The organism is Blastococcus sp. SYSU D00922 (assembly GCF_054050495.1).
Map to the genome: position 1 here is coordinate 114,484 of NZ_JBJGZL010000005.1, position 114,407 is coordinate 228,890.

111 protein-coding genes, 3 tRNA genes and 1 pseudogene (2 of these 115 only partly in view) are annotated in these 114,407 nt (G+C 74.1%); 88 read left to right on the top strand and 27 right to left on the bottom strand.

Annotated elements, in window-relative coordinates:
* From ACI78T_RS09485 to ACI78T_RS09550, 14 genes are all read left to right on the top strand, one after another.
* On the top strand, positions 1-410 hold the 3' end of the coding sequence (locus tag ACI78T_RS09485; protein ID WP_456557846.1) for an ABC transporter substrate-binding protein. 733 nt of this gene lie to the left of the window's left edge; only the last 410 of its 1,143 coding nucleotides appear in the window; the start codon falls outside the window, past its left edge; it ends in the stop codon at positions 408-410.
* Between the two features lie 59 nt (positions 411-469).
* Positions 470-1,318: an ABC transporter permease gene (locus tag ACI78T_RS09490; protein ID WP_456557847.1), complete on the top strand. Its 849-nt coding sequence runs from the start codon at positions 470-472 to the stop codon at positions 1,316-1,318.
* On the top strand, positions 1,315-2,193 hold the full coding sequence (locus ACI78T_RS09495) for an ABC transporter permease (RefSeq protein ID WP_456557848.1): 879 nt from the start codon (positions 1,315-1,317) through the stop codon (positions 2,191-2,193). Before ACI78T_RS09490 ends, ACI78T_RS09495 begins: the two co-directional genes overlap by 4 nt.
* On the top strand, positions 2,190-3,284 hold the full coding sequence (locus ACI78T_RS09500; RefSeq protein ID WP_456557849.1) for an ABC transporter ATP-binding protein: 1,095 nt from the start codon (positions 2,190-2,192) through the stop codon (positions 3,282-3,284). Before ACI78T_RS09495 ends, ACI78T_RS09500 begins: the two co-directional genes overlap by 4 nt.
* On the top strand, positions 3,281-4,387 hold the full coding sequence (gene cds1, locus ACI78T_RS09505; RefSeq protein WP_456557850.1) for an L-cysteine desulfhydrase Cds1: 1,107 nt from the start codon (positions 3,281-3,283) through the stop codon (positions 4,385-4,387). Before ACI78T_RS09500 ends, cds1 begins: the two co-directional genes overlap by 4 nt.
* Before the next feature lie 116 nt (positions 4,388-4,503).
* Complete coding sequence (locus ACI78T_RS09510; RefSeq protein WP_456557851.1) at positions 4,504-5,283, top strand: electron transfer flavoprotein subunit beta/FixA family protein; 780 nt, start codon at positions 4,504-4,506, stop codon at positions 5,281-5,283.
* Positions 5,284-5,319: 36 nt separating this feature from the next.
* Positions 5,320-6,282 (top strand): electron transfer flavoprotein subunit alpha/FixB family protein, encoded by a 963-nt coding sequence (locus ACI78T_RS09515; RefSeq protein WP_456557852.1) that lies wholly within the window; start codon positions 5,320-5,322, stop codon positions 6,280-6,282.
* A 92-nt stretch (positions 6,283-6,374) separates the two neighbouring features.
* Positions 6,375-7,754 (top strand): MFS transporter, encoded by a 1,380-nt coding sequence (locus ACI78T_RS09520; protein ID WP_456557853.1) that lies wholly within the window; start codon positions 6,375-6,377, stop codon positions 7,752-7,754.
* Positions 7,751-8,941 (top strand): cysteine desulfurase family protein, encoded by a 1,191-nt coding sequence (locus tag ACI78T_RS09525; RefSeq protein WP_456557854.1) that lies wholly within the window; start codon positions 7,751-7,753, stop codon positions 8,939-8,941. The genes ACI78T_RS09520 and ACI78T_RS09525 overlap by 4 nt, the downstream gene beginning before the upstream one ends.
* Complete coding sequence (gene mnmA, locus ACI78T_RS09530; RefSeq protein WP_456557855.1) at positions 8,938-10,035, top strand: tRNA 2-thiouridine(34) synthase MnmA; 1,098 nt, start codon at positions 8,938-8,940, stop codon at positions 10,033-10,035. Before ACI78T_RS09525 ends, mnmA begins: the two co-directional genes overlap by 4 nt.
* A 141-nt stretch (positions 10,036-10,176) precedes the next feature.
* Positions 10,177-12,048 carry a bifunctional metallophosphatase/5'-nucleotidase gene (locus ACI78T_RS09535; RefSeq protein ID WP_456557856.1) on the top strand — a complete coding sequence of 624 codons (1,872 nt, stop codon included), beginning with the start codon at positions 10,177-10,179 and terminating at the stop codon, positions 12,046-12,048.
* A 34-nt stretch (positions 12,049-12,082) separates the two neighbouring features.
* Positions 12,083-13,093 carry a methionine synthase gene (locus ACI78T_RS09540; RefSeq protein ID WP_456557857.1) on the top strand — a complete coding sequence of 337 codons (1,011 nt, stop codon included), beginning with the start codon at positions 12,083-12,085 and terminating at the stop codon, positions 13,091-13,093.
* A gap of 56 nt (positions 13,094-13,149) precedes the next feature.
* Complete coding sequence (gene ligA, locus ACI78T_RS09545) at positions 13,150-15,306, top strand: NAD-dependent DNA ligase LigA (RefSeq protein ID WP_456557858.1); 2,157 nt, start codon at positions 13,150-13,152, stop codon at positions 15,304-15,306.
* Positions 15,307-15,336: 30 nt separating this feature from the next.
* Entirely contained in the window at positions 15,337-16,260 is a 924-nt protein-coding gene (locus ACI78T_RS09550) for an LLM class flavin-dependent oxidoreductase (RefSeq protein ID WP_456557859.1), read from the top strand.
* Here ACI78T_RS09550 and ACI78T_RS09555 read toward each other — a convergent pair.
* The 3 genes from ACI78T_RS09555 to ACI78T_RS09565 form a co-directional block, all read right to left on the bottom strand.
* Positions 16,257-17,675, bottom strand: a complete 1,419-nt coding sequence (locus tag ACI78T_RS09555) for an FAD-dependent oxidoreductase (protein ID WP_456557860.1) — start codon at positions 17,673-17,675, stop codon at positions 16,257-16,259. The genes ACI78T_RS09550 and ACI78T_RS09555 overlap by 4 nt on opposite strands.
* A gap of 84 nt (positions 17,676-17,759) precedes the next feature.
* On the bottom strand, positions 17,760-19,814 hold the full coding sequence (locus tag ACI78T_RS09560; RefSeq protein ID WP_456557861.1) for a hypothetical protein: 2,055 nt from the start codon (positions 19,812-19,814) through the stop codon (positions 17,760-17,762).
* A 73-nt stretch (positions 19,815-19,887) separates the two neighbouring features.
* The gene (locus ACI78T_RS09565) at positions 19,888-20,553 is read right to left on the bottom strand and encodes an ACT domain-containing protein (protein WP_456557862.1); all 666 of its coding nucleotides are present in this window, start codon (positions 20,551-20,553) and stop codon (positions 19,888-19,890) included.
* 180 nt (positions 20,554-20,733) lie between these two features.
* Between ACI78T_RS09565 and gatC the strand changes: the two genes are divergently transcribed.
* From gatC to gatB, 4 genes are read left to right on the top strand one after another with little or no spacing between them, the layout of a single operon-like run.
* Complete coding sequence (gene gatC, locus ACI78T_RS09570) at positions 20,734-21,033, top strand: Asp-tRNA(Asn)/Glu-tRNA(Gln) amidotransferase subunit GatC (protein ID WP_456557863.1); 300 nt, start codon at positions 20,734-20,736, stop codon at positions 21,031-21,033.
* The gene (gatA, locus tag ACI78T_RS09575; RefSeq protein WP_456557864.1) at positions 21,030-22,571 is read left to right on the top strand and encodes an Asp-tRNA(Asn)/Glu-tRNA(Gln) amidotransferase subunit GatA; all 1,542 of its coding nucleotides are present in this window, start codon (positions 21,030-21,032) and stop codon (positions 22,569-22,571) included. Before gatC ends, gatA begins: the two co-directional genes overlap by 4 nt.
* A complete protein-coding gene (locus tag ACI78T_RS09580; protein WP_456557865.1) occupies positions 22,568-22,762 on the top strand; it encodes a hypothetical protein in 195 nt (64 codons plus the stop codon). The genes gatA and ACI78T_RS09580 overlap by 4 nt, the downstream gene beginning before the upstream one ends.
* Positions 22,759-24,258, top strand: coding sequence for an Asp-tRNA(Asn)/Glu-tRNA(Gln) amidotransferase subunit GatB (gatB, locus tag ACI78T_RS09585; RefSeq protein WP_456557866.1), 1,500 nt, complete (start codon positions 22,759-22,761; stop codon positions 24,256-24,258). Before ACI78T_RS09580 ends, gatB begins: the two co-directional genes overlap by 4 nt.
* A gap of 55 nt (positions 24,259-24,313) precedes the next feature.
* Here gatB and ACI78T_RS09590 read toward each other — a convergent pair whose 3' ends face one another.
* The gene (locus ACI78T_RS09590) at positions 24,314-25,480 is read right to left on the bottom strand and encodes a PQQ-dependent sugar dehydrogenase (protein ID WP_456557867.1); all 1,167 of its coding nucleotides are present in this window, start codon (positions 25,478-25,480) and stop codon (positions 24,314-24,316) included.
* A 48-nt stretch (positions 25,481-25,528) separates the two neighbouring features.
* On the opposite strand from ACI78T_RS09590, the gene ACI78T_RS09595 reads away from it, so the two are divergent.
* Positions 25,529-26,476 (top strand): 2-hydroxyacid dehydrogenase, encoded by a 948-nt coding sequence (locus tag ACI78T_RS09595; RefSeq protein WP_456557868.1) that lies wholly within the window; start codon positions 25,529-25,531, stop codon positions 26,474-26,476.
* Here the strand turns inward: ACI78T_RS09595 and ACI78T_RS09600 are convergent.
* Together ACI78T_RS09600 and ACI78T_RS09605 are read right to left on the bottom strand one after the other, a co-directional pair.
* A complete protein-coding gene (locus ACI78T_RS09600) occupies positions 26,470-26,853 on the bottom strand; it encodes a PH domain-containing protein (protein WP_456557869.1) in 384 nt (127 codons plus the stop codon). The genes ACI78T_RS09595 and ACI78T_RS09600 overlap by 7 nt on opposite strands.
* A gap of 40 nt (positions 26,854-26,893) precedes the next feature.
* Positions 26,894-27,721, bottom strand: coding sequence for a helix-turn-helix transcriptional regulator (locus ACI78T_RS09605; RefSeq protein WP_456557870.1), 828 nt, complete (start codon positions 27,719-27,721; stop codon positions 26,894-26,896).
* 84 nt (positions 27,722-27,805) lie between these two features.
* Here ACI78T_RS09605 and ilvD point away from each other — a divergent pair, with 84 nt between their 5' ends.
* The 6 genes from ilvD to ilvC all read left to right on the top strand — a co-directional run bounded on the left by ilvD (position 27,806) and on the right by ilvC (position 38,689).
* Positions 27,806-29,518 (top strand): dihydroxy-acid dehydratase, encoded by a 1,713-nt coding sequence (gene ilvD, locus ACI78T_RS09610; protein ID WP_456557871.1) that lies wholly within the window; start codon positions 27,806-27,808, stop codon positions 29,516-29,518.
* Between the two features lie 107 nt (positions 29,519-29,625).
* Positions 29,626-32,268, top strand: coding sequence for a putative bifunctional diguanylate cyclase/phosphodiesterase (locus ACI78T_RS09615; RefSeq protein WP_456557872.1), 2,643 nt, complete (start codon positions 29,626-29,628; stop codon positions 32,266-32,268).
* The gene (locus tag ACI78T_RS09620) at positions 32,265-34,970 is read left to right on the top strand and encodes a putative bifunctional diguanylate cyclase/phosphodiesterase (RefSeq protein ID WP_456557873.1); all 2,706 of its coding nucleotides are present in this window, start codon (positions 32,265-32,267) and stop codon (positions 34,968-34,970) included. Before ACI78T_RS09615 ends, ACI78T_RS09620 begins: the two co-directional genes overlap by 4 nt.
* Before the next feature lie 191 nt (positions 34,971-35,161).
* Positions 35,162-37,072, top strand: a complete 1,911-nt coding sequence (locus tag ACI78T_RS09625; protein ID WP_456557874.1) for an acetolactate synthase large subunit — start codon at positions 35,162-35,164, stop codon at positions 37,070-37,072.
* The gene (gene ilvN / locus ACI78T_RS09630; protein WP_456557875.1) at positions 37,072-37,599 is read left to right on the top strand and encodes an acetolactate synthase small subunit; all 528 of its coding nucleotides are present in this window, start codon (positions 37,072-37,074) and stop codon (positions 37,597-37,599) included. Before ACI78T_RS09625 ends, ilvN begins: the two co-directional genes overlap by 1 nt.
* A 31-nt stretch (positions 37,600-37,630) precedes the next feature.
* Positions 37,631-38,689, top strand: coding sequence for a ketol-acid reductoisomerase (gene ilvC, locus ACI78T_RS09635; RefSeq protein WP_456557990.1), 1,059 nt, complete (start codon positions 37,631-37,633; stop codon positions 38,687-38,689).
* Between the two features lie 61 nt (positions 38,690-38,750).
* On the opposite strand, the gene ACI78T_RS09640 is transcribed toward ilvC, so the two are convergent.
* Together ACI78T_RS09640 and ACI78T_RS09645 are read right to left on the bottom strand one after the other, a co-directional pair.
* A complete protein-coding gene (locus tag ACI78T_RS09640) occupies positions 38,751-39,125 on the bottom strand; it encodes a hypothetical protein (protein ID WP_456557876.1) in 375 nt (124 codons plus the stop codon).
* 323 nt (positions 39,126-39,448) lie between these two features.
* Positions 39,449-40,171, bottom strand: coding sequence for a hypothetical protein (locus ACI78T_RS09645; protein WP_456557877.1), 723 nt, complete (start codon positions 40,169-40,171; stop codon positions 39,449-39,451).
* A 157-nt stretch (positions 40,172-40,328) separates the two neighbouring features.
* Here ACI78T_RS09645 and serA point away from each other — a divergent pair, with 157 nt between their 5' ends.
* Together serA and ACI78T_RS09655 are read left to right on the top strand one after the other, a co-directional pair.
* On the top strand, positions 40,329-41,942 hold the full coding sequence (gene serA, locus ACI78T_RS09650; protein WP_456557878.1) for a phosphoglycerate dehydrogenase: 1,614 nt from the start codon (positions 40,329-40,331) through the stop codon (positions 41,940-41,942).
* Positions 41,943-41,958: 16 nt separating this feature from the next.
* Positions 41,959-42,981 (top strand): 3-isopropylmalate dehydrogenase, encoded by a 1,023-nt coding sequence (locus tag ACI78T_RS09655; RefSeq protein ID WP_456557879.1) that lies wholly within the window; start codon positions 41,959-41,961, stop codon positions 42,979-42,981.
* Here ACI78T_RS09655 and ACI78T_RS09660 read toward each other — a convergent pair.
* Positions 42,978-43,379, bottom strand: a complete 402-nt coding sequence (locus ACI78T_RS09660) for a hypothetical protein (protein ID WP_456557880.1) — start codon at positions 43,377-43,379, stop codon at positions 42,978-42,980. The genes ACI78T_RS09655 and ACI78T_RS09660 overlap by 4 nt on opposite strands.
* A 215-nt stretch (positions 43,380-43,594) precedes the next feature.
* On the opposite strand from ACI78T_RS09660, the gene cimA reads away from it, so the two are divergent.
* Positions 43,595-45,196, top strand: coding sequence for a citramalate synthase (cimA, locus tag ACI78T_RS09665; RefSeq protein ID WP_456557881.1), 1,602 nt, complete (start codon positions 43,595-43,597; stop codon positions 45,194-45,196).
* Position 45,197: 1 nt separating this feature from the next.
* Here the strand turns inward: cimA and ACI78T_RS09670 are convergent, their stop codons facing one another.
* Both ACI78T_RS09670 and ACI78T_RS09675 read right to left on the bottom strand, forming a co-directional pair.
* The gene (locus ACI78T_RS09670; protein WP_456557882.1) at positions 45,198-45,527 is read right to left on the bottom strand and encodes a putative quinol monooxygenase; all 330 of its coding nucleotides are present in this window, start codon (positions 45,525-45,527) and stop codon (positions 45,198-45,200) included.
* A gap of 115 nt (positions 45,528-45,642) precedes the next feature.
* A complete protein-coding gene (locus ACI78T_RS09675; protein ID WP_456557883.1) occupies positions 45,643-46,023 on the bottom strand; it encodes a VOC family protein in 381 nt (126 codons plus the stop codon).
* Between the two features lie 55 nt (positions 46,024-46,078).
* Here ACI78T_RS09675 and ACI78T_RS09680 point away from each other — a divergent pair, with 55 nt between their 5' ends.
* The 10 genes from ACI78T_RS09680 (at position 46,079) to ACI78T_RS09725 (ending at position 54,495) form a co-directional block, all read left to right on the top strand.
* Positions 46,079-46,891 (top strand): fumarylacetoacetate hydrolase family protein, encoded by an 813-nt coding sequence (locus ACI78T_RS09680; protein ID WP_456557884.1) that lies wholly within the window; start codon positions 46,079-46,081, stop codon positions 46,889-46,891.
* Positions 46,888-48,381 carry a glutamate--tRNA ligase gene (gltX, locus tag ACI78T_RS09685; protein ID WP_456557885.1) on the top strand — a complete coding sequence of 498 codons (1,494 nt, stop codon included), beginning with the start codon at positions 46,888-46,890 and terminating at the stop codon, positions 48,379-48,381. The genes ACI78T_RS09680 and gltX overlap by 4 nt, the downstream gene beginning before the upstream one ends.
* A complete protein-coding gene (locus ACI78T_RS09690) occupies positions 48,378-49,625 on the top strand; it encodes a CPBP family intramembrane glutamic endopeptidase (RefSeq protein ID WP_456557886.1) in 1,248 nt (415 codons plus the stop codon). Before gltX ends, ACI78T_RS09690 begins: the two co-directional genes overlap by 4 nt.
* 79 nt (positions 49,626-49,704) lie before the next feature.
* A tRNA-Gln gene (locus tag ACI78T_RS09695) sits at positions 49,705-49,776 on the top strand.
* A gap of 49 nt (positions 49,777-49,825) precedes the next feature.
* Positions 49,826-49,898: transfer RNA gene (locus ACI78T_RS09700), tRNA-Glu, on the top strand.
* Positions 49,899-50,001: 103 nt separating this feature from the next.
* Positions 50,002-50,074: transfer RNA gene (locus tag ACI78T_RS09705), tRNA-Glu, on the top strand.
* A gap of 153 nt (positions 50,075-50,227) precedes the next feature.
* Entirely contained in the window at positions 50,228-51,313 is a 1,086-nt protein-coding gene (gene galT / locus ACI78T_RS09710) for a galactose-1-phosphate uridylyltransferase (protein WP_456557887.1), read from the top strand.
* Entirely contained in the window at positions 51,310-52,479 is a 1,170-nt protein-coding gene (gene galK, locus ACI78T_RS09715) for a galactokinase (protein WP_456557888.1), read from the top strand. The genes galT and galK overlap by 4 nt, the downstream gene beginning before the upstream one ends.
* Before the next feature lie 23 nt (positions 52,480-52,502).
* A complete protein-coding gene (locus tag ACI78T_RS09720) occupies positions 52,503-54,188 on the top strand; it encodes a sodium:solute symporter family protein (protein ID WP_456557889.1) in 1,686 nt (561 codons plus the stop codon).
* Positions 54,189-54,204: 16 nt separating this feature from the next.
* A complete protein-coding gene (locus tag ACI78T_RS09725; protein WP_456557890.1) occupies positions 54,205-54,495 on the top strand; it encodes a hypothetical protein in 291 nt (96 codons plus the stop codon).
* Here the strand turns inward: ACI78T_RS09725 and ACI78T_RS09730 are convergent.
* Both ACI78T_RS09730 and ACI78T_RS09735 read right to left on the bottom strand, forming a co-directional pair.
* Positions 54,492-55,607, bottom strand: coding sequence for a sulfite oxidase (locus tag ACI78T_RS09730; protein WP_456557891.1), 1,116 nt, complete (start codon positions 55,605-55,607; stop codon positions 54,492-54,494). The genes ACI78T_RS09725 and ACI78T_RS09730 overlap by 4 nt on opposite strands.
* A 17-nt stretch (positions 55,608-55,624) precedes the next feature.
* Positions 55,625-56,287 carry an IclR family transcriptional regulator gene (locus ACI78T_RS09735; RefSeq protein ID WP_456557892.1) on the bottom strand — a complete coding sequence of 221 codons (663 nt, stop codon included), beginning with the start codon at positions 56,285-56,287 and terminating at the stop codon, positions 55,625-55,627.
* Positions 56,288-56,400: 113 nt separating this feature from the next.
* On the opposite strand from ACI78T_RS09735, the gene leuC reads away from it, so the two are divergent.
* Together leuC and leuD are read left to right on the top strand one after the other, a co-directional pair.
* Complete coding sequence (gene leuC / locus ACI78T_RS09740; protein ID WP_456557893.1) at positions 56,401-57,813, top strand: 3-isopropylmalate dehydratase large subunit; 1,413 nt, start codon at positions 56,401-56,403, stop codon at positions 57,811-57,813.
* A 5-nt stretch (positions 57,814-57,818) separates the two neighbouring features.
* Positions 57,819-58,418 (top strand): 3-isopropylmalate dehydratase small subunit, encoded by a 600-nt coding sequence (gene leuD, locus ACI78T_RS09745; RefSeq protein WP_456557894.1) that lies wholly within the window; start codon positions 57,819-57,821, stop codon positions 58,416-58,418.
* Between the two features lies 1 nt (position 58,419).
* On the opposite strand, the gene ACI78T_RS09750 is transcribed toward leuD, so the two are convergent.
* Genes ACI78T_RS09750 through cofC form a run of 3 tightly spaced genes read right to left on the bottom strand, consistent with a single transcriptional unit; the run spans position 58,420 to position 62,090 of the window.
* Complete coding sequence (locus ACI78T_RS09750; RefSeq protein WP_456557895.1) at positions 58,420-59,355, bottom strand: NUDIX hydrolase; 936 nt, start codon at positions 59,353-59,355, stop codon at positions 58,420-58,422.
* Positions 59,339-61,408 carry an RNA degradosome polyphosphate kinase gene (locus tag ACI78T_RS09755; RefSeq protein WP_456557896.1) on the bottom strand — a complete coding sequence of 690 codons (2,070 nt, stop codon included), beginning with the start codon at positions 61,406-61,408 and terminating at the stop codon, positions 59,339-59,341. The genes ACI78T_RS09750 and ACI78T_RS09755 overlap by 17 nt, the downstream gene beginning before the upstream one ends.
* A 37-nt stretch (positions 61,409-61,445) precedes the next feature.
* Positions 61,446-62,090 (bottom strand): 2-phospho-L-lactate guanylyltransferase, encoded by a 645-nt coding sequence (cofC, locus tag ACI78T_RS09760; RefSeq protein ID WP_456557897.1) that lies wholly within the window; start codon positions 62,088-62,090, stop codon positions 61,446-61,448.
* Positions 62,091-62,208: 118 nt separating this feature from the next.
* On the opposite strand from cofC, the gene ACI78T_RS09765 reads away from it, so the two are divergent.
* The 3 genes from ACI78T_RS09765 to ACI78T_RS09775 all read left to right on the top strand — a co-directional run bounded on the left by ACI78T_RS09765 (position 62,209) and on the right by ACI78T_RS09775 (position 65,244).
* Positions 62,209-63,042, top strand: coding sequence for a lysophospholipid acyltransferase family protein (locus ACI78T_RS09765; RefSeq protein ID WP_456557898.1), 834 nt, complete (start codon positions 62,209-62,211; stop codon positions 63,040-63,042).
* On the top strand, positions 63,039-64,034 hold the full coding sequence (locus ACI78T_RS09770; protein WP_456557899.1) for an NAD(P)H-dependent glycerol-3-phosphate dehydrogenase: 996 nt from the start codon (positions 63,039-63,041) through the stop codon (positions 64,032-64,034). Before ACI78T_RS09765 ends, ACI78T_RS09770 begins: the two co-directional genes overlap by 4 nt.
* Positions 64,035-64,107: 73 nt before the next feature.
* A complete protein-coding gene (locus ACI78T_RS09775; protein WP_456557900.1) occupies positions 64,108-65,244 on the top strand; it encodes a cystathionine gamma-lyase in 1,137 nt (378 codons plus the stop codon).
* Here ACI78T_RS09775 and ACI78T_RS09780 read toward each other — a convergent pair.
* Positions 65,218-66,033, bottom strand: coding sequence for a CDP-alcohol phosphatidyltransferase family protein (locus ACI78T_RS09780; protein ID WP_456557901.1), 816 nt, complete (start codon positions 66,031-66,033; stop codon positions 65,218-65,220). The two genes, ACI78T_RS09775 and ACI78T_RS09780, sit on opposite strands and share 27 nt — an antisense overlap.
* Before the next feature lie 50 nt (positions 66,034-66,083).
* On the opposite strand from ACI78T_RS09780, the gene ACI78T_RS09785 reads away from it, so the two are divergent.
* Complete coding sequence (locus tag ACI78T_RS09785; protein WP_456557991.1) at positions 66,084-67,241, top strand: D-alanine--D-alanine ligase family protein; 1,158 nt, start codon at positions 66,084-66,086, stop codon at positions 67,239-67,241.
* Complete coding sequence (locus tag ACI78T_RS09790; protein WP_456557902.1) at positions 67,238-67,903, top strand: hypothetical protein; 666 nt, start codon at positions 67,238-67,240, stop codon at positions 67,901-67,903. Before ACI78T_RS09785 ends, ACI78T_RS09790 begins: the two co-directional genes overlap by 4 nt.
* Positions 67,904-67,910: 7 nt before the next feature.
* Here the strand turns inward: ACI78T_RS09790 and ACI78T_RS09795 are convergent, their stop codons facing one another.
* Positions 67,911-68,525 carry a DUF3515 domain-containing protein gene (locus ACI78T_RS09795; protein WP_456557903.1) on the bottom strand — a complete coding sequence of 205 codons (615 nt, stop codon included), beginning with the start codon at positions 68,523-68,525 and terminating at the stop codon, positions 67,911-67,913.
* On the bottom strand, positions 68,526-68,759 hold the full coding sequence (locus ACI78T_RS09800) for an Lrp/AsnC family transcriptional regulator (RefSeq protein ID WP_456557904.1): 234 nt from the start codon (positions 68,757-68,759) through the stop codon (positions 68,526-68,528).
* Positions 68,760-68,851: 92 nt separating this feature from the next.
* Here ACI78T_RS09800 and ACI78T_RS09805 point away from each other — a divergent pair, with 92 nt between their 5' ends.
* The 4 genes from ACI78T_RS09805 to ACI78T_RS09820 are packed head-to-tail and all read left to right on the top strand — an operon-like array spanning position 68,852 to position 71,606.
* Complete coding sequence (locus tag ACI78T_RS09805; RefSeq protein WP_456557905.1) at positions 68,852-69,889, top strand: thiamine-phosphate kinase; 1,038 nt, start codon at positions 68,852-68,854, stop codon at positions 69,887-69,889.
* Complete coding sequence (locus tag ACI78T_RS09810; RefSeq protein ID WP_456557906.1) at positions 69,873-70,397, top strand: GNAT family N-acetyltransferase; 525 nt, start codon at positions 69,873-69,875, stop codon at positions 70,395-70,397. Before ACI78T_RS09805 ends, ACI78T_RS09810 begins: the two co-directional genes overlap by 17 nt.
* Positions 70,385-71,014 carry a cytidylate kinase-like family protein gene (locus ACI78T_RS09815; protein ID WP_456557907.1) on the top strand — a complete coding sequence of 210 codons (630 nt, stop codon included), beginning with the start codon at positions 70,385-70,387 and terminating at the stop codon, positions 71,012-71,014. The genes ACI78T_RS09810 and ACI78T_RS09815 overlap by 13 nt, the downstream gene beginning before the upstream one ends.
* Before the next feature lie 28 nt (positions 71,015-71,042).
* Positions 71,043-71,606, top strand: coding sequence for a mycothiol transferase (locus ACI78T_RS09820; RefSeq protein ID WP_456557908.1), 564 nt, complete (start codon positions 71,043-71,045; stop codon positions 71,604-71,606).
* 67 nt (positions 71,607-71,673) lie between these two features.
* Here ACI78T_RS09820 and rpmB read toward each other — a convergent pair whose 3' ends face one another.
* On the bottom strand, positions 71,674-71,916 hold the full coding sequence (gene rpmB, locus ACI78T_RS09825; RefSeq protein ID WP_456557909.1) for a 50S ribosomal protein L28: 243 nt from the start codon (positions 71,914-71,916) through the stop codon (positions 71,674-71,676).
* 120 nt (positions 71,917-72,036) lie between these two features.
* Here rpmB and ACI78T_RS09830 point away from each other — a divergent pair, with 120 nt between their 5' ends.
* From ACI78T_RS09830 to ACI78T_RS09890, 13 genes are all read left to right on the top strand, one after another.
* On the top strand, positions 72,037-73,647 hold the full coding sequence (locus ACI78T_RS09830; protein WP_456557910.1) for a DAK2 domain-containing protein: 1,611 nt from the start codon (positions 72,037-72,039) through the stop codon (positions 73,645-73,647).
* Between the two features lie 4 nt (positions 73,648-73,651).
* Positions 73,652-75,841, top strand: coding sequence for an ATP-dependent DNA helicase RecG (gene recG / locus ACI78T_RS09835; protein WP_456557911.1), 2,190 nt, complete (start codon positions 73,652-73,654; stop codon positions 75,839-75,841).
* The gene (gene rsmD, locus ACI78T_RS09840; RefSeq protein ID WP_456557912.1) at positions 75,838-76,392 is read left to right on the top strand and encodes a 16S rRNA (guanine(966)-N(2))-methyltransferase RsmD; all 555 of its coding nucleotides are present in this window, start codon (positions 75,838-75,840) and stop codon (positions 76,390-76,392) included. Before recG ends, rsmD begins: the two co-directional genes overlap by 4 nt.
* Entirely contained in the window at positions 76,389-76,877 is a 489-nt protein-coding gene (gene coaD / locus ACI78T_RS09845) for a pantetheine-phosphate adenylyltransferase (RefSeq protein WP_456557913.1), read from the top strand. The genes rsmD and coaD overlap by 4 nt, the downstream gene beginning before the upstream one ends.
* Positions 76,874-77,563, top strand: a complete 690-nt coding sequence (locus ACI78T_RS09850) for a hypothetical protein (protein WP_456557914.1) — start codon at positions 76,874-76,876, stop codon at positions 77,561-77,563. The genes coaD and ACI78T_RS09850 overlap by 4 nt, the downstream gene beginning before the upstream one ends.
* A gap of 151 nt (positions 77,564-77,714) precedes the next feature.
* On the top strand, positions 77,715-78,350 hold the full coding sequence (locus ACI78T_RS09855) for a YceD family protein (protein ID WP_456557915.1): 636 nt from the start codon (positions 77,715-77,717) through the stop codon (positions 78,348-78,350).
* A 2-nt stretch (positions 78,351-78,352) separates the two neighbouring features.
* Positions 78,353-78,532, top strand: coding sequence for a 50S ribosomal protein L32 (gene rpmF, locus ACI78T_RS09860; RefSeq protein WP_246983517.1), 180 nt, complete (start codon positions 78,353-78,355; stop codon positions 78,530-78,532).
* A gap of 50 nt (positions 78,533-78,582) precedes the next feature.
* Positions 78,583-79,329 (top strand): ribonuclease III, encoded by a 747-nt coding sequence (gene rnc, locus ACI78T_RS09865; protein ID WP_456557916.1) that lies wholly within the window; start codon positions 78,583-78,585, stop codon positions 79,327-79,329.
* A 3-nt stretch (positions 79,330-79,332) separates the two neighbouring features.
* On the top strand, positions 79,333-80,208 hold the full coding sequence (gene mutM, locus ACI78T_RS09870) for a bifunctional DNA-formamidopyrimidine glycosylase/DNA-(apurinic or apyrimidinic site) lyase (RefSeq protein ID WP_456557917.1): 876 nt from the start codon (positions 79,333-79,335) through the stop codon (positions 80,206-80,208).
* Positions 80,205-80,474 (top strand): acylphosphatase, encoded by a 270-nt coding sequence (locus ACI78T_RS09875; protein WP_456557918.1) that lies wholly within the window; start codon positions 80,205-80,207, stop codon positions 80,472-80,474. Before mutM ends, ACI78T_RS09875 begins: the two co-directional genes overlap by 4 nt.
* Before the next feature lie 150 nt (positions 80,475-80,624).
* On the top strand, positions 80,625-80,816 hold the full coding sequence (locus tag ACI78T_RS09880; protein ID WP_456557919.1) for a hypothetical protein: 192 nt from the start codon (positions 80,625-80,627) through the stop codon (positions 80,814-80,816).
* Positions 80,817-80,904: 88 nt separating this feature from the next.
* The gene (gene smc / locus ACI78T_RS09885) at positions 80,905-84,471 is read left to right on the top strand and encodes a chromosome segregation protein SMC (protein WP_456557920.1); all 3,567 of its coding nucleotides are present in this window, start codon (positions 80,905-80,907) and stop codon (positions 84,469-84,471) included.
* A 53-nt stretch (positions 84,472-84,524) separates the two neighbouring features.
* The gene (locus ACI78T_RS09890) at positions 84,525-84,962 is read left to right on the top strand and encodes a hypothetical protein (protein ID WP_456557921.1); all 438 of its coding nucleotides are present in this window, start codon (positions 84,525-84,527) and stop codon (positions 84,960-84,962) included.
* On the opposite strand, the gene ACI78T_RS09895 is transcribed toward ACI78T_RS09890, so the two are convergent.
* Together ACI78T_RS09895 and ACI78T_RS09900 are read right to left on the bottom strand one after the other, a co-directional pair.
* Positions 84,959-85,774: an endonuclease/exonuclease/phosphatase family protein gene (locus tag ACI78T_RS09895; protein WP_456557922.1), complete on the bottom strand. Its 816-nt coding sequence runs from the start codon at positions 85,772-85,774 to the stop codon at positions 84,959-84,961. The two genes, ACI78T_RS09890 and ACI78T_RS09895, sit on opposite strands and share 4 nt — an antisense overlap.
* A 12-nt stretch (positions 85,775-85,786) precedes the next feature.
* Complete coding sequence (locus tag ACI78T_RS09900) at positions 85,787-87,466, bottom strand: alkaline phosphatase D family protein (RefSeq protein WP_456557923.1); 1,680 nt, start codon at positions 87,464-87,466, stop codon at positions 85,787-85,789.
* Between the two features lie 67 nt (positions 87,467-87,533).
* Between ACI78T_RS09900 and ftsY the strand changes: the two genes are divergently transcribed.
* A complete protein-coding gene (gene ftsY / locus ACI78T_RS09905) occupies positions 87,534-88,739 on the top strand; it encodes a signal recognition particle-docking protein FtsY (RefSeq protein WP_456557924.1) in 1,206 nt (401 codons plus the stop codon).
* Between the two features lie 3 nt (positions 88,740-88,742).
* Here ftsY and ACI78T_RS09910 read toward each other — a convergent pair whose 3' ends face one another.
* Together ACI78T_RS09910 and nicT are read right to left on the bottom strand one after the other, a co-directional pair.
* Positions 88,743-89,225: an SRPBCC family protein gene (locus tag ACI78T_RS09910; RefSeq protein ID WP_456557925.1), complete on the bottom strand. Its 483-nt coding sequence runs from the start codon at positions 89,223-89,225 to the stop codon at positions 88,743-88,745.
* 56 nt (positions 89,226-89,281) lie between these two features.
* Positions 89,282-90,397, bottom strand: a complete 1,116-nt coding sequence (gene nicT / locus ACI78T_RS09915) for a Nickel transporter NicT (RefSeq protein WP_456557926.1) — start codon at positions 90,395-90,397, stop codon at positions 89,282-89,284.
* Positions 90,398-90,639: 242 nt separating this feature from the next.
* On the opposite strand from nicT, the gene ACI78T_RS09920 reads away from it, so the two are divergent.
* The 9 genes from ACI78T_RS09920 (at position 90,640) to ACI78T_RS09960 (ending at position 100,229) form a co-directional block, all read left to right on the top strand.
* Entirely contained in the window at positions 90,640-91,989 is a 1,350-nt protein-coding gene (locus ACI78T_RS09920; RefSeq protein WP_456557927.1) for an ammonium transporter, read from the top strand.
* Complete coding sequence (locus tag ACI78T_RS09925; protein ID WP_116453128.1) at positions 91,986-92,324, top strand: P-II family nitrogen regulator; 339 nt, start codon at positions 91,986-91,988, stop codon at positions 92,322-92,324. The genes ACI78T_RS09920 and ACI78T_RS09925 overlap by 4 nt, the downstream gene beginning before the upstream one ends.
* A gap of 92 nt (positions 92,325-92,416) precedes the next feature.
* Complete coding sequence (locus ACI78T_RS09930; RefSeq protein WP_456557928.1) at positions 92,417-94,804, top strand: [protein-PII] uridylyltransferase; 2,388 nt, start codon at positions 92,417-92,419, stop codon at positions 94,802-94,804.
* A 68-nt stretch (positions 94,805-94,872) separates the two neighbouring features.
* The gene (locus ACI78T_RS09935) at positions 94,873-95,064 is read left to right on the top strand and encodes a hypothetical protein (RefSeq protein WP_456557929.1); all 192 of its coding nucleotides are present in this window, start codon (positions 94,873-94,875) and stop codon (positions 95,062-95,064) included.
* 69 nt (positions 95,065-95,133) lie between these two features.
* Positions 95,134-96,708 carry a signal recognition particle protein gene (gene ffh, locus ACI78T_RS09940; RefSeq protein WP_456557930.1) on the top strand — a complete coding sequence of 525 codons (1,575 nt, stop codon included), beginning with the start codon at positions 95,134-95,136 and terminating at the stop codon, positions 96,706-96,708.
* Positions 96,705-97,787 (top strand): amidohydrolase family protein, encoded by a 1,083-nt coding sequence (locus ACI78T_RS09945; RefSeq protein ID WP_456557931.1) that lies wholly within the window; start codon positions 96,705-96,707, stop codon positions 97,785-97,787. Before ffh ends, ACI78T_RS09945 begins: the two co-directional genes overlap by 4 nt.
* Before the next feature lie 19 nt (positions 97,788-97,806).
* Positions 97,807-97,977 carry a hypothetical protein gene (locus tag ACI78T_RS09950; protein WP_456557932.1) on the top strand — a complete coding sequence of 57 codons (171 nt, stop codon included), beginning with the start codon at positions 97,807-97,809 and terminating at the stop codon, positions 97,975-97,977.
* Positions 97,978-98,090: 113 nt separating this feature from the next.
* Positions 98,091-99,839 (top strand): proline--tRNA ligase, encoded by a 1,749-nt coding sequence (locus ACI78T_RS09955; RefSeq protein ID WP_456557933.1) that lies wholly within the window; start codon positions 98,091-98,093, stop codon positions 99,837-99,839.
* Between the two features lie 48 nt (positions 99,840-99,887).
* A complete protein-coding gene (locus ACI78T_RS09960; RefSeq protein ID WP_456557934.1) occupies positions 99,888-100,229 on the top strand; it encodes a ribonuclease E inhibitor RraB in 342 nt (113 codons plus the stop codon).
* 11 nt (positions 100,230-100,240) lie between these two features.
* Here the strand turns inward: ACI78T_RS09960 and ACI78T_RS09965 are convergent, their stop codons facing one another.
* A complete protein-coding gene (locus ACI78T_RS09965; RefSeq protein ID WP_456557935.1) occupies positions 100,241-100,648 on the bottom strand; it encodes a VOC family protein in 408 nt (135 codons plus the stop codon).
* A 156-nt stretch (positions 100,649-100,804) separates the two neighbouring features.
* Between ACI78T_RS09965 and rpsP the strand changes: the two genes are divergently transcribed.
* From rpsP to ACI78T_RS10045, 16 genes are all read left to right on the top strand, one after another.
* Positions 100,805-101,299, top strand: a complete 495-nt coding sequence (rpsP, locus tag ACI78T_RS09970) for a 30S ribosomal protein S16 (protein ID WP_456557936.1) — start codon at positions 100,805-100,807, stop codon at positions 101,297-101,299.
* 3 nt (positions 101,300-101,302) lie between these two features.
* Positions 101,303-101,539 carry an RNA-binding protein gene (locus ACI78T_RS09975; RefSeq protein ID WP_089336030.1) on the top strand — a complete coding sequence of 79 codons (237 nt, stop codon included), beginning with the start codon at positions 101,303-101,305 and terminating at the stop codon, positions 101,537-101,539.
* A gap of 33 nt (positions 101,540-101,572) precedes the next feature.
* Positions 101,573-102,088, top strand: coding sequence for a ribosome maturation factor RimM (gene rimM / locus ACI78T_RS09980; RefSeq protein ID WP_456557937.1), 516 nt, complete (start codon positions 101,573-101,575; stop codon positions 102,086-102,088).
* A 73-nt stretch (positions 102,089-102,161) separates the two neighbouring features.
* A complete protein-coding gene (trmD, locus tag ACI78T_RS09985; RefSeq protein ID WP_456557938.1) occupies positions 102,162-102,896 on the top strand; it encodes a tRNA (guanosine(37)-N1)-methyltransferase TrmD in 735 nt (244 codons plus the stop codon).
* A complete protein-coding gene (locus ACI78T_RS09990; RefSeq protein WP_456557939.1) occupies positions 102,893-103,390 on the top strand; it encodes an NUDIX hydrolase in 498 nt (165 codons plus the stop codon). Before trmD ends, ACI78T_RS09990 begins: the two co-directional genes overlap by 4 nt.
* A 144-nt stretch (positions 103,391-103,534) precedes the next feature.
* Complete coding sequence (gene rplS, locus ACI78T_RS09995) at positions 103,535-103,891, top strand: 50S ribosomal protein L19 (protein ID WP_116453143.1); 357 nt, start codon at positions 103,535-103,537, stop codon at positions 103,889-103,891.
* 82 nt (positions 103,892-103,973) lie between these two features.
* Positions 103,974-104,897, top strand: coding sequence for a signal peptidase I (gene lepB / locus ACI78T_RS10000; protein ID WP_456557940.1), 924 nt, complete (start codon positions 103,974-103,976; stop codon positions 104,895-104,897).
* Between the two features lie 211 nt (positions 104,898-105,108).
* The gene (locus tag ACI78T_RS10005; RefSeq protein WP_116453144.1) at positions 105,109-105,825 is read left to right on the top strand and encodes a LuxR C-terminal-related transcriptional regulator; all 717 of its coding nucleotides are present in this window, start codon (positions 105,109-105,111) and stop codon (positions 105,823-105,825) included.
* Positions 105,826-105,941: 116 nt separating this feature from the next.
* A complete protein-coding gene (locus tag ACI78T_RS10010) occupies positions 105,942-106,718 on the top strand; it encodes a ribonuclease HII (protein WP_456557941.1) in 777 nt (258 codons plus the stop codon).
* Positions 106,715-107,035, top strand: a complete 321-nt coding sequence (locus tag ACI78T_RS10015; protein WP_116453146.1) for a DUF2469 domain-containing protein — start codon at positions 106,715-106,717, stop codon at positions 107,033-107,035. Before ACI78T_RS10010 ends, ACI78T_RS10015 begins: the two co-directional genes overlap by 4 nt.
* A 79-nt stretch (positions 107,036-107,114) precedes the next feature.
* Positions 107,115-107,474 carry a YraN family protein gene (locus ACI78T_RS10020; protein ID WP_456557942.1) on the top strand — a complete coding sequence of 120 codons (360 nt, stop codon included), beginning with the start codon at positions 107,115-107,117 and terminating at the stop codon, positions 107,472-107,474.
* On the top strand, positions 107,471-108,991 hold the full coding sequence (locus ACI78T_RS10025; RefSeq protein WP_456557943.1) for a YifB family Mg chelatase-like AAA ATPase: 1,521 nt from the start codon (positions 107,471-107,473) through the stop codon (positions 108,989-108,991). The genes ACI78T_RS10020 and ACI78T_RS10025 overlap by 4 nt, the downstream gene beginning before the upstream one ends.
* A 424-nt stretch (positions 108,992-109,415) precedes the next feature.
* Positions 109,416-110,645 (top strand): DNA-processing protein DprA, encoded by a 1,230-nt coding sequence (dprA, locus tag ACI78T_RS10030; protein WP_456557944.1) that lies wholly within the window; start codon positions 109,416-109,418, stop codon positions 110,643-110,645.
* Positions 110,646-110,676: 31 nt separating this feature from the next.
* Positions 110,677-111,612 (top strand): tyrosine recombinase XerC, encoded by a 936-nt coding sequence (locus ACI78T_RS10035; protein ID WP_456557945.1) that lies wholly within the window; start codon positions 110,677-110,679, stop codon positions 111,610-111,612.
* Between the two features lie 96 nt (positions 111,613-111,708).
* Complete coding sequence (gene whiG, locus ACI78T_RS10040) at positions 111,709-112,524, top strand: RNA polymerase sigma factor WhiG (RefSeq protein WP_456557946.1); 816 nt, start codon at positions 111,709-111,711, stop codon at positions 112,522-112,524.
* A 5-nt stretch (positions 112,525-112,529) separates the two neighbouring features.
* On the top strand, positions 112,530-113,183 hold the full coding sequence (locus ACI78T_RS10045) for an FMN-binding negative transcriptional regulator (protein ID WP_456557947.1): 654 nt from the start codon (positions 112,530-112,532) through the stop codon (positions 113,181-113,183).
* Here the strand turns inward: ACI78T_RS10045 and ACI78T_RS10050 are convergent.
* The gene (locus tag ACI78T_RS10050) at positions 113,150-114,115 is read right to left on the bottom strand and encodes a hypothetical protein (protein WP_456557948.1); all 966 of its coding nucleotides are present in this window, start codon (positions 114,113-114,115) and stop codon (positions 113,150-113,152) included. The two genes, ACI78T_RS10045 and ACI78T_RS10050, sit on opposite strands and share 34 nt — an antisense overlap.
* Positions 114,116-114,233: 118 nt before the next feature.
* Positions 114,234-114,407: pseudogene (locus tag ACI78T_RS10055) on the bottom strand (M23 family metallopeptidase) (its annotated part continues 252 nt past the right edge of the window); the annotation flags it as partial.

Below are 114,407 nucleotides of genomic sequence, written 5' to 3' on the forward strand. Positions count from 1 at the left end.
CGGCGACCATCCAGAGCGGCGAGACGCCGATCTCCATCGACTGGGACTACCTCAACGCCGCGCAGACCGAGACGTTCGCCGCGGACGGCGTCGAGTGGCAGGTCAACGTACCGACCGACGGGCTCTTCGGCGGCTACTACAGCCAGGCGATCAGCAAGTTCGCCCCGCACCCGGCGGCCGCCCGGCTCTGGCAGGAGTTCCTCTACAGCGACGAGGGCCAGAACATCTGGCTCAAGGGTGGCGCCCGGCCGGTCCGGCTGCCCGCGATGGAGGAGGCCGGCACGGCCGACACCGAGGCGCTGTCCGCGCTGCCCTCCGTCGAGGGGACGGCGGAGTTCCCGACCCAGGAGCAGGAGACCGCTGCCCAGCAGGTCGTCGCCGAGCGCTGGAACGCGGAGATCTCGGGCTGAGTACCGCAGCCCCGGCCACGGTCGCGCCGGTCCCTCGCGGGAGGGGCCGGCGCGGCCGCGTGCTCGCCGTGCTCGGCGCCGTGCCGTTCTTCCTCTACGTGGCCGTCTTCCTGCTCCTGCCGATCGCCGTCATGTCGGTCGAGGCGTTCCGTGCGGTCGACCCGGTCACGTTCGAGGAGTCCTGGTCCACCGACTCCATCCGCACGGTCACCGAGGGGGCGTACCGGCGCGCCTACGTCGGCAGCCTGCAGCTCTCGCTGATCACCGCGGTGCTCGGCGCGGCACTGGGGCTGGCCCTCGCGGTGGCCATCCTGCGCTCCCGCCGCGGCCTGCTGCTGCGCCGGATGGTGCTCACGGCGTCCGGCGTCCTCGCGAACTTCGGCGGCATCCCGCTGGCGTTCGCCTTCATCGCCACCATCGGCACGAGCGGGGTGGTCACCGCCCTCCTCACCGACACGCTCGGTCTGGGCCTCGGCGGCTTCTCGCTCTACTCGATGACCGGGCTCGCGCTGGTCTACCTCTACTTCCTCATCCCGCTCATGGTCCTGACGATCATCCCGGCGCTGGAGGCGCTGCGGCCGCAGTGGCGCGAGGCCTCGGACAACCTCGGCGCCAGCGGCTGGCAGTACTGGCGGCACGTCGGCGGACCGGTGCTCGCCCCGCCGGTCATCGGCGCCACCATGCTCCTGTTCGCCTCGGCCTTCGCCGCGTACGCCACCGCGCGGGCGCTGGTCGGCAGCAGCATCCCGCTCGTCACGCTGCAGATCGCCGACGCGCTGTCGAGCAACGTCGTGGTCGGGTCGGAGAACCTGGGCAAGGCCCTCGCCCTGGGCATGGTCGTGCTCATCGGCCTCGTGATGCTCTTCTACGCCTGGGTGCAGCGCCGCACGTCGCGGTGGCTGTCGTGACGGCGCTGGCGGAGGGCGTCGCCGGAGCGGGCAGCGTCGCACCCGAGACCCCGGTCCGCCCCGGACGGCGGGGGAGCGGTGCCTGGCGCACCGTCGTCCTCGTCGTGCTGGGGCTGTACTTCCTCGTGCCGATCGTCGCGTCGATCTGGTTCACGATCCGCGAGCGGGACGGCGTCTCGCTGGGCACCTACGCCGAGATCCCCGGCGCCGAGGGGTTCGCGGAGGCGTTCACCCGCTCGCTGGTGCTGGCCGGCCTGACGGTGGCCCTCGCGCTGCTGCTCATGGTGCCGACCGTCGTCCTGGTGAACCTCCGGCTGCCCCGGCTGCGCACGACGGTCGAGCTGCTCACGCTGCTGCCCCTCGTGCTCCCGCCGATCGCGCTCGTCGTCGGCGTGCGCAGCGTGCTGGCCTGGGCGCCGGACCACTTCTTCGGGACGCCGCTGGCCGAGGTGTTCTTCGCCCTCCAGGAGCCGGCGCTGCCCTGGATCCTCGTGCTCGTCTACGTGGTCCTGGCGCTGCCGTTCGTCTACCGAGCCCTCGACGCCGGCGTCCGGGGGGCCGACCTGCGCACCCTCACCGAGGCGGCCCGCAACCTCGGCGCCTCGTGGCCCCGCGTGATCGTCTCCGTGGTGCTGCCGGTGCTGCGGACGTCGGTGCTCAACGCCTCGTTCCTGACCTTCGCCCTCGTGATGGGCGAGTACACGATCGCGGTGATCCTGGGCTTCGAGACGTTCCCCACCTGGATCGTGCGCATCTCGGGCTCCCAGGCCCAGCTGTCGGTCGCCGTCTCGGTGCTGTCGCTGCTCGTCACCTGGCTGCTGCTGCTGCTCATCTCCGCGCTGGACCGCCGGCGCGGCACGAAGGAGACCTCATGACCGCCGTGTCCGCTCAGGTCCTCGGCCCGGCCGGCCTCCGGGACCGGCCGGGTGTGCCCATCCGGCTCGAGGGCCTGACCCGCCGGTACGGCTCGGTGGTGGCGCTGGACGGCCTCGACATGAACATCGCCGGCGGCGAGTTCCTCGCGCTGCTCGGACCCTCCGGCTGCGGCAAGACGACGGCGCTGCGGGCCATCGCCGGCTTCGACCAGCCCGACGAGGGCCGGTTGCTGGTCGACGGCAAGGACGTCACCGGCGTCCCGGCCAGCAAGCGGGACATGGGGATGGTGTTCCAGGCCTACAGCCTCTTCCCGAACCTGACCGTTGCCGAGAACGTGGCCTTCGGCCTGCGCGTGCGGCGGCGGCCGAAGCCGGAGCAGACGGCCCGGGCGGCCGAGCTGCTCGAGCTGGTCGGGCTGGCCGACCGCGCGGCCCGGTACCCGCACCAGCTCTCCGGTGGTCAGCAGCAGCGCGTCGCCCTGGCCCGGGCGCTGGCAGTGGCGCCGCAGGTGCTGCTCCTCGACGAGCCGCTGTCGGCGCTCGACGCGCAGGTGCGGGTGCAGCTGCGCGAGGAGATCCGGCGCATCCAGCTCGAGCTCGGCATCACCACGGTCTTCGTCACCCACGACCAGGCGGAGGCGCTCTCCGTGGCCGACCGGGTGGGCGTGCTGCGCAGCGGCCGGCTGGAGCAGGTGGCCACGCCGGACGAGCTCTACGAGCGGCCCGCGACGGCGTTCGTCGCGGAGTTCGTCGGCACGATGAACCGGGTGCCGGCGCGGCTCTCCGGTGGGGAAGTGCAGCTGCTCGGCGTGCGCCGGCCGCTCGCGGGCGGGGCGCCGCCGTCGGGCGGCGTCGTCGCGCTCCTGCGGCCGGAGGCGCTGGTGGTGACGGCGGACCCGGCCGGGAACGGCCGCGTGGTGACCCGGACGTTCTCCGGCGCCTCGACCCGTGTGCTCGCCGCGCTGCCCGACGGTGTGGAGGTGCGGATCGACGTCGCCAGCGCGACCAGCGGCGACCTCACCCCCGGGACGGCCGTGACCGTCACGCCCGCCGAGCGGCCGGTGCTCGTCGTCCCGGAGGAACCGGAGTGACCCGGCCCGGCGACGTCGACCGCTCGGACCCGGCCGGGCGGGCCTGGGTCGACCGGGCGGTCGCGATCGTCGAGGCCGACGCCCGGCGCAGCGCCGACACGCACCTGCTGGTCTACCCGCTGCCGCCGGAGTGGGGGGTCTCGCTCTACCTCAAGGACGAGTCGACCCACCCGACCGGCAGCCTCAAGCACCGGCTGGCCCGCTCGCTGTTCCTCTACGGCCTGTGCTCCGGGCAGATCGCCGAGGGCAGCACGGTGGTGGAGGCCTCCAGCGGCTCCACCGCGGTCAGCGAGGCCTACTTCGCCCGCATGCTCGGGCTGCCGTTCGTCGCCGTCATGCCCGCCTCGACCAGCCCCGAGAAGGTCGAGCTGATCGAGTTCCACGGCGGGCGCTGCCACTTCGTCGAGCACGCGCCGGACATCTACGAGGAGGCTCGGCGCCTGGCGGCGGAGTGCGGCGGCCACTACCTCGACCAGTTCAGCAACGCCGAGCGGGCCACCGACTGGCGCGGCAACAACAACATCGCCGAGTCGATCTTCAGCCAGCTCGCGCTGGAGCGGCACCCGCTGCCGGAGTGGGTGGTCGTCGGCGCGGGAACCGGCGGGACGAGCGCCACGATCGGCCGTTACCTGCGGTACCGGCGGTTGCCGACCCGGCTGGCCGTCGTCGACCCGGAGGGCTCCTCCTTCTTCCCCGGCTGGCGCGACCGGGACCCCGCGGTCGCGACCGGTCGCTCCTCGCGCATCGAGGGGATCGGCCGGCCACGGGTCGAGCCGTCGTTCGTGCCGACGATCGTCGACCGCATGATCTGCGTCCCCGACGCGGCGTCGCTGGCCGCAATGCGGGAGCTCGAACGGGCGACCGGGCGGCGGGCCGGCGGGTCGACCGGCACGAACCTGTGGGGTGCCTTCCAGCTGGTCGCGGAGATGGTCGCCGCGGGGCGGACGGGCAGCGTCGTCACCCTGCTGTGCGACGGCGGCGAGCGGTACGCGCACACGTACTACTCCGACGAGTGGGTGGCCGGCCAGGGTCTGGACCTGGCCCCGCACGCCGCCACGCTGCGGCGATTCGCGACCACGGGGGAGTGGGCGCCGGCGGGGTGAGGTGGGTCACCGCACCTGCGCCCCGCGGCAGCGTTACCAGCCAGTAACATCCATGATCGGAGCCAGGCGGGCCCGCGTGCCCGCATCCTGAACGCGTCCTGAGGAAGGTCAGCGCGATGAACATCGTCGTTCTTGTGAAGCAGGTCCCGGACTCGGGGAGCGAGCGCAAGCTGGACCCGGCGGACAACACCGTCGCCCGCGCCTCGGCCGACAACGTCATCAACGAGATGGACGAGTACGCCATCGAGGAGGCGCTCCTCGTCCGCGACCGGGAGGGCGGCGAGGTCACCGTCCTGACCGTCGGCCCCGACTCGGCCACCGACGCCATCCGCAAGGCGCTCTCGATGGGCGCGGACAAGGCCGTGCACGTCGTCGACGACGCCATCCACGGGTCCTGCGCGGTGCAGACGTCCGCCGTCATCGCCGCCGCCCTCAAGCAGCTCGAGTACGACCTCGTGCTCTGCGGCGCGGAGGCCACCGACGCGCAGCTGTCCGTGATGCCCGCGCTGGTCGCCGAGCGGCTGAACATCCCGCAGCTGTCGGGTGCCCGCAAGCTCACCGTCGAGGGCGGCATGGCGAAGATCGAGCGGCAGACCGACGGCGGCTACTGGGCCGTCGAGGCGCCGCTGCCGGCCATCGTGTCCACCTGGGACACCATCAACGAGCCGCGGTACCCCTCGTTCAAGGGGATCATGGCCGCCAAGAAGAAGCCGGTGGAGACCAAGTCCCTGGCCGACCTGGGCCTCGACGCCTCGACCGTCGGCCTGGCCAACGCCACCAGCAAGGTGCTCGACTTCGCCGGCCGCCCGCCGAAGGGCGAGGGCGTCAAGGTCAACGACGAGGGCGACGGCGCCCAGAAGTTCGTCGAGTTCCTCGCCAGCCAGAAGATCGTCTGAGCCCGGCCCGGATCGAAGGAAGAGGAGCACACACCCATGGCAGAGATCCTGGTCCTGGCCGAGCTGAACCCGGCCGGCGGCGGCGTCCGCAAGACCACCCTGGAGGCCTTGACCGCGGCCCGCGCGCTCGGTGAGCCGTCGGCCGTCGTCCTCGGTGCCCCCGGCACGGCGGCGAGCGTGAAGGACGCGCTGGCCGAGTACGGCGCGGCGAAGGTCTACGTGGCCGAGTCCGAGGACGTCGACAACTACCTCGTCGCCCCCAAGGCCGAGGTGCTGGCGCAGCTGGTGCAGGAGAAGTCCCCGGCCGCCGTCGTCATCCCGTCCTCCCCGGAGGGCAAGGAGATCGCCGGTCGCCTCGCCATCAAGACCGGCAGCGGCTTCCTGACCGACGTCACCGAGATCGCCGCCGACGGCACCGCCACCCAGGTGGCCTTCGCCGGGCAGACGATCGTGCACTCGCAGGTGACCGTCGGCACCCCGATCTACACCCTGCGCGGCAACTCGGTCACCCCCGAGCCGGCCCCCGCGGCCGCCGCCGAGGAGACCGTCTCGGTCTCGGTCTCCGACCAGGCGAAGCTCGCCCGCGTCGTCGACCGGGTCGTCGAGCAGAAGAGCAGCCGTCCCGAGCTCACCGAGGCCTCGATCGTCGTCTCGGGTGGTCGCGGTGTGGCCAGCGCCGAGAACTTCTCGATCATCGAGGCCCTGGCCGACTCGCTCGGTGCGGCCGTCGGCGCCTCCCGTGCCGCGGTCGACTCCGGCTTCTACCCGCACAGCTTCCAGGTCGGGCAGACCGGCAAGACCGTGTCGCCGCAGCTCTACGTCGCGGTCGGCATCTCCGGTGCCATCCAGCACCGCGCCGGCATGCAGACCTCGAAGACCATCGTGGCCATCAACAAGGACCCCGAGGCCCCGATCTTCGAGCTCGCCGACTTCGGCGTCGTGGGCGACCTGAACACCGTCGTCCCGGCGGCCACCGAGCAGATCACCGCCCGGAAGTAAGGCACCTCGTCGAGCGCCGGTCCCCTGCGGGGGGCCGGCGCTCGACGCGTCTTCCGGGGAAGCACGCGCAGCGGAACGGAGTTGGGCGGGACGTGGCCGAGGCGAGCATCTGGGACGCCGCCCACCGGCGGACGACGATCGGGCTGCTGACCCTCGTCACGCTGGTCGCCTTCGAGGCGATGGCCGTCGGGACGGCGATGCCGCGCGCGGTCGCCGAGCTCGACGGGGTCGCCTGGTACGCCTGGACCTTCAGCGCCTTCCTCATCACCTCGGTCGTCGGCATGGTGGTCGGCGGGGAGGTGGGGGACCGGCGGCCGCCCAAGCCGGGCGTCCTCGCCGGGGTGCTCGTGTTCGCCGTCGGCCTGGTGATCGCCGGGGTCGCCCAGCACATGGCCGTCCTCGTCCTCGGCCGCGCTGTGCAGGGCCTGGGCGCCGGCGTGGTGATCGTGCTGCTCTACGTGATCGCCGGCCAGGCGTACTCGGCGCGGCTGCGCCCCCGCCTGTTCGGCGCCTTCGCCGCGGGCTGGGTGCTGCCCGCGCTGCTCGGCCCCCTGGCGGCGGGGCTGGTCACCACCCACGTCGGCTGGCGCGCCGTCTTCCTCGGGCTGGTGCCCCTGGTCGCGGTGGGGCTCGCCCTCCTCCTCGCCGGGGATCCGGGAGCCGCACCCGCCACGGACGGCCCTCCCCGCCGCAGCAAGGCCGGCTGGGCGCTGCTCGCCGGCGCCGGCATCGCCGCCGTGCAGTACGCCGGGCAGCGGCTCGACCTGCTCGCCCTCGCCATCGCGGTCGCGGGCGCCACGGCCCTCGCCCTGGCGCTGCGCCGGCTGCTGCCGCGCGGCACCGTCCGGGCCCGCCCGGGCATCCCCGCCGTCGTCGCGGCCCGCGGCCTGCTGGCCGGGGCCTTCTTCGGCCTGGACGCCCTGCTGCCGTTCGTCCTGACCGAGCATCACGGGTGGAGCGCCGCGACCGCCGGGCTGCCGCTCACCGCCGGGGCCGTCGGCTGGGTGGTCGCCGCGCAGCTCCAGGGACGGCGGCCCGACGTCCCGCGCCAGCGCGTGCTGCGCGCCGGGTGCCTCGTGCTCGCCGCCGGTCTGGTCGCCACCGCGACCACGGCGATCCCGGCGCTGGGCGGCTGGCCCGCCTACCTCACGTGGGCGGTCGCCGGCGTCGGCATGGGCCTGAGCATGCCCAGCATCGGCGTGCTGCTGCTCGACCAGTCGCCGGAGAGCGAGCGCGGGGCGAACTCGGCCGCCCTGCAGATCTCCGACGTCACCGCCTCGGCCCTGTGCGTCGGGCTCGCCGGTGTCCTGGTCGCGGGGGCCGCCGACAGCGGCGGACCGCTGTGGCCCGCGGTGGTCGCGGCGGTCGCCGCCCTGACGGTCCCGGCGCTGCTCGGCGTCCGGGTCGCCGCCCGCACGGTCCCGCCCGACCGGACCGCCTCAGCGGGCGCGTCTACCCTTGCGGCGTCATGACGTATCTCGACCACGCGGCGACCACGCCGGTGCTGCCCGAGGTGCTCGCGGCCATGACCGAGCAGCTGGGCCGGGTCGGGAACGCCTCCTCCCTGCACGCCAGCGGGCGGGCCGCGCGGCGCGCCGCCGAGCAGTCGCGCGAGCGCTTCGCCGAGGCGCTGGGCGCGCGCCCGTCCGAGGTGCTCTTCACCGGCGGCGGCACCGAGAGCGACAACCTGGCCGTCAAGGGCATGTTCTGGGCCCGCCGGCAGGCCGACTCACGCCGCCGCCGCATCGTCGTCAGCCCCGCCGAGCACCACGCCGTCCTGGACAGCGTCGAGTGGCTGGCCAAGCACGACGGCGCGGAGATCACCTGGCTGCCCGTCGAGCCGAGCGGCCGGGTGCTGCCGTCGGCGATGGCCGACGCGCTCGGGGACGGGGACGACGTCGCCCTGGCCAGCGTCATGTGGGCCAACAACGAGATCGGCACCGTCAGCGACATCCCGGCGCTGGCCGCCGTGGCGCACGAGGTCGGCGTGCCGATGCACACGGACGCCGTCCAGGCCGTCGGCCAGGTCCCGGTGGACTTCGAGGCCAGTGGCGTCGACGCGCTCACCATGACCGGCCACAAGCTGGGCGGCCCCATGGGCGCCGGTGCGCTGCTGCTGCGCCGCGACGCCGAGTGCACCCCGCTGCTGCACGGCGGCGGCCAGGAGCGCGACGTGCGCTCGGGCACGCTGGACGTCGCTGCGATCGTGGGGCTGGCGGTGGCCACGGTCGCGACCGTCGGGTCCCGCGAGGAGCGCGCCGGTCGCCTGCGCGCACTGCGGGACCGGCTCGTCGCCGGCGTCGTGGCCCAGGTGCCCGACGTCGAGCTCAACGGCGCCCCGCTCGACGACCTGGTGAACGGCGGGCCGGGCCGGCTGCCCGGCAACGCGCACCTGTCGTTCCCCGGCGCGGAAGGCGACGCCCTGCTGATGCTCCTCGACGCCCGCGGGATCGAGTGCTCGACCGGCTCCGCCTGCAGCGCGGGGGTCGCCCGGCCCAGCCACGTGCTGCTGGCCACGGGGGCGGACGCCGACCTCGCCCGCAGCTCGCTGCGGTTCTCCCTCGGGCACACGTCGACCGACGCGGACGTCGACGCCGTCCTCGAGGTCATCGCGCCCGTCGTGGAGCGTGCCCGGCGCGCGGGGCTGAGCCGGCGATGAGGGTCCTCGCCGCGATGAGCGGGGGAGTCGACTCCGCCGTGGCCGCCGCGCTCGCCGTGGACGCCGGTCACGACGTCACGGGCGTGCACCTGGCGCTGTCGCAGAACCGGCAGACGCTGCGCAGCGGTTCCCGCGGGTGCTGCAGCGTCGAGGACGCCCACGACGCGCGCCGGGTGGCCGACGAGCTCGGCATCCCGTTCTACGTCTGGGACCTCGCCGACCGGTTCACCGAGGACGTCGTGGACGACTTCGTCGCCGAGTACGCGGCCGGCCGGACGCCGAACCCGTGCCTGCGCTGCAACGAGAAGATCAAGTTCTCCGCGGTGCTCGACCGCGCGCTGGGACTGGGGTTCGACGCCGTCGTCACCGGCCACCACGCGCGGCTCGTGGACGGCGAGCTGCGGCGCTCGGTCGACGCCGCCAAGGACCAGTCCTACGTGCTCGGCGTCCTGACGCCCCAGCAGCTGGCCGCCGCGGTGTTCCCCCTGGGCTCCATGACCAAGGAGCGGGTGCGGGAGATCGCCGCCGAGCGCGGGTTCGCCGTCGCGGCCAAGCCCGACTCGCACGACATCTGCTTCATCCCGGACGGCGACACCCGCGGGTTCCTCGCGCGGAAGCTGGGGAGCATGCCCGGTCCGGTCGTCGACGCGGCCACCGGCCGCCAGGTGGGCGAGCACGACGGCACCTACGGCTTCACGGTGGGCCAGCGGCGCGGGCTCGGGGTCGCCGTCGGCGACCAGCGGCCCCGCTACGTGCTCGGCATCGAGCCGGTGACCCGCACGGTGACGGTGGGGACGGCCGACCTGGCGGGTGTCCGCGCGGTGCGGACCGGTGTCCCGAGCTGGACCGGTGAGGCCCCTGATCTGCCGGTCACCGCCCAGGTCCAGGTGCGGGCGCACGCGGCCCCGGTGGACTGCCGGGTGAGCGCGGACGACGACGGCGGGCTGCTGATCGAGTTCGCGGAGGAGCAGCGCGGCGTCGCTCCGGGGCAGTCGGCGGTGCTGTACGAGCCCGACCCCGTGCGCGGCGACCGGGTGCTCGGGCAGGCCGCCGTGCGGACGGCGCGTGAACGTGAAGAAACGGTTCGTCACTGACTCTTGGCATTGTCACAGCCAACAGCTAGCTTCGTCCCGAGCCGCTTCCTGAGCGTGACTACTTAGCTCGGCTCCGTACATACCGCCTGTCCAGGCCATCCCCGGGGATGGCCTGTTCCCGCATGTCCTCGGAGGACCCCCTTGCGCAGAACGCGCCTCTCGCTGGCTGCCGCCGTCGCGGCCGCCACGACGGTCGGCCTCGTCGCCGCCCCCACCACGGCGTCCGCGGCTCCCAAGCCGAAGGACCCCGTCAACGTCCAGCTGATCGCGATGAACGACTTCCACGGGCGGATCGCGAACACGGCGGGCGCCGACTCGCAGCAGATCACCGCGCCGGGCCCCGACGGTGTCTACGGCACCCCGGACGACGTCGTCGAGATCGTCGGCGGCTCCGCGAACGTCGCGGCCACCGTCGAGCGGCTGCAGTCGTCGTTCGCCGCCCAGAACAGCCACAAGTCGGGCTCGTACTTCGTGGGCGCCGGCGACCTCGTCGGCGCGACGCCGTTCGAGTCGGCCGTCTTCAAGGACGAGCCGACCATCGAGATCCTCAACGCGATGGGGATGGACGTCTCCTCCGTCGGCAACCACGAGTTCGACCGCGGCTCCGAGGAGCTCCGCCGGATCTCCGGTGCCACCGATGGCACCTACACCGACGACGTCGTGGCCTGCCCCGAGACGCTGGAGGGCGAGCCGTTCGTCGTCGGCACCGACGGCTGCTTCGGCAACGGCGAGGGCCACGACTTCCACGGCGCGGAGTTCCCGTACCTGGCCGCCAATGTGCTCGACCGCGCGACCGGCCAGCCGGCGCTGCCGCCGTACCAGGTCTTCGACATCCCGGGTGGCAGGAAGATCGCCCTGATCGGCGTGGTCACCGAGACGACGCCGTCCATCGTCGACGCGGCCGGCATCGCCGACGTGCGCGTCATCGACGAGGCCGAGGCCGTGAACAAGTGGGTCCCGGTCCTGCAGCGCCGCGGCGTCGAGGCGATCGGTGTCCTCGTGCACGAGGGCGGTGAGCAGACCGGGTCGCAGAAGGCCAACCCCAACGGTTGCGACACCCTGACCGGCCCGATCGTCGACATCAACAACCGCATCGCGAACGCGGTCGACCTCATCGTCAGCGCGCACACCCACTCCGCCTACGACTGCACGCTGGCGGTGCCCGGCGGTCAGCCCCGCCTGGTCACCTCGGCGGGCTACTACGGCCGTCTGGTCTCCGACATCCGGCTGACCCTGGACGGCCGCACCGGTGACGTCATCCGCACCGGCGCCGCCTACGGCGCCACCAACGTCCCGGTCACCCGCACCGAGTCGGACGCGGACGTGCAGGCGATCGTCGACTACTGGGTCGCGAAGTCGGCCGTGACCGGCAGCCGCGTCGTCGGTTCGGCGACGGCGGACATCATGAACTCGGCATCGGCCCAGCGGCCCTTCGAGCAGCCGATCGGCAACCTGATCGCGCAGGCCCAGCTCGAGGCGCTGCAGTCCGACGTCTACGGCAGGCCGGTGATCGCGCTCATGAACCCCGGCGGCGTCCGGGCGAACATCCTCGCCGGTGAGGTCACCTATGCCGAGGTGTTCGCCGTCCAGCCGTTCGGCAACTACACCGGGGCCATGACGGTGTCCGGTGCCACGCTGGACAACCTGCTGGAGCAGCAGTACCAGCAGGACCCGGACGGTGCGGCCGGCCCGAACAACGCCGGTCCCCGCGGGACCCGGCTGACGTTCGGCACGAGCGAGGGCTTCGCCTGGTCCTACGACCTGAGCAAGCCCTACGGCGAGCGGGTGCCGGACAACTCGATCACGCTGAACGGGGTCACCATCGACCCGGCGGCGAACTACCGCATCGCGGTGAACTCCTTCCTCGCTGCCGGCCAGGACGGCTTCACCGAGTTCCGCAACGGCACGAACTACGTGACCGGGCCGGTCGACGTCGATGCCCTCGAGGCCTACATCGCGGCGAACTCGCCGATCGGCCCTCCGCCGGCGAACCACGGCACCCAGGTGGGCTGACCGACCGGCGACACGTGGCGGCTAACGTCGCCGCGTGAGCTCCGAGCACGGCGACCAGAGGCCGGTCCCCACGACGTGGGGACCGGCCTCCGGCGTCGGGTCGCTGCCCGGTACCGACGCCGCCGAGGCGGTGCGGCTGGTCGTCGGCGAGCTGCCCGACTTCGCGCACCTGCCCGAGCTGCCCGGTCGCGGGGCCGGGGCCGACATGATCGGCCGGACCGCGGCCCTCCTCGTCGACCTCGCCGTCGACCTGACCCCCGCCGGCTGGCGGCTGGTCCCGCGGGGCGGCATCGACCAGCGGCGCGCTGGGGAGTTCCTCGCGCGGGACCTGGACGCCCTGTACGACGTCGCCGACAGCTGGGACGGTCCCTTCAAGGTGCAGGCCGCGGGCCCGTGGACCCTGGCGGCGGGTCTCGAGCGCACCCGCGGCGACCGAGCGGTCGTCGACGCGGGCGCCCGGCGCGACCTGGCGCAGTCCCTCGCCGAGGGCCTGGCCCAGCACGTGGCCGCCGTCCGGGCCCGTGTGCCGGGCGCCCGGGTGGTCGTCCAGCTCGACGAGCCGTCCGTCCCCGCCGTCCTCCAGGGCGCCCTGCCCACCGCCAGCGGTTTCGGCAAGCTTCCGGCCGTCGAGGCGACCGTCGTCGAGCAGGAGCTGACCGAGCTCATCGGTGCGCTCGGCGTCCCGGTCGTCGTGCACTGCTGCGCGCCGCGGATGCCGCTCGACCTCTTCCGGGCCGCCGGGGCTGCCGGGCTCTCGTTCGACCTCGGCCTCGTGCAGGACCTCGACGCCGTCGGCACCGCGATCGACGCCGGCACGCACCTGTTCCCGGGCGTCGTCCCCGGCACCGACACCACGCTGCCGCCACCCAAGGCGACGGCGTCCCGCGTGCAGGCGTGGTGGCGCGAACTCGGCTTCCCCGCCGACGACCTCGCCGGGGCGGTGACGTTGACGCCGGCCTGCGGGCTGGCGGGCGCCACACCGGCCTACGCGCGCTCGGCGATGGCGCACGTCCGCGAGGCCGCGAAGTACCTCCAGCCGGAGTAGCCCCTCCCGGGGGAACAGCCGGTTGACCGTCGTACCCGCCGGATACGGTCTGCCCTGTGAGCACCACGCCCATCGACGAGACGGCCGAGCTCGACACCCCCGAGGTCGCCGCCGCGACGGACCGCGAGGACGTCACCGAGGTCCCCGACGACGCGCGGACGCGGCACCGGGACCTGTCGGAGGAGCTGGACCGCTACGCGTTCGCGTACTACGTGCGCGATCAGCCGCTGGTCAGCGACGGCCAGTACGACGAGCTCATGAACGAGCTCAAGGCGATCGAGGCGGCGCACCCGGCGCTGGTGACGCCGGACTCGCCCAGCCAGAAGGTCAACGGCGGGTTCACCGCCGAGGCGACCTTCGCGCCGGTGCAGCACCTCGAGCGCATGCAGAGCCTCGACAACGCGTTCTCCAGCGACGAGCTCTCCGCGTGGGCGGCTCGTGTGGAACGCGAGGGCGCCGCCGGGGCGAGCTACCTGTGCGAGCTGAAGGTCGACGGCGTCGCCGTCGCGATCGTCTACGAGAACGGCCGCATGGTCCGGGCGGCCACCCGGGGCGACGGGACGACGGGGGAGGACGTCACCGCCAACGTCCGCACCATGGAGAACGTCCCGCAGCAGCTGACCGGTGACGACGTCCCCGAGCTGCTCGAGGTCCGCGGCGAGATCTACTTCCCGGTGGCCGGCTTCGCCGACGTCAACGCCGGCCTGGTGGAGGCCGGGAAGGCGCCGTTCGCCAACCCCCGCAACGCGGCCGCCGGCTCTCTCCGGCAGAAGGACCCGAAGGTCACCGCCTCCCGCCCGCTGCGCCTGGTCGTGCACGGCGTCGGCGCGCACCGCGGCTTCGACGTCGACCGCCAGTCGGCGGCGTACGACCGGCTCCGCGAGCTGGGCCTCCCGGTGAGCGATCGGTACCGCGTGGTGGACGACCTGGAGGCGGTCTGGGCCTACATCGAGGCGACCAAGGAGCAGCGGCACTCGGTCGAGCACGAGATCGACGGCGTCGTGGTGAAGGTCGACCAGTACGCCCTGCAGCGCCGGCTCGGGTCCACCTCGCGCGCACCCCGCTGGGCGATCGCCTTCAAGTACCCGCCGGAGGAGGCGACCACCAAGCTCCTCGACATCCGCGTCAACGTCGGCCGGACCGGCCGCGTCACGCCCTTCGCCTACATGGAGCCGGTGAAGGTGGCCGGCTCGACGGTCCAGCTGGCCACGCTGCACAACGCCAGCGAGGTCAAGCGCAAGGGCGTGCTCATCGGGGACACCGTCGTCATCCGGAAGGCCGGCGACGTCATCCCGGAGGTGCTCGGCCCCGTCGTGGCCGCCCGCACCGGCGACGAGCGCGAGTTCGTCATGCCCACGCACTGCCCGGAGTGCGGCACGGAGCTGCGGCCGGAGAAGGAGGGCGACGCCGACATCCGCTGCCCGAACTCTCGATCGTGCCCCGCGCAGCTCCGGGAGCGGGTCTTCCACGTCGCCGGCCGGGGGGCCTTCGACATCGAGAACCTCGGCTACGAGGCGGCGATCGCGCTGCTCCAGAGCCATCTCCTGCAGGACGAGGGCGACCTGTTCTTCCTCGACCAGGAGCAGCTGCAGCGCTCGTCCTTCTTCACGAAGAAGGACGGCACCCTCTCGGCCAACGGGGCGAAGCTGCTCACCAACCTGCAGACCCGCAAGGACGTCCCGCTCTGGCGGGTCCTGGTTGCCCTCTCCATCCGGCACGTCGGGCCGACGGCCGCCCAGGCGCTGGCCCGTGACTTCCGTTCGCTCGACCGGATCATCGAGGCGTCCGAGGAGGAGCTCGCGGCCGCCGACGGCGTCGGGCCGACCATCGCGAGGTCGATCCGCGACTGGTTCGACGTCGACTGGCACCGCGAGCTGGTCGAGAAGTGGCGCGCCGCCGGCGTCCGCATGGCCGACGAGGGCGAGGACGCCGGACCGGGGCCGCTCACCGGCGTCACCGTCGTCGTCACCGGCTCGCTGCGCGACTACAGCCGCGACCAGGCGACCGCGGCCATCCAGGAGCGGGGCGGCAAGGTCACCGGCTCGGTCTCGAAGAAGACCGGCTTCGTCGTCGTCGGCGCCGATCCGGGCAGCAAGTACGACAAGGCGGTCCAGGTGAAGGCCCCGATCCTGGACGACGACGGATTCCGCGTCCTGCTGGAGGATGGTCCCGACGCCGCCCGCGAGGTGGCGACGATCGGCGACGGGGGCTGACGACCGCGCGATCCGGGAGGCGGTGCGGCCATGGACCTCGGTGTGCACCTGCCGCTGGCCGACCTGGGCCAGGGCCTGCCGAGCGGTGCGGAGCTCCGGGCCTACACCGCAGAGGCGCGCGACCTCGGCTTCGCGCTCGTCTCGGCCAACGACCACCTCGTGTGGCGCCGCCCGTGGCTGGACGGTCCGACGACGCTGGCGAGCGTCGTCGGCAGCGCCGGCCGGATGACCCTGGCGACCACCATCGCCCTGCCCGCCGTCCGGCACCCGGTCGTGCTGGCCAAGGCGATCGCCTCGCTCGCGGTGGTCTCCGAGGGCCCCGTCGTCGCCGGTCTCGGTCCCGGGTCCTCCGCCGACGACTACCGCGCCGTCGGGGTGCCGTTCGAGGAGCGCTGGGCGCGCTTCGACGAGGCGCTGCGCCTGGTCCGCGCGCTGCTGCGCGGTGAGCCGGCCGCCGACGGCGCCTGGTACCGCGCCGGAGGGCTCCGGCTCGACCCGCTCCCGGCGAGGGCGCCGGAGGTCTGGTTCGGCAGCTGGGGATCGGACCTCCGGCTCCGCCGCATGGCCGAGGCCGCGGACGGCTGGTTCGCGTCCGCCTACAACACGACGCCGGAGCGGTTCGCCGACGCCCGCGCCCGGCTGGACGGGCACCTGGCGGCGGCGGGCAGGGATCCCGCGACCTTCCCCGACGCCGTCGCCACCGCCTGGTCCTACGTCACCGACGACGCCGGTGCCGCGGCCCACGTGCTCCGCGAGATCCTCGCCCCGCTGCTGGGCCGCGACCCCGACGAGCTGGCCGCGCAGCTGCCCGTCGGGAGCCCGCGGCACTGCGTCGACCTGCTGATCGCGTACGCGGCCGCAGGCGCCCGGCAGGTGGTGCTGTGGCCGGTCCGCGATCCCCGCCGGCAGCTGGAGGTGCTCGCCGAGCAGGTCCGTCCCCAGCTCCCCGTCTAACTCCCCAGAACGGCCAGCAGCTCGGCGCGGTCGGGGCCGGGCAGCGGGTAGCGGGGGGCGCCCGCGCCGAGGGTCATGATCCGCCCGGCTACCGCGGGGTCGGCGAACAGCTGGGCCGGCGTCGCGAGGAGGGCGCCGATGCTCGTGCCCATCCGCACGGCGTCGTGGTCGACCGCACCCGCCGCGGTCAGGGCCCGGGTCATGGCCCAGCCGGGGTCGTCGGTCTCGTACGGCACACCGCTGGCGTCGCCGGCCAGCTCGGCCAGGCGGTGCCGGTCGAAGGCCAGCGTCATCCGGTACAGCGGCTCGACCTCGGCGGCGGTCACCTCGTCGAAGCGGCGGACCAGCTTCTCCGCCTCGACCGCGGGCACCTCGCGCAGCAGGTGCTGCAGCGCCCGCGCGTGCACCAGGCCGATCGACAGGCCGCGGCCCAGCGCCGGGTTGGTGAAGGCCCAGGAGTCGCCCACGGCGACGACCCCGGTCGCCACCGGCTCGCCGTCGACGACGAACCGCCGGCGGCGGTCCTCCAGCCCGGCCATCACGTCCACGCCGGTGATCGGCTCGGCCCCGCGGGCGCCCGAGCCCCAGTGCGCGGCCAGGGGGTAGCGGGAGAGCACCGCCTGCCAGACGTCCGGATCGCGCAGCGCCCGCAGCTGCCGGTCCGCGGATCCGGTGACCAGGCCGACTGCCCAGGTGCCGTCGTCGGCGGGGAGGGTCACCAGGGTCAGCGAGTCGTAGTGCTGCAGGAGCCGGGTCAGGACGGCGGGCTGCGCGTCCGCGGGACCGCGGAAGTGACGCCCGTAGTAGACGAACCCGGCCGGCTCGCGCTCCTCGACGGGCCTGCGCGCCCCCGCGGCGGCCAGCCACTCGGGCAGCCGCGACTTGCGGCCGGTGCAGTCGACCACCAGGTCGGCTCGCACCGTCGTCCCGTCGGCCAGCCGCACGCCCTCGACGTGGGGCGCCCCGGGGAGGACCGGTTGCCCGGTCGCCAGTCCGGCGACGCCGGCACCGCGCACGACCGCGAGCCCCGGCGTCCGGTCGGCCACCGCCGCGACGGCGGCCTCGAGCACCGGCCGCCGCGCGGTGACGGTGTCGTACTGGCGGTCGTCCTCGCGCAGCGCTCCGCGCACCCGTTCGGGCAGCATCGCGATCATGTTGAGCGGGCGCCCGCCCCTCGCGACCAGCTCGTCGACCACCTCCGGGAGCGACTCCTCCATCTCCCGGTGCCAGCGCGGCAGGACGAAGTGCAGCTGCCGGAACTGGCTCACGCCGGGGCGCTGCCAGCCCGCCCACGGCTCGGGTCCCGGCGGGTCCGGGTCCCGCTCGAGGACTGTCACCTCGTGCCCGTCCCGCGCCAGCAGCATCGCCGTCGTCAGCCCGTTCATGCCGGCTCCGAGCACCACCACCGTGGCCATGTCCGTCTCCTCTCTCGGGGGTGTGCCGAGAGGGTGGTGACGGGAGGTGCCCGGTCTCCAGGCCGGACGGTGCCCGATCGGTGCTCAGTTCCTGCCCGCACCGGCCGGCGGCCGGTCCTCCGGCAGGGAGATGGCCCCGATCTCCGCCGCCCACAGGAGCTCGGTGAGCTCCGCCAGCGCGGTGGCCAGATGTCGGCGGTACGTGCTGAACGGCAGGCCCAGGACCTCGGCGGCCGCTTCCTGGGTCGGTGCCGGCCGGACGAACGTGCGGTCCAGCACCCGTCGCAGCTCGGCGCCGCGGGGCTGCCGGCCCAGCGCGGCGACGCCCCGCTCCAGGGCGGACCGCAGCCGCGCCGGGTCGGCGCCCTCGGGCCCGAGCGCGAGCCGGGAGCCGAACAGCGGGCCGGCCCGGAACCGGTCGTCCCGGTGCAGGTCGCGCAGCGCCGTGCGGACCGCCTCGGTGAAGGCCTCGCGGGTCAACGGGGCGGGTCGCAGGAGGTGCGCCGGCGGCGGACCGGAGGCCCCGGTCCGCTCCCGGTCGTTCATCATGTCCATCCAGCTGTCGACCGGCAGCCGCCGCCAGTCCATCCCGTAGAGCACCGAGGTCCGCCCGCCCACGGCGACCTCGGCGACCCGGCTCATCCCGAGGTAGTCGAAGAAGGGCCCCCAGAACTCCGGGTCCACCGGCGCCGTGAACGACCACGCGAGGGGCTGAGTCAGCCACGTCGTCAGCGCGACGACCGACGAGACCAGGACGGCGTAGGGGTCGCGCTCGTACTCCTGCGTGCCGCCCATGAAGCGCATGACGTGGACCAGCTCGCCGGGTCGCGGCGGTGACGTGCGTGCGGCGTGCTCCAGCACCGCCCGCACGGCCGGGTCGTCGCGCTCGAGGGGCGAGCCGGTGGGCACCAGCAAGCTGAGGGCGAAGGCGGACAGGCCGTCGGACTGCCGCACCACCTGCAGCCCCTCGGGGACGTCGCGGAGCCAGCCGCGGGCGAGCGCCGCGCCGGCCGGCCCGGCGAACCGCTCGACCAGCGCCAGCACGGCCGGGTGGTCCTCGGCGGAGCCCGGGACGACGGCGGCCGACCCGCGGCTGCGCAGCGTCCCGATCGTGCTGGTCAGCGGGCTGTGCCGGTGCAGGAACAGCAGCTGCTGCGCCGGGTGCTGGTGGTCGGGCCCGGCGGCCGTGCGGATCTCGTGGACCACCCGGTCGTGGACGATGCGGTGCAGCCGCCGCTGCCGTTCGGGTGAGCGCCGTTCCAGCTCCGCGGTCAGCACGTCGCGGGCCAGGTCGTGCAGGACCAGGCCGCGCTGGGCGCGGGCGACGTAGGGCTGCCGGGCCAGCCAGTCCCACACCTCGGGTGCGGCCTCGCCGACGGTCTCGGCCAGCAGGTCCTCGGTGGTCGACCACGCCACCGTGCAGGTGGCGAGCCCCACCGCGTGCGCCTCGCCGGGGACCTGGCTCACGACGCACTCCAGCAGCGCCGAGACGAGGTCCGGGGCGTCGGCCAGGGCCGCGGGCAACGGTCCGTCCGCCGCCGTCTCGGCCAGCAGGGCCAGCGCGAGCGGGTGCCCCCGGGACAGCGGGACGAGCCCGGCGTGCCGCTCGACCGGCACCCTGGCGCGGACGAGGAAGTCCCCGCTCTCGGCGTCGGTCAGCGCGTCCAGCCGCAGGGCCGCACCGAACTCCGGCCACCCGGGAAGGCGTCGCCAGGCGGGGTCGGGTGCGTCGCGGCCGGCGAGCACCGCCACGGCGTCGTCGGCCAGCCGGGGGAGGAGCTCCCGGCGCAGCCACTCGTCGGTCGGGCCCAGCTGCTCGTAGTGGTCGACGAGCAGCGCCAGCCCCGGGAGGTCGTCGACCGGCGTCCCGGGCAGCGCGCGGGCGAGTGCGGCGCGGACGCCGTCCGGCGAGGGATCGACCTCCCGGCCGTCGATGAGGAGGGCGGGCCGGCCCGCTGCCAGCGCTCGGGCGCGGAACTCGCCGAGGAGCATCGACTTGCCGATGCCGCCCACGCCGTGCACCAGGAAGACGCGCCGGGGCGACCGCCCGGCCAGCGAGTCGGAGAAGGCCGCCAGCTCCCGGGCGCGGCCGACGAACGTGCGGCCACGGGCCGCGTCGAGCACATCGCCGAGTCGCATCCTCGCCACCCACTCGCTCGCCTCGGTGCGATTGCACCGCATCCCGGGCGCGAGCGGAACCGCCCCGGTGGCGTCAGGCGGGCGGGAGCGTGGCCACCGTCGTGGCGATGCCGGTCAGGTGGGCCAGCCGGAGCAGCTCCGAGCGCCGGAACGCCGGGCCGCCGGACCGGCCGAGCACCACCGCGCACCCCGGCCCGCCGTAGGGGGCGGCCATCATCTCGATCGCCATCTCCCGCCAGCGCTCGGGCAGCCAGTCGTCCTCGCTGGGCAGCAGCCGCGGGCCGGCGAGCGGCATCCAGGGCAGCTCCAGCCCCTCGAACGACGGCGCGGCCTCCGAGGCGGCGGCGACCTCCCACGACTCCGCGGTCGCCGACAGGACCACGGCCCAGCCGCTGTGGAAGACCCGCGGCAGCTCCGCGGCCAGGAGCTTCGCCGAGGTGCCTTCCGCGGCCCGTGCGAGCGCGTCGAGCAGGTCCAGCTCGCGGTGGGTGTCCAGCGGCCCGGCGAAGGGCCGCAGCGACTCGACCGACACCCCCGTGACCGCCTGCGCGGCGGTGATCAGGCTGTCGGGCAGCCGGCCGGGAGGCAGGTCGACGACGACGTCGTCCACGGCCACGCCGTTGCCGCGCTCGAGCACGTCGAGCGAGACGATGTCGATGCCCGCGGTGCCGAGCGCGGTCGCGACGGCTCCCAGGATGCCCGGCTTGTCGGGCACCACCAGGCGCAGGAGATAGGACACGGTTCCTCCGGGTCGTCCTCGGGGTCCTTGTTCGATCTCCGTCGATCGCGATCGGGTGCAGCCTCTCACGCCGGTTCCGCAGCGGAGGCCCTCGCGCGGGCCCCACGTAGAGTGGCTGGGTCACGTACGCGGCCGAGACCCAGGGCCGCCGAGCACTGCGAAGTGGAGTTCCACCCCAGCATGAGCACGCTCTCCCGCAAGGACGTCGCCCACCTGGCGCGCCTGTCGCGCCTGGCGGTGACCGACGAGGAGCTGGACCTCTACGCCGGCCAGCTGTCCGCCGTCCTGGACGCGGTCGCCCAGGTGCAGAAGGCCCCCGTCGAGGACGTGCCGCCCACCACGCACGCGGTGCCGATGACCAACGTCTTCCGCGAGGACGCCGTGCGGCCGAGCCTGCCCCGCGAGGTCGTGCTCGCCGGCGCGCCCGCCGCCGAGGACGGTCGCTTCCGCGTGCCGCGCATCCTGGGGGAGGAGGCGTGACCACCTCCGACGTCACCGGCATGACCGTCCCCGAGCTGCAGGCCGCGCTCCAGGACGGCGCCACCGCGGCCGGGATCGCCGAGGCCTACCTCGACCGCATCGCCGCCACCGACGGCACGCTCGGCTCCTACCTGCACGTCGACCGCGAGGCCGTGCTCGAGCGCGCCGCCGCCGTGGACGCCTCCGGCGACGCCGGCACCGGCCTGGCCGGCATCCCCGTGGCGCTGAAGGACGTCGTCGTCACCGAGGGCATCCCGACCACGAGCGGATCGCGGATCCTCGAGGGCTGGAAGCCGCCCTACGACGCCACCGTCGCCGCCCGGCTCAAGGCCGCCGGCACCGTGCTGCTCGGCAAGACGAACATGGACGAGTTCGCCATGGGCTCGTCCACGGAGAACTCCGCCTACGGCGTGACCCGCAACCCGTGGGACCCCGAGCGGATCCCCGGCGGGTCCTCCGGCGGCTCCTCCGCCGCGGTCGCCGGCGGCCTGGCCCCGTGGGCGATCGGCACCGATACCGGCGGCTCGATCCGGCAGCCGGCGGCCCTGACCGGCCTCGTCGGGCACAAGCCGACCTACGGGTCGGTGTCCCGGTTCGGGCTGATCGCCTTCTCGTCCAGCCTCGACCAGGCGGGCCCGATGGCGCGCACGGTCCTCGACGCGGCGCTCCTGCACGAGGCGATCGGCGGCCACGACCCGCTGGACTCCACGAGCATCGACGCCCCGCTCCCGGTGCTGGCCGAGTGCGCCCGCCGGGGTGCCGACGGCGACCTGTCCGGGCTGACGATCGGCGTCGTCCGCGAGCTCGGCGGCGAGGGCCACACCAACGGCTACGAGCAGGGTGTGCTCGACCGGTTCACCGAGGCGGTCGCGCTGCTGGAGAGCCTGGGCGCGCAGGTCCGCGAGGTCTCCTGCCCGGCCTTCGACCTGGCCCTGCCGGCCTACTACCTGATCGCGCCGAGCGAGGCGTCGTCCAACCTGTCCCGGTTCGACGGCGTCCGGTACGGGCTGCGGGTGGGGGACGACGGCGCCCGGGACCTCGACGAGGTCATGGCGCTCACCCGCGAGCAGGGCTTCGGCCCCGAGGTGAAGCGCCGCATCATCCTGGGCACCTACGCCCTGTCCAGCGGCTACTACGAGGCCTACTACGGGCAGGCGCAGAAGGTGCGCACGCTGATCAGCCGCGACTTCAACGCCGCCTTCGACGCCGAGGGGACCGGGGTCGACGTCCTCGTCAGCCCCACCACGCCGACGGTCGCCTTCCCGCTGGGCTCCCGGGTCGACGACCCGGTCGCCATGTACGCCGCCGACCTCTGCACGCTGCCGGCCAGCCTGGCCGGCGTGCCGGCGATCTCGGTGCCGTGCGGGCTCTCCGACGGCCTGCCCGTGGGCTTCCAGATCATGGCCCCGGCGCTCGCCGACGACCGCTGCTACCGCGTCGCCGCCGCTCTCGAGGCCGCGCAGGACGCCGCCCGCGGCTCGCGCTTCCTCGACCAGCTGCCGGCCCGCGTCGCCGAGCCCGTGGAGGGTGCGGCGTGAACGGCGCGCTGAAGCTCGCCTGGGGCCTCACGGTCTTCGTGGTCGTGGTCGGCGTCATCGGCTGGATCGCCAGCGGCCGCCCCGTCTTCACCGTCTTCGTCGTCCTCGGGGTGCTCACGGGGGCGGCCGCCGCCTTCGCGCTGCGCACCACCCCGGACCGTCCCACCCGCAAGGAGGGCCCCACCTCGTGAGCACCGACACGCTGGTCGACTTCGACGAGGTCCTCACCCGCTACGAGCCGGTGATCGGCCTCGAGACGCACGTCGAGCTCGGCACCGCCTCGAAGATGTTCTGCGGCTGCTCGACCACGTTCGGGGCCGAGCCGAACACCCAGACCTGCCCGGTGTGCCTGGGCCTGCCCGGCTCGCTGCCGGTGGCCAACGCGATGGCCATCGAGTCGACGATCCGGATCGGCCTGGCGCTGGGCTGCCGGATCGCCACGTGGTGCCGGTTCGCGCGGAAGAACTACTTCTACCCGGACATCCCCAAGGGCTTCCAGACGACCCAGTACGACGAGCCGCTCTGCACCGCGGGGCACCTCGACGTCGAGGTCGACGGCGAGACCTACCGGGTGGAGATCGAGCGGGTGCACCTCGAGGAGGACACCGGCAAGAACCTGCACGTCGGCGGGGCCACCGGGCGCATCCACGGCGCCGACCACTCGCTGATCGACTACAACCGCGCCGGCATCCCCCTGGTGGAGATCGTCACCCGGCCGATCCTGGGCGCCGGGGCCAAGGCGCCCGAGGTGGCGCGGGCCTACGTCACGGAGCTGCGCGAGATCCTGCTCGCCCTCGGGGTCTCCGAGGTGCGCATGGAGCAGGGCAACCTGCGCAGCGACGTGAACACCTCCATCGCGCCGATCGGCAGCCTGGAGTGGGGCACCCGCACGGAGACGAAGAACGTCAACTCGCTGCGCTCGGTGGAGCGGGCGGTCCGGTTCGAGATGCGCCGCCAGGCGGCGGTCATCGACGGCGGCGGCACCATCACGCAGGAGACCCGGCACTTCCACGAGGACACCGGCACCACCTCGCCGGGCCGGAGCAAGGAGGAGGCGACCGACTACCGGTACTTCCCCGAGCCCGACCTCGTCCCCGTCGCTCCCGACGAGGAGTGGGTGGAGAAGCTCCGCGCCACGCTGCCGGAGCTGCCCGCCGCCCGGCGCGCCCGGCTCTCCGACGAGTGGGGCATCTCGCCGACCGAGATGGCCTGGCTGGTCAACGCCGGCGCCGTCGAGCTGGTCAGCGACACCGTCGCCGCGGGGGCCTCGCCCGCCGACGCCCGCAAGTGGTGGCTCGGCGAGCTGGCCCGCCGCGCGAACGACGCCGGCACCGACCTGGCCGAGCTGGCCATCACGCCCGCGCAGGTCGCCCAGCTCATCGGGCTGATCTCCGCCGGCACCATCAACGACCAGCTGGCGCGCCAGGCGCTCGACGGCGTGCTGGCCGGCGAGGGCGACCCCGCCGCGGTGGTCGAGGCGCGCGGGCTCGCCGTCATGGGTGAGTCCGACGAGCTGGTCGCGGCCGTCGACGCCGCCATCGAGGGCAACCCGGACGTCGCCGAGAAGGTCCGCGGCGGCAAGGTGCAGGCCATCGGCGCGCTGGTCGGTGCGGTCATGAAGACGACGCGCGGCAAGGCCGACGCCGCCACGGTCAAGCGCATGCTCGAGGAGCGCCTCACCGCGTGAGCGGTTGTGCGCTGGTCCACCTCTCAGCAGCCCCGAAAGGTGGACCAGCGCACAGTCACAACGGGGAGGTCCCCGCGGCGGACGGCGGGAGGATCCGGAGCACGCGGTCGTCCTCCGCGACCGGGGTCCCGATGCCGTCGCGGTTGGACGTGGTGATCCACAGGGCGCCCTCGGCGTCGAGGACGACGGTGCGCAGCCGGCCGTACTGCCCGCCCAGGAACTCCTCCGGGTCGCCGACGACCGCGCCGGTGCCGTCGAGGGCGAACGCGTGGATCCGCTGGCCGTCCAGCGCGCCCAGGAACACCGCCCCGCCGGCCGCGGCGCACCCGCCCGGCCCGCCCTCCTCGGCCGGCACCTCGATCAGCGGTGCCACGGTCCCGTAGTCGGCGCCCTCGGTGACCAGGTCGACCGCGTCGGGCCCCTCGGCGGCGTCGTCGGTGGCGTAGAGGGTGGCCACCGGCTCCTCCTGGGCCTCCTCGTCGGCGACGACCACCTGGCACAGGGCCGTCACGTCGCGGTGCCCGCGGCTGTAGACGGGGGTGGGGCCCACCGCCCGGCCGAAGACGTCGATGCGCAGCACCTTGCCCCCGAGCGAGTTCGGGTCCTGCCCCACGGCCGGGTCGCCCGCGTCGCCGGTGCCGACGAACAGGTGGCCGTCGGGCCCGAAGACCAGACCGCCTCCGTTGTGCCGCTCGCCGCGCGGGATGCCGGTGAACACCGGGTTCGGCGTCCCGCCGAGCGGGAAGCGCACCACCCGGTTGTCGGTCGCGGTGGAGACGTAGGCGTAGAGCAGCCCGTCCTCGAGGTACGTCGGCGACGCGGCCAGCCCGAGCAGCCCGCCGTCCCCGGCGGTGTCGATGCCGGGCACGGTCATGAGCTCGCGCGGCGGGGACCGGTCGGCGAACACCTGCAGCAGGCGGCCGGTGTCCCGCTCGCCGACGATCGCGCTCCCGTCGGGGAGCACGACCAGCCCGGTGGGCACCGCGAGCCCGGACGCGACGACGTTGGGGTCGCCGCCCTCCTCGCCGGAGCCCGGCTCCGCCGGCTGTCCGGGGACCGGGGCCTGCGACGACGGTGGGCCCACCTCCGGCGGCGCGCCCTCGGGGAGCGGGCGGAACGGGCCGCTCGGCTCGTAGCCGTCGTCCCCGCAGCCGGTCAGGACGGCGGCGGCCAGCACCACGGCGAGCAGCCGCGCGGTGCGCCGTCCCGACCGTCGTCCCACCCGGATCACAGTACGTGCGCCGGAGGGGGCGCCGCCTAGAGTCCGGGCGTGCCGCGCCTGCCGCTGGACCCCGACGAGACCCTCCACGTCCTCGTGCCCTCGCGGGCGATCGCGGCGGCCGTCGAGGCGGTGTCCCCGCGCGTCCGCGCGCACCGGATCGACGCGGCCGACGGCCCTCCGACCGGGGACGCCGCGCTCGCGCAGGTGTGGGTGCCGCGGTCGGGCGGCGCCGCGCTGCCGGGGCAGGACTTCTTCGACGCGCTCCCGGGGCTCCGGCTGGTCCAGTTGCTCAGCGCCGGGGCGGAGACCTTCGCCGGCCGGCTGCCCGAGGGCATCCTGCTCTGCAACGCCCGCGGCGCGCACACGCCGTCGACGGCGGAGTGGGCGGTCACCGCCGCGCTGGCGGCGCAGCGCGGCATCCCGTTCTTCGTGCGGGAGCAGGAGGCGGGGCGGTGGACCTTCACGACGCACCGGTCGCTGGTCGGCGCCCGCGTCCTCGTGGTGGGCGCCGGTGACATCGGCCGCGCCATCGGCCGCATGCTGGCCGGCTTCGACGTGCGGCTGACCTACGTCGCCCGGACCGCCCGGGACGGGGTGCACGCCATCGACGAGCTGCCGGCCCTGCTCCCGCACGCCGACGTCGTGATCGTCGTCGTCCCCGTGACCTCGGAGACCACCGGCATGGTCGACGCCGGCTTCCTCGCGGCGATGCCCGACGGCGCGCTCCTGGTCAACGCCGCCCGGGGGGTGGTCGTCGACACCGACGCGCTGCTGGCCGAGCTCCGGGCCGGCCGCCTCCGAGCCGCGCTCGACGTGACCGACCCCGAGCCGCTGCCCGAGGGGCACCCGCTGTGGGAGGCGCCTGGCCTGCTGCTCACGCCGCACGTCGGGGGAGCGGTGCCCGAGACCAACGCCCGTGCGGCGGCCGCCGTCACCGACCAGGTCGAGCGGATCCTGACCGGGCAGCCGCTGGCGAACGTCGTCGGCAGCTACTGAGCCGGAGGTTCCGGGACGTCGATCCGGCCGCCCGACAGGGCCGCGAGGCGGGGGAGGTCGCGGGCCCGCATCACCGGCATCTTCACCTCGGTGCCGCCGGTGGTGACCAGCCAGAGGTCACCGCGGGGCGCCACCCGGATGCCCACGAGCTCGGTCCACGGCACCCGGCGCTCACCGGCCAGGGAGCGCACGGTCAGCCCGTCGTCGGCGATGTCGACGCCGACCCGCAGCACCCACAGGGCGACGGCGAGCGGGATCAGCAGCAGGACGAGGGTCCACGGCGGCGCGGCGAAGGCCAGCGGGACCGCGCAGATCGCGAGCAGGCCGACGGGCAGCAGCGCGGTCCGGTTCATCCGGAGACGGACAGAGGCGGCCACGTCTGCCGATCCTCCCAGACCGCCCCGCACGCGCGGCTCGTCAGGCATCGGCCGTCATGCGGGCGAGCTTCGCCGCGGAGTCCGTGCCCTCCGCCGCGGTGTAGACGACCAGCTGGAGACCCGGCGCGTCGGCGGGGGTGAGCTGGTGGTGCTCGAGCAGGAGGGTCCCTACCCCGGGGTGCTCGAACCGGCGTTCGCCGGAGCTGAACCTGTCGACGTCGTGGCTGGCCCAGCCGGACCGGAAGTGCGGGCTGGCCTCCTCCAGCCGGGCGACGAGCTCGACCACCTCCGGGTCGGCGAGCCGCGGGCCGACCTCCGCGCGGAACTGGGTGAGGAACCGCCGGCTGTCGGTGGCCCAGTCGCCCAGCAGCTCGCGGACGGCCGGATCGGTGAACACCAGCCAGAGGAGGTTGCGCTCTTCGGCCGGGCACGCCGCGACCCCGGGGTAGAACCGCTCGTAGGCGCGGTTCCACCCGACGATCGACCAGCTCGACGTGATGACGTAGGCGGGGGAGGAGCCGAGCGCGTCCACGAGCCGCTGCACGTGGGACGGCATCGCCTCGGGAGCGCTGGTGGCGACGGAGCCGCCGTGCCCGGCCAGTCGCAAGACGTACTCGTGCTCGGCCGGCGACATCCGCAGCGTCCGGGCCAGGGCGTCGACCACCTGCCGGGAGGGCCGGATGTCGCGGCCCTGCTCGAGCCACGTGTACCAGGTGTGGCTCACGCCCGACAGCAGCGCGACCTCCTCGCGGCGCAGCCCCGGTGTGCGGCGGGCGCCACCGGTGGGCAGGCCGGACTCACGGGGGTCGAGCTGGCGACGCCGGGAGGCGAGGAAGTCGGCCAGCTCTCGGCGGGCGGTGGACGGCACGGGCGGCTCCGTTCGGTGGTGGTACCGGTACCAGTATCGACGCACTCCTTGTCGTCGCCGGCGACCGGCCTAGCATCGGCGCTCGTGACGACGCTCGAGGAACGCCCCGCAGGCAGTGGCACCGCCGACCTGAAGCCCCGCAGCCGCGAGGTGACCGACGGGGACGCCAAGGCCCCCGCGCGCGCCATGCTGCGCGCCGTCGGCATGCAGGACGAGGACTTCAGCAAGCCGCAGATCGGCGTCGCGTCGTCCTGGAACGAGATCACCCCGTGCAACCTGTCGCTGGACCGGCTGGCCAAGCGGGCCAAGGAGGGGGTCCACGCGGCCGGCGGCTTCCCGCTCGAGTTCGGCACCATCTCCGTCTCCGACGGGATCTCCATGGGCCACGAGGGCATGCGCGCCTCGCTGGTCTCCCGCGAGGTCATCGCCGACTCGGTCGAGACCGTCATGTTCGCCGAGCGGCTGGACGGCTCGGTCCTGCTGGCCGGCTGCGACAAGTCGCTGCCCGGCATGCTCATGGCCGCCGCGCGCCTCGACCTGGCCAGCGTCTTCCTCTACTCCGGCTCCACGCTGCCCGGGAAGCTCGGCGACCGCGACGACCTGACGATCATCGACGTCTTCGAGGCCGTCGGCGCCTGCGCGCGCGGGCTGATCAGCCGCGACGAGCTCACCGCCATCGAGAAGGCCGCCTGCCCCGGCCAGGGTTCCTGCGGCGGCATGTACACCGCCAACACGATGGCCAGCGTCGCCGAGGCGCTCGGCATGGCGCTGCCCGGCAGCGCCGCGCCGCCGGCGCCCGACAGCCGCCGCGACGCGTTCGCCGTCGCCTCCGGCGAGGCGGTCGTGAACCTGCTCCGCAAGGGCATCACCGCCCGCCAGATCATGACGAAGGAGGCGTTCGAGAACGCCATCACCGTCGTCATGGCGCTGGGCGGCTCGACCAACGCCGTCCTGCACCTGCTGGCCATCGCGCACGAGGCGCGGGTCGACCTCACGCTCGACGACTTCAACCGCATCGGTGACCGCACCCCGCACCTGGCCGACGTCAAGCCCTTCGGCCGGTTCGTGATGACCGACATCGACCGCGTCGGCGGCGTCCCGGTCGTCCTGCGGGCGCTGCTGGACGCCGGGCTGCTGCACGGCGACACGCTCACCGTCACCGGCAGGACCATGGCCGAGAACCTCGCCGAGATCGCGCCGCCGGACCTCGACGGCACGATCGTGCACGCGATGAACAACCCCATCCACAAGACCGGTGGCCTCACCATCCTGCGCGGCTCGCTGTCACCCGAGGGCGCGGTCGTGAAGTCCGCCGGGTTCGACGCCGAGGTCTTCGAGGGCACCGCGCGTGTCTTCGACGGCGAGCAGGGCGCGATGGACGCCGTCACCGAGGGCACGCTGAAGGCCGGCGACGTCGTCGTCATCCGGTACGAGGGCCCCCGCGGCGGTCCGGGCATGCGCGAGATGCTCGCCGTCACCGGGGCGATCAAGGGCGCGGGCCTCGGCAAGGACGTCCTGCTGCTCACCGACGGCCGGTTCTCCGGCGGGACGACGGGCCTGTGCGTCGGCCACGTCGCGCCCGAGGCGGCCGACGGCGGCCCGATCGCGTACGTCCGGGACGGCGACCGGATCCGGTTGGACCTCGCGGCCCGCACGCTCGACCTGCTCGTGGACGACGACGAGCTGGCCCGGCGGAAGGTCGGCTGGGAGCCGCTGCCGCCGCGCTACACCACCGGCGTGCTCGGCAAGTACGCCAAGCTCGTCGGATCGGCGGCGCAGGGCGCCATCTGCGGCTGACCGGGGGCCCGGTCACTCCCGGTCACCGGCTCCGGGCGCGTCACCCCGACGGGTGACGGCGTCCGGGGGCGGCTCGTCCTCCCCGGTGACGCTGCCGAGAGGACGGTGTGGACTCTCGTCGATGGTGGCTGCTCGCCGCCGCTGTGCCGGTCGCCCTCGGGTGCGCCCTGGCCGCGGCGCGACCCGCCCTGCACGCCGCCGGTGAGATCGCCGTCGTGGGCGCCGGCGTGCTCGCCGCGGCCGTGCTGTGGACCACCGCACCGCGCACGGCCCGACCCCGGGCCTGGCGGCTGTTCGCCGCCGCACCCCTGTTCCCGGTGGCCGCCGCGCTCGTCGCGGCCATCGCCGCCCCGGTGGAACCCGTCCAGATGGCGGTCCTCCGCTGGGTGCCGACGGTCCCCGGCTACCTGATCGCCATCGTCGCGATCCTCAGCCTGGTCGACTGCCGCGGGCTGCGCGCCCGCCCTCGCGCCGCCGTCGAGGTGGCCCTGTTCCTGTTCGCGTCGCTGATCATGGTCAGCCTGCTCGTCGTGGGCCCGGCCGGCCGCTGGTCGGCGCTCGGCCTCGACGAGCGCGTGGTGCTCGGCGCCGCGGTGCTCACCACGTCCGCCACGATGGCCGCGGCGCTCACGGCGCTGGGCGTCGTCGAGCCCAGCCGTCGGACGATGGCCGTCGTGCTCCTGGCCGGGACGGCCCTGCTGACCGCCGGCCGCGGCCTGAGCACGTCCGCGATGCTCGGCGGCTCGCCGGTGCCCCTGGGCGCCGCGCGCTTCCCGGTCGCCGCCGGCCTGCTGCTGCTCTCGTTCGCCGTCCTGCTGGACGCCCGGCCCGTCGAGGACAGCCCGCGACGCCAGGGACGGCGCTCGTTCGACCTGGGGCAGGTGCTCCCGCACCTCGCGCTGTTCGCCGCCGTGGCGAGCGTGGGCGGCGTCGCGCTGACCGGTGAGCGCCCGACCGGCGGGATGATCGCCGGCCTGGTCTTCTGCGTGGCGCTGGCCGCGCTGCACCGGTGGATGACCGCGCGCGAGGAGAACCGCCTCACCGCCCGCCTGCGGCGCAGCGAGTCCTACTTCCGGTCCGTGGTCCAGTCCTCGGGCGACGCCGTCGTCATCCTGGACGACGACCTGCGCATCACCTGGGCCTCCCCGGCGCTGGACCGGGCCCTCGGCGAGGCCGCGACCCGCCTGGTGGGGCAGCCCCTGCTCGGGTGCGTCCACCCCGACGACGTCCCGGCCCTGACGGCCGCGCTGCCGGCGGCCGGCGCCCTCTCGGCGCCGGTCTCCGCCGACACGGGCCTGCTCACCGTCCGCCTGCCCGACGCGGCGGGGGAGTGGCGCTACCTGGAGGCCGGCGTCTCCGACCTGCGCCGCGCCCCCGACGTCGGCGCCGTCGTCCTGCACTGCCGCGACATGACCGAGCGGCACGCCCGCGAGCAGGCGCTGCAGGGGATCGCCTACACCGACCCCATGACCGGTCTGCCGAACCAGGTTGGGGTGCTGTCGACCCTGCAGGCGACGCTCACCGAGCCCCAGGACGCCCCGTCGACCTTCCTGATGATCGAGCTCGTCGGGCTGGCCGCGGTCCGCGAGAACGCCGGCCGCGACACCGTCAGCGCCGCGATGACCGAGATCGCCCGCCGGTTGCGCGCCACGGTCCGCGGCGAGGACACCGTCGCCCGGCTCGGCGGTGGCGCCTTCGCCGTCCTGGCCCGGGGCGACGACGCCGACGCCGACCGCCTGGCCAACCGCTGCCTGTCCGTGGTCGAGCAGCCGATCGTCACGCAGGCGGGGCTCGTCGAGCTCACCGCCGGGATCGGCGTGGTGCCGATCGAGCCCGGCACGGCCGTCGACGCCGTCCTCGAGCGGGCCGACCTCGCGGTGCGCGCCGCCCACGAGGCGGGGGAGGGCACCGCCCGGCGCTACGACGTCTCGCTCGGCGACGCCGCCGCGCGCCGCGAGCGGCTGCGGCACGACCTGCGCGGCGCCCGGAGCCGCGACGAGCTCTACCTGCTCTTCCAGCCGATCGTGTCCCTCGAGCAGCAGCGGATCACCGGCGTGGAGGCCGAGCTGCGCTGGCGGCACGGGACCCTCGGCGAGATCGCGCCGGCCGAGTTCATCCCGGTCGCCGAGCGCGCGGGCCTGATCGGCGAGCTCGTCCGCTGGGGCCTCGAGGAGGCCGCCACCGCGGCCGCGGCTCTGCCCGTGAGCGGTGCTCCGTTGCGCATCGGCATGCGGGTGTCGGCCGGCTACCTCGCCGGCGGCACCGTCGTCGGCGACGTGGAGTCGGCCCTGGACCGGTCCGGGCTGTCGGCCGAGCGCCTCGTCCTCCAGGTCGGCGCACCGGCCGGCGGGGCCGAGGACGAGCGGCTGCACCTCGACATCTCCAGCCTGCGGCTCATGGGTGTGCACGTGGCCCTCACCGGGTTCGGCGGTCAGTCGTCGGCGCTGGCCCACCTGACGCGGCTGCCCATCGACATCGTGAAGCTCGACCGCTCGCTGATCACCCGGATCGACCGCGACCCGCAGAGCCGGGCGCTGTGCGAGTCGGTCGTGGGCATCGGCCGGGCGCTGGGGCTCGACGTCGTCGCCGAGGGGGTCGAGACGACCGCCCAGCTGGCCGCGCTGACCGGCTTCGGCTGCGGCTTCGCGCAGGGCTTCGTCATCTCCCGTCCGCTGTCCCTGACCGGCTTCCTCGAGCTGCTCACCGACGGCGGCGACGTCCTGCTGCCGGGTCTGGTGGGTGCCCGATGACCTCCGCCCTCCGGCGCGGGTCGCGGACGGCCTACCTCCTGCTCGCTGCGATCGCGCTCCTGATGACGGGGCTGCGGCTGGTCGCGCCCCCGGTCGCGGCCGCGGTCGCCGCGCCGCTGCTGTGCCTCGCCTCGGGCTTCGCGGCGACGGTCCTCCTGCGCAACGCGAGGCGGCTCCCGACCCGGTCGGCTCGTCCGTGGCGCGCCGTCGGCCTGGCCGGCGCCCTCCTCGCGCTGGGGCAGGCCGTGGCCACGTTCACCTGGGGCGGCCCCGAGCGCGGCAACTGGGGCGACGTGCCGACCCTGCTGGCCGTCCCGGCCGCCGTCGCCGCCTGCCTCCTGCTCCTCCCGCCCAGCACCGGTCGCCGGATCGGCTCGCGCGTCCTGCTCGACGGCGCAGTCGTGCTCGTGGCGGTCGCGCTGCTCGGGGCCGTGGTCCTGCGCGACGTCGTGGCGCGCACCGACGGTCTCGCGTCGGCGCTGATCACCGTCGGCTACCCCGCAGTGGGGGCCCTGCTCTGCGGCGTCGGCCTGGTCGCCCTGGCCCGGGTGCACGAGACCCGCCGGCGCGCTGCCGCGTGGCTGCTCGCGTCCGTCGTGGCCATGACCGTGGTCGCGGTGTCCGGCGCGCTCGGCCGCGTCCTGGGCAGCACGCTCTCCGAGGTGCTCACCGTGGTCGCCTGGACGGCGATGCTCGCGACCGCCGTGCGCGCCGTCGACTCCGACCCGGGCGAGCCGGCCGAGGTGCTCGAGGCCTCCGGCGGCCTGCCGCTGCTCGGGTTCTGCCTGAGCACCGTGTCGGCGTACGCGGTCGGGGGGTTCGTGCTCGTGCAGCTGTTCGGGGGTCGCGCCCCGACGCTGCTCGAGGGCATCGGCCTCGGCGGCCTGATGGGGCTGAGCTTCGTCCGCCAGCTGCTCTGGGCCCGCGACGGCGCCCGGCTCACCGGGCGGCTGCAGCGGACGGAGGCGTACTTCCGCGCGCTCGTGTCGAGCGCCGAGGACGTGACGGCCGTGGTGGACGCGACCGGCACGGTCACCTGGCTCTCCGGCGCCGTCCGGACCCAGCTCGGCTGGTCGTCGCAGGACCTCACCGGCCGCAACCTCACCGAGCTGCTGCACCCCGACGACCGCGGCATGGTCCAGCGGGCCTCGGCCGTGCTGTCCGGCGCGCCGGCCGACGGCCTGCCGGCCACGGTCCGGCTCCGGACGCAGGACGGCGGGTGGCGCGACGTCGAGATCACCGGAGCCGCGCGCGCCGGTGTGCCCGGCACCGCCCTGCGCGACGGCCTGGTGCTGCACCTGCGCGACGTCACCGAGCGGCGCTCCAGCCAGCGCGAGCTCGAGCGGCTGGCCTACACCGACTTCCTCACCGGGCTGCCCAACCGCGCCCGCCTCATGGCCGGCCTGTCCGCCGCCCGGACGCGCGTGGCGAAGGGGCAGTCGGCCAGCCTCCTGCTCCTCGACCTCGACGGCTTCAAGCCGGTGAACGACGTCGCCGGGCACGAGGCGGGCGACCACCTGCTCGTCCAGGTCGCCGAGCGGCTGCGGGCCAACGTCCGCGACGGCGACCTCGTGGGCCGCCTCGGCGGCGACGAGTTCGCGGTGCTCGTCGCCGACGGGCTGGAGGAGGCCACCGCGCTCGCCGAGCGGATCGTCGCCGACCTCCGCACCGTCCGGCCGGCGGTCGGCACCGCCGCCCACACCGACGGCGTGGTCTTCGACATCTCGGGCAGCATCGGCGTCACCGAGCTGGACGCGGCCGACGAGACCTCCGCCACGATCCGCCGGGCGGACGTCGCGCTGCGCGCCGCCAAGGCCGCCGGCAAGAGCTGCGTGCGCACCGCGGGCCAGGCGGTCGACACCGCGATGGGCCGGCGGGCCCGGCTCGCCCACGACCTCCCCGAGGCGATCGAGCAGGGCCAGTTCCGCGTCGTCTACCAGCCGGTCGCCGGCGTCGAGGAGCGCCGGATCCTGGGCCTGGAAGCGCTGGTGCGGTGGGACCACCCGGTCCTCGGCACGGTGCCGCCCGACGAGTTCATCGCCCTCGCCGAGGGCGACGGGCTGATCGTTCCGCTGCAGCAGTGGGTGCTGCGGCGGGCGACCGCGGACTTCGCCGGCCTCGTCACCGAGGGGCGCGATCTCAAGCTGGGCGTCAACGTGTCCGTGCGCCACCTGCAGGCCGGCTGCCTGGCGCCGGACGTGGCGCAGGCGCTCGCGGACTCCGGGCTCGCCCCGGACCGGCTCATGATCGAGGTCACCGAGTCGGTGCTCCTCGACGCCGAGGACCGGCTGGAGAGCGACCTGGGGACTCTGCGCGAGATGGGCTGCATCATCTCGCTGGACGACTTCGGCCGCGGCTACTCGTCCCTGGCCTACCTCGCCCGGCTGCCGGTCGACGTCCTGAAGATGGACCGCGAGTTCATCGCCGACATCGAGGGCGACCCCCGCGGCGCGGCGCTGGTCGCGGCGGTGGTGGACCTCGGGCGGACGCTCGGCATGGACGTCGTGGCGGAGGGCGTCGAGACCCCTGGGCAGCTGCACGCGCTGCAGGAGATGCGGTGCCGGTACGTCCAGGGCTGGCTGCTGGGCCGCCCGGTGGACCTGGCCGACCTGCGGCCCCTCCTCGACGCGTTCGACCCCGGGCTCTTCGACGGGACGCCGGAAATGGACACCGATGTCCACCTGGTGGGACGGGCTGGTTGACGGGCGCCTCCGACCAGGCGCACAGTGTGCAGGTGCCTCGCGCCAGCATGCTTCTCGTAGTCGCCTAGCGCGTCGGTCCTGCGACCGACGCGCTGACCCCTCCGTGCCTGTGGCACGAGGGGTTTTTTGTTGCCCACGCCCCACCAGCTCCCTCGACACCCCCGATGTTGCAAGGCCAGGAGAACGCCGCGATGACCACCACCCCGAGCGAGCCCGCCGCTCGCCACTCCCCAGGGGACCCGGCCGCCCGGGACGCCGCCACCCGCGAGGCGGCGGCTGCCCTCACCGGTGTCGAGACCACCGCCCGGTCCGTCGCCGAGGCCGCCGCCCAGCCGGCGACCGGCATCACCGGGGCGCAGAGCCTCATCCGTTCCCTCGAGGCCGTCGGGGTCGAGGTCATCTTCGGCATCCCGGGCGGGGCGATCCTGCCCGCCTACGACCCGCTGTTCGACTCGTCGGTGCGCCACGTCCTCGTGCGGCACGAGCAGGGCGCCGGGCACGCCGCCACCGGGTACGCGCAGGCCACCGGCAAGGTCGGCGTCTGCATGGCGACCTCCGGCCCGGGTGCCACCAACCTGGTGACCCCGCTGGCCGACGCGCACATGGACTCGGTGCCGATCGTCGCGATCACCGGCCAGGTGCCCAGTCGCTCGATCGGCACGGACGCCTTCCAGGAGGCGGACATCCGCGGCATCACCATGCCGGTGACCAAGCACAACTTCCTCATCACCGACCCGGACGAGATCCCGCAGCGGATCGCCGAGGCCTTCCACCTCGCCGCCACCGGTCGCCCGGGCCCCGTGCTGGTCGACATCTCGAAGGACGCCCTCCAGGCGCAGACGGACTTCTCCTGGCCGCCGCGGCTGGACCTGCCCGGCTACAAGCCGACGACCCGTCCGCACGGCAAGCAGGTGCGCGAGGCCGCGGCCCTGATCGCGGGCGCGAAGCAGCCGGTGCTCTACGTCGGTGGCGGCGTCCTCAAGGCGCAGGCCACCGAGGAGCTGGCCGAGCTGGCCGAGCTCACCGGCGCACCGGTCGTGACCACGCTGATGGCCCGGGGCGCGTTCCCGGACAGCCACCCGCAGAACCTCGGCATGCCGGGCATGCACGGCAACGTCACCGCGGTGACCGCGCTGCAGAAGGCCGACCTGCTGGTGGCCCTCGGCGCCCGGTTCGACGACCGCGTGACCGGCGACCTGGCCAGCTTCGCCCCGCACGCGCAGGTCATCCACGCCGACATCGACCCGGCGGAGATCGGCAAGAACCGCAAGGCCGACGTCCCGATCGTGGGCGACGCCAAGGAGACGATCGCCCAGCTGGTCGAGGCGCTCCGCGGCGAGCACCAGGCCGGGCGCACCCCGGACCTCGCGGCCTGGTGGGCCCAGCTGGACGACTGGCGCACCCGGTACCCGCTCGGCTACGACTGGCCGGAGGACGGCTCGCTGTCGCCGCAGTACGTGATCGAGCGGCTGGGCGCCATCGCCGGTCCCGACGCCATCTACGCCGCGGGCGTCGGCCAGCACCAGATGTGGGCCGCCCAGTTCGTGAAGTACGAGAAGCCGGGCACCTGGCTCAACAGCGGCGGCCTCGGGACCATGGGCTACGCCGTGCCCGCCGCCATGGGCGCGAAGTACGGCCGCCCGGACACCACCGTGTGGGCCATCGACGGCGACGGCTGCTTCCAGATGACCAACCAGGAGCTCGCCACCTGCGCGATGGAGGGCATCCCGGTCAAGGTCGCCGTCATCAACAACGGCAACCTCGGCATGGTGCGGCAGTGGCAGACCCTGTTCTACGAGGGCCGCTACTCCAACACCAAGCTGCACGCCCGGAACCCCGACGGCACCCCGAAGCCGGTGCGCATCCCCGACTTCGTGACCCTGGCCGAGGCGCTCGGCTGCGTGGGCCTGCGGTGCGAGACCAAGGACGACGTCGACGCGGTGATCGAGAAGGCCATGTCGATCGACGACGCCCCGGTGGTCATCGACTTCGTCGTCGGCCACGACGCCCAGGTGTGGCCGATGGTCGCCGCCGGCGCCAGCAACGACGACATCCTGGCCGCGCGCGACGTGCGGCCCGTGTTCGGAGAGGGTCAGGTCTGATGTCACGCCACACGCTGTCGGTGCTGGTCGAGAACAAGTCCGGCGTCCTGGCCCGCGTCTCGGCGCTCTTCAGCCGCCGCGGTTTCAACATCGAGTCGCTCGCCGTCGGGCCTACCGAGAACCCGGACCTGTCCCGCATGACGATCGTCGTCGACGCGGAGAGCCAGCCGCTCGAGCAGATCACCAAGCAGCTGAACAAGCTCATCGAGATCATCAAGATCGTCGAGCTGGACTCCGGCGCCGCCGTCCAGCGGGAGCTGCTGCTGGTCAAGGTCCGCGCACCCATGGCCGAGCGCACGCAGGTGCTGCAGACCGCCGAGCTGTTCCGCGCGCGGGTGGTCGACGTCAACCCCGACACCGTCACCCTCGAGGCGACCGGCACGCCCGACAAGCTGCAGGCGCTCCTCGCCGTCCTCGCCCCCCTGGGCATCAAGGAGATGGCGCAGTCGGGCACCGTCGCCCTGGGCCGGGGTCCGCGCTCGATGAGCGGCGCCGGTACCTTGCGCCCGGTCGAGCGCACCGCCTGAAGCCCGTTCCACCCACCCGCGCTTTATCGCCATAAAGCACAACTCGAAGGAGCACGACCGCATGGCCGCCGAGATCTTCTACGACGACGACGCCGACCTCTCGATCATCCAGGGGCGCACCGTCGCCGTCCTCGGGTACGGCAGCCAGGGGCACGCGCACGCGCTCTCCCTGCGCGACTCGGGGGTCGACGTCCGCGTCGGCCTGCCCGAGGGCAGCAAGAGCCGGCCCAAGGCCGAGGCGGAGGGCCTCCGGGTCGTCACGCCGGCCGAGGCGGCCGCCGAGGCCGACCTGATCATGATCCTGGCGCCGGACCACGTGCAGCGGACGCTCTACGCGGAGTCCGTCGAGCCCAACCTGCAGGACGGCGACGCGCTGTTCTTCGGCCACGGCTTCAACATCCGCTTCGGCTACATCAAGCCCCCGGCCGGCGTCGACGTCGCCATGGTGGCGCCCAAGGGTCCCGGGCACCTGGTCCGCCGCGAGTTCAGCGACGGCAAGGGCGTGCCCTGCCTGGTCGCCGTCGAGCAGGACGCCAGCGGCAACGCCCTCCAGCTCGCGCTGTCCTACGCGAAGGGCATCGGCGGCACCCGCGCCGGCGTCATCAAGACGACCTTCGCCGAGGAGACCGAGACCGACCTGTTCGGCGAGCAGGCCGTCCTCTGCGGCGGCGCCAGCGCGCTCATCACGGCGGGCTTCGAGACCCTCACCGAGGCCGGCTACCAGCCCGAGGTCGCCTACTTCGAGTGCCTGCACGAGCTCAAGCTGATCGTCGACCTGATGTACGAGGGCGGCATCGCCAAGCAGCGGTGGTCGGTGTCCGACACCGCCGAGTACGGCGACTACACCTCCGGCCCGAAGGTCATCGACGCCCGCGTCAAGGAGTCGATGAAGGAGGTTCTCGGCGCGATCAAGGACGGGTCCTGGGCCGCTGCCTTCATCGCCGACCAGGACGCCGGCGCGCCGGACTTCAAGCGCCGCCGGGCCGAGGCCGAGGCGCACCCGATCGAGGAGACCGGCCGCAAGCTGCGCGGTCTCATGAGCTGGGTGTCCGCGTCGGACGACTACACCGGTACCGCCGCCCGCAGCTGAACCACGCGAAACGGCCCCCACCGCCTCGAGGCGGTGGGGGCCGTTCCGCGTGCGGGGGCGATCAGTAGCTGATGCCCCGCGAGGCGTAGTACTGCTTCGACTGCGGCTGGAGCAGCAGGAACACGATCAGGATGGGCAGCACGAACGACAGCAGCCCGGAGAACCAGGTCTCCCCGTAGGAGATCGCGAAGATCGTGTAGAGCAGCTGGACGCCGATCGACGCGTAGCTGCCCAGCAGGAGGAGCCTCGGGGACTTGCCCTGGATGGCCTGGATGCCGCCGACCAGGACGACGACCGCGGTGGCCAGCGACAGCAGGAACAGCAGCCCGAGGACCGCGCTGATCTCGAACAGCAGGCCGAGCGCGAACAGGCCGAGCAGCCCGAACAGCGACCCGATGCCGCCGATGACGATGCCGATGACGGCGGCCGCGGTCACCTGACCCGGACGCTGCCCCGCCCCGTAGCCCGCGGGAGCGCCGTAACCCCCGGGCGCGCCGTATCCACCCGGGGCAGCCCCGTAGCCCTGCGGCGCGGGCGGCGGCGGGGGAGCGCTCCAGCCCTGCTGCCCGGGCGGGGGCGGAGGAGCACTTCCCTGGGGGTGGTTCGGGTTCGGACCAGGCTGGTCCGAACCGTAGGTGGGGCTGGACATGGGGCGTCTCCTCCTAGGCGTCCACTCCGCCGGGGCGGCGGTCGGTGGCGGAGTGTAGGGCCCGCCACCCGGTCATGGGAGCTTCCCGTGAACGGGGCGGATACAGCGCGTCAGCGCCCGCGACGCGCCCGGTGGGCGGCGAAGAAGTCGGCGGCGGGCCTCCGCGACAGCAGGATCACGATGGCCAGGGACCCCGCCAGGAGGAGCAGGCTCCAGATGACCCCGCCGGCGCCACCGGAGTTCCCGGAGTCGGCGAGGCTGCTCAGGAAGCCCAGCAGGGTGAACGCCAGGGCGATGGAACCGGCCACGAGGAGCAGCACCCGGCTGCGTCCGGTCAGCGCCCAGACCGACCCCCAGATGGTGGCGGTCGTCCAGACGGCCATGAGCACCGCGAACAGGATGACCACGGCGAGGATCGAGTTCTCGACGTCGTCGTTGTCGGTGAAGTCGCCGAAGAACGTGGAGGCCGCGGAGCCGGCGACCACCAGGAGCAGGGTGAAGATGACGCCGAGGGCGCCGAACACGAAGCCCAGCACCGCCGCGGTGACGACCGAGCCCGGCTTGGCCGGCTGGGCGGAACCGTACTGGCCGTAGGCCGGTGCCTGGCCGTACTGCTGCCCGTAGGCGGCCGGGTACTGCTGCTGGCCGTACTGCTGGCCGTAGGGCTGCTGGCCGTACGGGGGCTGGCCGTAGGGCTGCTGGCCGTACTGGGGCTGCCCGTACTGCTGCTGCCCGTACTGCTGCTGCCCGTACTGGGGCTGCCCGTACGGGGGGTTGCCGCCCGACCCCGGGGCGGTGGACTCGGAACGACCCTGGTCGTCGGACTGGCTCATGATCTCCTCCGTCGGCGCCGGCGTTCCCGGACTCCCGCGGTCAGGATGTCGGTGCGGTCGGACGGGCACAAGCGTGCCGCTCCGGGCTGTGGACCAGCGATCCCCGGGCCGGGTGCGGTGTCGTCCCACTGGGTGGACGCTCCTAGGCTGTCGCGCTGTGACAGCCAATGTGCCGGGGAGCCCGCCCGTCGTCCTCATCGCCGAAGAGCTCGCGCCCAGCGTCCTCGAGGTGCTGGGTTCCGACGTCGAGATCCGGCACGTCGACGGCGCGGACCGCGGGGCGCTGCTGCCGGCGCTCGCCGACGCGGCGGCCGTGATGATCCGCAGCGCGACGCAGATCGACGCCGAGGCGCTGGCCGCGGCCCCCGACCTCAAGGTCGTCGCCCGCGCCGGCATCGGCCTGGACAACGTCGACGTCGCCGCCGCCACCGAGCGCGGCGTCATGGTGGTCAACGCCCCGACGTCGAACATCGTCAGCGCCGCCGAGCACGCCGTCGCCCTGCTGCTCGCCGCGGCCCGCCAGATCCCCGCGGCGGACGCGACCCTCCGTCAGGGGCAGTGGAAGCGCTCGAAGTTCATGGGCGTCGAGGTCACCGACAAGACGGTCGGCGTCGTGGGCCTCGGCCGGATCGGCGTCCTCGTGGCCCAGCGCCTCGCCGCGTTCGGCGTCACGCTGATCGCCTACGACCCCTACATCCAGCCCGGGCGCGCGGCCCAGCTCGGCGTCCGGCTGGTCTCCCTGGAGGAGCTGCTCCGGGAGTCGGACTTCATCACCATCCACCTGCCGAAGACCCCCGAGACGGTGGGCCTGATCGGCGCCGAGGAGCTGGCCACCACCAAGCGCGGCGTCATCATCGTGAACGCCGCGCGCGGCGGGCTGGTCGACGAGGCGGCCCTGGCCGACGCCCTGAAGTCGGGGCAGGTCGGCGCGGCCGGGCTCGACGTCTACGCCACGGAGCCGACGACCGACAGCCCGCTGTTCGACCTGCCGAACACCGTGGTCACCCCGCACCTCGGCGCGTCGACCACCGAGGCGCAGGACAAGGCGGGCACCGCCGTCGCCCACTCGGTGCGCCTGGCCCTGCAGGGCGAGTTCGTCCCCGACGCGGTCAACGTCCAGGCCGGCGGGATCGTCGCCGAGGACGTGCGGCCGGGGCTGCCGCTCGCCGAGAAGCTCGGCCGCGTCTTCACCGCCGTGGCCGGCGGCCTGGCCCAGTCGGTCACCGTCGACGTGCGCGGCAAGCTCGCCGAGTTCGACGACTCCGTCCTCCAGCTCGCCGTCCTCAAGGGCGTCTTCTCCGACGTCGTCGAGGAGCAGGTCACCTACGTGAACGCGCCGCTGTTCGCCGAGCAGCGCGGCCTCGACGTCGGTCTCACCAGCGACGTCGAGAGCCCCGACTACCGCAACCTCGTGGCGCTGCGCGGCGCGATGGCCGACGGCACGGAGATCACCGTCTCGGGCACCCTCTTCGGCAAGAACCAGGTGCCCAAGCTGGTCGAGGTGCTCGGCTTCGACATGGACCTCGACCTGTCGGGCTACCTGCTCTTCTTCGTCTACACCGACCGCCCGGGCGTCGTCGGGACCGTGGGCGCGGCCCTGGGCGAGGCCGGCATCAACATCGCCGGCGCCCAGGTCAGCCGCACGACCCGCGGCGGCGAGGCGCTCATGGCCGTGACCGTGGACAGCCCCGTGCCGACCGAGCTGCTCGGCGACATCGCCGGACGCATCGGTGCCCGCGAGGCGCGCTCCGCCGACCTCAACCCCCTCTGAACCAGGAGTCGTCCGCATGCGCTTGGCAGTGATCGCCGGAGACGGGATCGGCCCCGAGGTGGTGACCGAGGGGCTGAAGGTCCTGCGCGAGGTCGCCCCCGACATCGAGCCCACGCACTACGACCTCGGCGCGATGCGCTGGCAGCGGACGGGCGAGCTGCTGCCCGACACCGTCCTCGACGAGCTGCGCGGGCACGACGCGATCCTGCTCGGCGCCATCGGCGACCCGAGCGTCCCGCCGGGCATCCTCGAGCGGGGCCTGCTGCTGCGGCTGCGCTTCGAGCTCGACCACCACGTCAACCTGCGCCCGGCCAAGCTGTTCGACGGCGTCACCAGCCCGCTGGCCGACCCGGGGCCGATCGACATGCTCTGCGTCCGCGAGGGCACCGAGGGGCCCTACGTGGGCAACGGTGGCGTGCTGCGCAAGGACACGCCGCAGGAGGTCGCCACCGAGGTCAGCCTCAACACGGCCTTCGGCGTCGAGCGGGTCGTCCGCTACGCGTTCGAGCGCGCGGTCGCCCGGCCCCGCAAGCACCTCACGCTGATCCACAAGACCAACGTGCTGACCCACGCCGGCGGGCTCTGGTCGCGGGTGGTCGAGGAGGTGTCGGCGGAGTTCCCCGAGGTCACCGTCGCCTACCAGCACGTCGACGCCGCCTCGATGTTCTTCATCACCGACCCGGGCCGCTACGACGTGATCGTGACCGACAACCTCTTCGGCGACATCGTCACCGACGTCGCGGCGGCGGTCACCGGCGGCATCGGGCTGGCCGCCAGCGGCAACCTCGACGCGTCGGGCACCAACCCGAGCATGTTCGAGCCGGTGCACGGCTCGGCCCCGGACATCGCCGGGCAGGGCATCGCGGACCCGACCGCGACGGTGCTCTCCGTCGGGCTGCTCCTCGAGCACCTGGGCCGCACCGAGCAGGCGAGGAAGGTCAACGCCGCCGTGGCGTTCGACCTCTCCACCCGTTCGCCGCAGGGCCCGGTGCGCACCACCGACGTGGGCGACCGGCTCGCCGCCCTGGCCGGGGGCTAGGCCGGGGGTTCGGCCAGCAGCAGGTCGCCGACCGGCACCGGCAGCCGGGCCTGCGCGCGCAGCTCGGCCGGCTCCGCGAACTCGAGCCTGACCCGGCAGCCGGTGGGGGAGGCCTCGACCAGGACGACGGCCGACCAGGTCCAGTCCTCCGCGGGCTGCCCGGCGTCGGTCCCGTCGGGAAGCGGCGCGGGCAGCCGGCACCACCACCGGCGGTCGAGGGCGGCCAGACCGCGCGCCCGCAGGTGGGCGGTCGCCGTCGCCCGCTCCTGGGCCGGCCCGAGCGCCGTCCCCACCAGCGACGTGGGGACGACGAGGTCCGGCGAGCCGTCCGGCGCCAGGTAGCCGACGTGCTCGCCGTCCTCGGGGCGGTGCACGGGGTGCCAGTCGGTCGGGATCACCGGGGTTGTCTACCGGGCCGGGGGGCGCCCGTCCTCCGGTTTCCGGGACCGGGGGCCGCCACGGAGGGGGTGCGCGTGCTTTCATGGTGGCGATGCACACCGTCGGCACGATCATCATCAGCTAGCGCGCAGTCACCTCCCCGACTGCGCGCCGACCTCCCGTACCCGGGGGGTCTTTTTCGTGTTCGGGCCGGATCACCGCTCCAGGAGTCCCCATGACCAGCACCGACTTCCACGTCTTCGACACCACCCTGCGCGACGGCGCCCAGCGCGAGGGCGTCAGCTACTCGGTGGCCGACAAGCTCGCCGTCGCGCGGCTGCTCGACGAGATCGGCGTGGGGTTCATCGAGGGCGGCTGGCCGGGGGCCCTGCCCAAGGACACCGAGTTCTTCGCCCGCGCCCGCACCGAGCTCAAGCTGCGGCACGCCCAGCTGGTGGCGTTCGGGGCGACCCGCAAGGCCGGCGTGCGGGTGGAGGACGACCCGCAGGTGCGCGCGCTGCTCGACGCCGAGACGCCGGTGGTGTGCCTGGTCGCCAAGTCCGACGTCCGCCACGTCCGGGAGGCGCTGCGCACCACGCTCGAGGAGAACCTCGCGATGGTCGCCGACACGGTGGCCTTCTTCGTGGCGAACGGACGGCGGGTGTTCCTCGACTGCGAGCACTTCTTCGACGGCTACGCGGCCGATCCCGACTACGGCGTGCGCGTGCTCGAGACGGCGTTCGCGGCCGGCGCCGAGGTCGGCGTCCTCTGCGACACCAACGGCGGGATGCTGCCGATGGGCATCGGGCGCGTGGTCGCCGACGTGCGCTCGCGGACCACCGGCAAGCTCGGCATCCACTGCCAGGACGACACCGGTTGCGCCGTGGCGAACACCCTCGCCGCCGTCGAGGCCGGTGTCACGCACGTCCAGGGGACGGCGAACGGCTACGGCGAGCGGGCCGGCAACGCCGACACGTTCGCGCTGATCGGCAACCTGGTGACCAAGATGGGGCTGCCGGTCGTCCCGGCGGAGTGCCTGCCCGAGCTGCAGCGGGTGAGCCACGCGATCGCCGAGCTGGCCAACATCGCCCCCGACGAGCACCAGCCCTTCGTCGGCGCCTCGGCGTTCGCGCACAAGGCCGGCCTGCACGCCAGTGCGATCAAGGTGCGCCCGGAGCTGTACAACCACCTCGACCCCGCGGTGGTCGGCAACGACATGCGCATCCTGGTCACCGAGATGGCCGGCCGCGCCTCGGTCGAGCTCAAGGGCCGGGAGCTCGGCGTGGACCTCGCGGGGCACGGTGACGCGATCGGCCGCGTCGTCGACCAGGTGAAGGTGCTGGAGGCCGACGGCTGGTCGTTCGAGGCCGCCGACGCGTCCTTCGAGCTGCTGCTGCGCGCGCAGCTGCCCGACGCGCCGCCGCCGCTGTTCGAGCTGGAGAGCTACCGCACCTCCGTCGAGCACTGGGGCAACGGCGTCGTCGTCAGCGAGGCGACGGTGAAGGTGCACCTGGTCGACGCCGACGGCACCCGCGAGCGGGTCATCAGCACCGGTGAGGGCAACGGGCCGGTCAACGCCCTGGACAACGCGCTGCGCCAGGCGCTGGTCACCCGGTACCCGCAGCTGGCCGACGTGTCGCTGGCCGACTACAAGGTCCGCATCCTCGGGTGGAAGGGCGGCACGAGCGCCACCACCCGGGTGCTGATCGACACGACGGACGGCGTGCGCGAGTGGACCACCGTCGGCGTGCACGACAACGTGGTCGAGGCCTCCTGGCACGCCCTCGTGGACGCGCTCACCTACGCCGTCGTCCGGCGGCCCGCCGTCGCGGAGTGAGTCAGCCGCGCGGCTGGATCTCGCCCATCGGTCCCCAGCCGGGGACGTCGGCGGCGTCGACGTAGATGATCTGCGGCTGCGCGGCCACCAGGTCGGGCGCCTTCTCGACGAAGTCCTTGAAGGCCTGGGTGCCGACGTGCGCCGCGCCGGCGTCGGCGTCGCGGAACCCCTCGATGCAGACCCAGGTGCCCGGCTCCTCGACGCTGCGCGACCACTCGAAGAACAGGCTGCCGTCCTCGGCGTTGACGGCGCGGGCGTAGTCGGCGGCGAGGGCCGCCCACTCGTCCTCGCGCTCGGGGCGGACGGGCATCTTCACGACGATGAGGATCACGGTGACATCGTCGTCCTCCGGACGACACCGCCGCCAATTGCCGTCCCCCTGACCGCGGAGCCGCTGGATCCCGCCTGCGCGGACCCCTCCGGGGCCCACTCGGCGCGATACGTCCTCACACCGGGTCGAGCTGCCGCTTGAGGAGGCAGAACTCGTTGCCCTCGGGGTCGGCCAGCACGTGCCACTGCATGTCGGGGCTCTGGCCGACGTCCGCGGGCGTGGCGCCCAAGCCCAGGAGCCGTTCCAGCTCGGCGTCCTGGTCGCGGTCTGTGGGGCTGACGTCGATGTGCAGCCGCACCTTGCCGGGCGTCGGGTCGGCGACCGGCGCGAACACGAGGGTGGGCGCGGCGCCGCCGAAGCCGGCCTCGGGGCCGATCTCGACCGCGCCGTCGTCCTCACGGCCGAGGACCCGGTAGTCCAGGACGGCGGCCCAGAAGGCGGCCAGCGCCTCGGGGTCGCGGCTGTCGACGACGAGCTCGGAGAAGCGGCAGGCCATGGCGGTAGACGGTAGGGCGCCGGGAACCGGTCCGCCCGGCGACTAACCTCGCCGTGTGCGCATCGTCCGTTTCGCCTCACCCAAGGGCATGTCCTTCGGCGTCCTCGACGGGGACGGCCAGGTCGCCCAGATCGAGGGCCACCCCTTCGGCCGGATCTCCTTCACCGGAGCGCGCTTCGCGCAGGCCGACATCCGGCTGCTCTCGCCGATCCTCCCGAGCAAGGTGGTGTGCGTCGGGAAGAACTACGCCGCCCACATCGCGGAGATGAACACCGGAGACGCACCGAAGGAGCCGCTGCTGTTCCTCAAGCCGTCGACGGCGGTGATCGGCCCCGGCGACGCGATCCGCATCCCGCCGGGCAGCACCAACGTCCACCACGAGGCCGAGCTGGCCGTGGTCATCGGCGCCCGGGGTGCCCGGAACGTCACACCGGAGCAGGCGGGCGCCAGCATCTTCGGCTACACGATCGGCAACGACGTCACCGAGCGGGACATGCAGAAGAGCGACGGGCAGTGGACCCGCGCCAAGGGGTTCGACTCGTTCTGCCCCATCGGCCCGTGGATCGAGACCGACCTCCCCGGGCTGGGGCTCGACCCCGCCGACCTCGAGGTCACCTGCACCGTCGACGGCGAGCCGCGCCAGCAGGGCCGCACCAGCCAGCTGATCTTCGACGTGCCGACGCTCATCTCCTACATCTCGCAGGTGATGACGCTGCTGCCCGGCGACGTCGTGCTCACCGGCACTCCGTCGGGCGTCGGGCCGATCCGGCCCGGGCAGCAGGTGGAGGTCACCATCCAGGGCCTGGGCTCGCTGACCAACAGCGTGGCCGCCGCCGAGGGCGTCTCCACCGCGGGCGGCGCCCGATGAGCGGTGTCCGCACCCGCTTCTGCCCGTCCCCGACGGGCATGGTGCACGTCGGCCTGATGCGGACGGCGCTGTTCAACTGGGCGCACGCCCGGCACACCGGCGGCACGTTCGTCTTCCGCATCGAGGACACCGACGCCGCCCGCGACTCGGAGGAGTCCTACCGGCACATCCTCGACTCGCTGCGCTGGCTCGGCCTCGACTGGGACGAGGGCCCCGAGGTCGGGGGTCCGCACGGGCCCTACCGGCAGTCCGAGCGGCACGACATCTACCGCGAGGTGGCCGCCAAGCTGCTCGCGGCCGGGCACGCCTACGAGTCCTTCTCGACCAACGAGGAGGTCGACGCCCGCCGCCGCGCGGCCGGCCAGGACCCGAAGCTCGGCTACGACAACCACGACAGGTTCCTGACCGACGCGCAGAAGGCCGCCTTCCGCGCCGAGGGGCGCGAGCCGGTCCTGCGCCTGCGGATGCCCGACGAGGACCTGGTCTGGACCGACCTGGTGCGCGGTGAGGTGCGGTTCGCCGCGGGCTCCGTGCCGGACTTCGTGCTGGTGCGCGGCAACGGGGCCCCGCTCTACCCGTTCGTGAACCCGGTCGACGACGCACTGATGGAGATCACCGACGTCCTCCGCGGCGAGGACCTCCTGCCGTCCACCCCGCGCCAGCTGGCGCTGTACGCCGCTCTGACCGACATCGGCGTCGCCCGGGGCACCCCGCGCTTCGGCCACCTGCCCTACGTCACCGGCGAGGGCAACAAGAAGCTGTCCAAGCGCGACCCGCAGTCCAACCTGGACATCTACCGGGAGCGCGGCTTCCTCCCGGAGGGCTTCGCCAACTACCTGGCGCTCCTGGGCTGGTCGATCGCCGAGGACCGCGACATCTTCTCGATGGCCGAGATGGTGGAGGCCTTCGACGTCACGCGGGTGAGCGCCAACCCGGCGCGCTTCGACCTGAAGAAGGCCGAGGCGATCAACGCCACGCACCTGCGCGCGCTCCCGGTCGAGGAGTTCATCGAGCGGGTGACGCCGTACCTGGCGGCCGCGGGCCTGGTCGACGAGCCGCCGACCGCCGAGCAGCGGGGCGTCCTCGAGGTCATCGCGCCCATGGCGCAGGAGCGGATGATCGTCCTGTCCGAGGCCGTCGGCCTGCTGCGCTTCCTCTTCGTCGAGGACGTCGAGATCGAGCCGACCGCGGCCGAGAAGCAGCTCGCCGGGCCGGAGGCCGCCGAGGTGCTCGACGCCGCCACGGCGGCCCTGCGCGAGACCGACTGGTCGACCGAGGCGATCGAGCAGGCGCTCAAGTCGGCGCTGGTCGACGGGCTGGGCCGCAAGCCGCGTCAGGCCTTCGGCCCGGTCCGCGTGGCCATCAGCGGCCGCACGGTCTCCCCGCCCCTGTACGAGTCGATCGAGCTCCTCGGCCGCGACCGGACCCTGGCGCGGCTCGCCGCCGCCCGCGCCGTCGTGGGGGGCGCGGCCGGTCCCGCCGCCGGATGACCGGACCGGGGGAGGAGCCCCTCGCCGAGCGCTACGACGGGCCCCCGCCCACACGCCGTCCCGAGCCCTGGCAGGGGCCGGTGTGGGGACCGGTCGTGCCGCCGCCCTGGCCGGCGCAGCCACCGCCGCCCCAGCCCTGGGCACCGCCGGCGGAGCCGCCGCCGTGGGCGGTGGCGCGGTGGGGGACGCAGGCGTGGGGCCCCGCCCCGCTGGGCCCCGGTCAGTGGGGCCCGGCCCCGTGGGCGCCCCCGCCGCCGGTGGTCCGCTGGGCGCCGCCGGCCGGGACGCCGCCGCACGACGTCCCGCAGACGTTCCTCCAGGCCATGCGCGCCCGGGACTGGGCGTGGTGGCGGCCGCTGCTGGGCCTGCTGCTGCTGTCGGTCGTCTACCTCGCGCTGGCGATCGCGACGGCGGTGGCCGGCGTCCTCGGCCTGCTGGCCAGCGGCGTGGACCCCGGCACCCTCCCGGACCTGACCGTCGACGGGCTCACCGATCCGTGGGTGCTGCTGTTCCTCAACGCGTCCCTGATCGTCGCGATCCCGTGCGTGTGGATGGTCTGGACGGTGGCGCACGGGATGGGACGGGGCTGGTCCTCGTCGGTGCTCGCGCGGTTGCGACGCCGGCTTTTCGCGCCCTACGTGCTGATGGCACTGGCCACCCTGGGCGTCGGCATCGGGCTGTCGGTCCTGGTCACGTTCACGGTGGGGGACGAGGAGGTCACCGGCCCGACCGCGTCCTTCGGCTGGCTGCTCGTCGTCGTCCTGCTGACGACGCCGCTGCAGTCGGCCGCCGAGGAGTACGTCTTCCGCGGCTACCTCAGCCAGGCGATCGCCGGCTGGATCCGGGCTCCGCAGGCAGGGGCCGTGCTCGCCGCGGTCCTCAGCGCGCTGCTGTTCGCCGCCGCGCACGGCCCGCAGGACGCGCTGACGTTCCTCGACCGCTTCGCCTTCGGGCTCGCCGCCTCGGCGGTGGTCTGGCTCACCGGCGGGCTGGAGGCGGCCATCGTGCTGCACGCGGTCAACAACGTGCTGGTCTTCGTCCTGGCCGGGTCGTTGGGGGAGGGCGTCGCGACGGAGGCGGTGCCGGCGGGGATCGGGATCGGGTTCGCGCTGCTCAGCCTCGCGTCGATGGGGGCGTACGTGGCCCTCGTGGCCCGCTCGCGGCGGCGGCTGCTCCCCGAGACGCGGACGGCCGCCGTCGACCTGCGGTTCCCGTCGGCGCCGGTCCCGGTCCCGGCGCGATGAGCAGTGTCACCCAGGGGGGTGCCGATCCCCTCCCGAGGCGTCGGGTAGAGTCTTCTCCGGCGCCGCGAGGTGCCACCCATGGGGTATGGGGTAATTGGCAGCCCGACGGTTTCTGGTTCCGTTAGTCTAGGTTCGAGTCCTGGTACCCCAGCGAGGAAGCTGACGTCCTGGCAGCGCAACTCCTCCAGCACCACCCGCACGGCCCCGTCGTCTAGCGGCCCAGGACGCCGCCCTCTCACGGCGGTAGCGAGGGTTCGAATCCCTTCGGGGCTACGCATCGAGAGCCCCCGGCCTCCCCGGCCGGGGGCTCTCGGCGTCTCCGGGCCCGGCCCCCGTGCGCAGCGGTTCCCCGCGGCGTGGCAGACTGTGCCTGCACGGCCCCGTCGTCTAGCGGCCTAGGACGCCGCCCTCTCACGGCGGTAGCGAGGGTTCGAATCCCTTCGGGGCTACACCGTGCGAGAGCCCCCGACCCACCGGTCGGGGGCTCTCGCCGTTTCTGGTGAACCCGCCCCCCTGGAGTGGCCCGTGATCACCGGGCGGACTAGCGTCGATGCGGCCCCTCACGCTCGGTGATCCGGCCGACGAGGAGGGGTGGCGCCGCAGTGATCCGCACGAGCCGTCGTCTGGCCGACGGCCGGGAGATCCTGTACTTCGACAGCGAGCCCACGCCGCGCGACGCCGTCGACACCCGCGACCTGCCCGCCGTCTCCAACCGGTCGCAGCTGCGCTACGACGCCCTGCTCGGCGAGTGGGTCGCCATCGCCTCGCACCGGCAGACCCGCACCTTCCTGCCGCCGGCCGACGAGTGCCCCCTGGACCCGTCGCGACCGGGGCGGCCCACCGAGATCCCGGAGAGCAGCTACCAGGTCGTCGTCTTCGAGAACCGGTTCCCGTCGCTGGCCACCGGCGTCGAGCGCGACGTCCCCCCGACAGCTCCGGGCGCCCCGCTGGCCGAGCTGCGGCCGGGCTTCGGGCGGGCGGAGGTCGTGTGCTTCACCGACGACCACGACCGCGTGTTCGCCGACCTCGGCCACGACCGCGCGCGCCTCGTCGTCGACGTCTGGGCCGACCGGACCGAGGCGCTGAGCGCGATCGAGGGCATCGAGTACGTCTTCCCGTTCGAGAACCACGGCGAGGAGATCGGGGTGACGCTGTCGCACCCCCACGGGCAGATCTACGCCTACCCCTACCTCCCGCCCCGGATCGAGAAGATCGAGGCGTCGGTCCGCCGGCACCGCGAGGCGACCGGCGGCGACCTGTTCGCCGACGTGGTCGACGCCGAGCGGTCGGGTCCCCGGGTGGTCACCGCCAACGAGCACTGGACGGCGTTCGTGCCGGCGGCGACCCGCTGGCCGTACGAGGTGCAGCTGTTCCCGACCCGGCGGGTGCCCGACATCCCCTCGCTCACCGACGAGGAGCGCGACGCCTTCGTCGACGTCTACCTCGACGTGCTCGGCCGGTTCGCCCACCGCATGGACACGCCCATGCCCTACATCGCGTCCTGGAACCAGGCCCCCGTGCACGCCGGTCGCGAGGACTGGTGGCTGCACCTGCAGGTGTTCTCGTTCCGGCGGGCGCCGGGGAAGCTGAAGTACCTCGCCGGCTCCGAGTCGGGGATGGGTGCCTTCATCACCGACACCAACCCCGAGGACGTCGCCGAGCAGCTGCGCGCCGTGGTGCTGCCGTGAGCACCGACCAGGAGGCGGTGCGGCGGGCCGGCGACGCCTTCACCGCCCGGTTCGGCGGGAGGCCCGAGGGGGTCTGGGCGGCGCCCGGACGCGTCAACGTCATCGGCGAGCACACCGACTACAACGGCGGCTTCGTCCTCCCCATCGCCCTGGAGCACACCACCCGGGCGGCGGTGGCCCGGCGGGACGACGGCCGGTTCGCGGTGGCCTCCCTGCAGGACGACGGCGGCGCCGTGGAACTCGACCTCGCCGAGCTGTCCCCGGGGCGTCCCGAGGGCTGGGCCGGGTACCCGGCCGGGGTCGTCGCCGGCCTGCGCGACCGGCTGCCCGGCGGGCTCAGCGTCCTGGTCGACAGCGAGGTGCCGGTCGGCGCGGGGCTGTCGTCGTCGGCGGCGCTCACCTGCTCGGTCGCCCTGGCCCTGCGCGACCTCGTCGCCCCGGAGCTGGACGGGCCCGACCTGGTGGAGATCGCCCGGGGGGCGGAGAACGACTTCGTCGGCGCCCCGACCGGGATCCTCGACCAGTCGGCCTCGGTGCTCTGCACCGCCGGCCACGCGCTGTTCCTCGACACCCGCGACCGCTCGAGCGAGCAGGTGCCCCTCGACCTCGCCGGCGCCGGCCTCGCGCTGCTCGTCGTCGACTCCGGGGTCACGCACGAGCACGCCGGCGGCGGCTACGGCGACCGGCGCCGGGAGTGCGAGGAGGCCGCCCGGCGGCTGGGCGTGGACCTGCTCCGCGAGGTCGAGGACGTCGACCGGCTCGCCGTGCTGGACGACGGCACCGCCGAGGGCCGGGTGCTGCTGCGCCGGGCGCGGCACATCGTCACCGAGGACGCGCGGGTCCTCGAGGTGGTCTCCGCCCTGCGCGGGGACGCCGACCCGCGCACGATCGGACCGGTGCTGACGGCCGGCCACGAGTCGCTCCGGGACGACTTCGAGATCTCCGTCCCGCTGCTGGACGCGATCGTCGAGTCGGCCCTGGCGGCCGGCGCGCACGGCGCCCGCATGGTGGGCGGCGGCTTCGGCGGCAGCGCCATCGCGCTGGTGGACGCCGGCGCCGTCGACGCGGTCACCGCCGCCGTCACCGCGCGCTTCGAGCGCGAGGGAGCCCCCGCACCCCGCACCTTCGTCACCGTCCCGTCCGCCGGGGCGCGACGGCTCGCCTGACCGCATCCGAGAAGAGGACCTGAATGGACGGCTCCCTGCAGCTCGACGCGAACGTCGTCGACTACGCGCTCGTCGCGGCCTACTTCGCCGTCGTCCTGGGCATCGGGTTCGCCGCCCGCCGGCGGGTCTCCGACAGCCTCGACTTCTTCCTCTCCGGGCGTTCGCTCCCGGCGTGGGTGACCGGCCTGGCGTTCATCTCCGCGAACCTGGGCGCGGTCGAGATCGTCGGCATGTCGGCCAACGGTGCCCAGTTCGGCATGGCGACCATGCACTACTTCTGGATCGGCGCCGTCCCGGCGATGCTGTTCCTGGGCGTCGTGATGATGCCCTTCTACTACGGGTCGAAGGTCCGCAGCGTCCCCGAGTTCATGCGCCGCCGCTTCGGCACCGGGGCGCACCTGGTGAACGCGATCAGCTTCGCCGTCGCGCAGATCCTGATCGCCGGCATCAACCTCTACCTGCTCGCCCACATCGTCGAGCTGCTGCTGGGCTGGCCGCTGTGGGTCTCGCTGATCGTCGCCGCCGTCGTCGTGCTCAGCTACATCACGCTGGGCGGGCTGTCGGCCGCCATCTACAACGAGGTCCTGCAGTTCTTCGTCATCGTGGCGGCGCTGCTGCCCCTGACCCTGATCGGCCTGCACCGGGTCGGCGGCGTGGGCGGGCTGATCGACAAGATCACCGACGCGGGCAACGAGGACATGCTCTCGTCCTGGCCGGCCACCAACCTGACCGGCTTCGAGAGCCCGTTCTGGTCGGTCGTCGGCATCATCTTCGGCCTGGGCTTCGTGCTGTCCTTCGGCTACTGGACGACGAACTTCGTCGAGGTGCAGCGGGCCATGGCCACGCACTCGATCTCCGCCGCGCGGGCGACGCCGATCATCGGGTCGTTCCCGAAGATGTTCGTGCCGTTCATCGTCGTCATCCCCGGCATGATCGCGACGGTCCTCGTGCCGGAGGTCGTCGAGGCCAAGGCGTCCGGGGACCCGGACTTCGACTACAACAACTCGATCCTCTACCTGATCAGCGACGTGCTGCCCAACGGCCTGCTGGGCGTCGCGCTGGCCGGCCTGCTGGCCGCCTTCATGGCCGGCATGGCGGCCAACATCTCGGCCTTCAACACCGTCTTCAGCTACGACCTGTGGCAGCAGTACGTGAAGAAGGACCGGCCCGACGGCTACTACCTGAGGGTCGGGCGCTGGGCCACGGTCGGCGCGACCGTGATCGCCATCGGCACCGCGCTGATCGCGTCGGGCTACACGAACCTCATGGACTACCTGCAGACGCTGTTCGGCTTCTTCAACGCGCCGCTGTTCGCCACGTTCATCCTCGGCATGTTCTGGAAGCGGATGACGGCGACCGCCGGTTGGACGGGCCTGGTGTCGGGCACCCTGGCGGCGGTGCTCGTCGCGGTGCTGAGCGAGGACTCGCTGGGCGCGCTCTCCACGGGCGCGATCCCGCTCAGCGGCCAGGGCGCGAGCTTCGTCGCCGCCGGTGCGGCCTTCGTCGTCGACATCGTGGTCAGCGTCCTCGTCACCCAGGTGACCGCGCCCAAGCCGGCCGCCGAGCTCGTGGGGCTGGTCTACTCGGAGACGCCGAAGGAGCAGCGCACCGACCCGGAGGCGAGCCGGCTCCCGTGGTACCGGTCGCCGACGAAGCTGGCCGGGATCTCGCTGGTCATGGTCATCGCCCTGAACCTGATCTTCCGCTGAGCCAGGAGGCACTACGATGAGCACATCGACCTCGGCGAACGGCACCGGCGAGAAGCACGCGGCCGGCGCCTTCGACGTCCGCAACGTCATCGCCGCGCTGATCGGCTTCTACGGCGTCGTCCTGGTCGTCGTCGGGCTGGTGGACGGCGACGAGGCGCTCGAGAAGACCGACGGGTTCGACGCCAACCTCTGGGTCGGCCTCGGGATGATCGTCTTCGCGCTGGCATTCGCGCTGTGGTCGCGCCTGCGGCCCATCGTCGTCGCGTCGCCGGAGACCGGGGACGACGGGGACGGCAGCCGCTCCTAGCCCGGAGCCCCGCCGAGCACGGTGACCGGGACGCGCTGGACGAGGTTGTTGGCCATGCCCTGGCGGTTCCACTCCGGCTCGACCGGCTGGGCGCCCTGCTCGTCGGTGGCGCGCACGAGCAGCTCCGCCCGCCCCGGGACCGCCGTCCAGTCGTAGGTCCAGGAGCGCCAGGCGAACGGGTGCGCCGGGTCGGCGGGGGCGAGCGCGGCGTCCTCCCACGTCCGGCCGCCGTCGGTGCTGACCTCGACGCGGGTGACGGCGGCCCGCCCCGACCACGCCCGGCCCGACAGCGGGACGACGCCGGCGCGGACGAACCGCTCCCGGGTCATGAAGTCGGGCCAGCCCGGCGGGGCCACCAGCGCGCGGGGCCGGATGCGGGTCACCGGCTCGCCGGCCTCGTCGGCGTCGACCTTCAGCCGGTAGGCGGTCGCGTTCTGGTAGCCGGTGAAGGGCTCGGTGAGGACGTCGATCCGCGTCAGCCACTTCACGTGCGCCATCCCGTACCAGCCCGGGATGACCAGCCGCAGCGGTGCGCCGTGCTGCGGGGGGAGCGGCTGCCCGTTCATCGCCCAGACGAGCAGGGCCTCGGGACGCAGCGCCTCGGCCAGCGGGAGCCCGCGCGCGTAGTCCTGCTCCACCCCGCGCTCCACGCCGTGGTCGGCGCCGGTGAACACGACGTCGACGGCGTCGGGGGAGAGGCCCACCTCCTCCAGCAGCGGCGCCAGCGGGGTACCGGTCCACTCCGCGGTGCCGACCGCCTCCAGCAACCACGGCTGGCTGACCGGACGCGGTTCCAGCCGGGCCCGCCCGTTGCCCGCGCACTCGAGCAGCACGCGGGCGGTGACGGCGGGCCGGGCGGTCAGCTCCGCGAGGTCGAGGGTGAGCGGGCGGTCGACGGCCCCACCGATCTCCAGCCGCCACGACGCCGGGTCGACCGCCGGGATGTCGAAGTGGGTGAGCACGTAGTGCAGCCCGGGCGGCGTCACGTCGTAGCGCAGGGCCTCCAGCGGGAGGCCGTGGTTGCGGGTGGCGAGGGCCAGCTCGTCCAGGCCGATGCCCTCGCCGGGCTCGGCGACACGGGCGTTCCCGGCATACGTCTCGGCGACGGTCACCGGTGCAGTGTGATCCGTCAGCGCGCCGCGCGGGAGATGGCCGCCGCCGCGTCGAGGACGGCGCCGATGATCTCCGGGCTGGGGCGCCGCCCGAGCCGCTCGACGGGACCCGAGATGGAGACCGCCCCGAGCACCGCCCCGGAGCCGTCGCGCACCGGCGCGGACAGCGAGGCGACGCCCGGTTCGCGCTCGGCCACGCTGTGCGCCCAGCCGCGGCGGCGGACGTCGAGCAGCGTGCGGGCGGTGAAGCTGGCCGCCGGCAGCAGCCGGGTGATCTCCTCGGCGGGGGTGAAGGCCAGCAGCGCGTGCGCGGCCGAGCCGGCGGTCATGGGCAGCCGGGCCCCGACGGGCACGGTGTCGCGCAGCCCGCTGGTCCGCTCGGCGGCGGCCACGCACACGCGGGTGGCGCCGTCGCGGACGTAGAACTGGGCGCTCTCCCCGCTAGCGTCGCGCAGGGCCACCAGGTGGCGGCCGGCCAGGTCGGCGATGTCGGCACCGCCGCGGCCCAGCTCGGCGAGGGCCGGTCCCGGCGCCCAGGCGCCTTCCTGGTTCCGCCGGACCAGCCGGTGGCCCTCGAGCGCGACCGCCAGGCGGTGGGCGGTGGCCCGGGGCAGGCCGGTGCGGCTGACCAGCTCGGCGAGGGTGGCCGGCTCGTCCGCCACGGCGCGCAGGATGGTCACCGCTTTGTCCAAGACGGCGACGGGGTTAGGCTGTCCCATACAGCAATACTTGCATCCCACAGTATGAGATCGCTACAGCGACCCACCGGGGTGCCCCGGTGAGAGGACGGATCGTGCCGAAGACCCTGGCGGAGAAGGTCTACGAGGCCCACGTGGTGCGCAGCACCGCGGGCGAGCCCGACCTGCTCTACATCGACCTGCACCTCGTGCACGAGGTGACCAGCCCCCAGGCGTTCGACGGCCTCCGCGCCGCCGGCCGCACGGTGCGCCGGCCCGACCTCACGATGGCGACCGAGGACCACAACGTCCCCACCCTCGACATCCTCGCGCCGATCGCCGACCCGGTGAGCCGCGCGCAGATCGAGGCGCTGCGCAAGAACGCCGCGGAGTTCGGGATCCGGCTGGCCCCGATGGGCGACCGCGACCAGGGCATCGTGCACGTCATCGGCCCGCAGCTCGGGCTGACCCAGCCCGGCATGACGATCGTCTGCGGCGACAGCCACACCTCCACGCACGGCGCGTTCGGCGCGCTGGCCTTCGGCATCGGCACCAGCGAGGTCGAGCACGTGCTCGCGACCCAGACGCTGCCGCAGTACAAGCCCAAGCAGATGGCCGTGACGGTGAACGGGCAGCTGCCCCCCGGCGTCTCGTCGAAGGACATCATCCTGGCCGTCATCGCCCGGATCGGCACCAACGGCGCCCAGGGCCACGTCATCGAGTACCGGGGCAGCGCCATCGAGGCGCTGTCCATGGAGGCGCGGATGACGATCTGCAACATGTCGATCGAGGCCGGCGCCAAGGCGGGGCTCATCGCGCCCGACGCGACCACCCTCGAGTTCCTCAAGGGCCGCCCGCACGCCCCGCAGGGGGCCGACTGGGACGCCGCGGTCGACTACTGGTCCACCCTGCGCACCGACGAGGGCGCGGTGTTCGACGCCGAGGTGGTCATCGACGCCGCCTCCCTCAGCCCGTTCGTCACCTGGGGCACCAACCCGGGCCAGGGCCTGCCCATCGAGGGCGTCGTCCCGGACCCCGCCGACTTCGCGGACGAGGGCGAGCGCCGCGCCGCCGAGCAGGCGCTGGCCTACATGGGCCTGACGCCGGGCACCCCGCTGCGCGAGATCGAGGTCGACACCGTCTTCCTCGGCTCCTGCACCAACGGCCGGATCGAGGACCTGCGGATCGCCGCCGAGCTGCTGCGCGGCAAGAAGATCGACCCGGGCACCCGCATGCTCGTGGTGCCGGGCTCCGTCGGCGTCAAGGCGCAGGCGGAGTCGGAGGGCCTCGACAAGGTCTTCCTCGAGGCAGGTGCCGAGTGGCGTGGCGCCGGGTGCTCCATGTGCCTGGGCATGAACCCCGACCAGCTGAAGCCGGGCGAGCGGTCGGCGTCGACCAGCAACCGCAACTTCCAGGGCCGGCAGGGCAAGGGCGGGCGCACCCACCTGGTGTCGCCGTCGGTCGCCGCCGCGACCGCCCTCACCGGCAAGCTGACCGCCCCCGCCGACCTCGAGATGGCTGGAGTCTGAGACCGATGGACGCCTTCACCACGCACACCGGCACGGCCGCACCCCTGCGGCGCTCCGCCGTCGACACCGACCAGATCATCCCGGCCGAGTACCTCAAGCGGATCACCCGCACCGGCTTCGAGGACGGCCTGTTCATCGCCTGGCGCACCAACGAGCCCGACTTCGTGCTCAACCGCCCGGAGCACGCCGGCGCCTCGATCCTGGTGGCCGGACCCGACTTCGGCACCGGGTCCTCCCGCGAGCACGCCAACTGGGCGCTGCTCGACGGCGGCTTCCGCGTCGTCATCAGCTCGCGGTTCGCCGACATCTTCCGCAACAACTCCACCAAGTCCGGGCTGCTCACCGTCGTCCTCCCGCAGGACCAGGTGGAGGCCCTCTGGACGGCGGTCGAGGCCGACCCGGCCACCCGGGTGACGGTCGACCTGCAGGCCAAGACCGTCTCCTACGGCGACACGGTGGTGCCCTTCGAGATCGACGACTACGTCCGCTGGCGGCTCCTCGAGGGCCTGGACGACGTCGGCCTCACCGAGCGCCACCTGCCCGACATCGAGGCCTTCGAGGCCGGCCGGCCGAGCTTCCTGCCGAAGGCGCAGCCGGTCGCCTAGCTCAGGCGGGTGCGTCCGGGTCGGCGTCGAGGTCGCGGTAGTAGTCCGCGCTCAGCGCTCCCGGGCGCCCGCCGAGCACCCACACGCTGCCCTTGGCGGCGGGCGGGTAGAGCCGTCCGGACACGCCCTCCCAGCGCACGCCGAGGCTGAGCAGGACCGAGGGGATCGCCCCGCCCTGGCTGCAGACGACGGTGACCCCGGGAGCGGGCCGGGGGGCCAGCAGCCGTTCCACGACGGCCAGGCCGGCCTGCGGGTCGGCGGCGAACTCCTCCTCGCCCAGCTCCGCCAGCGGCTCGACGGGCAGGCCCAGCCGGTCCGCGAGCGGGGCCACCGTCTCCTCGCAGCGGGTGCGGCGGGCCGACATCACGGTGGTCGGCGCGAACGCCGGCAGGACCTCGGCCAGCCGCGCGGCCTCGCGGCGGCCGCGCGCGTCGAGCGGCCGGAGGTCGTCGGGGCCGTCCCAGTCGCGGCGGCTGCCCGCGTGCCCGTGGCGGACCAGGAGGAGGGTCGGCATGCGGGGGACGTCGTCGCGCAGGAGGTCCGCCACCACCGCGCGGTCGTGCTCGTGGGTGCACAGCGCGGCGGCCTCCGCGGGCGGGAGCCAGCGCAGCTCGTCGACCTCGTCGTTGGGCTCGAAGACGCCGCCCACCGCCTGCATCACCCAGTAGTCGACGCGCTTGACGCCCTCGACGACCGGATAGCTGGTGCGCATGCCGCGCCGGCCGACCACCACCTCCAGGCCGGTCTCCTCCCGGACCTCGCGGACGGCGGCGCCCAGCGCGTGCTCCCCGCGGTCGAGCTTGCCCTTGGGCAGCGACCAGTCGTCGTAGCGCGGCCGGTGGGCGACGGCGACCTCCAGGCCGCCGTCCGTGCCGGGGCGCCACACCGCGCCACCGGCCGCCGCGACCGTCGAGAGCGCGTCAACCAGCGTGCTCACCCACCGAGGCCAGGCGCTGCGCGTGGTAGTCGACGTCCCCGGTGCGCGTCCACTCGCCGTCCCCGCCCAGCTGCCAGCTGCGGATGTCGGGGGCCATGGCCGAGTCGAACACCCCCGCCAGCTGCCGGCGCGCCGTCTCGTCGCACACCCGGAGCAGCACCTCCACGCGGCGGTCGAGGTTGCGGTGCATCAGGTCGCTGCTGCCGATCCACCACTCCTCGTCGCCGTCGTTGACGAACGCCATGACGCGGGAGTGCTCGAGGAAGCGGCCGACGATCGAGCGCACCTTGATGGTCTCCGACAGCCCGGGCACGCCCGGGCGCAGGGCGCAGATGCCGCGGATGAACAGCTCCACCGGTACGCCCGCCGCCGACGCCTCGTACAGCCCGTCGATGATCCGCTCGTCGACCAGGGAGTTGAGCTTGAACCGGATACCGGACCGCTTGCCCTCGGCGGCGTTCCGGGCCTCCCGGCGGATCTTCTCCAGCAGCCCGGAGCGGATGCCGTGCGGGGCGACCATGAGCATCCGGTAGTTCGTCTGCCGCGAGTAGCCGGTCAGCGTGTTGAACAGGTCGGTGAGGTCGGCGCCCACGCGGGGGTCGGCCGTCAGGATGCCGAGGTCCTCGTAGATGCGGGCGGTCTTCGGGTTGTAGTTGCCGGTGCCGATGTGGCAGTACCGGCGCAGCACGCCGTGCTCGCGACGCACCACCAGCGCGGTCTTGCAGTGCGTCTTGAGCCCGACCAGGCCGTAGACGACGTGGCAGCCGGCCTGCTCCAGCCGTCGCGCCCAGCTGATGTTGGCCTCCTCGTCAAAGCGCGCCTTGATCTCCACGAGGACGACGACCTGCTTGCCCGCCTCGGCCGCGTCGATGAGCGCGTTGACGATCGGCGAGTCGCCCGAGGTGCGGTAGAGGGTCTGCTTGATCGCCAGGACGTTCGGATCGGCGGCCGCCTGCTCGATGAACCGCTGCACGCTGGTGGCGAACGAGTCGTAGGGGTGGTGGACCAGCACGTCGCCCTCGCGCAGGGTGGCGAACACGCTCTTGGGCGACTCGCCCTCCGACAACCGCGGGTGGGTCGCCGGCACGAACGGCTCGTCCTTGAGCTCGGGGCGGTCGAGGTCGTAGAGCGCCATCAGCGCCGCGAGGTCCAGCGGGCCGGGCACCGTCACCACGTCGGCGGGGCTGATCTCCAGCTCGGAGAGCAGCACCTCGAGGATCTGCGGGTCCATCGAGTCGGTGACCTCGAGGCGCACCGCCGGGCCGAACCGGCGCCGCGCCAGCTCCCGCTCCAGGGCCTGCAGCAGGTCCTCGTCGCGGTCCTCCTCGACCTCCAGGTCGGCGTTGCGGGTCACCCGGAACAGGTGGTGGTCGAGCACGTCCAGGCCGGGGAAGAGCTGGGTGAGGTGGGCGGAGATGAGGTCCTCGAGCAGGAGGAACGTCGTCTGGTCGGCGGGCCCGACCGGGATGAAGCGGGGGACGTTGTTCGGCACCTTGAGCCGGGCGAAGCGGGGGGCGCCGCTGTCGGGGTCGCGCACCGACACGGCCAGGTTCAGCGACAGCCCGCTGATGTAGGGGAACGGGTGCGCCGGGTCGACGGCCAGGGGGGTGAGCACGGGGAAGACCTGGTCGCGGAAGTACTCGCGCAGCCGCCGAGCGTCGTCGTCGGCCAGGTCGCCCCAGTGGACGATCCGGACGCCCTCGTCCTCGAGCCGTGGGGCGACGTCCTTGATGAAGACGTCGGCATGCCGCTGGACGAGCTCCTGGGTGCGCGCGGTGATCAACTCGAGCTGCTCCCGGATGGTCAGGCCGTCGGGGGAGCGGACGGTGAGCCCGGTGGTCTGGCGGCGCTTGAGGCCGGCGATGCGCACCATGAAGAACTCGTCGAGGTTGCTCGCGAAGATCGACAGGAACTTCACCCGCTCCAGCAGCGGCAGGTCCTCGTCCTCCGCGAGGTCCAGCACGCGCGCGTTGAAGTCGAGCCAGGACAGCTCCCGGTTCAGGAAGCGATCGGCCGGCAGGGGACGGGTCCGCGACGGGCTCTCGGCAGGCACCGGTTCATCGTGCCGCACCCAGGTGAACGGTGAGTGATCAACTGCGCGGAGCCGGGCCCGCGAGCCGCGCCACCGACGCGGTCGTCCGCGGCCCCGCGCCCAGCCGCACGGCGGCCCGCAGGTCGGCCTCGGTGTCGACGTCCCGCACGAGTCCGGGCCAGGCGCCGGTCAGCGCGACGGCGCCCACGGCGAGGTGCGCCGCGGCCGAGCCGGGGCCGAAGCGCGGGCGCAGGTCGGTGCCGACGGCGGTCAGCAGGGTGGTGCCCGTCCCCTGGGCGTCCGCGACGAACGCGCGCGGCGCGGCGGCAGCCGCCGCGAGGGCGGCGGCGAGCTCCTCGGGCCGCAGCGCGGGCAGGTCCGACGACAGGGCGGCCACCGCCGGCCCGGGGGCGTTGCGCGCCCCGTGCTCGAGGGCGGCGTTGAGCCCCCGGTCGGGCTCGTCGGGGACCGTGCGGGCGCCCAGGTCGCGGACGAGGGCCGCCGCGGCCGGCTCGTCGGTCACCACCACGACGGTGCCGACGGCGGCGCAGGCCGCCGCGGCGGCCACCGTGTCCGCGAGGAGGGCCAGCACGAGGTCCCGGTGGGCGGCCGGTGCGTCGTCCCGGTCGGCGGTGAGCGGCCGGAGGCGGGTCTTGGCGACGTCCAGCCGCTTGGCGGGGACGACGACCGACCAGCTGCGCACGGCCCCATGTGAGCACACCGGCGGGCCGGCGCCGCACGGACGGGGGACCCGGTGCGCGGCGGACGGGCGTACAGGGTCGATCATGGGCAGGATCACACGGGACGAGGGGAGGCGGCCGATGGACCAGACGTCCTCGGGCGGCGCAGGGGCCGGCAGCGCGGCGGCGGTCGTCCGGCCGGGCGGGCGCCGACCGCCGAAGTGGCGCACCCGCGGCCGGATGTCCTACGGGATGGTCGCCGCGGTGGTGGTCATCTACCCCGTCTCCGCGCTGATGTTCCGCCTGCGGTACCGGCACGGCGAGCGGATCCCGGTGACCGGGCCGGTCCTGCTGGTCGCCAACCACGTGTCCGTCCTCGACCCGCTCGCCTGCGCGCGGCTGGTGTTCGACAACGGCCGGCTCCCGCACTTCCTGGCCAAGCAGTCGGTGTTCAAGGGGTACGCGGGCACGTTGCTGCGCAGCGCGGGGCAGATCCCGGTGGCCCGGTACAGCGCCGACGCGCACGGCGCGCTCGACGCGGCGAAGGCCGATCTGGATGCCGGCAACGTCGTGGTCATCTACCCCGAGGGGTCGGTGACCCGCGACCCGGACTGGTGGCCGATGCAGGCCCGGACGGGCGTCGCGCGGCTGGCGCTGACCACGGACGCCGTGGTCGTCCCGGTCGCCCAGTGGGGCCCGCAGAAGGTGCACGACTACCACAGCAAGAAGCTGCACCTGCGGCTCCGGGCGCCGGCCGAGTACCTGGTCGGGGAGCCGGTCGACCTGTCGGCCCAGCGGGCCGCGGTACGGGAGGGCAAGCCGTTGAGCGTGGACCTGCTGAGGGAGACGACGGACCTGATCATGACCCGGGTCCGCGACCAGCTCGCCGAGCTGCGGGAGGAGCCCGCCCCGCTCACCTTCCACGCCCGCCCGCGGCGGGAGCTGCCCGGCGACCTGTCCGGGAGCGCCGCGTGACGCGCGCGGCGGTCCTCGGGGCCGGCTCCTGGGGCACCACCTTCGCCAAGGTGCTCGCCGACGCCGGCTGCGACGTGATGCTGCACGCCCGCCGTCCCGAGCTGGCCAAGTCGATCACCGAGGACGGCGAGAACCGCGACTACCTGCCGGGCGTGCGGCTGCCCGGCGCCGTGCGGGCCACCGCCGACCCGGCCGAGGCGCTGCTCGACGCCGACGTGGTGGTCCTCGCCGTGCCGTCGCAGTCGCTGCGCGACAACTTGACCGCCTGGTCCGCCCTGCTGCCCGCCGACGCCACGCTGCTGTCGCTGATGAAGGGCATCGAGCTCGGCTCCACCAAGCGCATGAGCGAGGTCATCTGCGAGGTGACCGGCGCCGGGACCGACCGCGTCGCGGTGCTGTCGGGCCCCAACCTGGCCCGCGAGATCGCCGAGGAGCAGCCGGCGGCCACCGTCATCGCCTGCCCCGACACGGAGCGCGCGCGGCGGCTCCAGGCGGCCTGCCACACGCCGTACTTCCGGCCCTACACGAACCCCGACATGGTCGGCTGCGAGCTCGGGGGCGCGGTCAAGAACGTCATCGCGCTCGCCTGCGGCGTCGCGGAGGGGCTCGGCTTCGGCGACAACACCCGCGCCTCCCTCATCACCCGCGGCCTGGCCGAGACCGCCCGCCTGGGCATGGCCCTCGGGGCCGAGCTGACGACCTTCGCCGGCCTCGCGGGTCTCGGCGACCTCGTGGCCACCTGCAGCTCGCCGCTGTCCCGCAACCGCACCTTCGGCGAGAAGCTGGGGCGCGGCATGACGGTCGCCGAGGTGCAGGAGAGCACCCGGCAGACGGCGGAGGGCGTGAAGAGCTGCCGGTCGGTGCTCGACCTCGCCCGCGCGCACGGCATCGACGTCCCGATCACCGAGGCGGTCGTGCGCGTCTGCCACGAGGGCGAGGCGCCGGCGCAGATGGTGAAGGAGATCATGTCGCGCGAGGCCAAGCCCGAATGAGCGGACAGGGGCGTGAGCATCGCAGCGAGGCACGAGCGAGGAGCGGAGCGCCCCGCGGGAGCGAAGGGGAACGGTGACGGCGCACTCCTGGGGTGACGGCACGCGATCGGTCCGGGCGGGGGAGGGCAGCCCGGTCGCGGGCGCGCCGCTGCGCCCGTCCCCGGTCTTCGCCGCCCCCTTCCATCTCGCCGACCTGCCGCCGCGGGCCAACGGGGCGGACGCCTACGCCCGCACCGAGCAGCCCACGCTGCGCGAGTTCGAGGCCGCTGTCGGCGAGCTCGACGGAGGCCGCTGCCTGTCCTTCGCCACCGGCATGGCGGCCCTCACCGCCGCCGTCCTGTCGTGCGCCGCGTCCGGTGACCGGGTGGTGCTCCCGTCGGACGGCTACTACACGACCCGGCTGCTCGCGGCCGAGGAGCTGCAGCGATTCGGCATCGCGGTGGAGTACGTGGCCACCCCGGAGGTCGGCGCGTTCGCCGAGGGCGGCGGCCTGGACGGCGTCCGGCTGGTGCTCCTGGAGACGCCGAGCAACCCGCTGCTGGACGTCTGCGACATCGCGGCGGTCGCCCGCGCCGCGCGGGCGAGCGGCACCCTGGTCGCCGTCGACAACACGACGGCGACTCCGCTGGGGCAGCGCCCGCTCGAGCTGGGCGCGCACATGACCGTCGGCAGCGACACCAAGGCGCTCACCGGGCACAGCGACCTGCTGCTCGGGCACGTGAGCACCGCGGACGACGAGCTGCACGCTCGGGTGAAGGGCTTCCGCGACCGCACCGGCAGCACGCCGGGGCCGTTCGAGGCCTGGCTGGGGCACCGCTCGATGAGCACCCTGGACCTGCGGCTCACCCGGCAGGCGGCCAACGCGGCGGCGGTGGCCGAGGTGCTGGCCGCCTCGCCTGCGGTCGGCGGCGTGCGGTGGCCGTGGCGGCCCGAGGACCCCTCCCACGCCCTCGCGACGGCGCAGATGCTGCGGCCCAACGGGGTCGTGTCCGCCGAGCTCGCCGACGAGGCGGCCGTCGCGCGTCTCCTGGCCGGCACCCGCCTCTGGACGGCGGCCACCAGCTTCGGCGGCGTGCACAGCACCATCGACCGGCGGGCGCAGTGGGGCGGCGACGCGGTCGCCCCGGGCTTCGTGCGGCTGTCGTGCGGCATCGAGGACACCGCCGACCTGGTGGCCGACCTCTCAGTCGCCCTGGCTGCCCTGGACTGACCGCCAGATCCGTCGGGCTCCGCCGCCGCGGGCGGTCAGCCAGATGCTCAGGCCCCAGTAGTAGGCCATGTAGCCCAGCGACACCGCGACCACCCACGGGTTCGGGTCGGGCAGCTGCACGACCAGCACCGCGTAGGTGACGAGCCAGACGAGCGTCAGGGTCAGCGTCAGGGCCTGCAGCGACCGCATGCGGGAGGGGTAGAGGTACCGGATCGGCACGAAGACCAGGACCGCGAAGACCAGGAGCACCACGGTGGTCCAGGCGGCGCCGAGGTCGAGCACGATCACGTAGAAGGCGAGGACGTTCCAGTAGCTCGGCCAGCCCAGGAAGAAGTGGTCGGCCGTCTTCGCGTCGACCCGGCAGAACTGGTAGCACGACGCCAGCAGGGGGATGGCCGCGACCACCGAGCCCGGCACCCCGTCGGGGAGGTACCCGGCCGTCCACAGCAGCACGATCGGGGCGAACACGTAGGTGAGGTAGTCGACGATGTTGTCGAGCAGCGCACCGTCGAACCAGGGGATCGTCTCCTTGACCCGGAAGCGGCGGGCCAGCATGCCGTCGGTGCCGTCGACGAAGAGCGTGGCCAGCCCGAGCCAGAGCGCCGTCTCCACCTCGCCCTCGAACGCCGCGAAGACGATGAGCAGGCCGAGGACCGAGCCGGTGGCCGTGTAGACGTGCACCGCCAGGCCCGCGAGCCGCATGCCCAGGGAGAACCGCTCGTCGGGGTCCACGGCAGGCGTCGTCTCCGAGGCGGAGGGGGCGGCCGCCGCGGCCGCGTCGTCGCGCACGCCGGAAAGGTTGTCACACCGGCTCCACTAGGGTCGCGATGATGAGTGGGATGGCGGGCCATGGCTCGAACAGCACGGGGTCGGGCGGCCGGATTCGGATCGCGGTCGTGTTCGGGGGCCGCAGCGCCGAGCACGCCATCTCCTGCGTCTCGGCGGGCAGCGTGATCGCGGCGCTGGACACCGACCGCTACGAGGTCGTGAAGGTGGGCATCACCCCCGACGGCGGCTGGGTCCTGGCCGATCCCGACCAGAGCCTGGCCATCACCGACGGGAAGCTGCCCGAGGTCACCGGCGGCACCGCCGTCTCCCTCGTGGGGGACCCGGCCGGCCGCGGCCTCGCCGTGCTCGACCCGGGTGCGGCGATCGGGCCGGCGTTCACCGGCGTGGACGTGGTCTTCCCCGTGCTGCACGGCGCCTACGGCGAGGACGGCACCATCCAGGGGCTGCTCGAGATGGCCGGCCTGCCCTACGTCGGGTCCGGCGTGTTCGCCAGCGCCGCCTCGATGGACAAGGAGTTCACCAAGAAGCTCCTGGCCGCCGCCGGGCTGCCGCAGGGCGACCACGTCGTCCTCCGCGACGCCACCGGAGCGATCAGCGCCGATCCCGCGCTGCTGGACGACGCCGCACGCGAGCGGCTGGGGCTGCCGGTCTTCGTCAAGCCGTCGCGGGCCGGCTCGAGCATCGGGATCAGCAAGGTCACCGACTGGGCGCAGTTCCCGGAGGCCGTCGCCACCGCCGCGGCGGTGGACCCGAAGGTGATCGTCGAGGCGTCCGTCCCCGGCCGGGAGATCGAGTGCGGCGTGCTGGCCGGTGTCGACGGTGGCCTGCCCGAGGCGAGCCTGCCGGCGGAGATCCGGCTGCGCCCCGGGGTCGACTGGTACGACTTCTCGGCCAAGTACCTCGACGACTCGGTGGACTTCGACGTCCCGGCCGACCTGACGCCCGAGCAGACCGCCGCGGTGCAGGCGGCGTCGCTGAAGGCGTACCAGGCCATGGACTGCCGGGGCCTGGCCCGGGTCGACTTCTTCCTCGGCACCGGCCCCGACGGCCGCGACCGGCTGGTGATCAACGAGGTGAACACGATGCCCGGTTTCACCCCGATCTCGATGTTCCCGCGCATGTGGGCGGCCAGCGGTGTCAGCTACCCCGAGCTGGTCGACCGGCTGGTGCGGTCGGCACTGGACGGCGGCTCCCGGATCGCTCGGTGAGCCGCGGACGGCGGCCCCGGCCGAACCGGGGCGCCGTCCTGCTCGCCCTCCTCCCGTGCCTGCTGCCGCTCACCGGTTGCACGCGCGCCGTCGACGGCACGCCGACCGCCGGGGACTCCGGGCCGGTGCCGGCGTCCGCCGAGGAGCTCGGCGAGCTGGTCGTCACCAGCGTCGCCTCCGGCCTGCCCCGGCTGCCCGACGACGAGCTGGAGCCGCCTGCGGGCCGCAAGGAGGCGGCCGACGTCGCCGCGTACGCCGACGACCCGGCCCGCGAGCGGGAGGTCCTGGAGGACTACGGCTACCGGTTCGGCTGGGAGCGGTTCTGGGGCGAGGGGCCTGCGGCGATGACGGGCGTGTTCGTCGACCAGTTCGAGGCCCGGGCAGGAGCGGGCGCCTACGCCGCGGACCTCGCGCGCAACGACGCGGAGCACTACGGCGCGGAGCTCGACGAGCAACCGTTCGACCTGCCCGGCGGCTGCCGCCTGCTGTCGGTGGAGGACCCGGAGCCCGGCAGCGGGCTGACCGGGCCGGCGTCGCTGGCCTGGTGCGGCTCCGGCGTCTTCAGCGTCGGGGTGACCGCCGTGGCCCCGTCGGTCGAGGAGGCGGAGGACGAGGTCCGCGCCGTCCTGGCCGAGCAGCTGGACCGGCTCCCGCCGGGGTGATCGCGGATCAGCCGGGCTGGGGCTCCCGGTAGGGCAGCGCCGCCGCGATCTGCGGGGTCAGCGCGGTGACGGGGGCGCTGTCGACCTCGGGCGGCAGGGTGATCTGCACGTAGACCGGCCGGTCGACCGTCGTCCAGACCGTGGCGTCCGGGTCGCTGGTGTCGACGTACCACTGCACGCCGTTGATCTGGATGGCCGAGACCCCGGCGACGTAGCCGGCGGGGCGGTCGACCCCGCAGATCAGCACGGTGGCCGGGTCGCCCCAGGCGTACGCGTACGGGGTTTCCGAGTCGACCCGGCGGGACGGCTCACCGGCCAGCTCCAGCGGCAGCGTGCCCATGAGGGCGGGGCAGGACGCGTCGGCCTCCGGGGTCGCCGGGGGCACCTCGACGGGGAGCACCGGGAGGTCCTCACGCTGCGCCGGGGTGCTGCCGTCGACGGAGGCCGGGCCCCCGCCGTCGTCCGCGGCGTCGGACCCGCCCAGGACGTTCACCAGCACCACCAGCCCCACCACGAGGGGGACCAGGACGGCGGACGCGATCAGGGCGATCCGCCGCAGCGGGTCCTCGGGTGGCCGGGCCGGCGTCGGGACGTCCTCGGTCAGGGCTGCCTCAGCGGGCACTCAGATGTTCACGACCGGGCAGGTCAACGTGCGGGTGATGCCGTCGACCGACTGCACGCGCGCCACCACGAGGCGGCCGAGCTCGTCGACGGAGTCGGCCTCGGCCCGGACGATGACGTCGTAGGGGCCGGTGACATCCTCGGCCTTGGTCACCCCGTCGATCTCGCCGATCGTCGCTGCTACCTGGGCGGCCTTGCCGACTTCGGTCTGGATGAGGATGTAGGCGTGGACCACGGGAAACCTCTCTCGGGCAGCACTGCCGGTTCGTCGTCCCCGCCGGCTGGCGGTCAGTTCGCCGAACCTACCTCAGCACCGGAAGGGAACCGATGACTCGCCCCCGCCCGCTGGTCCCGCGCGGTGACCCGGCCGACACCGTCAAGGTGGTCGGCGAGTTCGGCGTGATCGGCCGCGTGCTGGCCCAGGCGGGCACCGCGCGGGCCGCCCAGGTGGGTCCCGGGGACGACGCCGCCGTGCTGCGCACCCCCGACCGGCGGGTGGTCGCGACGACCGACGTCCTCGTGGAGGGCCGGCACTTCCGGCGGGACTGGTCGTCGGCCGAGGACATCGGGCACAAGGCGGCGGCGGCGAACCTGGCCGACGTGGCGGCCATGGGGGGCGTGGCGACCGCGCTGCTGGTGGGGCTCGCCTGCCCGCCGACCACCCAGACGGCGTGGCTGGAGGGCGTGGCGGCCGGTCTCGCCGCCGAGTGCGCCCCGCTGGGCGCGGCGGTGGTGGGCGGCGACCTCGTCGCCGCGGCCGCCGACAGCGACGCGGTCGTCCTGTCGGTCACGGCGCTGGGCGACCTGGCCGGCCGCCCGCCGGTCCTCCGGTCGGGGGCCCGGCCGGGCGACGTCGTCGCGCTGGCCGGCCGCCTCGGCTGGTCGGCCTGCGGGCTCGCCGTCCTCCGGCGCGGCTTCAGCAGCCCGATCGCGGTCGTCGCCGCGCACCGGCGGCCCACGCCGCCCTACGCGGCCGGTCCGGGCGCGGCGGAGGCGGGCGCGACCGCGATGTGCGACGTGAGCGACGGCCTTCTGGCGGACCTCGGCCACATCGCCGCCGACAGCGAGGTCGTGGTGGACCTCGACCGGGCCGCCGTGGAACGCGCCTGCCTGGACCCGGCCGGCCCGCTGCAGCAGGTCGGGTCGGCGCTCGGCGTCGATCCGCTGGTGTGGGTGCTCACCGGGGGCGAGGACCATGCGCTCGTGGCGACGTTCCCGGCCCGCACGGCCCTGCCCGTCGGGTGGACCCCGATCGGGCGCGTGCGGAAGGGGCGGACTGCCGGCGTGCAGGTGGACGGTGGACCGGCGGCGGACGTCGTCCGGGCGATCGGTGCGGAGGGAGCTGGACATGTCCACTTCGGCTGAGGGGGTGCTGCGCGACGGGACCGTCGCGACGCTGCGCCCCCTGCCCTACGACGACCCGCTGGCGCAGTACCTCGTCGAGGCGGTCCAGCAGGAGTACGTCCTGCGCTACGGCGGCCGGGACGCCGCCGTCGTCGAGCCCGCCGAGTTCCTCCCGCCGCAGGGGTTGTTCCTGGTGGCCGAGGTCGACGGCGCGCCCGCCGGGTGCGGCGCGTGGCGGGCGCTGCCGGACGGCGCGGCGGAGATCAAGCGGGTGTACGTGGAGCCCGGCTTCCGGCGCCGCGGTGTGGCGCGGCTGGTCGTGGCGGCGCTGGAGGAGAGCGCGGCCGCCGCCGGGCACCCGGAGGTGGTGCTGAACTCCGGCCGGGAGCAGCCGGAGGCGCTGGCGCTGTACGCCGACCTCGGCTACCGCCCGGTGCCCGGGTACGGGGTCTACGCGTGCGCGCCGGATGCGGTGTTCCTCGGCAAGCGCCTGGACGGAGCGGAGGAGGAGTCGTCATGGGCGTCGTGACGATCTCGGCGGCCTACGGGGCCGCGGGGGCGGAGATCGCGCCGGCCGTCGCGCAGCGGCTGGGGCTGCCCTTCCACGACCGCGCCATCCCCGCGCAGGTGGCCGGGCGGCTCGGGGTGCCGGTCGAGGAGGCGGAGGCCAACGACGAGACCGTCGTGCGCGGGCTGTGGCGCCTCGTGGCGTCGCTGGGCACCATGCCGGACCCGGTCGGCGGCGTCGTCCCGACCGCCGGGCTGCCCGACGCGCGGGCCTACCGCGAGCAGACGGAGCGGATCCTCGGCGAGATCGCGTCGGTCCACGGGGGAGTGGTCCTGGGCCGCGGGGGCGCGATGGTGCTGCGCGACCGCCCCGACGTCCTGCACGTCCGGCTGGACGGGCCGGCCGACCGGCGCCTGGCGGCGGCGGTCCGGAGGTCGGGCCGGCCGGTCGAGGAGGTGCGCCGGGAGATGGACGCCAGCGACCGGGCGCGGGAGGCCTACGTGCGGCACTTCTACCGCTGCGACCCGGCGGCCGCGCGGCACTACCACCTGGTGGTCGACGCGACGGAGCTGCCGGTCGACGCGGTGGTGGACATCGTCGTCACGGCCGCCCGGGCGCGGGGGATCGGCCGGGACTGAACGGCGGGTCCACCGCTACGGTGCCGCCGTGACCGATCCCGCACGGCCCTGGGAACCGCCGATCGCCGGCAGCGAGACCGAGCACCTCGTGGGTGCCCTCGAGCGGCTGCGGACGACGTTCCGCTGGAAGGCCGACGACCTCGACGCCGCGGGGCTGAGGGCCCGGATCGGAGCCTCGTCGCTCACCCTCGGCGGCCTCCTCAAGCACCTGGCCAGCGTCGAGGACGACGTCTTCACCCGGCGCCTGCGCGGCGAGCGCATCGGTGAGCCGTGGGAGAGCGAGTGGGCCGGAGGGGAGGACTGGGCGTTCACCTCGGCCGCCGACGACGCCCCGGAGAAGCTCTACGCGTACTGGGACGACGCGGTCGCCCGGTCCCGCGCGCGCCTGGGCGCCGCCCTGGCCGAGGGCGGACCGGGCCAGCCCGTCCACCTCACCGGGCCCGACGGGGCGCATGCCAGCCTGCGCCGGCTCCTGTGCGACCTGATCGAGGAGTACGGCCGGCACACCGGCCACGCCGACCTGCTGCGGGAGGCCGTGGACGGCCGCGTCGGGGAGGACCCGCCCGACGGCTGGCGGCCGGCGTCCGGCTGACACCCGGAGACGCGAAGAACCCCGGAGGTCGATGACCTCCGGGGTTCGTCGTGCAGTCAGGCGTGCGTCAGGCGCGGACGACCTTGCCGGCGCGGATGCACGAGGTGCACGCGTTGATCCGGCGACGGTTGCCAGGGGCGATCAGCGCCCGCACGGACTGGATGTTCGGGTTCCAACGGCGCGGCGTGCGGCGGTGCGAGTGCGACACCGACATACCGAAACCGGGCCCCTTGCCACACACATCGCACACGGCAGCCACGGTTGAATCACTCCCAGAGAATCGTTCACAGACGGCGGGGCAAGGCAGCACCCGCAGAAGACCGTCGGCCAGTCTAGCCGTTCTCCGCCGGCCGTGTCGCCGGACCCCCCGGAGCGGTGACCGCCGCCGCGGACCACCGGTCCTGTCGGCTCCTCTGGGTACCCTCCGGCCGTGGTGGAGGCGCTGGACGACACCGCGGTCGGGCAGTGGTACCGGACCGCGGTCGAGGCGCTGTCCGAGTCCCGCGGGCGCCTCGACGACCTCAACGTCTTCCCCGTCCCCGACGGTGACACCGGCACGAACCTGCTGCTGACCGCCCAGGCCGCCGTCGCCGCCCTCGACGCCGAGGGGTCGCGCACCACCGAGCCGGCCTGGTCGGTCCTCGCCCGCGGCGCCGTGCTCGGGGCGCGGGGCAACTCGGGCACGATCCTCGCCCAGCTGCTCCGCGGCCTCGCCGACCAGCTGGCCGGCCAGCCGCCGGCCGACGGGCCGGCCTTCGCGGCGGCGCTGCAGAAGGCCGCCGACGCCGCGTACGGCGCGGTCGCCGACCCGGAGGAGGGCACCTTCCTCACCGTCGCGCGGGCCGGGGCCCAGGCGGCGGGCGCGGCCGTCGACGAGGGCCGCACCGCGCTGGCCGACGTCGTCCGCGCCGCCGCGGACGGTGCGCGGGTCGCCCTGGAGGCCACCCCCGGTCAGCTCGAGGCGCTCCGCGCGGCCGGTGTCGTCGACGCGGGCGGCGCCGGGCTGTGCCTGGTCCTCGACGCGCTGGTGACGACGGTGACCGGCGTCGAGCCGGCGCGGCCCCCGCTGGCCCGCCGCGACCACGGGCACAAGCACCACTCCGGCGAGCACCTGCCGCACCCCCCGCCGGCCGGGCCGGGCAGCGAGGTCCAGTACCTGCTGGCCGACACCGACGAGGAGTCCGTCGCGCGGCTGCAGGAGCGCCTGGCCGCGCTCGGCGACAGCCTGGTCGTCGTCGGCGTCGACACCCCGTCCGGCCGCGAGTGGAACGTGCACGTCCACGTCGCCGACGTCGGAGCCGCGATCGAGGCCGGCATCGAGGTCGGCCGCCCGTACCGCATCTCGGTCACCCCGCTGGCGCCGGTCGCGCCGAGCGCACCCGTTCCCGGCACCCGCGCGGTGATCGCGGTCGTGTCCAGCGACGGTCTCGCCGAGCTGTTCACCGGCGAGGGCGTCCGCGTGGTCGCCTGCGGTCCCGACGGCGTGGGTGAGGACGACGTGCTGGCGGAGGTCCTCGCCTCCGCCGCGCACGAGGTCGTGGTCCTGCCCAACGACGCGGAGCTGCTGCCGGTCGCCGCCCGGGCGGCCACCCGCGCGCGCGAGGCGGGCCGCGACGTCGGCGTCGTCCCCACCCGGTCGCCGGTCCAGGGCCTGGCCGCCATCGCGGTGTCCGACCCGGCACGCCGGTTCGGCGACGACGTCATCGCCATGGCCGAGGCGGCGGCGGCGACCCGGTGGGCGGAGGTGACCGTCGCCGACCAGGAGGCCCTCACCTCGGCGGGGCGCTGCCAGCCGGGCGACGCGCTGGGCTCCGCCGAGGGCGACGTCGTCGTGATCGGCCCCGACCTGGCGGGCGTCGCGTGCGAGCTGCTCGACCGGATGCTCTCGGCCGGCGGCGAGATGGCCACCCTGCTCGTGGGCGAGGACGACGAGCTGGGCGACACCGTCTGCCGGCACCTGGCCACGGCCCACCCCACGATCGAGGTGAGCCGCTACGGCGGGGGGCCCAGCGGCATCCCGCTCCAGGTGGGGGTCGAGTGATCGCATGGCGGTGACCCTCGAGACGCCGCTGAGCCGGGTGCTCGGCCCGAAGACGGCGACGAGCATGGCCGAGCAGCTGTCCCTGCACACCGTGCGCGACCTGCTGCGGCACTACCCGCGCCGGTACGCCAGCCGCGGCGAGCAGGCCGACCTCGCCGACGTGCAGGTGGGCGACCGCGTGACGGTCCTGGCTCAGGTCCGCAGCGTCACCACCCGCCCGATGCGCAACCGCAGGGGCAGCCTCACCGAGGTGGTCGTCGGTGACGGCAGCGGCCGGATGAAGCTGGTGTTCTTCAACCACCGGCACGCCGCGCTCAAGGTGAACGCCTGGGGGATGTTCGCGGGGACGGTCGGGGAGTACCGCGGCGAGAAGCAGTTCGCCCACCCCGACATGCACCTGCTCGACGGCGACACCGGCGACGACGACTGGGCGCGGGCGCTCATCCCGATCTACCCGGCCAGCAAGGACGTCTCCAGCTGGGTCATCCAGAAGTCGCTGAAGCTGCTCCTCGGCCCGCAGGGCAACCTCGCCGGTCTGGTGGAGGACCCGCTGCCCGAGGACATGCGGACCAGGCACGGGATCCTGCCCCTGGCCGCCGCCCTCCTCGACATCCACCGGCCCACCTCCATGGAGGACGTCGAGCGCGCGGCGCACCGGCTCAAGTGGGACGAGGCGCTGGTCCTGCAGCTCACCCTCGCCGCCCGCCGGCGGGCCGCCGCCCTGGAGCCGGGTACCGCGCGGCCGCGCCGGGGCGGTGGGCTGCTCGACGCCGTCGACGCGGCGCTGCCCTTCGCCCTGACCGAGGGCCAGCGGGCGGTGGGGGAGGAGCTGGCCGCGGAGCTCGACCGGGACCAGCCCATGCACCGCCTGCTGCAGGGCGAGGTGGGCTCGGGCAAGACGGTGGTCGCGCTGCGCGCGATGGCCCAGGTCGTCGACGCCGGCGGCCAGGCCGCGCTGCTCGCGCCGACCGAGGTGCTGGCCGCGCAGCACGCCCGCGGGATCCGCGACCTGCTCGGTCCGCTGGGCCGGGCCGGGGAGCTGGACGGCGACCCCGCCGGCACGCGCGTCACCCTGCTGACGGGCTCGCTCAAGGCCGCCGCGAAGCGGGAGGCGCGGGCCGAGGTCGCCGAGGGCCGCGCCGGGATCGTCGTGGGCACGCACGCACTGCTCCAGGAGGGCGTCGACTTCGCCGACCTCGGGCTGGTCGTGGTCGACGAGCAGCACCGCTTCGGGGTCGAGCAGCGCGACGCCCTGCGCGCGAAGGGCAACCGCCCGCCGCACGTCCTGGTCATGACGGCCACCCCCATCCCGCGGACGGTCGCCATGACCGTCTACGGCGACCTCGAGGTGTCGACGCTGCGCCAGCTGCCGAGCGGCCGCGGCGGGGTGTCCAGCTCGGTCGTGCCGGTCGTCGAGAAGCGCGCGTGGCTCGACCGGGCCTGGGAGCGGCTCCGCGAGGAGGTGGCCGACGGCCGGCAGGCCTATGTCGTCTGCCCGCGGATCGGCGACGAGGCAGGGGCCGACGACGAGCCCGAGGACGTCGACGGCGCGCCCGACGACGAGCCCCAGACCGACCGCCGTCCGCCGCTGGCCGTCCTCGACATGTTCGAGCTGCTGCGCAGCGGCCCGCTCGCCGGGCTCCGGCTCGACGTCCTCCACGGGCGGCTCACCCCCGAGGAGAAGGACGCCCGCATGCGCGCCTTCGCCGCGCGGGAGATCGACGTCCTGGTGGCCACGACCGTCGTCGAGGTCGGTGTCGACGTCCCCAACGCGACCGTCATGGTCGTCATGGACGCCGACAGGTTCGGCGTCAGCCAGCTGCACCAGCTGCGCGGCCGGGTCGCGCGGGGCAAGCACCCGGGGCTGTGCCTGCTCGTCACCGAGGCACCGTCGGCCTCGGCGACCGGCCAGCGGCTGGCCGCAGTGGCGTCGACCTCCGACGGCTTCGAGCTGGCCCGCCTCGACCTGGAGACGCGGCGGGAGGGCGACATCCTCGGCGCGGCCCAGTCCGGCAAGCGTTCCGGGGTCCGCCTGCTCTCCCTGCTCGAGGACGAGGAGCTCATCGCCGCCGCCCGCGGCGAGGCGACGGCACTGCTCGAGACCGAGCGCGGCCTGGCCGACCACCCGGGTCTGGCCGCCGAGGTGGCGCGGCTGGCCACCGACGAGCGGGCCGACTACCTGGAGAAGGCGTGACGCGACTCATCTCGGGCTCGGCGGGTGGGCGCCGGCTCAAGGTGCCCAAGGCGGGCGTCCGGCCGACCGGCGACAGGGCCCGCGAGGCGCTGTTCAACGCGCTGGGCCACCTGACCGACCTCCGGGGCGCGGCCGTCCTCGACCTGTACGCGGGCACCGGCGCCCTCGGGCTCGAGGCGCTGTCCCGCGGTGCCTCCACCGTCGTGTTCGTCGAGTCCTCCCCGGCGGTGCTGCCGGTGCTCAAGGAGAACCTCGCCGCCGTCGGCCTGCCGGGCGGGCGGGTGGTCAAGGGCTCGGTGCCGACGGTGGTCGGCGGCGCGCCGCCCGCCCCCTTCGACGTCGTGCTCGCCGACCCGCCGTACGTGACGCCGACGGAGGAGGTGCTCACCGTGCTGGAGTCGCTGGTCCACGGTGGGTGGCTGGCGCCGGAGGCGGTCGTCGTCGTGGAGCGGAGCAGCCGCGAGGAGCCGTGGGAGTGGCCGACACCCCTCGTCGGGTTGCGCGACCGGCGCTACGGAGAGGCCCAGCTCCGGTACGGTCGCTTTCCGTGAGGCGTGCCGTCTGCCCGGGATCCTTCGACCCGGTGACCAACGGGCACGTCGACGTCATCACCCGGGCCGCCGGGCTCTACGACGAGCTGGTCGTCGCCGTCCTGGTGAACCCGGGCAAGGCCGGGCTGTTCAGCGTCACCGAGCGCATGGACCTGCTGCGCGAGTCGGTCGCCGACCTGCCCAACGTCACCGTCGACAGCTTCGAGGGGCTCCTCGTCGACTACTGCCGGGGCCACGACATCCCGGTGATCGTCAAGGGCCTGCGCGCGGTGAGCGACTTCGAGTACGAGCTGCAGATGGCGCAGATGAACCGCGAGCTGGCCGGGATCGAGACCCTCTTCGTGCCCACCGCGCCGCAGGTCGGGCACCTCTCCTCGAGCCTGGTCAAGCAGATCGCCACGTTCGGTGGCGACGTCTCCCGGCTGGTGCCCAAGGTCGTCGACGACCGGCTGCGGGAGCGGACGCGGCGGGACGGCGCGACGTGACGGAGGTCGTCTACCGGCTGTACGAGACCGTCGACGAGCTGACGACGGTCATCGAGAACGCCCGCAGCGTGCCCATGTCGGGCTCGTGCATGGTGCCCCGCGACCACCTGCTGGACCTGCTCGACGACCTGCGCGAGTCGCTGCCCGAGGACGTCCAGGCGGCCGGCGCGATCGTCGAGCAGCGCACCGAGATCCTGCAGCAGGCCCAGGCCGAGGCCGAGCGGCTGACCGGCCGCACCCGCGGCGAGAGCGAGCAGCTGCTGTCCTCCGCGCGGCGCCAGCGCGACGAGCTCCTCGGCACGGCCCGCCGCCAGCGCGACGACATCCTGGCCCAGGCCCAGGCCGACGCGGAGGACATGCTCGCCGAGGCGGAGGCCGAGGCGCAGCGCCTCGTCGCCGAGGCGGTCGCGCACCGCGAGGCGGTGATCGCCGACGCCCAGGCGCAGCACGCCGAGATCCTTGCGGCCGCGCAGGCCGAGCACGAGCGGCTGATCACCGAGACCGAGGTGTACCGGGGTGCGGTCTCCCGCGCCGACGAGCTGGGCGCGCAGGCGCACGCCGAGGCGGCGCACACGCGGGCGGAGGTCGACCAGTACGTCGACAGCCGGCTCGCCGACTTCGAGTCGACGCTCGAGCACATGCTCCACTCGGTCGAGAAGGCACGGACGACGCTGCGCGAACCCTGAGGCGAACCCCGAGGGAGCGCGGAGTCACCTCTGCTCCCCGCCGGTCCGTTCCAGGGATCGGGTAGTCTCGTCTCCTGGTCCGACCGCCGGTGGTGCCCCTGAAGGGGTCGTCCCGGCCGGCCTCCTCCCACTGCCTACCGCGAGTACTGACATGTCTGCCGCTTCTCCGCTCCGCTCAGGTGCCGCGTCCTCCGACGCCCGGCGCCCCGCCGCCAACCCCTGGCGCGTCGACCTGCGGGAACTCGGCCGTCGCGCGGGATCGATGCAGGAGCTCGACCGGACCGCCCCGGCGCCCGACGACTGGCGGGTGGAGCTGATCGGCGTGCCCGCCGGCACGGAGGTGCACCTGCACCTGCGCCTGGAGTCGGTCATGGAGGGCGTGCTCGTCAGCGGCGAGATCGACGCCCCCGTCACCGGCTCGTGCGCCCGCTGCCTCGAGCCGATCGAGGACACCATCTCCCTGGACGTCCAGGAGCTGTACGCCTACGAGGGCAGCACCACCGAGGCGACCAGCGAGGAGGACGAGGTCCGCCGCATCGAGGGCGACTTCCTCGACCTCGAGCCGCTGGCCCGCGACAGCATCGTCCTCGCCCTGCCCCTGGCGCCGGTCTGCGCCGAGGACTGCGCCGGCCTGTGCGCCGACTGCGGGCAGCGCCTCGACGACCTGCCGGCCGACCACGCGCACGAGGTCGTCGACGCCCGCTGGGCCGGCCTCGCCGCCAAGTTCGGCACCCCTTCTTCCTCGCCGGGCGCCCCCGGCGAGAGCCCCACCACTGAGGAGAACTGACCGTGGCTGTCCCGAAGCGGAAGATGTCCCGCGCCAACACCCGTTCGCGCCGCTCGATGTGGAAGGCGTCCGCGCCGACCCTGTCGCCGTGCCCGAACCGCGCCTGCGGTGCGCTCAAGCCCCCGCACCAGGCGTGCCCGACCTGCGGCCAGTACGACGGTCGCCAGGTTCTCTCGGTCTGATCGCCGGCTCGACGGTGGGAACGGTCGCCGGGGTGCGCTCCTCCGGGAGCGTGGCTGACGGCCGCCCACCGGGCGGTCCCGAGCACGCCGAGCGGTCCGCCGCCTGGCTGCGGGACGCCCTCGGCGTGCAGCTGCCCGACGGCCTGCTCGGCCTGGCGCTCACGCACCGGTCCTTCGCGTACGAGAACGGCGGCCTGCCGACCAACGAGCGCCTGGAGTTCCTGGGCGACTCGGTGCTCGGCCTGGTCGTCACCGACGAGCTCTACCGCAGCCAGCCGGACCTCCCCGAGGGCCAGCTGGCCAAGCTGCGTGCCTCGGTGGTCAACATGACCTCACTCGCCGGCGTGGCCCGGCGGCTCGGGAACGGCGGGGTCGGGCCGCACCTCCTGCTCGGCAGGGGTGAGGAGACGACCGGGGGCCGGGAGAAGGACTCGATCCTGGCCGACGCCGTCGAGGCGCTGATCGGGGCGATCCACCTCGGCTGCGGCCTCGACACCGCCGCCGCGATCGTCCACCGGCTCTTCGACCCGATGCTGGTCGAGGCCGCCACCCGGGGCGCCGGCCTGGACTGGAAGACCAGCCTCCAGGAGCTCGGTGCCGCCCGCGGTCTGGGCGCGCCCTCCTACCGGGTCGAGGACGACGGCCCCGACCACGCCAAGACCTTCGCCGCCGAGGTCGTGCTCGCCGGGACCGTGTACGGCCGCGGCCGCGGGCGCACGAAGAAGGCAGCGGAGCAGGAGGCGGCCGAGGCCGCCTGGCGGACGCTGTCGCAGGACCCCTCCTCGCAGGACGGCTGAGCGGTGCCGGAGCTCCCCGAGGTCGAGGTGGTGCGCCGTGGCCTCGAGCAGTGGGTCGCCGGGCGCACCGTCGCCACGGTCGAGGTGCACCACCCGCGCGCGGTGCGCCGGCACCTGGAGGGCGCCGACCACTTCGTCTCCGCCCTGACCGGGCGCACGTTCACCGCGGCGCACCGGCGCGGCAAGTACCTGTGGCTGCCGCTCGCCGAGCCGGACGGGGCGTCGTCCGGCCGGGCGCTGGTCGCCCACCTGGGCATGAGCGGGCAGCTGCTCGTGGAGAAGCCCAGCCAGCCCGACGAGACGCACCTGCGCGCCCGGTTCACCTTCGCCGACGGCGGCCGCGAGCTGCGCTTCGTCGACCAGCGGACCTTCGGCGGGCTCGCGGTCGAGGAGAGCGCCGGTGACCAGATCCCCGCGCGGCTGGCGCACATCGCGATCGACCCGCTCGACGACGCGTTCGACGTCGACGGCTTCTCGGCCGCGCTCCGGCGCCGGCGCACCGAGGTCAAGCGGGCGCTGCTCGACCAGACGCTGATCGGCGGCGTCGGCAACATCTACGCCGACGAGGCGCTCTGGCGGGCCCGGCTGCACGGCGCCCGGCCCACCGACAAGCTGACCCGAGCACAGGTCGCCGACCTGCTGGACGGCGTCCGTGACGTGCTGGGGGAGGCGCTCGCCCAGGGCGGGACGTCCTTCGACTCGTTGTACGTCGACGTCAACGGGCAGAGCGGCTACTTCTCCCGCTTCCTCGCCGTGTACGGCCAGGGTGACCGGCCCTGCCCGCGCTGCGGGACGCCGATCCGGCGCGAGTCGTTCATGAACCGGTCGAGCTACAGCTGTCCGACCTGCCAACCGCGCCCGCGCGCCCGCCGGTCATGACGCGGCGGGTCGTCGCCCTGGTCTCCGGGCACGTGCAGGGCGTCGGCTACCGCTGGTTCGTGCGCGGGCTGGCCGAGGCCGCCGGCCTGGCCGGCCGGGCGCGGAACCTGGCCGACGGCCGGGTGGAGGTCGTGCTCGAGGGGGACGACGACGCCGTGGCCGACGTGCTCGCCGCACTCGACGGGCCCCGCGCGCCGGGTGCGGTGACGGCCGTCGACTCCCGTGACGAGCCCGCACGAGGCGGATCGACGTTCACCGCAGAGTGACGAACGCGACATCCCCCCGACACGGGGAGTAGGCATTCTTCGCGTTGACCTGCGTGACGCGGCCTGTCACCCTGGGGATACCACAAGCTCGCGCCGACCGGCATCCGGGGCGCCGGGCTCACCCTCTCGCTCGGAAAGGCCGTTGCAGTCATGGCCAAGGCCCTGTTCGGTCACGTCGTAGCCCCCTCGGAACTCCGAGTAGCCGAGGAGAACGCCGTCCTGCGGGCCAAGGTGCGCCGGCTGGAGCAGGAGCTCGCCGAGCTGCGCCACCAGCGCGACACCGCGATCGCCCACGAGTTGCTGTCGATGGCCGGCGAGAACGCCGAGCCCGCGCTCGCCTGACGGCCGTTCCGAACCCCTCCGTCACACCCGCACCAATACCCCGGAGATCCGGGATTCCGGGGGTTCCCTGGACTAGGGTCCCCGTTCTGTGCACCTCTCCAGCCTGACGCTCAAGGGCTTCAAGTCCTTCGCGTCCGCGACCACGCTCCGGCTGGAGCCCGGCATCACCGCCGTCGTAGGCCCCAACGGGTCGGGCAAGTCCAACGTCGTCGACGCCATCGCCTGGGTCCTGGGCGAGCAGGGCGCGAAGAGCCTGCGCGGCGGCAAGATGGAGGACGTCATCTTCGCCGGCACGGCCGGCCGTCCCGCACTCGGCCGGGCCGAGGTGACGCTGACGATCGACAACTCCGACGGCGCCCTGCCGATCGAGTACACCGAGGTGTCGATCACCCGCCGCATGTACCGCTCCGGGGAGAGCGAGTACGAGATCAACGGCGACAAGGTCCGGCTGCTCGACGTCCAGGAGCTGCTGAGCGACTCCGGCATCGGCCGGGAGATGCACGTCATCGTCGGCCAGGGGCAGCTCGACGCCGTCCTCTCCGGGCGACCCGAGGACCGTCGCGCGTTCATCGAGGAGGCCGCCGGCGTCCTCAAGCACCGCAAGCGCAAGGAGAAGGCGCTGCGGAAGCTCGAGGGGATGCAGCACAACCTCGACCGGCTGGCCGACCTCACCGTCGAGCTGCGCCGCCAGCTCAAGCCACTGGGCCGCCAGGCCGAGGTGGCCCGCCGTGCGGCGGGCGTGCAGGCCGACCTCCGCGACGCCCGCCTGCGGCTGCTCGCCGACGACCTCGTCCAGCTGCGCGACTCCCTCGACAAGGACGTCGCCGACGAGACCGCCGCGCGCGAGCGGCGCGCCGTCGTCGAGCGCGACCTGTCGGTCGTCGCGCGGCGGGAGGCGGAGCTCGAGTCGAGCCTGGCCGCGAGCGCTCCGCGGCTGCAGGCCGCGTCGGAGACGTGGTACCGGCTCTCGGCGCTCGGCGAGCGCTTCCGCGGCGTCGCCTCGCTGGCCGCCGAGCGCCACCGCCACCTGTCCGCCGCGGCACCCGCCGCCGGTGCCGGCCGCGACCCCGACCAGCTCGACGCCGAGGCCGACCGCGTGGCGGTGACCGAGGCCGAGCTCGCCGCCGGGCTGGAGACCGAGCGCAATCGCCTGGCCGCCGTCGTCGCCCAGCGCGCCGAGCTGGAGACCGCCCTGACCGCCGAGGAGCGCGCCTGGGTCGCCGCCGCCCGCGCGCTGGCCGACCGCCGGGAGGGCCTGGCCCGGCTCTCCGGCGAGGTCGCGGCCGCCCGCTCCCGGGTGGCGGCGGGGCAGGCCGAGATCGAGCGGCTCACGCTGGCGGCCGGTGAGGCCGCCGACCGCGCCGAGGTGGCGGTCGAGCGGCTGGCCGAACGCCGCGAGACCGTCGCCGACCAGGAGGACGGCGACGTCGCCCTCGTCACCGCGCACGAGGAGGCCGTCGCCGCCCACGCCGAGGCGGCCCGCCTGGTCGCGGAGCTGACCGAGGCCGAGCGCGCCGCGGAGCGCGACCGGGCATCGTGGCAGGCGCGGCGGGATGCGCTCGCCCAGGGCCTGACCCCGGTCGACGGCGCGGCCGCCGTCCTGGGTGCCGGGCTCCCCGGTGTGCTCGGTCCGGTGGCGGACCGGCTCACCGTGCGCGCCGGCGACGAGGTCGCCGTGGCGGCGGCGCTGGGCGGGATGGCCGACGCGGTCGTCGTCGCCGGCGTGGCCGAGGCCGCGGCCGCACTGGCGCACCTCAAGGACAGCGACGGCGGACGTGCCGGGCTGCTGGTCACCGGTGGCCTGCCGCCGGTCCCGCGCGACGGGTGGCCGGTGCTCCCGGACGGCGCCCGCTGGGCGCTGGACGCGGTCGGTGCCCCCGACGCGCTGCAGCCGGCCCTCGCGCGGTCGCTGGAGCGGGTCGCGCTGGTCGCCGACCTCGACGCGGCCGTCGCGCTGGTGACCACGCACCCCCGGGTCCGTGCGGTGACCGCGGCCGGTGACCTCGTGGGCGCCGACTGGACCGTCGGCGGGCAGACCGACGCTCCGGCGAACCTCGTCGTCCGGGCGCGGGTGGAGGAGGCCGAGGCCGAGCTGGCCGCCGCCGTCGCCCGCGCCGCGGAGCTGGCCGACCGGCTCGCCGGGGCCCGGGCGGAGGCGCAGGCCCGGTCGGCGGACGTCGACGCCGCCGTCGTGGCCCGTCAGGCGTCGGACCGCTCCCGTTCGGCCGTGGCGGCGCAGCTGGCCGAGCTGGGTGCCGCCGCGCGCTCAGCGCAGGCCGAGGCCGAGCGGTCGCTCGCCGCGCGCGTCCGCGCCGAACAGGCGCTGGAGCAGGTGGTGAGCGGCCTCGCGGCGCTCGAGGAGCGGCTGGCCGAGGCGGAGGCGGCGCCGGTCGAGGAGGAGCCGTCGACCGAGGCGCGGGACCGGCTGCGCGCGGAGGTGGCGGCCGCCCGGCAGGCCGAGACCGAGGCTCGGCTCGCCGTCCGCACCGCCGAGGAGCGCGCCCGCGCCCTGCACGGGCGCGCCGAGTCGCTGCGCCGGCAGGCCCGCCAGGAGCGCGCGGCGCGGGAGCGGGCCGCTGCTGCTCGGGTCGCACGCGAGCGCGGGGCGGCCGTGGCGGCCGGCGTCCGGCGCGACGCGGACGCGGCGCTCGTCGCCCTCGGGGGCTCGCTCACCCGCGCCGCTGCCGAGCGGGACGAGCTCGCCGCGTCGCGGGCGGCCGCCGAGGCCGAGCTGCTCGAGGTCCGGGCGCGCGTGCGGACGGCGACCGCCGAGCTGGACCGGCTCACCGACGAGGTGCACCGCGACGAGGTGGCCCGCGCCGAGCAGCGGTACCGCATCGAGGCGCTGGAGGTGCGGGCAGCCGAGGAGTACGGGGTCGACCTGCCGACGCTGGTGGGCGAGTACGGCCCCAGTGCCCCCGTCCCGCCGACGCAGGAACAGGTCGCGGCGGCGGAGGCGGCGGGCGACCCCGAACCGGAGCCGGTGCCGTACGACCGCGCCGTCCAGGAGCGGCGGGCCGCCAAGGCGGAGCGCGACCTCGCCACGCTCGGCAAGGTCAACCCGCTGGCCCTGGAGGAGTTCGCGGCGCTGGAGGAGCGGCACGGCTTCCTCGCCACGCAGCTGGAGGACCTGAAGAACACCCGCCGCGACCTGCTGACCGTCGTGCGCGAGGTCGACGAGCGCATCCACGACGTCTTCGCCTCCGCCTACGCCGACGTGGCGCGGGAGTTCGAGACGGTCTTCGCCACGCTGTTCCCCGGCGGGCAGGGCCGGCTGGTGCTCACCGAGCCGGACTCGATGCTGACCACCGGCGTCGAGGTGGAGGCCCGCCCGCCGGGCAAGAAGGTGAAGCGGCTGTCGCTGCTGTCCGGTGGCGAGCGGTCCCTCACCGCGGTCGCGCTGCTGGTCGCGATCTTCCGGGCCCGCCCCTCGCCGTTCTACGTCCTCGACGAGGTCGAGGCCGCCCTCGACGACGTCAACCTGGGCCGGCTGCTGACCCTCGTGGAGCAGCTGCGGTCGACGTCGCAGCTGATCGTCATCACGCACCAGAAGCGGACGATGGAGGTCGCCGACGCCCTGTACGGCGTGAGCATGCGCGGCGACGGCATCACCGGGGTGATCAGCCAGCGGCTGCGGGAGCTCGAGAGCGCCTGAGCGCGTTCGGCGAGCCGGGACGGCCTCCGGGCGTCAGAGTGGAGCGCGTGGGGATGAACGACGTCCACGCCGCCCGGCGTCCGCTGACGACGACCGAGCGGGCGCTGCTGGACTCACTGCTCGACCACGACTTCGACGGGGTGGAGGAGCTGCGCGTCCAGGCGCGGGAGGCGACCGCGTCGACGGGCTGCGAGTGCGGCTGCGTCACGATCGACCTGCACGTACCCGACGGCCTGCCCGTCTCCTCCGCGTCGAGCCCCGCGCCGGTCGAGGGCACGGTGGTGGACGCCGCAGGGGAGCCGATCGGGGGAGTGCTGCTGTTCGTCTCGCACGGCCGGCTGGCGGGCCTGGAGGTCCACTCCCTCGACGAGCCGCTGGCGACGTTGCCGCCGCCGGAGCGGATCGACTGGGAGACGGTGCCGGACCCGTCCGCGGAGCGCACGTCCTGGTGGCGGCGCGTGCGGTCGCGGCCGAGGCGGCTGGCGACCTAGACCCCCGAGGTCACCAGCAGGTCGACCATCAGCGGGAGGTGGTCGGAGGCGCCGGCCGCGTCGAGGACCTGGGCCGAGGCCACCGCGACCCCGGCGGAGACCCATGCCTGGTCGATGCGGCGGTGCGGCGCGTGCGCCGGGTGGGTGTGCCCCTCGTCCCGCTGCCAGAACCGCCAGCCGGCCTGGTCCTCCCGGTCCGCGGCGAGCTCCCACGCGTCGGTGAAGCGCTCGCGGAGCGGATCGAGCTCCGGCGCGTCGGGGCGGGCGTTGAAGTCGCCGACCAGGACGCCGGCCGCCATGTCCTCGCTGTGCAGCCCGGCCAGCGCCGCCACCTGCTCGGCCCGCTCCTGCGGCGACCGCGTCGTCAGGTGCGTCGCGGTGACCCAGAGCGTCCCGCCGTCCAGCTCGAGCATCGTGCGCAGCGCGATGCGCGGTTCACCGCCGCCGGGCAGCGGGTGCACGTCGCTGACCAGGATCGGCAGCCGGGAGAGCAGCGCGTTCCCGTACTGCCGCCGCGGCTGGTCGCCGGGGCGTGGTTCGTCGATCGCCGGGCCCCAGGCCAGCTGCATGTCCAGCGCGCGCGAGAGCAGCAGCGCCTGGTCGACGTCCTCGCTGCGGTCGCCGAAGTGCCGGTCGACCTCCTGGAGGCAGATGACGTCGGCCTCGACCGAGGCGAGCACCTTGGCCAGCCGCGGCAGGTCGTGCCGCGCGTCCTCTCCGACGCCGTGGTGGGTGTTGAAGGTGACCAGCCGCACCGGGATGGGCGGCTGATCGGGACCAGGGGCCGGCCGCACGCCGTAGTCACCCGTCATGCCCCAAGCCTGTCAGGCGTCGGCCAGGTGCATGTCGAGGACCTCCCGCAGGTCCGGTCGGCCGAGCTCGGTGACCGACAGCACGAAGCGGGCCGAGCGGCCGTCCAGGACCAGCTCGCCGATCTGGTTGCCGAAGAAGGGCCCGGCCTGCTTCTCCCACTCCAGACGGGTCGGCTCCGCGCGCGCCCAGCGCGCCAGGACCTCGGTGAACCGCCTCGCCGTCCGGCTCCAGCCGATCCGGAAGCCGACGCGGATGGGGTGCGGCGCCTGGTTGTGCAACGGGGAGACGGTGAGCTGGTGCACGCGCGCGGTCAGGTCGCCCGGCTGCACGAGCTCGGCGGCGTAGGCGTGGTGGACGTCCCCGGAGAGCACCAGCGCCGTCGACGGCGCGCGGCCGTGGTCGCCCCGGGCCACCCGGGCGAGGGCGTCGCCCAGGCGCTCGAACGAATGCCCGAACGCTGCCCAGTGCTCGAGGTCGGACGCCTGGCGCATCGCCTCGGCGATGCGTCCCCGCAGGCGGCCGTGGTGACGCACGTTGAGCGTCTCGTTCCAGCGCTCGAGGTTGTGGATCGCGTGGGGTAGCAGCCACGGCAGGGAGGTGCCGAGGATCAGGTGCTCGACGCCCTCGTCGACCGCGCGGCGCATCGCGGCCTCGACCCAGGCGAACTCGTCCTCGTCGAGCATCCTGCGGTGCTGCTCCTCGAGCACGCGGCCGGCCCGGCTGTCGATCATGATCAGCCGGGCGTCGCCCCAGTGCCGGACGTAGCTCCACCGGATCGTCGCGGGTTCGGCGTCGGCCAGCTCGGCCATCTCGCACAGCATCGGCTCGGCGTCCCGGGTGGGGTCGTCGGCGCTCATGCCCTGGATGGCCTGCCACGTCTTGTTGTCGGCCAGCTCCTGCGGGCTGAGGTTGCCCAGGTGCTGGTAGACCCAGTAGCTGACAAGGCCTCCGCTGATCCGCCCCGGCCACCAGGACTCGCGGGTGATCTTCTCCCGCCAGGCGGCCGAGGTGTTCCAGTCGTCGATCATCTCGTGGTCGTCGAAGATCATCGAGGACGGGATCGTGGAGAGCAGCCACCGCACCTGGGGGTCGCTCCACGACTCCGCATACAGCCGCGTGTACTCCTCGAAGTCCGCCACCTGCTCGTCCGGGGCCTCTGCGCCCGTGGACCCGTGGCGGTCCCTGCGCAGCTCCAGCCACTTCTTCGTTCCGTGGGTGAGCTCGTCGGCGTAGACCTGGTCCCCGAGCAGCACCAGCGCGTCCGGCCACTCCTCCTCGGGCAGGGTGGCGATCCGCGCCGCGTAGGAGTCCATGGCGTCCGGCGGGATTTTCTCGTCCGTCCCGACCGTGCCGGGGGTGGCGTAGCGGCAGGACCCGAACGCGATCCGGAAGGGTGCCTGCCGGCCGGGCGTGCGGATCCGGCTGGGCGGGAAGGCGGAGTCCTCCGACGGCCACACGAGGACGTCGTCCAGGCGCACCTCGTACGGCGTCGTGCTGCCCGGCTCCAGGCCCTCCACGACCACCAGTGCGTAGTGGTGGCCGCCGACGCAGAACGTCCGGGCGGTGCGCCCCAGCACGTCCACCGTGCACGGCCGGTCGATCTCCACCCAGACGGTGGCCGAGACCGGGTCGACGTGCCGCAGCAGCGGGCCCAGCAGGAGGACCGGGTCCGGGGAGTGGGGGAGGGGCATCGGCCCAGCCTCCACCACGAACCTGTGTCCCGCCTGCATCCCTGCTGCGAGCTGGGAGACTTGGGGCATGGAATTCGTCCTGATCGCCATCGCGATCCTCGTCGTCGCGCTCATCGCCGGGGTCGGCCTGCTGGTCGGCCGGGGACGGCGCACCATGCGCCTGGACGACGACGCGGCGGCCGGGACGACGCTCACCCGGCCGAGGCCTCCCGCGCCGGTCGAGGAGCCGCGCACCGGCGGGTCGACGGCCTCCGGGCTCGGCCTCCCCCCGGAGACCGCGGAGGCGCCGCCGGTCGAGCTGCCGCCCGCCGAGCCGGAGCCCGGCCTGGTCTTCGAGACGCCGCCCCCGTCGGCCGGCCGGCTGGTCCGGCTGCGCTCGCGGCTGGCCCGCTCGCAGTCGTCGCTGGGGCGCGGCCTGCTCACCGTCCTGGCGCGCGAGAAGCTGACCGAGGACGACTGGGAGGAGGTGGAGGAGACCCTCCTGGCCGCGGACGTGGGCATCGCCGCCACCACCCAGATCGTCGAGCGGCTGCGCACCCAGTCGATGGTGCTGGCCACCGCCTCGCCCGCGGAGCTCCGCGAGCTGCTGGTGCGCGAGCTGACCGGCGTCCTCGGGCCCGACATGGACCGGACGCTCGGCACCACCCGCCACGAGGGGCGTCCCGGCGTCGTCCTCGTCGTGGGCGTCAACGGGGCGGGCAAGACGACGACGGTCGGCAAGATCGCCCGTGCGCTGGTGGGCGACGGCAAGAGCGTCGTCCTCGGCGCGGCCGACACCTTCCGTGCTGCCGCCGCCGACCAGCTGGAGACGTGGGGCGAGCGGGTCGGCGTCCTGACCGTCCGCGGCCGCGAGGGCGGGGACCCGGCCTCGGTCGCGTTCGAGGCCGTCCGCACCGGCGTCGAGGGCGAGGTGGACGCCGTCCTCGTCGACACCGCCGGCCGGCTGCACACCAAGTCCGGTCTCATGGACGAGCTCGGCAAGGTCAAGCGCGTGGTCGAGAAGCAGGCACCGGTCACCGAGGTGCTGCTGGTGCTCGACGCCACGACGGGTCAGAACGGCGTCGTCCAGGCGCGGGTGTTCACCGAGGCGGTCACGGTCACCGGCATCGTGCTCACCAAGCTCGACGGGACCGCCAAGGGCGGCATCGTCGTGCGGGTGCAGCAGGAGCTGGGCATCCCGGTGAAGCTGATCGGTCTGGGCGAGGGCCCCGACGACCTGGCGCCCTTCGAGCCGCGTGCGTTCGCGGAGGGGCTGGTCGGCGGCGCCGACTGACGGTCAGCTCGCGGGGAACATCGCCGCCATCTTGTCGAGGCACTGCTCGAGGCCGGCGACGGACAGGTCGCGCGCCTCGTCGGTGCGGTAACCGTGCTCGGTCACGGTCACCTCGGTGCGCCGGCCCGGGACGGGGACGAGGGTGACGACGTGCGGCACCAGGGCCGGCACGCCCGGCGGGGGCGTCGCGGGTGAGCGGTCGGCCTGGACGAAGGCGAGGTCGTACTCGATCCGCGAGGGTGGCCTGATCGACCGGTAGGTCCAGGTGTTCCAGTACTCGCCCCCGCCGAACTCCGCGGGCGCCCGCATGCACAGCAGCGAGCTGCCACCCTCCCGGAAGTCGAGGTCGGCGACGGGGGTCGTGAATCCGGACGGCCCCCACCAGCGGGCGACCTCGGCGGGCTCGCTCCAGGCCCGCCACACCTGCTCGGGCGGTGCGTCCAGGATGCGGCGGGCGACGACGTCGCGCGTGGCGGTATCGGTCATGCCGGTAGGACGACCGCGGCCCGCCGGACTCATCGGAGGGAGGGGGCGGACCCGGCTCAGGTCTCGGCCGGCGCCGTCCAGCGCTCCTCGATGCGGCCCAGGCGCCACACCGCCAGCGCGACGGCCCACGCCAGCACGAACAGCCCGACGATCGCGAACCCGACGTAGCCGAGGTCCAGCGAGGCCACCCACGCCAGCGGTCCCGAGTCGATGCCGAGCCGCTCGACGAGCAGGCCGACGAGCACGAGCAGCCCGATGACGAGGGCGACCGTCACCGACAGCAGGGTGACGGCGAGGTTGTAGAACACCTTGCGGATCGGCTTGAGGAAGGCCCATCCGTAGGCCCGGGTCATCAGCACGCCGTCGGCGGTGTCGAACAGGCTCATCCCGGCGGCGAACAGCACCGGCAGCACGAGGATGGCGTACCAGGGCAGGACGAAGGCGGCCGAGCCCGCGGCGAGCACGAGCAGGGCCACCTGCGTCGCGGTGTCGAAACCGAGCCCCATCAGGAGGCCGACCGGGTAGAGGTGCCAGGGCTTGTCGACGCGCCGGACCACCCGCCCGAGCAGCCGGGTGAGGAAGCCGCGGTTGTGCAGGTGCCGCTCGAGCTCGGCCTCGTCGAAGGTGCCACCGCGCATCCGGCGGAAGACCTTGACGATCCCGACGGCGGCCCCGAGGTTCATCAGCCCGATGACGAGCAGGAACGTGCCGGCGACCAGGGTCCCGACCAGTCCCAGCGTCTGGCCCACCTCGTTGTCCTCGTTCTGGACGACGCCCGCCACCCCGCGGACGCCGGCCACCAGGAGCAGGCTCGCGGCGAACACGACCGACGAGTGGCCGAGGGAGAACCAGAAGCCGGTGCTCACCGACGACCGCCCCTCGCCGACGAGCTTGCGCGTCGTGTTGTCGATCGAGGCGATGTGGTCGGCGTCGAACGCGTGCCGGACGCCGAGCATGTAGGCCGTCAGCCCGACGCCCACGCCGAGCACCCCGGTGCTGCCCAGCTGGTAGTCGTGCGGGGCGACGGCGAAGACCAGGACGCCCCAGCCCAGGACGTGGAGCAGGAGGACGAAGCCGGCCATCCCGGCGATCGACCGCCGCTCCTGCGGGCTGAACCGCGAGGACGGGGCCGACGGGCGCACGAGCGGGGCCACCGCGCTTCGTGGGGTCACGCGGCGACCCTACTGCGAACTGTTCGCAACAAGCCTGGCGGGCGGTGGGTCCGACGTGGCCTCCGCCACCGGGAGGGGCGTCCGCAACGTGGACGCAACGCGGACCGGTGACACGCGCGGCGGAGTTCACCGTTCCGAAACAAGGCGACGACGGCCCCGGAAACACGGCGACGGCACCGTGAACGCCACCAGTCACCCGCTCGTTACGGCCGCCCGGCCGACGACCCACTCAGGAGGTTGCCGTGGTCAACACCGGCGACACCGCCTGGATCCTCACCAGCGCGGCGCTCGTGCTGCTGATGACCCCAGGCCTCGCGCTCTTCTACGGCGGCATGGTCCGCGCGAAGAGCGTGCTGAACATGATGATGATGAGCTTCGGCGCGCTGGCCCTGATCAGCGTGCTGTGGGTCCTCTACGGCTACTCCGTCGCCTTCGGCAACGACGTCGGCCTCGGCCTGCTCGGCGACCCGGGTGAGTTCTTCGGCCTCAAGGGGCTGATGGAGGACACCACCAGCGAGGCCGGCGGCCTGCCGACCATGGCGTTCGTGGGCTTCCAGGCCGTCTTCGCGATCATCACGGTCGCGCTGATCTCCGGCGCCATCGCCGACCGCGCCAAGTTCGGGGCGTGGATGGTCTTCGCCGGCATCTGGGCGACGATCGTCTATTTCCCGGTCGCGCACTGGGTCTTCGACTTCACCCTCACCGACGACGACGGCACGGTCACCCACACCGGCGGCTGGATCGCCAACAACCTGGCGGCGATCGACTTCGCCGGTGGCACCGCGGTGCACATCAACGCCGGTGCGGCGGGTCTGGCCCTCGCCCTCGTCCTCGGCAAGCGCCGCGGCTTCGGCCGCGAGGCCATGCGGCCGCACAACCTGCCGCTGGTCATGATCGGCGCCGGCCTCCTGTGGTTCGGCTGGTTCGGCTTCAACGCCGGTTCCGCGCTGGCCGCCAACAACACCGCCTCGGTGGCCTGGGTGAACACGCTGGCCGCCACGGCCGCCGCCACGCTCGGCTGGCTGCTGGTGGAGAAGGTCCGCGACGGTCACTCGACGTCGCTGGGTGCCGCCTCCGGTGTGGTCGCCGGTCTGGTCGCCATCACGCCGGCCTGTTCCGCGGTCTCGCCGGTCGGCGCGATCATCCTCGGCGCGATCGCCGGTGCCCTCTGCGCCCTCGCCGTCGGCCTGAAGTACAAGCTGGGCTACGACGACTCGCTCGACGTCGTCGGCGTCCACCTCGTCGGTGGCCTCTGGGGCACCATCGCCATCGGCTTCCTCGCCGACCCCGACGCCCCCGCCGGCGTCGAGAGCCTCTTCTTCGGCGGCAGCGTCGACCAGCTGTGGCGGCAGGTCGTCGGTGCGGTCGCGGTCCTGGCGTTCTCGTTCATCCTTACGCTGGTGATCGGCATCGCCATCCAGAAAACGATGGGCTTCCGGATCACCGAGGAGGACGAGGTCACCGGCATCGACAACGTCGTGCACGCGGAGTCCGGCTACGACTTCGCCTCGCTCGGCAGCAGCGGCTCCACCGCCCCACTGGCCGGCCAGGCGCGTGCCGAGGCCCGGAACACCGAGAGGACCCTGGCATGAAGCTCGTCACCGCCATCGTCAAGCCGTTCAAGCTCGACGACGTCAAGAACGCCCTCGAGCTGATCGGCATCCAGGGCCTGACCGTCAGCGAGGTCCAGGGCTTCGGCCGTCAGCGGGGCCACACCGAGGTCTACCGCGGTGCGGAGTACCAGGTGGACTTCGTCCCGAAGGTCCGCATCGAGGTCGTCGTCAGCGAGCTCGACGCCGCGCGGGTGGTCGACGCGGTCGTGGAGGCCGCCTCGACCGGCCAGATCGGCGACGGGAAGGTGTGGGTGACGACGATCGACGAGATCGTCCGGGTCCGCACCGGCGAGCGCGGCGACGACGCGCTCTGAGCAGCTGAACACCCGTCGGCCGGGGTGGTGGGATCTCCACCGCCCCGGCCGACGCTCTTCCCACGACGGCGCAGTTCTGCGAGGAGGACGACGTGCTGGACCCGGAGGCACTGCCCGGGATGACCCGCCCCGAGCGCGTCCAGGCCGTCGACGCGTGGCTCGGTGACCTGCTCGCCGACGCGGTGGGGGGCACGCCCCCGCCCAAGCAGCGGCGCGGGGGACCGCCCCCGCTGACCGGCACCGACGGCGTGGCCCTGGTCGCGGTCGGCAGCCTCGGCCGGCGCGAGCTGCCTCCGCACGGGGACCTCGACCTGGTCCTGGTCCACGACGGCCGGCCGGAGATCGCCGCCATCGCCGACGCCCTCTGGTACCCGGTCTGGGACGCCGGCCTGCGCCTGGACCACTCGGTGCGCTCGGTGTCCGAGGCGGTGTCCGTCGCCTCCACCGACGTCAAGGCGGGGCTGGGGTTGCTCGACGCCCGGCTGGTCGCCGGCGACGCCGAGCTCGCCACCCGGCTGCGCACCGCCACCCTGGCCAGTTGGCGCCAGGCGGCGTCGAAGCTGCTGCCCCAGCTGCGCGACCTGCGCCGCGACCGGGCCCGCCAGCTGGGCGAGCTCGCCTTCCTCCTCGAGCCCGACCTCAAGGAGGCCTACGGCGGCCTGCGGGAGGGCCAGGTGCTGCGCGCCGTCGCCGCGGCGCAGCTGGGTGACGAGCCGGGGGAGGAGCTGGAGCAGGCCTACGCCTTCCTGCTCGACGTCCGCGACGAGCTGCGGCGGCGCACCGGGCGGCCGAGCGACGTCCTCGTGCGCCAGGAGCAGCGGCCGGTGTCGGTGGCCCTCGGCCTGGCCGACGAGGACGCGCTGCTGCGCGAGGTGAGCCTCGCGGGCCGTCGGCTGGCCTTCGTGGTCGACGAGACCTGGCGGCGCGTCGAGGCAGCGCTGGTCCGCCGTCCCCGCGGGCGCTACCGCCGGGTGCGCCGGGAGCCGCTCGCCGAGGGCGTCGTCCGCCAGGGCGACGAGGTGGTCCTCGCGCAGGGGGCCAAGCCGGCCGCGGACCCGGGCCTCCTGCTGCGCGCCGCCGCGGCGGCCGCGCGGGCCGACCTCCTGCTGTCGCCGTACACGCTCAAGGTGCTCGCCGTGCACACGCCGGCGGTGCCGGAGCCGTGGCCGGCCGAGGTCCGCTGGTCCTTCCTCCGCCTGCTGGCCAGCGGGCGGTCCGCGGTCCCGGTGCTCGAGCAGCTCGACCAGGAGGGGTTGCTCTCCCGGCTGATCCCGGAGTGGGACCGGGTGCGCTCCCTGCCGCAGCGCCACCCGTGGCACCGGTTCACCGTGGACCGGCACCTGATCGAGGCGGCGGCGGCCGCGTCCGAGCTCACCCGCGACGTCGACCGTCCCGACCTGCTGCTCGTCGCCGCGCTGCTCCACGACATCGGCAAGGGGTGGCCCGGGGACCACAGCGAGGTCGGGGAGCCCATCGCGGCCGCGATCGCGGCCCGGATGGGCTTCGGCGAGGCGGACGTCGCGACGGTGGCCACCCTGGTGCGGCACCACCTGCTGCTGCCGGCCACGGCGACCCGCCGCGACATCGACGACCCCGCCACGATCGACCGGGTCGCCGCGACCATCGGCTCCGACGCCGCCGTCCTCCAACTGCTGCACGCGCTGGCCCAGGCCGACGGGGCGGCGACCAGCGCCTCGGCGTGGTCGCCGTGGAAGGCCCACCTCGTCGCCGGCCTGGTCGCGCGCGTGCAGGGCAAGCTCGGTGGCGGACCCGTGATCGCCCCGGAGCCCGTGCTGAACCCGACCGGTGCCCAGGTCGTCGCCCCGCTGCCCGACTCCGCGGACGCCGCCGGCGCCGTGACGGTGGGGATCCAGGACGTCGCCGACGGGCAGCAGGTGACGGTGCGCGCGCCCGACCGGCCGGGGCTGCTCAGCACGTGCGCCGGCGTGCTCGCCCTCAACCAGCTCGACGTCCGCGCCGCCAAGATGACCGTCGAGGACGGCTACGGGACGGGCGTGTTCGCCGTCCGGCCGCGGTTCGGCCGCGCACCCGTCCCGGAGATCCTGGCCGACGCGGTGCGGGCCGCCCTGGAGGGCACGCTGCCGCTGGCCGACCGCCTGCGGCAGCGGGAGGCCGACTACCGGCAGGACGGCGGCCGGACGGCGCCGCCGCGCATCTCCTGGCACAACGGCGAGGTGAGCGGGGCCGCCACCGGCATCGTCGAGGTGCGGGCGGCCGACCGGGCGGGGCTGCTGTACCGGCTCACCGCCGCGATCACGGGGGAGGGGCTGGACGTGACGTCGGCCCTGATCGAGACCCTCGGCGCGGACGCGGTTGACTGCTTCTACGTGTGCAACCCGTCGGGTTCCCCGGTCGAGCCGGAACAGCGCCGCCGGGTCGACGACGCCCTCGTGGCGGCCACCCTCGGTGCCGCGGCGGACCCGCTGGACACCGCCGACACGCCGAGTCGCCTGCGGTGAACTGTCGGTAGGCCGTGCGAACGTCGGGCGACCGGGACGGAACGGTCCCCCTGACGAGAGGAGCCTCCGTGGACACGCGACTGTGGCCCTGCACCCCGTGCGGGGAGATCACGGTGTTCGTCCAGCCGCCGTGCGCCGACGGTCACACCGACGACGGCGGGGAGTGCCCCGAGTGGGCCTGCGCCGACTGCGGCTCGGCCGTGGTCATGGGCGAGCCGGCCGAGGCGGCCGACGTCGTGCGCGCCCGCATCGCCGCCTGAGCGCAGTCGATACCCTGGGGTCAGGTGGTGCGGGTCTCCCGCGCCCGTGACTTCTGCTGAGGACGTGCTGTGTTCGAGACCCTCTCCGACCGCCTGGACAAGGTCTTCACCGGCCTGCGTGGCAAGGGCCGGCTCACCGACGCCGACATCGACGCCACCGCGCGCGAGATCCGCATCGCGCTGCTCGAGGCCGACGTCGCCCTGCCCGTGGTGCGGGCCTTCATCGACGCGGTCAAGGAACGCGCCCGCGGGGCCGACGTCTCCCAGGCGCTGAACCCGGCGCAGCAGGTCATCAAGATCGTCAACGAGGAGCTCATCGCGATCCTCGGCGGCGAGACCCGCCGCATCCGGCTGGCCAAGCAGTCGCCGACGGTGATCATGCTCGCCGGCCTGCAGGGCGCCGGTAAGACGACGCTGGCCGGCAAGCTCGGCCGCTGGCTCAAGGAGCAGGGGCACGCCCCGCTGCTGGTCGCCGCCGACCTCCAGCGCCCGAACGCGGTCAACCAGCTGTCGATCGTGGCCGGCCAGGCCGGCGTCGACGTGTTCGCCCCCGAACCGGGCAACGGCGTCGGCGACCCCATCCGCGTGGCCGCCGACTCCATCGAGCACGCCCGGCGCACCATGCACGACGTCGTGGTCGTCGACACCGCCGGCCGCCTCGGCATCGACGAGGAGCTGATGCGGCAGGCCGCCGGCATCCGCGACGTCGTCCAGCCGGACGAGACGCTGTTCGTCGTCGACGCGATGATCGGTCAGGACGCCGTGACGACGGCGGAGGCCTTCCGCGACGGCGTGGGCTTCACCGGCGTCGTCCTCACCAAGCTCGACGGCGACGCCCGCGGTGGTGCCGCCCTGTCGGTGCGGTACGTGACCGGTCAGCCGATCATGTTCGCCTCCACCGGCGAGAAGCTCACCGACTTCGACGTCTTCCACCCCGAGCGGATGGCCTCGCGCATCCTCGGGATGGGTGACGTGCTCACCCTCATCGAGCAGGCCGAGAAGACCTTCGACGCCGAGCAGGCCGAGCGGATGGCCGGCAAGCTCGCCTCCCGCGAAGGCTTCACGCTCGAGGACTTCCTCGAGCAGATGATGGCCATCCGCAAGATGGGCCCCATCGCCAACCTCCTGGGCATGCTGCCCGGGGCCGGCGCGATGAAGGAGCAGATCAAGAACATCGACGACCGCGACCTCGACCGGACGGCGGCGATCATCCGCTCGATGACGCCGGAGGAGCGGGTCAACTCCAAGATCATCAACGCCTCGCGCCGCGTGCGCATCGCCAACGGTTCGGGCGTCAGCGTCACCGACGTGAACCAGCTGCTGGAGCGCTTCGCCCAGGCCCAGAAGATGATGAGCCAGATGGCCGGCAGCATGGGCCTGCCGGGCATGGGCCCCATGTCGAAGAAGCAGCGCGGCCGCCAGATGCAGGCGCAGTCGAAGAAGGGCAAGAAGGGCAAGGGGAAGGGCAAGGGCGGTCCGGCCCGCCGGCCCGTCGGCGCCCCCGGCCTGCCCCCCGGCGCCGGTTTCCCGGGTGGCGGCCTGCCCGGCGGGATGCCGCAGCTGCCGCCGGGGATGGGCCAGGGCCTGCCCGACCTGACGAAGCTGAACTTCGACCAGTTCAAGGACGGCCGGCCCGGTCAGTGACGCCCTCCTTCCACCTGGCCGGGGTGGTGCTCCCCGAGGGGGAGCACCGCGACGTCTGGGTGCGCGAGGGGCGGTTCACCCTCGAGCGCGTGCCCGGCGCCGAGACGATCAGCACCGGGGGCTGGCTGCTGCCGGGTCTGGTCGACGCCCACTGCCACGTGGGCATCGGGATGGGTGGCGCGCACGTCACCGACCTGGACGGGCTCCGCGAGCAGGCGCTGGCCGAGCGGGCGGCCGGCGTGCTCGCGCTCCGCGACTGCGGCTCGCCGGTCGACACCCGCGCCCTGGACGACGAGCCGGACCTGCCGCGGATCATCCGGGCCGGCCGGCACATCGCCCGCACCCGCCGCTACATCCCCGAGCTCGGCATCGAGCTGGAGCCCGACGACCTGCCTGCCGAGGTGCGCGTGCAGGCCGGACGCGGGGACGGCTGGGTGAAGCTGGTCGGCGACTGGATCGACCGCGGCGTCGGCGACCTGGCACCCGAGTGGCCCCGCGACGTGCTGGAGGCCGCGATCGCCGCCGCCCACGAGGCCGGCGCCCGCGTCACGGCGCACACCTTCGGCACCGATGCGCTGCCCGACCTGATCGGCGCGGGCATCGACTGCATCGAGCACGGGACCGGGCTCACGGAGGAGCTCATCGGCGAGATGGCCGCTCGCGGCACCGCCGTCGTCCCCACCCTGGTCAACGTGGAGAACTTCCCAGGCTTCGCGGCGGCGGGGGAGAAGAAGTTCCCGACCTACGCCAGCACGATGCGGCGGCTGCACGCGAACTCGGGCGCCGTCGTCCGGGCGGCGTTCGAGGCGGGTGTGCCGGTGTTCGCCGGCACCGACGCCGGTGGCGGCATCGAGCACGGCCGCATCGCCGACGAGGTCCGGGCGCTGCACGACGCCGGGCTGCCTGCGGAGGCGGCGCTGGCCGCCGCGTCGTGGTCGGCCCGCTCCTGGCTGGGCCTGCCGTGCATCGAGGAGGGGGCCCCGGCCGACCTGGTGGTGTTCGACGCCGACCCCCGGGCCGACCTCGACGCGCTGGCCCGACCGGGACTGACGCTGCTGCGCGGCCGCGTCGTCGGCTGATCACTGGTTGGCTGGGGGCATGGTCGCGCCACTCCCGGAACCGGACCCGTTGATCGACCCGAACGAGCCGGTGCCCGACGATCCCGGTGAGCTCCTGCCGGACACCCCGGACACGTTGCCGCCGCCGCCCATCGAGCCGACGCCGGAGGACCCGGGCGGCGACCCGGGCGGGGTGCCGGAGCCGGCCTGAGTCGAGTGTCGGGTTGCTGTCGCCATCGGCCGCTGATGACGACGACAACCCGACACCCGCCGCGCCCGCGGGGCTGCGGATAAGGGTTTCCGCGCGCCTGGGAGACTTCTCCCGTGCTGTTGCGGATGTCGACCCTGTTCCTGCGGACCCTGCGTGACGACCCGGCCGACGCCGAGGTCCCCAGCCACCGCCTGCTCGCGCGCGGTGGCTACATCCGCCGTGCCGCGCCCGGCGGCTTCACCTGGCTGCCGCTGGGCTTCCGCGTCTTCCGCAACGTCGAGCGCATCGTCCGCGAGGAGATGGACGCGATGGGCGCGCAGGAGGTGCACTTCCCGGCGCTCCTGCCCCGCGAGCCCTACGAGGCGACCAACCGGTGGACCGAGTACGGCCCCAACCTCTTCCGGCTCAAGGACCGCCGCGGCAACGACTTCCTGCTCGGGCCCACGCACGAGGAGATGTTCACGCTCCTGGTGAAGGACCTCTACGGCTCCTACAAGGACCTGCCGGTCTCGCTCTACCAGATCCAGACGAAGTACCGGGACGAGGCGCGTCCCCGCGCGGGCCTGTTCCGCGGCCGCGAGTTCACGATGAAGGACAGCTACTCCTTCGACGTCGACGACGCCGGCCTGGACCGTTCCTACGCCGCGCACCGCGCCGCCTACATCAAGATCTTCGACCGGCTCGGCCTGGACTACGTGATCGTGTCGGCGATGTCGGGGGCCATGGGCGGCTCGAAGAGCGAGGAGTTCCTGCACCCCACGCCGATCGGCGAGGACACCTTCGTCCGCTCGCCCGGCGGCTACGCGGCCAACGTGGAGGCCGTGTCCACGGTCGTCCCCGAGCCCGTCCCGCTCGACGGGCTGCCCGAGGCGCACGTCGAGGACACCCCCGACACCCCGACCATCGAGACGCTGGTCGCCGTCGCGCAGGAGATGTTCCCCGGCGCCGGCTACACCGCGGCCTCGACGCTGAAGAACGTCGTCGTCACGCTGGTGCACCCCGACGGCACCCGCGAGCCCCTGGTCATCGGCCTGCCCGGTGACCGCGAGGTCGACGCCAAGCGGCTGGAGGCGCAGGTCGCGCCCGCCGAGGTCGAGGCGTTCACCGACTTCGAGGGCAACCCCGCCCTGGTGAAGGGCTACATCGGCCCGCAGGTGCTCGGCGCCGAGAGCGAGTCGAAGATCCGCTACCTGGTCGACCCCCGCGTCGTCCCCGGCACCCGCTGGATCACCGGGGCCAACGAGCACGGCAAGCACGTCTTCGACCTCGTCGCGGGCCGCGACTTCACCTGGGACGGCGTCATCGAGGCCGCCGAGGTGCTGGCCGGCGACCCCGCTCCCGACGGCTCCGGCCCCCTGGAGCTCGCCCGCGGCGTGGAGATGGGCCACATCTTCCAGCTGGGCCGCAAGTACGCGGAGGCGCTCGACCTCAAGGTCCTCGACGAGAACGGCAAGCTCGTCACGGTCACCATGGGCTCGTACGGCATCGGTGTCTCCCGGGCCGTCGCGGCGATCGCCGAGTCCACCCACGACGAGCTCGGCCTGGTCTGGCCCCGCGAGGTCGCGCCCGCCGACGTCCACCTCGTCGCCACGGGCAAGGACGCCGCGGTGTTCGAAGCGGCGGAGGCGCTGGCCGCCGAGCTGGTCGGCGCCGGTCTCACCGTGCTGTACGACGACCGGCCCAAGGTCTCACCCGGCGTCAAGTTCAAGGACGCCGAACTGCTCGGGATGCCGACGATCGTCACGGTCGGCCGCGGCCTCGCCGAGGGCGTCATCGAGATCCGCGACCGTAAGACCGGTGAGCGCGAGGAGGTGCCGGTCGCCGAGGCCGGTGCCCGCGTGCTGGCCGCCGTCCGCGGCTGACGGCGCGGCCTCCCCGGGCACGGGGAGGCCGCGTGGTCGACTGCCGCCGTGCCGAACGACCTGGACGCGCAGCTGCAGTCGACCGCCCAGCTGGTCGAGGTGAACCTCGGGTACGGCGACCAGGTGGACCGGCCCCGCCGGCTGGACCACCTGGCCGGCTTCCGCTCGCGGTCCGCCGCGCTCGCCGCCGCGGGTCAGCTCGAGGCGCTCGGCTACGAGATCGACGCCCTGCAGCGCCGCTGGTTCACCGTCTGGCTCGCGTTCGGCAAGGAGACCCCGGTCGACCACGGGAGCGCCGCGGCGTTCACCCGTGAGGTCGTGGGCGTCGTCGACCGCAACGGCGGGACCTACGACGGCTGGAGCGGGTTCCTCGTCACCGAGGACGCCTGACCGGACGGACGTCAGGGGCGCTCGACCACCAGCTCGACCTCGTAGCCGTCGGTGTCCTCGAAGTAGCCCGCCATGTGGTCCGGCCCGCCGGCGAAGGGGTGCCGGTCGGCGAACATCAGCGTCCAGCCGTGCGCGGGCCCTTCCTCGACGACGGCGTGGAGGTCGTCGGGGGAGCCGACCCGGAACGCCAGGTGGTTCAGCCCGGGGGAGCGGCGCTCGTGCCCGTCGCCCACGAGGGCCGGTGACTGCTCGACGACGACGTAGGTGCCCGACGGGCCCCAGCGCCACGACCGGCCGTGCTCCCACGACTGGTACGGCTCCGCGCCCAGCCGGGTCAGCAGCCATCCCCAGGAGCGCTCGGCGCGTGCCAGATCGGGCACCCACAGCTCGATGTGGTGCAGCGGACTGCTCCTGGCCACGGCTCTCCTCCGGCGATCTGGCATCATGGTCGGTCGAACACGGCGGTGGCGGCCCTCTCACCGTTCCCGGCCGTGTCCATCGCTCCGCCCCCGGCGTACCCCCACGCGTCGCGAGGGCGAGCAACCACACAGCGTTCGAGGAGTACACCACCCACCGTGGCCACCAAGATCAAGCTCATGCGCCTGGGCAAGATGCGCGCGCCGTACTACCGCATCGTCGTCGCCGACGCCCGGACCAAGCGTGACGGCCGCTCGATCGAGACGATCGGCAAGTACCACCCGAAGGAGGACCCCTCCTTCATCGAGGTCGACTCCGAGCGGGCGCAGTACTGGCTCGGCGTCGGCGCCCAGCCGACCGAGGCCGTCGCCGCCATCTTCCGCGTGACCGGCGACTGGCAGAAGTTCAAGGGCGAGCCGGCCCCCGCGCCGATGAAGGTCGCCGAGCCCAAGCCGGACAAGAAGGCCCTCTACGAGGCCGCCGTCCGCGCCGGCATGGACGAGCCGACCACCGAGGCGACCACCGCCAAGAAGAAGGCCGCCCCGAAGAAGGCCGCCGCCACCGAGGAGCCGGCCGAGGCCGTCGCCGAGGCTGCCGGTGCCGCCGGCGAGGGCCCCGCTGCGGGCGCCCCGTCCGAGACGCCTGCCGAGTAAGACGTGCTCGAAGACGCGCTCGAGCACCTGGTCAAGGGCATCGTCGACCACCCGGAAGACGTGACCGTCGACCTGCTCACCAACCGCCGCGGCAAGACCCTCGAGATCCGGGTGCACCCCGACGACCTCGGGAAGGTCATCGGCCGCGGCGGGCGCACCGCCAAGGCGCTGCGCCAGGTGATGACCGGCGTCGGCGGGCGCGGCCTCCGGGTCGACGTCGTCGACACCGACGGGCGCTGAGCGCTGAGTCCCACCCCGCACGACACCGACACCGTGGTGGTCGGCCGCATCGGCCGACCCCACGGTGTCCGTGGTCTGGCCACCGTCGAGGTGCGCACCGACGACCCCGACCACCGCTTCGCCCCGGGCACGGTGCTGCTCACCGACCCCGCGCGGCGGGGCCCGCTGACGGTCGTCGACAAGCGCTGGCACAGCGGCACGCTGCTGCTGCAGGTCGCCGCGGCCTCCGGTGAGGTCTACGGCACCCGCGAGGACGTCGACGCGCTGCGCAACACGCTCCTGCTCGTCCCGGTCGCCGATCTGCCGGAGATCGAGGAGCCGGACTCCTACTACGACCACCAGCTGGTCGGCCTGGCCGCGAAGCTGCCCGACGGCTCGGTCGTCGGCGAGGTGACCGCCGTCCGGCACGAGGCCCAGGACCTGCTGGTCCTCCGCCGTCCCGAGGGCGGTGAGGCGCTGATCCCGTTCGTCTCGGCGATCGTGCCGACGGTCGACCTCGCGGGCGGCTTCGTCGTCGTGGACCCGCCCGAGGGGCTCCTGGAGCTGTGAGCGAGCTCGCGAGCGAACCCATGGGCACAGCAGCCTTGCGAACGCGGGCGACGAGCGCCAGCGAGGAAGCGGCGTGAGCTTCCGGGTCGACGTCGTCACGATCTTCCCCGAGTACCTCGCCCCGCTGGGCCAGTCGCTGCTCGGCAAGGCGGCCGAGCGCGGCCTGGTCACCGTCGGCGTGCACGACCTGCGGCAGTGGACCGACGACGTGCACCGCACCGTGGACGACGCGCCGTACGGCGGCGGCCCCGGCATGGTCATGAAGCCCGAGCCGTGGGGCCGCGCGCTCGAGGCCGTCCGCCCGCCCGGCACCCGCCTGGTGGTGCCCACGCCCGCCGGCCGGCCGTTCACCCAGCGCATGGCCGCCGAGTGGGCAACCGAGCCGGGGCTGGTCTTCGCCTGCGGTCGCTACGAGGGCATCGACCAGCGGGTCGCCGACTGGGCCGCCGAGGCCGGGCCGGTGTCCGAGGTCTCGATCGGCGACTACGTGCTGGCGGGTGGCGAGTCCGCCGTCCTCGTCATGGTCGAGGCCGTCACCCGCCTCATCCCCGGCGTCGTCGGCAACCGGGAGTCGGTCGAGTTCGACTCGCACGCCGACGGCCTGCTCGAGGGCCCGTCGTACACCCGACCGGCGGACTGGCGCGGCCACGAGGTGCCGCCGGTGCTGCTGAGCGGTGACCACGCGGCCATCGCCCGGTGGCGGCGTGCCGAGTCGCTGCGCCGCACCGCGGCCCGCCGTCCCGACCTGCTGGCCGCCCTCCCCGAGGGCGCCCTCACGGATGCGGATCGGGCGGTTCTCGAGCCGTGACCCGGCCGTGGGTCCGGCCGACCGCCCGCGTCGTCGTGCTGGACCCTTCCCACCGGGTGCTGCTGCTCGGCGCCCGGCTCACCGACCCGGCGGTACCGCCCGGCGACGTCCTGTTCTGGTACACGCCCGGCGGGGGAGTGGAGGACGGCGAGAGCCTGCGGGAGGCGGCCGTCCGCGAGCTCGCCGAGGAGATCGGCCTGGTGGTCACCACCGATGCGCTCGAGGGCCCGGTGTGGCTGCGCCGGCACGTGGGCGCGTTCGCCGGCGTCGACATCGATTCGCGCGAGACCTTCTTCGTGCTGCGCGACGTCGTGCACGAGGTGGACGCCAGCGGGCGCACCGAGCTGGAGCTGCTGGGCGAGGAGCCGCACCGCTGGTGGACCGCCGACGAGATCGCCGCGAGCGCCGAGACCTTCGCACCCGGGGACCTCGCCGACCGCCTGCGTGAGCTGTCCGGCGGGCCCTGGACGGGGCCGCCGCGCATCGTCTCGTGAAGATGTGGCACAGTAGAGAGCTGCTGCAGGCCGTCGGCGAGCGCTGACGGTGGCTCCCGACGGGAGCGCAGCCACCCCGGAACGGACGGCCGGCGCACGCTGCTGTCCGACCGCATCGAGCCGCTAGAACTGAGGACTGCCGAGATGAACACCCTGGACGCACTCGACGCCGATTCGTTGCGCGCCGACATCCCCGACTTCCGCCCCGGGGACACCGTGAAGGTGCACGTGCGGGTCGTCGAGGGCAACCGCTCGCGCATCCAGGTCTTCCAGGGCGTCATCATCCGCCGCCAGGGCGGGGGCATCCGCGAGACCTTCACCGTGCGCAAGGTGAGCTTCGGCGTCGGCGTGGAGCGCACCTTCCCGGTGCACACCCCGGTCGTGGAGAAGATCGAGGTCGTCACCCGCGGTGACGTCCGTCGCGCCAAGCTGTACTACCTCCGCGAGCTGCGCGGCAAGGCCGCCAAGATCAAGGAGAAGCGCGAGACCGTCGCTCGCTGAGCGACGATGCGCTGACACGCTCGACGGCCGGTCATGACCGGCTGTGCTCGCGGCGGGTCTCCCGGGCCGTAGGCTGCTCTCGATGAGCAGCGACCGGCCCGGGGGGCCCGCCGACGTCGTTCCGGGCGATGGTGGGGACGACGGCCCCAGCGGGAAGAGGTCCGCCGGCGGCTTCCTGCGACGGGGCCGCCGCGACAAGAGCGCGAAGAAGGGCTCGCTGCTGCGCGAGCTGCCGGTCCTGCTGCTGATCGCCTTCGTGCTCGCCGTCGTCGTCAAGACCTTCTTCGTGCAGGCCTTCTTCATCCCCTCCGGGTCGATGGAGCAGACGCTGCACGGCTGCACCGGGTGCACCGGCGACCGCGTGCTGGTCAACAAGATCCCGTACTGGTTCGGTGACCCCGAGCCCGGCGACATCGTCGTCTTCAAGGGCCCCGACACCTGGACGCCCGAGGTGGACGTCGCCGAGCCGACCAACTGGTTCTCCAGCGCCATGCTCTGGCTGGGTCGCACCGTCGGTGTCGCGCCGCCGAGCGAGGACGACTTCGTCAAGCGGGTGATCGCCACCGAGGGCCAGACGGTCCAGTGCTGCGACGCCGAGGGCCGGATCACCGTCGACGGGGAACCGCTCGACGAGCCCTACATCTTCGAGAACACCCCCATCCAGGACCGCGCCTTCGGCCCGGTGACCGTGCCCGAGGGCCGGCTCTGGGTCATGGGCGACCACCGCTCGGCCTCGGCCGACTCGCGGTCGCACGTGAGCGACCGCTACGGCGGCACGATCGGTGTGGACGACGTCATCGGCAAGGCGTCGGTCATCGTCTGGCCGATCAGCCGCTTCGGGCTGCTCGACGACCCGGACATCCAGGGGCAGGCCGCGGCCGCGGACCCCTCCGGCGTCACGGAGTCCCAGGTGACGGCGTCCGTGGTGGCGCCGTGGGCGATCGGGCTGACCGGCGCCCTGCCGATCACCGCCTGGCTGCGGCAGCGGCGTTCCTCCACGGACTGATCCCCGCCCGCTCCGCACCGTGCTGCTGACCAGCACGGTCGTCCTCGCACGCCCTCGTCACGCCCATTCCGCTGTTACGCGTGGGGCGATGACGGCGCGCATTCGAGCATTCAAAAAATTGTCGAGAAAGTATTCAAGTAACCGTTTCACCCTTCCGATGGAGACATTGCAAGTTCCCGGAGTCGAAACGGAGTCAGTTGTGTCTGCACCTATGGCGAGCAACGCCCGCGGGGTCACCCGCGTGCTCCTCCTCGCCGACGCGCCCGTCCTGCGTCGCGGTCTGGTCAGCATGATCAACGAGACGGCCGGCATGCAGTCGGTGGGTACGCCCGGCGAACTGCGTCGCGCCCTCACGCTGGTCGAGTCGGCCCGCCCGGACGCCGTCGTCGTCGAGCTCGGCTCCGGCCGCGCCGCGACCCTGAACGCCTGCCGCGACCTGCGGCGCCGCTTCCCCCGCGTGGCGATCGTCGCCCTCGCCACCTCCGAGGACCCCTCGGTCGTGAACGAGGCGCTCGCCGCCGGTGTCCGCGGTTACCTCATGATCAACACCTCGCCGACCCTGCTCGGCTGGGCGATCCTGGCCGCTCGCGCCGGCCGGACCGTGGTCGACCCGCAGATCCGCCGGGTCGAGCCGTCGGCCGTGCCCGCCGCGAAGCCCTTCACGCCGGAGGTGCCGCTGACCCGGCGCGAGTCCGACGTGCTGGACGAGCTGCTGCTGGGTCAGTCCAACCGGCAGATCGGCCGCAACCTGTTCATCAGCGAGGATACCGTCAAGTCCCACGTCAAGGCGATCCTGCGCAAGCTGGGTGCCCGCGACCGGGCCCACGCGGTCTCCCTCGTGCTGTCCAACCGCCAGCCCGGCTGCACCTGCGGCGCCCACGGCCACGCGGCCGCCGCGGCGTCCGACGCCGAGCTCGCCGAGATCTGATCTCGGGCACTTCTCCGGCAGAACGGGCCGGCCCCTTCGGGGGTCGGCCCGTTCTGCCGTTCCGGGCCGGTGTCGGTCGTCCCGTCGTCGCAGGGCCGTCGTAGTGTCGGACGGCGATGGCGCTGCGAACCACCCACCCGACGTCGAGCCCGGCCGTGCGGACGCGCCGGACGATCGTCGACGACGACCGTCCCGACTCCCTCTGGGACATGGAGCGCTCCCTGCGGCGCCGTGGCTTCGAGGTCGTCGCCGGTGCGGACGAGGCCGGCCGGGGCGCCTGCGCGGGGCCGCTCGTGGCCGCGGCCTGCGTGCTGCCGCCGGGACGGCGGGGGCGCGTGCCGGGGCTGGCCGACTCCAAGCTGCTCACCGCCGCCGCCCGCGAGCGGGTGTACGACGAGGTGGTCGCGCGTGCCTTGACCTGGTCGGTCGTCGTCATCCCGGTCGGCGAGCTCGACGAGCGCGGCATGCACGTCACGAACATCGAGGCGCTGCGCCGGGCGGTGAGCGCCCTGGACCCCTCGCCGGACTACGTGCTCACCGACGGCTTCCCGGTACCGGGGCTGACCCGGCCCGGCCTCGCGGTGTGGAAGGGGGACCGGGTCGCGGCCTGCGTCGCGGCGGCGTCGGTGCTGGCCAAGGTCACCCGCGACCGGATGATGCTCGAGCTGCACGAGAAGTGGCCGGAGTACGACTTCGCCGGCCACAAGGGCTACATCACCGACGTCCACAGCGCCGCCCTGGAGCGGCACGGCCCGTGTCCCGAGCACCGGATGCGCTTCGTGAACGTGCGCTCGGCACGCGACGCGTACGCCGCGCGGAGCCTCCAGGTAACCGCCGAGGTCGCCATGGTCGATGATGGCGTCATGAGCCCAGTGCCCGGAGACGTTCGATGAGCACAGAGGACCTCGAGAAGTACGAGACCGAGATGGAGCTGCAGCTCTATCGCGAGTACCGGGACATCGTCCGCCAGTTCACCTACGTGGTGGAGACCGAGCGGCGCTTCTACCTGGCCAACTCGGTCGACCTCCAGGTGCGCGAGGCCGGGGGAGAGGTCTACTTCGAGCTGAAGCTCTCCGACGCCTGGGTCTGGGACATGTACCGCCCGGCGCGGTTCGTGCGCAACGTCCGCGTGCTGACGTTCAAGGACGTGAACGTCGAGGAGCTCGACAAGCCCGACCTCGAGTTGCCCGACAACCCGCGGATGCCCTAGCCCTTCCACAGGGCCGGGCCCTCTCCACAGATCTCCTCCGGCTGCCCTCGGCCCGGCGTTCCCGGGCGACGGTTGCCCGGTGCCCACACGCAACGAGCTCGGATCCCACGGCGAGTCCCTCGCCGCCGCCTACCTGACCTCCGCCGGCCTCCGGGTGCTCGACCGCAACTGGCGCTGCCGCGAGGGCGAGCTCGACATCGTCGCCCGGGACGGCGACGCGCTCGTCTTCTGCGAGGTGAAGACCCGCCGAGGGCTGGGCTTCGGCGACCCGGTCGAGGCGGTGACCGCCGGCAAGCAGCGCCGGCTGCGCACCCTCGCGCACCGCTGGCTCGCCGCCCACGACGAGCACGCGCCGGAACTGCGCTTCGACGTCGTCGGCGTGCTGGTCCGCCCGTCCCGGCCGGCGCTGGTCACGCACCTGCGGGCGGCGTTCCTGTGACGCTCGCCCGCACGTGGTCGGTCGGGCTCGCCGGCGTGCACGGCGCGATGGTCGAGGTCGAGGTCGACATGGCCAACGGGGTGCCGCACGTCGCCCTCGTCGGGCTCCCGGACGCGGTGGTGCGGCAGTCGGTGGACCGCGTGCGCGCCGCGGTCGCGAACGCCGGGGCCAGCTTCCCGCAGCGGCGGATCACCATCGGCCTGTCGCCGGCGTCGATGCCGAAGCAGGGGAGCGGGTTCGACCTGGCGCTGGCCGCGGCCGTCCTCGCCGCGTCCGGGACGGTGCCCGCGGAGTCGGTCGACCGGCTGGTGCTGCTGGGCGAGCTCGGGCTCGACGGGTCGGTCCGGGCCATCCGCGGCGTGCTGCCGGCCGTCCTGGCCGCGGCCCGTGCGGGCCACGCGCAGGTGGTCGTCCCGGCCGCGAACGCCGACGAGGCCGCGCTGGTCGACGGGGTGGAGGTGCTGGCGGCCCGCACCCTGCCCGAGGTCCTGGCCCACCTGGCCGGTCGTGAGCGGTTGACCGGGCACTCGAGGGGGCCGGTGCCCGAACCGCCGCCTCCGCCCGACCTGGGGGACGTCGTCGGTCAGACGGCCGGCCGGAGGGCGGTCGAGGTGGCTGCCGCGGGCGGTCACCACCTCTACCTGGCCGGACCGCCCGGGGCGGGCAAGACGATGCTGGCCGAGCGGCTGCCCGGGCTCCTCCCGCCGCTGGACGAGCAGGCGGCGCTGGAGGTGACCGCCATCCACTCGGTGGCGGGCACGCTGCCGGCCGGCGCGCCCCTGGTCACCCGGCCGACGTTCGAGGCTCCGCACCACTCGGCGTCCATGGCCTCGCTGATCGGTGGTGGGTCCGGGCAGATCCGGCCCGGCGCGGTGTGCCGGGCCCACCGCGGGGTGCTGTTCCTGGACGAGGCGCCCGAGTTCCCCCGGGCGGTGCTCGACACCCTCCGCCAGCCGCTCGAGCGCGGCCAGGTGACCATCCACCGGGCCGCGGGGTCGGCGACCTTCCCCTGCCGGGCGCAGCTGGTCCTGGCGGCGAACCCGTGCCCGTGCGCCAGCGCTGCCGGAGACACCGCGTGCACGTGCAGCCCGCTGGAGCGCCGCAGGTACGGGTCCCGGCTCTCGGGGCCGCTGCTGGACCGCATCGACCTGCGGGTCGACCTCCCGCCGGTCACCCGGGCGGCGTGGCTGGACGCGGTGGCGAAGCCGGAGACGACCGCTCAGGTGGCCAGGCGGGTAGCTGCGGCGAGGGCGGCCGCGGCGGATCGGCTCGCCGGGGCGGGGATCGCGGTGAACAGCCAGATCCCGGGGCGGCTGCTCCGCGAGCGCTGGACCGTGCCGCGGCCGTCCCTGCGGCTGGCCGAGCGGGCGCTGGAACGGGGAGCGCTGTCGGTGCGCGGTTTCGACCGGGTGCTCCGCGTCGCCTGGACCCTCGCCGACCTGGCCGGACGCACAGTCCCCGGACCCGAGGAGGTCGCCGAGGCGCTCGGCATGCGACTGCAGCGGGCAGCGGCGTGAATCGGGAGACGAGCCGCGCGGCGGTCCGACGACCGGCGAGATCGCTAGCGGAAGCTCGGCAGACCTGGAGCGCGCTCCGTGCACGCGGGCCCGCTGCCGGGCGGCCGCTCGTCGTGCTCGAACTCGTAGATGCACTCGCCGCACGTGGGCGTCGCCGGTCGGAAGGCGCCGCCGGGGTGCTCCCGCCAGTCGTGACCGCAGACCGGGCAGTTGCCGTGAGAGCGGACACGGTGACGCCACCGGGACAGGAGACCCACGGCGGCACCGTAGTCGGGTGGGGGACGGCCCCGTCGCCAGCCGACGACGTCTGCCAGGCCGTCGTTCTGCGGGTCGGGTGGACGCTGGCCGATCCGGCCGGTCGCACCGTGCCCGGACCCGAGGAGGTCGCCGAGGCGCTCGGCATGCGACTGCAGCGAGCCGCAGCGTGAACCTCGACGAGGATCTCGAGGAGGGGGTTGCCAGCGGCGGAGGTCCCGCCCGGCGACGGGCTCGCGCGTGGCTGAGCCGCGCCGTCGAGCCGGGGACGATCGACCTCTGGCGGTACGTCGAGGACGTCGGTCCCGTCGAGGCGGTCAGGCGTCTCCGCTCTGGCCGGGCGCCGGAGCGCATCCGGTCCCTCGTGGGCGCCCGCGCCGACGAGGACGTGACCCTCGCCGACCTGGCGCGCGCCGAGCGGTGCGGCGCCCGCCTGGTGATCCCTGAGGACGACGAGTGGCCGGCCCTGCCGCTGCATGCCCTCACCGTCGCCGTCAGCGCGGAGCCCGAGGAGCCGAGGAACCAGTCGGACCGGACGAAGGCACTCGTGCCCCCGCTCGCGTTGTGGGTGCGAGGTACGCCGCGGCTCGACGAGCTGGTCGACCGGTCGGTGGCGATCGTCGGGTCCCGGGCATCGACCGCCTACGGCGAGCACGTGGCCGCCGAGCTGGGTCACCAGCTCGGGCAGCGGGGGTGGACGGTGGTCTCCGGTGGCGCATTCGGCATCGATGCCGCGGCGCACCGCGGTGCGCTCGCCGCGGAGGCGCCGACCCTGGCGGTGCTCTCCTGCGGCGTCGACCGGCCCTATCCCGCTGCCCACGGGGCGCTGTTCCACCGGATCGCCGAGTACGGGCTGCTGGTCAGCGAGTGGGCGCCCGGCTGCGCGCCGCTGCGGCACCGGTTCCTCGTCCGCAACCGGCTCATCGCCGCCCTCACCCGCGGGACCGTCGTCGTCGAGGCGGCCGCTCGCTCCGGCGCGCAGGCGACGGCTCGCCGCGCGCAGGATCTCGGCCGACAGGTGCTCGTCGTGCCCGGTCCCGTCACGTCGGCGATGAGCGTCGGCTGCCACGAGCTCCTGCGCGACGAGAAGCTGCACGCCGTGCTGGTGTCCTCGGCCGCGCACGTGATCGAGGCGGTGGGACGCCTCGGGGACGACCTGGCGCCGCCGCTCCAGGGCCCCTCGTCGCCGCGGGACGGGTTGTCGGACGTCGCGGTGCGGGTGCTGGACGCCTGCCCCGTGCGCACGGGGGTGAGCCCCGAGCGGCTGGCCGCTGTCGCCGGGTGCGGCGTCCTGGACGTGCTGCGGGTCCTGCCGGCGCTCGAGCTCGCCGATCTCGTGGAGTGGACCGGGACCGGCTGGCGGCTCCGCCGGCCCCCGGGACCCGGCGCGGCGGCTTGACGAGCAGGAGGCGTCGTCGGACCGTCGGCGGGTGACTTCGGGGACTGCGGACGTGCGGGCGGCCCTGCCGGCGCCCCTCGCCGCGGCGCTGGAGGGATACGAGGACCACCTGCGCACGCAGCGCGACGTCTCCGCCCACACCGTCCGGGGCTACGTGGCCGACGCGGTCGCGCTGCTCGACCACCTGGCGCGCCGCGGCGGTGCCCAGGTGCACGACCTGGACCTCCCCACCCTGCGCAGCTGGCTGGCCCAGGGCCGCACCCGGGGCCACAGCCGGGCCACCATCGCGCGGCACGCGGCCTCGGCCCGCTCGTTCACCGCCTGGCTCCGCCGGGCCGGGCTCACCCCGGAGGACGTCGGCCTGCGCCTGGTGAGCCCCAAGGCGCATCGCGCCCTTCCGGGCGTGCTGGCGCCCGAGCAGGCGAAGGCGGTCATGGAGTCCAAGGCCGGCGCGGACGAGCCGATCGGCCTCCGGGACGCCCTCGTGCTGGAGCTGCTCTACGCCAGCGGGATCCGGGTGAGCGAGCTCGTCGGCCTGGACGTCGACGACGTCGACCGCGGCCGCCGGCTGCTCCGGGTCCTCGGCAAGGGCAGCAAGGAGCGCAGCGTGCCCTTCGGGGTTCCGGCCGAACGGGCCCTGGACGCCTGGCTGACCCGCGGCCGCCCCGCACTGGCCACCCCGGACTCCGGCCCGGCGCTCCTGCTGGGCGCCCGGGGCCGCCGACTCGACCCTCGGGAGGTCCGACGGACCGTGCACGCCGCGGTCGCCGGCACGGAGGGCGCACCGGACATCGGCCCCCACGGGCTGCGGCACTCCGCCGCCACGCACGTGCTGGAGGGCGGTGCCGACCTGCGGTCGGTACAGGAACTGCTCGGCCACGCTAGCCTCGCGACGACCCAGATCTACACGCACGTGACGGTCGAACGGCTCCGTGCCGTCCACGCGCAAGCGCATCCCCGGGCTTGAGACGCCGAGCCCGTTGCCGATACGAAACGGCAGGGGCCACCGACGGGGTAGGGCCGCACGGGGGAGGAACGACCATCAGCACCGAGGAGCGCGATCGTGCCTGAGGCCACCATCCACCGGCTCGACGAGTACGACGAGGAGTCCCAGGAGGACACCGACGCCATGCTGGCCCAGCTCTGGGCCGACTACGTTGCCGACCGCGCGCCCGAGCTGCGGGACCGGCTGATCCTCCACTACGCGCCGCTGGTCAAGTACGTCGCCGGCCGGGTCGGCAGCGGTCTGCCCGCGCACGTGGAGCAGGCCGACCTCGTCTCCTACGGCACCTTTGGGCTGATCGACGCGATCACCCGCTTCGAGCCCACCCGGGAGGTGAAGTTCGAGAGCTACGCGATGGCCCGCATCCGGGGCGCGATCATCGACGAGCTGCGCAACACCGACTGGATCCCGCGGTCGGTCCGCATGAAGGCCCGCCAGTTCGAGCGCACCGTCGCTGAGCTGGAGGCGCGCCTGCACCGGACGCCGACCGACGAAGAGGTCGCCGACGAGATGGACATGGACGTCGAGGAGATCCGCAAGTTCCTCGGCCAGCTGTCCCTCGTCAACGTCGTCGCGCTCGACGAGCTGCTCACCGACGAGGACGGCGGCGGCGCCCCCAGTCTCGGCGACACGCTCCAGGACTCCAGCGCCCTCGACCCGCAGGCGATGGCCGAGCACGGCGAGGCCCGCCAGCTGCTGGCCCGCGCCGTCGAGCAGCTGCCCGATCGCGAGAAGGTCGTCGTGAGCCTCTACTACTTCGAGGGCCTCACGCTCGCCGATATCGGCCGCGTCCTCGGCGTCACCGAGAGCCGCATCTGCCAGCTGCACACGAAGGCGGTGCTGCACCTGCGCACGAAGCTCGCCGACATCGCCTGATCGCCGTGTACGTCCCGCGGTTCAACGCCATGGACGACGGCGACGAGATCCGCCGGCTCGTCGCCGCGGTGGGGTCGGCGCAGCTGGTGACCGTCGGCGACGACGGCTTCCCGGCCGCCACGCTGCTCCCGGTGGTCTGGGACGGTGACCGCCTCGTGATGCACATGGCCCGGGCGAACCCGCACTGGCGCACGATCGGCGACGGCGCACCCGCGCTGGCCGTCGTCAGCGGGCCAGAGGCCTACGTCTCGGCCGCCTGGTACCCCTCCAAGGCCGAGCACGGGCGGGTCGTCCCCACCTGGAACTACTCCGCCGTCCACCTCACCGGACGAGCCCGGGTGCACCACGACCCCGAGTGGCTGCTCGACGCCGTCACGCGTCTGACGGACCTCAACGAGCAGCGCCGCGACCAGCCCTGGCAGGTCGGCGACGCCCCGGAGCGGTTCGTCGAGAAGCAGCTGAAGGCCATCGTCGGCATCGAGGTCTCCGTCGAGCGCGTGGAGGGCAAGGCGAAGCTCAGCCAGAACAGGGACGACGCCGACGTCGCCGGCGTCATCGCGGGCCTCCGGCGCGAGGGCGCCGGCCGGGAGCACCAGGTGGCCGACGCGATGGTCGCGCTCAGGACTCAGGACGAGGGCGCTCGCCGGCCCAGCTCGTAGGCGGCGCTGCCGTCGGCGAGGAGTTCCACGGTCTGGGCGCCGGGGCGGTCCAGGCTCAGCGCGAGGTCGGCGACCGAGCAGTTGAGCACGCGGGACACCGCACCGTCCGGGCTCGCGTAGTCCCACTCGACGAACGCCTCCGGCGGGGCCGACGCGGTCGCGCCGACGACGATCCCGCGGGGGCCGGGGATCAGCACCGAGCACCGGTCGTCGGAGGCCTCGACGCGGACACGGCGACGGAGCCCGCCGAGCACGTACCGGTGCCCACCGACGCTCAGGGCGCCGTTCGCCACCCAGGGCGACGTGAGCGGGCCCAGGCGCACGCGGCCGATGGCCACGTCGAACCAGGTGTCCCGCCACGTGCCGGCGAAGCCGAGCCCCGAGAGCCAGATCCACTCCTCGGCGTGCTCCTCGCCCCAGTTGTGGCCGACCATGCCGACCCAGCCGGACACGTCGATCCGCCGCCCGTCCACCTCCACCTCGCCGTCGACCAGCGCCGAGGGGCTCGGGGACAGCAGCTTCGTGCGCGGCTGCCGCGACGAGTACATCCAGTCGCGGGGCAGGTGGCGCAGCGGCGCCTCGGCGGAGGAGTGGCGCAGCGACCAAGAGACACGTCGGCCGTCGACCGCGGCCGCTCCGACGAGCTCGGTGGGCCCGAAGGTGCTCTCGCCGAGCCGGATCCACGCGCCGTCGCCCGTCGCCGGCTCGCCCACGTCGACCCGGATCGCCCAGGGGCGGGGTGCCGTCCGGTCGAACAGGGTGAACCACAGCTGGCCGGTCGGCGGGCCGTCGGGAGGCACGAGGACCGTGTACCGGATCCACAGCCCGCGCGGCTGATCGCGGTCGACGGCGCGCAGGTAGTAGCTCTCGTAGTGCCCGCGGCCCGCCGGCAGACGCGGCCAGCGGGGAGCGGTGTCGTCCGGAACGACCATGGCGGGAGGGTAGTGGCGGGCCCTGGGGACGTGGTCCGGCGCGACCTCTCCCGACGGGCGGGTCGGGCGGCAGCAGCCGCACGCGGGGTGGGCGCAGCAGCACCATCGGGTCCAGGTAGGTCTCGCCGCGGCGCAGGCCCCAGTGCAGGCATGCCTGGACGGGGCAGCCCGCGTGACCGATCCCTAGGGTCCCGATCGGCGAGCCCCGGGCCACCTGCTGCCCGGCGGCGACGGAGGCGTCCACCGGCTCGTACGTCGTCCGCAGCCCGCCGACGTGGTCGATGCTGACCAC

Excerpts from the sequence above, each read along its gene's own strand:
- ACI78T_RS09555 (WP_456557860.1), bottom strand. The coding sequence starts at position 17,675 with ATGGCCACGGTGGTGGTGCTCGGAGCCGGCATGAACGGGCTGACGACG.
- ACI78T_RS10010 (WP_456557941.1), top strand. The coding sequence starts at position 105,942 with ATGGCGCTGCGAACCACCCACCCGACGTCGAGCCCGGCCGTGCGGACG.
- ACI78T_RS09895 (WP_456557922.1), bottom strand. The coding sequence starts at position 85,774 with ATGACGGGTGACTACGGCGTGCGGCCGGCCCCTGGTCCCGATCAGCCG.
- ACI78T_RS09950 (WP_456557932.1), top strand. The coding sequence starts at position 97,807 with ATGGTCGCGCCACTCCCGGAACCGGACCCGTTGATCGACCCGAACGAG.
- ilvN (WP_456557875.1), top strand. The coding sequence starts at position 37,072 with ATGTCACGCCACACGCTGTCGGTGCTGGTCGAGAACAAGTCCGGCGTC.
- ACI78T_RS09765 (WP_456557898.1), top strand. The coding sequence starts at position 62,209 with ATGGACCAGACGTCCTCGGGCGGCGCAGGGGCCGGCAGCGCGGCGGCG.
- ACI78T_RS09910 (WP_456557925.1), bottom strand. The coding sequence starts at position 89,225 with ATGACCGATACCGCCACGCGCGACGTCGTCGCCCGCCGCATCCTGGAC.
- gltX (WP_456557885.1), top strand. The coding sequence starts at position 46,888 with ATGAGCGGTGTCCGCACCCGCTTCTGCCCGTCCCCGACGGGCATGGTG.
- ACI78T_RS09810 (WP_456557906.1), top strand. The coding sequence starts at position 69,873 with ATGTCCACTTCGGCTGAGGGGGTGCTGCGCGACGGGACCGTCGCGACG.
- ACI78T_RS09900 (WP_456557923.1), bottom strand. The coding sequence starts at position 87,466 with ATGCCCCTCCCCCACTCCCCGGACCCGGTCCTCCTGCTGGGCCCGCTG.
- ACI78T_RS09875 (WP_456557918.1), top strand. The coding sequence starts at position 80,205 with ATGACGCGGCGGGTCGTCGCCCTGGTCTCCGGGCACGTGCAGGGCGTC.
- gatC (WP_456557863.1), top strand. The coding sequence starts at position 20,734 with ATGAGCACGCTCTCCCGCAAGGACGTCGCCCACCTGGCGCGCCTGTCG.
- ftsY (WP_456557924.1), top strand. The coding sequence starts at position 87,534 with ATGGAATTCGTCCTGATCGCCATCGCGATCCTCGTCGTCGCGCTCATC.
- ACI78T_RS09690 (WP_456557886.1), top strand. The coding sequence starts at position 48,378 with ATGACCGGACCGGGGGAGGAGCCCCTCGCCGAGCGCTACGACGGGCCC.
- leuD (WP_456557894.1), top strand. The coding sequence starts at position 57,819 with ATGGACGCCTTCACCACGCACACCGGCACGGCCGCACCCCTGCGGCGC.
- ACI78T_RS10015 (WP_116453146.1), top strand. The coding sequence starts at position 106,715 with ATGAGCACAGAGGACCTCGAGAAGTACGAGACCGAGATGGAGCTGCAG.
- ACI78T_RS09805 (WP_456557905.1), top strand. The coding sequence starts at position 68,852 with ATGACTCGCCCCCGCCCGCTGGTCCCGCGCGGTGACCCGGCCGACACC.
- ACI78T_RS09500 (WP_456557849.1), top strand. The coding sequence starts at position 2,190 with ATGACCGCCGTGTCCGCTCAGGTCCTCGGCCCGGCCGGCCTCCGGGAC.
- ACI78T_RS09655 (WP_456557879.1), top strand. The coding sequence starts at position 41,959 with ATGCGCTTGGCAGTGATCGCCGGAGACGGGATCGGCCCCGAGGTGGTG.
- ACI78T_RS09525 (WP_456557854.1), top strand. The coding sequence starts at position 7,751 with ATGACGTATCTCGACCACGCGGCGACCACGCCGGTGCTGCCCGAGGTG.
- recG (WP_456557911.1), top strand. The coding sequence starts at position 73,652 with ATGGCGGTGACCCTCGAGACGCCGCTGAGCCGGGTGCTCGGCCCGAAG.
- ACI78T_RS09815 (WP_456557907.1), top strand. The coding sequence starts at position 70,385 with ATGGGCGTCGTGACGATCTCGGCGGCCTACGGGGCCGCGGGGGCGGAG.
- ACI78T_RS09675 (WP_456557883.1), bottom strand. The coding sequence starts at position 46,023 with ATGGCCTGCCGCTTCTCCGAGCTCGTCGTCGACAGCCGCGACCCCGAG.
- ACI78T_RS09625 (WP_456557874.1), top strand. The coding sequence starts at position 35,162 with ATGACCACCACCCCGAGCGAGCCCGCCGCTCGCCACTCCCCAGGGGAC.
- ACI78T_RS09725 (WP_456557890.1), top strand. The coding sequence starts at position 54,205 with ATGAGCACATCGACCTCGGCGAACGGCACCGGCGAGAAGCACGCGGCC.
- cimA (WP_456557881.1), top strand. The coding sequence starts at position 43,595 with ATGACCAGCACCGACTTCCACGTCTTCGACACCACCCTGCGCGACGGC.
- ACI78T_RS10050 (WP_456557948.1), bottom strand. The coding sequence starts at position 114,115 with ATGGTCGTTCCGGACGACACCGCTCCCCGCTGGCCGCGTCTGCCGGCG.
- ACI78T_RS09925 (WP_116453128.1), top strand. The coding sequence starts at position 91,986 with ATGAAGCTCGTCACCGCCATCGTCAAGCCGTTCAAGCTCGACGACGTC.
- ACI78T_RS09720 (WP_456557889.1), top strand. The coding sequence starts at position 52,503 with ATGGACGGCTCCCTGCAGCTCGACGCGAACGTCGTCGACTACGCGCTC.
- ACI78T_RS09890 (WP_456557921.1), top strand. The coding sequence starts at position 84,525 with ATGAACGACGTCCACGCCGCCCGGCGTCCGCTGACGACGACCGAGCGG.
- ACI78T_RS09550 (WP_456557859.1), top strand. The coding sequence starts at position 15,337 with ATGGACCTCGGTGTGCACCTGCCGCTGGCCGACCTGGGCCAGGGCCTG.
- rplS (WP_116453143.1), top strand. The coding sequence starts at position 103,535 with ATGAACACCCTGGACGCACTCGACGCCGATTCGTTGCGCGCCGACATC.
- mnmA (WP_456557855.1), top strand. The coding sequence starts at position 8,938 with ATGAGGGTCCTCGCCGCGATGAGCGGGGGAGTCGACTCCGCCGTGGCC.
- ACI78T_RS09785 (WP_456557991.1), top strand. The coding sequence starts at position 66,084 with ATGGCGGGCCATGGCTCGAACAGCACGGGGTCGGGCGGCCGGATTCGG.
- ACI78T_RS09560 (WP_456557861.1), bottom strand. The coding sequence starts at position 19,814 with ATGCGACTCGGCGATGTGCTCGACGCGGCCCGTGGCCGCACGTTCGTC.
- ACI78T_RS10005 (WP_116453144.1), top strand. The coding sequence starts at position 105,109 with ATGGCGAGCAACGCCCGCGGGGTCACCCGCGTGCTCCTCCTCGCCGAC.
- ACI78T_RS09515 (WP_456557852.1), top strand. The coding sequence starts at position 5,320 with ATGGCAGAGATCCTGGTCCTGGCCGAGCTGAACCCGGCCGGCGGCGGC.
- lepB (WP_456557940.1), top strand. The coding sequence starts at position 103,974 with ATGAGCAGCGACCGGCCCGGGGGGCCCGCCGACGTCGTTCCGGGCGAT.
- ACI78T_RS09645 (WP_456557877.1), bottom strand. The coding sequence starts at position 40,171 with ATGAGCCAGTCCGACGACCAGGGTCGTTCCGAGTCCACCGCCCCGGGG.
- ACI78T_RS09620 (WP_456557873.1), top strand. The coding sequence starts at position 32,265 with ATGACCTCCGCCCTCCGGCGCGGGTCGCGGACGGCCTACCTCCTGCTC.
- ACI78T_RS09855 (WP_456557915.1), top strand. The coding sequence starts at position 77,715 with ATGTCTGCCGCTTCTCCGCTCCGCTCAGGTGCCGCGTCCTCCGACGCC.
- ACI78T_RS09510 (WP_456557851.1), top strand. The coding sequence starts at position 4,504 with ATGAACATCGTCGTTCTTGTGAAGCAGGTCCCGGACTCGGGGAGCGAG.
- ACI78T_RS09880 (WP_456557919.1), top strand. The coding sequence starts at position 80,625 with ATGGCCAAGGCCCTGTTCGGTCACGTCGTAGCCCCCTCGGAACTCCGA.